This is a genomic window from Bradyrhizobium sp. HKCCYLS3070 (assembly GCF_051167575.1).
Lineage (GTDB): Bacteria > Pseudomonadota > Alphaproteobacteria > Rhizobiales > Xanthobacteraceae > Bradyrhizobium.
The window spans coordinates 1,188,017-1,297,921 of the sequence record NZ_JBNPTI010000001.1 but is presented as its reverse complement, the minus strand read 5'-3'; the positions used below and the strand labels follow the sequence as shown (position 1 = coordinate 1,297,921).

Sequence of the window (109,905 nt, the reverse complement as noted above, 5' to 3'; positions counted from 1 at the left end):
GACCGCCGAACTTGTGCACGGAGGCGCCGGCCGGAATGCCGTAGGGCTTGCCGCCGGCATCCTTGACCGACTGGATCGCATCTTCCCAGCTCTTGCGGATGCCGATGTCGAAACCGTCCTCGACGATGCGGCTGTCGGCGCCCATCAGGCGCGTCATCAGGATGTTGCCGACCCGGTCATAGACGGCGTCCTCGTGCGGCACCCAGCTCTCCTGCACGACGACGCACTTCATGCCGATCTTGGCCGCGGTCGCCGCCACCATGCGGGTATGGTTCGACTGCACGCCGCCGATCGAGACCAGGGTGTCGGCATTCGATTCGATCGCATCGGGCACGATGTATTCGAGCTTGCGCAGCTTGTTGCCGCCCATCGCGAGACCGGAATTGCAGTCGTCGCGCTTGGCATAGATCTGCACCTTGCCGCCGAGCGCCGCGGTCAGCCGCGGCAGATGCTCGATCGGGGTGGCACCGAAGGTGAGCGGATACTTCTTGAACTTGTCGAGCCGAAGCACGGGTCTCTCCGTGGGTGGATGAAAGGGCCGGCCGAAACATACGAAAAAGGCGGAGAAAGGTGCTCTCTTTATTGGCCTGCGTTTTTGTGCTCACGTCCGCAAGAATTGATACCGGCAAGAGATATGTCCGCACATGACGGAAAAAATGAGAGAATCTTCCACCGCTGATCTCGACCGGGTCGATCGGCGCATCCTGCAACTGCTGCAGAAGGACGGCCGGATGAGCAATGCCGAGCTTGCCGCCACCGTTCATGTCAGTCCGGCCACCTGCCATCGCCGCACCCAGCGCCTGTTCGAGGAGGGCTACATCAAGGGCGTGCGCGCCCAGATCGCGCCGGAGAAGGTCGAGCGCAGCGCGCTGGTGCTGGTCGGCGTCGTGCTCGATCGCTCGACGCCGGAGAGCTTTCGCACCTTCGAGGCGGCGATCCGCAAACTGAAATTCGTGCTCGATTGCCATCTCGTCGCCGGCGATTTCGACTTCTTCCTGAAGATCCGCGTTCGCGACATGCACGACTTCAACCGGATGCATGGCGACCAGCTGATCTCGCTGCCGGGCGTGCGGCAGACGCGCACGTTTTTCGTGATGAAGGAGGTGGTCGACAATGCGCCGCTCGATTTCTGAGCAGGCCGGGCATTGAACCGGTGGCGCCGCATCGGCGACTTACCAGCGCGTGAGCTCGCTCACATCAGCAACCGACATCGCGGAGACACGGATGAAGAGGCTGTTGGCCGTCGCGGCTTTGGTTCTGGCCAGCAGTGCCGCCGAGGCGCAATACGTCATCGAGTATGGCGGCAAGACGATCCGCATCGATCCCGACCGCGGCACCGTGCAGATCCCCGGCGTCTACGACAATACCGAGCAGAAGAAGACCAAGCGCACCAAGCGCGACCAGGACAATGCGACCAAGCCGCCTCCGGCGCCCACCGAGGCGGCGGTCACGCCGGCCCCGCCCGCGCAGGCTCCGGCTACGACCGCGCCCCCTGCTCCCGTCCCTGCGGCGCCCGCTCCGACGGCAGCCGCACCAGCGAGCCCGCCGGCGGCGCCTCCTCCCGTCCAGGCGGCCGCGCCACCGGCGCCGCTGCCGCCACCTCCGGCGGCCCCAGCCGCCAACGCCACGGCACCGGTTGCGCCGCCAGCCGCTGCAACGGCCGCTGCGGCTCCTGCTGCCGCGCCGGCTCCCGCCGCCGCGCCGCCGCCACCGCGGCCAGCCCAGACGCCTGCCGTGACCACGGCAGCTGCGCCGCCCGCCGCGGCGCAGACCGCCGGTCGCGATCCCAGCTCGCCGGTCGGCATCTGGTTGACCGAGGAGAAGGAGGGCCAGATTCGCATCGAGCCCTGCGGCACCAATCTCTGCGGCTACGCCGTGGATGCGAAGACCAAGCAGAACGGCGAGCAGATCCTGATCAACATGCGGCCGAGCGACAAGGCCCAGGAGAAGAAGTGGACCGGCCGCATCTTCGATCCGAACAGCGGCAGCACCTACGATTCGACGATCGCGCTGAAGGGGTCGGACAGTCTGCGCGTGCAGGGCTGCGCCTTCGGCGGCATGTTCTGCGGCGGCCAGACCTGGACGCGGGTGAACTGAGCCCGGCGCGCGACGCGCCTCCAAACGCAAAGCGCGCGGCCCTGCGACCGCGCGCTCGCACCGTTCTCAGTGATGTATCAGCCGACCGGGGTGGCGTATTCCTCGTCGGTGACGTGCTCCATCCAGGTCACGTGCTCGCCATTGAGCGATTCATGCATCGCGACGTGGACCATGCCGGTGGTCGGCGCGGCGCCATGCCAATGCTTCTCGCCCGGCGGGATCCAGACGACGTCGCCGGCCTTGATTTCGCGCACCGGCCCGCCCTTGGCCTGCACCCGGCCGACGCCCTGGATGACATAGAGCGTCTGTCCGAGCGGATGAGTATGCCAGGCCGTGCGCGCGCCCGGCTCGAACGCGACGCGCGCCGAGGCGACGCGGGCTGGAGCCTGCGGCGTGATGATCGGGTCCTGCCAGACCGTGCCCGTAAAGCTTTCCGCGGCTGCGCGGCGCGTGGGGCGCGAGCCCGCGAGATAAACGTCGACCATTGTTCTGCCTTTCCTGAAGCTGTGTCGTTGATCAATCGGCGCCGTGAACTACTTCTTCGACGCGGCGTAGCGCGTCTTGGTCTCGGCGTTCATCGGATAGAGACCCGGCAGCACCGCGCCCTTGTTCACCTCGTCGACGATCCAGGCTTCCATGCGCTCCTGCTCGGGGCCTTCCGCGAGCACGTGATCGAGCATCGCCTGCGGGATCAGCACGGCGCCATCCTGGTCGGCGACGATGACGTCGTTCGGAAACACGGCAACACCGCCGCAGCCGATCGCCTCGCCCCAGCCGACGAAGGTGAGCCCTGCGACCGACGGCGGCGCGGCGTAGCCATCACACCATACGGGAAGGCCGGTGCCGAGCACGCCTTCGAGGTCGCGCACGACTCCGTCGGTGATCAGCGCGGTGACGCCGCGCTTGACCATGCGGGCGCACAGAATGTCGCCGAAGATGCCGGCGTCCTTGACGCCCATCGCATCGACCACGGCGATGCAGCCTTCGGGCATGGCCTCGATCGCGGTGCGGGTCGAGATCGGCGACGACCAGGATTCCGGGGTCGCCAGATCCTCGCGCGCCGGCACGAAGCGCAGCGTGAAAGCGGGACCGACCAGCCGCTTCTGTCCCGGGCGCAGCGGCTTGGCGCCGCGCAGCCAGACATTGCGCAACCCCTTCTTCAGCAGGACCGTCGTGATGGTCGCGGTGGTGACTTGAGACAGGGTGGCGATGGCTTCGGGAGTGAGGGACATCTTGAGACTGGTGCTCCAAACGGGCTGGCAGAAAAAGTAGGCGCATCTTGCGAGCGACGAAGGCGGCGTCAAGGGCGTGCGCGGTGCGTCCGGCGCATGCGGGGCTTGCGTGCACCCGATAAGGCCTCCTTATCGCAAGACATCCGATTAATTTATTGAATTTTCGAGACTTTTTGCCTTGGACCCAATTCCACTGGCGCCTGAAAACAGCTAGATGAGGAACACCAACGCGGATCACTTCGGACTCATGGCCGACCCTTTTCCACCTCCTCGCCTGCTGCCCAGCGGCGACAGCGCCGTCACCGTCGAGTTCAGCCGGACGATCGACGAGACCGCCAACCGCCGCGTCCTGGCGCTCGACCATGCGGTGGCAGCGGCCGGGATCGAGGGCATCACGGAGACGGTGCCGACCTATCGCTCGCTGCTGGTGCACTATGATGCAGGTGTGATCGACCACGACACCCTTGGAGCAAAGCTGCTGGCGCTGTCGGCCGGGTCGCTCGCGCCGGAAAGTGAGGTCAGGCGCTGGCGGGTTCCCGTCTGCTATGGCGGAGAGAATGGCATCGACCTCGAGGATGTCGCCAAGGCGTTGAGCCTCACGCCGGACGAAGTCGTCGCACGCCATATCGCCAGCACTTATCGCGTCGCAATGATCGGCTTCACGCCGGGCTGGTCCTATTTGTCCGGTCTCGATCCCACGCTGCAGATGTCGCGCCGCCAGAATCCGCGGCTCTGGACACCGGCCGGCATCATCGCCATCGGCGGCATCCAGACCGGCATCCAATGCCTTGCCGGGCCGTGCGGCTGGCACCTGCTTGGCCGCACCGCGATGCGGACATTTCAACTGCATCGCGAGCCGACCTTTCTGCTCGAGCCCGGCGACGAGGTCAGCTTCTATGCCGTTGACGTCAAGACCTTCGCGGAGCAGGAGCGCGCCGCCGAGGGCGGCGTGCTCATCGCCGAGCGGATCGCCGCATGAGCACGCTGGTCGTCTCACAGATCGGCCCGGCAAGCTCGGTCCAGGATGGCGGGCGTTTCGGCGCGCAGCGCTACGGGCTGACGCCGTCCGGCGCGATGGACAAGCTGGCGCTGGCGGCAGCCAACAGCCTCGTCGGCAATGCGCTGATGGCGGCTGCGATCGAGATCGGCCCGTTCGGCGCGACGTTCGCGGCGAAGGGCGGCGCGGTGCGCGTGGCGCTCGCCGGCGCGCAACGGCTGGCGGATGTCGCCAAGCGGCAGGTCGAGATCAACACGTCGGTGACGCTGAACGACGGGGAGCAGCTCACGCTCGGCTTTGCGCGCGGCGGCTCGTTCACCTATCTCGCCATCGCCGGTGGCATCGCCGGCGAACCGATGTTCAACAGTCTCTCGGTGAATGCGCGCGCCGGGCTCGGCAGCCCCTACCCCCGCCCGCTTCAGGCCGGCGACGTGTTCGAAGTCGCGCCCGCCGGCGATGCGCCGGAACTGCGGATCGATCTGCCGAAAGCCGGCGGCGCGATTCGTGTCGTCATGGGACCGCAGGACGACGAGTTCAGCGACGAGATGAAAGCGCTATTCCTCGGCAGCGACTGGATGGTCTCGGCGACCAGCGACCGCATGGGCTATCGCCTCGAGGGGCCGCAGATGCGCCACCTGCACGGTCACAACATCGTCTCGGACGGCACCGTGGACGGCAGCATCCAGGTGCCCGGCAACGGTTCGCCGATCGTGCTGATGTCGGACCGCGGCACCAGCGGCGGCTATCCGAAGATCGCGACCGTCATCACGGCCGATTTCGGCCGCCTGGCGCAGACGCCGGCCGGCACGCCATTCCGCTTCAAGGCCGTGAGCATGGCCGAGGCGCAGGCCGAACTGCGTCGTTACAAGGATCTGCTGCGCAGCTTGCCCGGCCGCGTCACCGAGCTTGCGAGCAGCGACTTCAACGTCGATGCGCTGTTCACGGCCAATGTGGCCGGTCATGCCGTCAGCGCAACCGACGCCACCACCTGGCCCGGAGTCACTCCCGATTAGTTTGATCACATCTCACGTTGCTTCGGACCCATCAACGAGCGGACCCTGACATGACCAGCACCGTCGATCTGAACTGCGACCTCGGAGAGAGTTTTGGCCCGTGGGAAATGGGCAATGACGCCGCCATGATCGAGCTGGCGACATCGGTCAACGTCGCCTGCGGCTTTCATGCCGGTGACGCTGACATCATGCGGCGGACGGTCGAGATGGCGAAGGCCAAAGGCGTCAGCGTCGGCGCGCATCCCGGCTATCGCGATCTGCATGGTTTCGGTCGGCGTCCGATGCCGGGGCTGAAATCATCGGAGATCGAGAACCTCGTCGCCTATCAGATCGGCGCCCTGCAGGCGATCGCCACCGCGGCCGGTCACAAGGTCACGCATGTGAAGGCACACGGCGCGCTGTCCAATGTCGCCTGCGAGGACGACATGACGGCGAACGCCATCGCCAAGGCGATCAAGGCCGTCGATCCGAGCCTGATCTTCGTCGTGCTCGCCAACTCCAAGCTGGTGACCGCTGGCGAGAAGGCCAATCTGAGGATGGCTCACGAGGTGTTTGCCGATCGCGCCTATGGCGACGATGGACTCCTGGTGTCGCGCAGCAAGCCCGGCGCCGTGCTGCACGATCCCAAGGTCATCGCCGATCGTGTGGTGCGCATGGTTCAGGACGGCGCGGTGATTTCGGTGACTGGCAAGGTGATGAAGATGCGGACCGACACCGTCTGCATCCATGGCGACACCGCCGGCGCGGTCGAGATTGCGCGGGAGGTCCGCAAGGCGCTCGACGCGGCCGCCATCACGGTCGCGCCGTTCAAGAGGTGATGAGAATCAGAACGGATGCGTGAAAGACGTGCCCAGGGTGATCGCGGCAATCAGCGCCATCGCGCTGTAGAAGGCAACCAGCGCGACGGTTGCGCCGCGTTCGCGAATGGCGCGGGCCTGGGGCATCTGTCGCAGGGGCGTCGATATCGTGCGCATGGCCGGTCTCCTGAAGTTCCGGCCATGAGAAAAGCGTTCCCGCGGCCGGGTGCAAGGCAACCGGCGAAATAACGACAAGCCCCCTGTTTCGGGTCCGCTTGGAACCAAAAAATTCTCGGCCGATGTTGCGACCGAGAATATTCTCCGCCGGTTCCAGCTCAGTAGACGTCGAGCTGGAACCGGCCCTTCTTCTTGAGGTCCGCGACGAAACTCACCGCCTCGTCCGTCGAACGCGCGCCGAACTGGGCGACGATGTCGACCAGGGCGCGCTCGACGTCCTTGGCCATGCGCTTGGCGTCGCCGCAGATGTAGAGATGGGCGCCGTCGGCGAGCCAGGTCCACACCTCGCGGCCGACCTCGCGCATGCGGTCCTGGACGTAGAATTTCTTGTCGCCGTCGCGCGACCACGCCAGCGACAGCCGCGTCAAGAGGCCGGCGGTCTTCATGGCGTTGAGCTCGTCGGCGTAGAAGAAGTCGCAGTCGCTGCGCTGATGGCCGAAGAACAGCCAGTTCTTGCCCGGCGCGCCGGTCGCCCTGCGGTCGTGCAGGAAGGCGCGGAACGGCGCGACGCCGGTGCCGGGGCCGACCATGATGATCGGCGTCTTCGGATCGGCCGGCAACGCGAAGCCATGCGCCTTCTGCACATAGACGCGCAGCTTGTCGCCGGGATTGATCCGCTCGGCCAGGAAGGTCGAGGCAAGTCCCAGCCGCTTGCGCTTGCCAACGACGTAGCGGACGCAGTCGACCGTCAGCGACAGCTTGCCGGGCGTGGCATTGTGCGACGACGAGATCGAGTAGAGCCGCGGCTGCAGCGGCTCCAGCGCCTCGACGAAGGCCTCGGGATGCGGCCGGACGCCGGAGAACTTCTGCAGCACCGCCATCACATCGAGCGTCGCCGCGTCGCCATCGGGATCCTCGCCCTGCGCCAGCTGCCGCGCCTTCTCGCGGGTCGCGCCGCCGGTGATGAAGGAGATCAGCTCGAACAGCGAATCCGGCGCCGGCGCCAGCGAGACGTCCTCGAGCAGGCACTGCCGCAGCGGCTTGCCGTTCACCTCGGTCATGTGCGAGGCGCCGAGCAGCGCGATGATCTGATCGACCAGGCCGAGATCATTCTTGGCGAAGATGCCGAAGGAATCGCCGACGACGTAGTCGAGCCCGCTCTCTCCGAGATCGAACTCGATGTGCCAGGTCTCCTTCTCCGAGCCCGGCTTGTTGAGCAGACGCCGCGACAGGAACGTCGCCTCGACCGGATTGTCGCGCGAGCGACCGGGCTCGCTGACGACGACGGAGACGGTGGCCGGCGCAGCCGCAGCGGGCTTGGCCGCGGCCGGAGCCTTGTCGATCTCCTCGTAGAGCGCCTTGAGCATCCGCGCGGTTTCCTTGCCGCCGGGGACGCACAGGTTGAGCCGCGCCTCGCTGCGATCGGCAATCGCATCCGAATAGTCGCTGCAATTGTAGCCGCATTGGCCGCAGTCCTGCTGTGCCATGGCCGCCATCATGCGCCGGCGCAGCGGACGGCCCTCGGCGAGCTTCATGCGCTCGCCGATCGGCATGGTCTGATCGTGCCATGGCGCCTCGCCGTCATCACCGTCGCTCGCGGGCGCGAGCACGGCGCCGTTCTGCGCCGGCGACAATGCCGTCGCGCCGTCGAGACCGAACGCTCCGGCCAGGAAACCGTTGAGCCACGAGCGCTGCGCCTCGGAAAATGGCGCCGTCGGAGGAATGATCTCGATCTTGGACATGGGCGTGATCTGGTTCATGCTGAGACCTCCGACGAAATCTGGGCTTCGGCGAGATTGCGCAGCGTTTCGCCGTCGTGACGACGTGCGAACGACAGGAAGGTCTCCTCGGGCGAGGCGCGATGGGCGAGATAGGCCTTGAGCAGCTTCTCGACGGTTACAGGCGCATCCGCCGCCTTGAGATCGCGATAGACCTCGCGGCCGATATCGGCCTGCGGGCCGAAGCCGCCGCCGGCGAACAAATGATAGCCCTCGACGGTGTCGTCGCCATCGCCGACCGGCACCTTCGCGCCGATCATGCCGATGTCGCTGATGTAGTGCTGGGCGCAGGAGTGATGACAGCCGGTCAGATGGATGTTGAGAGGCGTGTCGACATCCACCCTCGTCTCGCACCAGTCGCCGATCTCGGCCGCATGTTTCTTGGTGTTGGATGCTGCGAACTTGCAGCCGGCGTTGCCGGTGCAGGCGATCAGTCCGGCGCGGATGTGCGAGGCCTTGACCGACAGTCCGATCTGCTCGACCGCGGCGCAGGCCAGCGCGACCTTGTCGTCGCGGACGCCCGATAACAGCAGGTTCTGCCACACCGTGAGCCGGATCTCGCCGTCGCCGAGATCCGCAGCGATCTTGGCGAGCGCGCGCATCTGTTCCGTGGTCAGCTTGCCCAGCGGCAGCACGACGCCGATCCAGTTCAGCCCCTGCTGCTTCTGCTGGTGCACGCCGATATGGGCCATCCGGTCCGAATCGGGACGCGGCTCGAGCGCCTCGTCGGGGACGCGCGCCAGCTTGCGGCCGAGCCTTGTTTCAACGGCTTCCATGAATTTGTCGTGGCCCATGCTGTCGAGCACGTATTTGAGCCGCGCCTTGAGGCGATTGGTGCGGTCGCCGGTCTCGATGAACAGCCGCACGATGGCGTCGGCCACCTCGGTCGCCCGCTCCGGCTCGACGATGATTCCTGTCGGCTTGGCGAAATCCTTGTGTCCGGTGATGCCGCCGAGGCCGAGCTTGAACCACACGCCCGGCGCAACGCCGAATCCGTCCTTCACCTCGACCGCCGAGAACGCGATGTCGTTGGTGTCCTCCAACGCCGCGATCCGACCGGCGCCGTCGAAGGCGACATTGAACTTGCGCGGCAGGCCGTAGAGCGAGCGGTCGTTGAGGATGTGGAAGTGCCATTCGCGCGCGAAAGGACGCGTGTCCAGCAGCTCCTGCGGATCGATGCCGGCGGTCGGCGTTCCCGTCACGTTGCGGATGTTGTCGGCGCCGGAGCCGCGCGCCGTCAGGCCGAGATCCGACAGACCTTCCAGCAGCATCACGGCATGCTTGGGCGGGATCTCGCGTAGCTGCAGATTGGCGCGCGTCGTGACGTGGCTATAGGGACCGCAGAGCCGGTCGGCGAGGTCGGCAAGCCCCGCGAGCTGCCAATGCTTCATCACGCCGTTGGGAATGCGCAGGCGGCACATGTAGGAGTCCTGCGCCGGCGCGACATGAAAAAGGCCGTAATAGCGCCAGCGGAAATTGTCCGCCGCGGACGGCGCAGCATTGCTGCGGGCCTGCTCCTTCAGCCGCTCATAGGCATCGAACGGGTGCAGCTCGCGCTTGACCTTCTCCTGGTCGGCGAGCTTGCGCCCGGATGCGATGACCTTGTCCTGCGCCTTGATGTGAATGGCGTCGGGCCCGGTCGGCTCGGCAATCGTCGTCGCGGCAGCAGCCTGCCCGCGGCCGGCCAGCGTGACCTTGAGGCCGGCGGCCAACCCCTCAAGGTAGCGCTTCTGCTCGTCGTTGAAGTCGACTGACAAGGGTTCGATTTTCATGATGGCGGACGAAGCTCCAGCGGCCAGGACGAATGGCGTTTGCGGATGGGACGAGGATCGCGTCGTCGAACGGCCGATGGGGGGCGGTTCAAATGAGCGATCCGACCAGCTTCGTTGCTGCGGAAATCCGGTAATGGACTGCAGTCAGCGGCATCTGTGGCGGCTGACCGCACTGCAATATTCAAATTGCGTGCCAGCCGGGACAAGCAGGAAATGTAAGAGAATTCAGAGGGCTGCTCAAATCGGCGAACCCGCACTGGCAGGCTCAAGCCCTCAAATGCGGGCACTTCGCCCAAAATTTGATCGGCGGAGCGAGTTGCCCAAATTGGGTGCTGAGTGGAAGACCTCAGGCCGTCCAGCGGCCGATCTTGAAGGCCTTGAGATGGCCGATCACGTCGTCCGCCGCGAAAGGCGGACCGGCGAAGGCGCCGATGGCGCCATCCGTGCCGACCGCGGCCGTGCCCATCGCCGCGTCGTAGATGTCCGGCCGGAACACGCCCATGGCGGTGCCCAGGGCTTCAGTGCTGAGGGGAGTCTGGCCCCACCGCACCATCTGGGCATAGAGCCAGGCCGCCTGGATCTTCTCGGGCCGTCCCGCCTCTTCCCGGCCCACCAGCAGATAGCGCGAGCTTTCGCGGAAGGTGCCGTCCGGCGAGATTTTGAGGCGGCCGTCCAGCGTGCGCTGGAGCACCTCCGCATCGACGCCGATCCGCTCCGGCTGGGCTAGGATACGCGCGGCTTCTGCGTGGTTCTGCTCGATGAATTCGGCGGCCTTGGCGCAGGCGCGGACCAGGCCGGCGAGGGCGTCGGGATTCTTGTCAGCCCAGCTCTGCCTGACCGCCAGCACCTTTTCGGCCGCGCGCACCAGCACGTCAGACACGAAGTGGAGAATATGGCCGATGCCGAGATCGACCGCGATCGAGTTCCACGGTGCTCCGACGCAGAACGCGTCGACGTGACCGTTGGCGATGCTCTCCACCATGTAGGGCGGCGGCAGCACCACGAGACGGACGTCCTCATCGGGGTCGACACCGCCTGCGGCCATCCAGAACCGCAACTGATAGTTGTGGGTCGAGAACGGAAACGTCATGCCGAACGTCAGCGGCTCGGCGCCGGCCTTGCGCCGTTCAGCGACGACGCGCGCCAGCGCCAGCGCCGTCGCCATCGGGTCGAAACGATCCCCCTCGAGGTGGGCCATGATCGCCGCATGCAGCGCTGGCGTCACGGTGATCGCGTTGCCATTCACTCCGAGATTGAAGGGAGCCACGATCGGCACCTTGACATGGCCGATGCCCAGGCTGGACGCAATGGCGACGGGAGCCAGCAGATGCGCCGCGTGGAACAGGCCGATGTTGAGCTTGTCGCGCACGTTCGACCATGACACTTCGCGGACCAGCGTGACATCGAGACCTTCAGCCGCGGTGAATCCGTTGTCGACGGCGACGATCAGCGCGGCGGCATCGACCAGCGGGATGAAGCCAATGCGAAGCGGGCCGGTCATTTCAGCATCTCCGAGGCGGTCAGGATCGATTGCGCGATCTCGCCGATCTTCTTCTTTTCGCGCATCGCCGTGGAGCGCAACAGCACGTAGGCTTCCTCTTCGGTGAAGCCCTTCATCTTCATCAGAATGCCCTTGGCGCGGTCGATCACCTTGCGGTCTTCGAGCGCGGACTTGGTGCGCTCGAGCTCGTCCTGAAGCTTGGAGAACGCATTGAAGCGGGAGATGCAGAGATCGAGGATCGGCTTGATCCGCTCCTTCTTCAGGCCGTCGACGATGTAGGCGGAGACGCCCGCCTCCACCGAGGCCTGGATCGAAGCCGCGTCGCTCTGGTCCACGAACATCGCGATCGGCCGGCGGACGGCGCGACTGACCTGGAACATCTGCTCCAGCACGTCGCGGCTCGGGTTCTCCAGGTCGATGACGATGACGTCCGGATCCAGGGCATAGATGCGCGCCAGGAGACCTTGCATCTCGCTGACATGCACGACGCCGGTAAAGCCCGCTTCCCGCAAGCCTTCCTCGAGGATGGCCGCGCGGATCGGGCTTTCGTCGACGATCACGATTTTAGGCGATTGCTCGGCGCTCATCGATCACCAGGTTGTCCGGGCCCTCACCCATAGCATGGACGTGGCCGCGTCAAAGCCTTGTCTTTCTGGGCAATTCGGACTAGCTGACGCCTATCTCATCAGGCAGTTCCAAGATGCAGCAGGGTTCGGCGCCCAAGATCAGCTTTGTTTCGCTCGGATGTCCCAAGGCTTTGGTCGATTCCGAGCGCATCATCACGCGCCTTCGCGCCGAGGGCTACGAGCTTGCCCGGAAGCATGACGGCGCCGACGTCGTCATCGTCAACACCTGCGGGTTCCTGGACAGCGCCAAGCAGGAATCCCTGTCGGCGATCGGCTCGGCCATGGCCGAGAACGGCAAGGTCATCGTGACCGGCTGCATGGGCGCCGAGCCGGAGCAGATCGAGCAGGCCTATCCCGGCGTGCTGTCGATCACCGGCCCGCAGCAGTACGAGAGTGTGCTGGACGCCGTCCACCGCGCATCGCCGCCTGCGCACAACCCTCACCTCGACCTGGTTCCTCCGCAGGGCATCAAGCTCACGCCCCGGCACTACGCCTATCTGAAGATCTCCGAAGGTTGCAACAACCGCTGCACCTTCTGCATCATCCCGAAGCTGCGTGGCGATCTGGTGTCGCGCCCCGCAGCCGACGTGCTGCGCGAGGCCGAGCGGCTGGTCGCAGCCGGGGTCAAGGAGCTCCTGGTCATTTCGCAGGACACCTCGGCCTATGGGCTGGACCTGAAATATGCCGAAAGCGCCTGGAAGGACCGCAGCGTCCGGGCTCGCTTCCTCGATCTGGCGCGCGAGCTCGGCGAGCTCGGCGCCTGGGTCCGGCTGCATTACGTCTACCCCTACCCGCATGTCGACGAGGTGATCGGCCTCCTGGCTAACGGTAAAATATTGCCTTATCTCGACATCCCGTTCCAGCATGCCAGCCCGAACGTCCTGAAGGCGATGCGCCGCCCGGCGGCGCAGGACAAGACGCTGGACCGGATCAAGGCGTGGCGGACCACCTGCCCTGACCTCGCGCTGCGCTCGACCTTCATCGTCGGCTTCCCCGGAGAGACGGACGCCGATTTCGCCTATCTGCTGGACTGGCTGGATGAGGCCGAGATCGATCGGCTCGGATGCTTCAAATACGAGCCTGTGGCCGGCGCGACCTCCAACGCCCTGCCCGACCAGGTCCCGGACGCGGTCAAGCAGGAGCGCTGGGACGCCCTGATGGCTCGCCAGCAGAAGATCTCGGCACGCCGGCTCAAGCGCAAGGTTGGAACGCGTCAGCAGGTGATCATCGACGAGGTCGGGCCAAGCGTCGCCAAGGGCCGCACCAAGGCTGATGCCCCCGACATCGATGGCGCCGTTTATCTGTCCAGCCGGCGGCCGTTGCGTGTCGGCGAGATCGTCACGGTCAAGATCGAGCGTGCCGACGAATACGACCTGCACGGCACGGTCGCTGGGTTCTAGCGCGGCTCTGTCGCGTCTCGGGCCACCCGCCGGGAACTCGGGGGAATCGCAGACGGGCGTGTAGATGAGTCCTGGACCTGCGGACCGCCCCTCAGTGCGAGGAGCCCGTGGTGCGAACCGACCAGAGATTCAGCAGGCGAAGCGCCTCGTCCTGCTTCAGTTCGAGATATTTGTTCTTGAGCTTGGTCAGCTCGTCGGGGGGCGTTGCACCTGAAACGAACCGGCTATCGAGGATCGCGGCAACCGTGACCCAGCTCAGTCCAGCGGCCTTGCACGGCACGAGAATGCCGTCGCTGCGCAGGCTCTGCATCAGCGGCCGTACCAGCTCGATACTGCATTTCGCGAGCTCCGCGATGGCCGCGATCGTCTCGCCGTAGCGCCGCTGGCGGGCAAATTCGAGCAACTCGGCCTCGGTGAGCTTTCCGCCCTGTTTGAGTTGGCCGATCGCCGCCTTGGCGCTGCCGCCGACGCGGTTTCGTGACAACTCGCGCTCGGCGTCGAGCGTGGCCGCTGAAATGGCGCTGCGGATTTCCTCGTAGAGATGCGGCGGCGCCGAGGCGAGCAGGCGCACCCTCACCGCCTCCGTCGCGCGCTGCAACAGGGTCCTGCGCAAGGCTGCCGGCAGATCGGCGCGGATGCCGGCCGCGACCGTGAGCTCCGCATCTCCAGCCGCTTGCGCCACGATGACGGCAAATCCGGCGGGAGACACCCGCGCCCCGGGATTCTTCATCAGTTGCCGGCTCACGCTCGGATAGCGTCGCGCGAGCAGCGCATCGGTGACGATCTCCTGCAGCCACCAGCGCCCGGCGATCGCCACCAGGTGCTTCTCGCTGCGCGTCTGCGCGATCTCGATCAGATCCTCGCTGCTCAGCCGCGGCGATTCCGAAAGCACCGGCCCCGCGACGGCGATGTCGTCATGATGAGCCAGCCGCCGGATCACGCCGGCCGGCGCCTGCGGGATCGGGGCAAGCTGGGCGCTGAGTTCGGCGAGTGCGATCCGGGCACCGACGTCGGCCAGCGCGCGCAGCTCGATGGTGTTGACGAGACGCTCGAAGACGTCGGCAAACAGCGCGTGCTGCTCGATATCCAGGCTGCCGGCGGAGGCGACGAACAGGGAGGCGACTCGCTCGGCCACGCCGGAGCAGCGGTCGGCTGAGCCGGTGGCTATGGCCGCCTGCACTTCTTCGGCGATCGTGAGATGGGGGTTCGACATCGCTCATCCTGAGCAGCTTGCATTTTCAAGCTGGCCGGCAAAGTAAACGCAGCCGCTAAATGTTTGGTAAAGTTGTCACTAAAGCGCGAGACCCGAGATTGGATCGTGCGGCCTTCGCGCCGGCCGGCGCTTCCCTCGCCGCTTCCCGGAGCGGCGGCCCGTATTGCACCCTGCAGGCCGGCATCTTGACACCGGTTGCGATTTGCCTGTATGGCCGCCGCATGATCTTCAACCGGACCGACCGCCGCGCCGCCGTTTGCCGTCGTCACCGCCGTGACGATGCCGGGGCGCGCCATGTCCGAAGACGTTGCTGATCAGCTAGCTCATCAGCTCCAGGTTTTCGAGAAGGCCGCTCCCGCAAAGGAGCGGCCTTCTCGCTTTTTGGCCCACCGTTTCACCCCTGAGCACAGGAGATTGCACATGCTGACCGCCTCCCATCCCTACGACGCTCTGATGGAGATCACGGCGCGTCCGCGCACCGTCTTCGTTCAGGGCAAGGGGTCCTGGCTATGGGACGACGACGGCAAGCGCTATCTGGACTTCATCCAGGGCTGGGCCGTGAACTCGCTCGGCCATGCGCCGCCGGCGCTGGCCAGCGCGCTCGCCAGCCAGGCGGCGCGCCTGATCACGCCGAGCCCAGCGTATTTCAACGACACCAGCCTGCAGTTCGCCAAGGCACTCGTCGACCGCTCGTGCTTCGACCAGGTGTTCTTCACCAATTCGGGCGCCGAAGCCAATGAAGGCGCCATCAAGCTCGCGCGCAAATACGGCGCTCTGCGCAAGAACGGCGCGTATGAGATCATCACCTTCGAGGGCGGCTTCCACGGCCGCACGCTGGCGACGATGTCGGCTTCTGGCAAGAAGGCGTTCGAGCCGCTGTTCGAGCCCAAGGTCCCGGGCTTTCCAAAGGCACGCCTGAACGACATCGCCTCGGTCGAGGCCCTGATCTCCGACAAGACGGTGGCGATCATGCTCGAGCCGATCCAGGGCGAGGCCGGCGTGTGGCCCGCGACGGACAGGTTCCTGCAGCAGTTGCGGGTGCTGACCACCAGGCACGGGCTGCTGCTGATCGTCGACGAGATCCAGACCGGCATGGGCCGCACCGGAAAGCTGTTCGGCTATGAGCACGCCGACGTCCTCCCGGACATCATGACCTTGGGCAAGGGCATCGGCGGCGGCGTTCCGCTCGCCGCCCTGCTGGCGACCGAAGCGGCGTCTTGCTTCGAGCATGGCGATCAGGGCGGTACCTTCAACGGCAATCCGCTGATGTGTGCGGCGGGACTCGCCGTGCTCGACGTCATCGAGAAGCCGGAGTTTCTGAAGGCTGTCACGGACAACGGGATCTATCTGGAGAGCGAGTTGCAGCGCATCTCGGCAAGGCACGGCCTGGGCGAAGTGCGCGGCCGCGGTCTGTTGCTTGCGCTCGACGTGATCAGGCCGATCGCGCCGGCGATCGTCGCGCATGCCTTCGAGCTCGGCCTGCTGCTGAACGCGCCGCGTCCGGATGCGCTGCGCTTCATGCCGGCCCTCAATGTGACGCGCGATGACATCGCGGCGATGATCGACACGCTGGACGGAATCCTGACCAAGGTCGGCGCTGCGCGCTGCGTCGCCTGATCGAATGCCGTTCGGGACGCAGGCTCCGTGCCATACGCGAAGCCTGCGTCCCGCTGCCTACAGATGAGGCACAAACATCGAGGTCGGGCTCGCCGCCATTTGACCTGGATCAAGGACAGCCGTCCCTCTGAACAACGATCCTGATCGCGCCAAACACCTGCGATCCGATGACTTACGTTATATCTATACTGATATAGCGTTGTACGGGATGTGATCAGCTCGGAGGAAAGAGGCTTGCCGGGACCAAGCTGATGATCATCCGCCGACAACGAGGTCGGCACCATAGAGGAGATGCAAGAATGGCGAGAGACAATCTGGCTCGGGCGTTGCCGGTCGAAGACAGCGGCAGCCAAATCGCCCTGGCCGCGACCGAAGAGGTGCTGATCCACGTTCGCTTCTTCCCGAACTCGGACATCAACTCGATCGGCGAGAAGCCCGCCAGCCTGACCGCCAATGAATGGTATGAGCGCCTGCTCGACATGGCGCGTCCGCATTACCAGACCTTCGCCGGCGGCCGCGGCTTCTTCCGCATCCCCCGCCCCTGTTTCGAGGCGATCCTGAAGGGCGTTGCTGCCTGACGTCGGCTCTCTCTCCGGATGAGGCCGCGAGCGTCCTCTCTGCCTCATCCCTGTCGACCGCGGTGCGCCGGGTGCGCCGCGGTCGCTGGCGTTTTGGTCCGTGCGCGCGTCGGAGGACAACATTGAGCGAAGCGGCTTTCAACGGACTGCGACGGGTCTTCAACGCGCTGCTGGCGTCCGGGCTGGCCTCGCAGAACCTGGCAGACATGCTCGCCGACCGCGCCTTCGATCTGTTCGAAGCCAACATCGATGCCCAGACGGCGCATCTGCCCACCCTCGCCTGCGCCAAGGGCTGCCCCTCCTGTTGCGCGCTGCGCGTGACCGCGACGGCACCGGAGATCTTCCTGCTCGCGCGCTACGCCCGGCAGATCGATCAGCGCATGCCGGCAACCGCGCTCGGCTCGCTGTCACGCCGGATCAAGCTCGCCAACCGCGCGACGCGTGGCCTGAGCGAGACCGAGCGAATGAAGCTGCGCCAGCCTTGCCCATTCGTCGTGCGCGGCGGCTGCATCATCCATCCCGCGCGTCCGCTCGCCTGCCGCGGCCATGCCTCGTTCGACCGGCGCGCCTGCGCGCAGGCCATGGCCGGCCGCGAGGTGGACGTGCCGGTCTCGGCGCCACACGTCGCGCTGCGCGCCCTGGTGCAGGATTCGCTCAGGGACGCGCTCGGTGCTGCGGGGCTCGCCTCTGGCCTCTATGAGCTCAACCAGGGTCTCGTTCTGGCGCTCGACGCCCCCGAGCGCGAGCGCGCCTGGCGCGACGGACAGGACAGCCTCGCGCCGGCGCGGATCGAGGCGTCGACGACGGCAGCGCAGACGGACGCGGTGCTCTGGAGCTCGGCGGCGGGTGACGCTTCGATCCGGGACGAGGTTCCAGAGGCAGAGCCAGGTCGCCAATCTCCTATGGCTTGAGGATCGAGGCCCCGGTCGTGACGCGGCTTTCGAGATCGGCGTGCGCCCGGCCCGCATCCTTCAGCGCATAGGCGTGATTGATCTGCACGTGCAGCTTGCCGCTGATCACCGCCGAGAACAGCGTGTCGGCGCCCTCCAGCAGCTCGGACCGTTTGCCGATGTAGTCGTTGAGCTTCGGCCGGGTCGCGAATAGAGAGCCGTGACTGTTGAGCTCGGCGATCGAGAATGGCGGCACCGGACCCGAGGCATTGCCGAAGCTAACGAACAAACCGCGCGGCTTCAGGCAGGACAAGGAGCCGGGGAAGGTCGACTTGCCGACGCCGTCATAGACCACGTCGCACAATTCGCCGCGGCTGATCTGCTTGACCCGCGCGACGAAGTCCTCCTCGTTGTAGAGGATGACGTGGTCGCAGCCATTGGCCAGCGCCAGATCCGCCTTCGCTGTGGAGCCGACGGTGCCGATGACGTGCGCGCCGAGCGCGCGCGCCCACTGGCAGGCCAGCAGGCCGATGCCGCCCGCGGCGGCGTGGATCAGGACGCGATGGTGCGGCTCGACCTTGAAGGTCTTGTGCAGCAGGTACCAGACCGTCAGCCCCTTGAGCATCAGCACCGCGCCCTGCTCATAGGTGATGTGGTCGGGCAGCTTGACCAGCCGCTGCCAGCCGATGTTGCGCTCGGTGGCATAGCCGCCGAGGTTCTCATAATACGCGACGCGGTCGCCGGGATGGAAATGCGTGACGCCCGGCCCCACGGCGATCACCTCGCCTGCCGCCTCGTTGCCGGCGATGAACGGCAGGCCGGGCGCCTTGTACAGTCCGGTGCGATAGTACACGTCGATGAAGTTGAGGCCGATCGCGTGCTGGCGGATGCGGACCTCGCCGGGGCCGGGCGCGACGAGATCAACCGGCTCATAGACGAGCGCTTCGGGGCCTCCCACCTTGTGCACGCGCACCGCCTTGACCATCCCGCCATCTCCCCTTCGGACTCTCCATCGCCGCGTCCGGGAAGCCGGCGAAAGAACCTTCGACACTTACCTGATTCTCATCGGACATCCGGCTCCGTTGAAGGAGCCGACCTCCGGCCGCGCATCGGGCGCTGCCGGCGGCAAAAGCGAAGGCGATCACGACGGCCTTGTCAACTCGGCGCCTGTCAGGCGTTGCGCTTCCTGCGGTTGCGCGAGGCCATCACGTTGAAGGCTTCGACTGCCAGCGCAAAGACGATCGCGAAGTAGATGTAGCCGCGCGGGATGTGGAACTCGAAGCCGTCGGCGACCAGCGCGACGCCGATCAGCACCAGGAAGGCGAGCGCCAGCATCTTGGTGGTCGGATGGTTCGCCACGAAACGCGCTACGGGTCCCGAGGACACGTACATGATGACGACAGCGATGATGACGGCGGCGATCATGATCTCGAGATCCTGGGCCATGCCGATCGCGGTGATGATCGAGTCCAGCGAGAACACGAGATCGATGACGATGATCTGCAGGATCACCCAGAAGAACTTGTTGGCGCCGCCGCCCTGCGCCCCCTCCTCCCCCTCACGCGCCTCGACCTCGGCATGGATCTCGTGCGTGGCCTTGGCGATCAGGAACAGGCCGCCGGCGATCAGGATGATGTCGCGCCAGGAGAAGCCGAGGCCACCGATCGTGAACACCGGCTGCGTCAGCCCGATCAGCCAGACCAGCACGCTGAGCAGCAGGATGCGGAAGATCAAGGCCAACGCCAGCCCGATCTGGCGGGCGCGTGTCGCCTGCGGCTGCGGGATGCGCGAGGTGATCACCGACAGGAAGATGACGTTGTCGATGCCGAGAACGATCTCGAGTGCGGTCAGGGTGAGCAGCGCGGCCCACGCTTCGGGACTGGTCAGAAGGTCGATCATGCTTTCAAGGATCTCAACAGGCGGATCGCGGAGTCGCTCGCGACGATGTAGAGGGCGATCGCGCACAACAGCGTCGTTACGATCGGGCCCACGGCGAAGTTGTTTCCCAGCGCGTCGATGACCAGGACGCCCCAGAGCGCGACCAGCGGCAGCGTCAGCCAGCGCAGCCGCTCGACGCGCACCGGGTGGATGACATGGAACGGGACGAAGGTCAGCGCGATCAGGACCGCGAGACCCAAGGTCGCCAACGATGGCGAGGGATGCAGCAGGAACAGGTAGAATGCCGCGATGTTCCAGAGTCCCGGAAACCCGCGAAAATGATTGTCGTCGCTCTTCATGCGGCGATCGGCGAAATACAGTGCGCCGGTGACGGCGATGCCGACGCCGATGACCGGCGCCGCGAGCGGCAGCAGCATCCCGCTGGCGGTGATGGCGTAGGCCGGCACGAACACATAGGTCGTGAAATCCACCACGAGATCGAGCACGTCGCCCGACCAGTCCGGCTGCACATGGACGACGTCGAGCCGGCGCGCCAGCGGCCCGTCGATGCCGTCGATGATGAGCGCGCCGCCGAGCCACCAGAACATCGCAGTCCAATGCTCGCGCACGGCCTCGAGCATCGCGAGCAGCGCGACGCCCGCACCGAGCGCGGTGAAGACGTGCACCGAGAACGCCGCGGCACGATGCGCGGGCGTTGCGGCCACCCTGCTCTCTGGTCTCAACTGATCCATGCGACGCCAGTGCTATCAGGAATCGGAGCCAATTGCATATCTGCCGTTGCGGCCATGCGCCGCGCAGGCTCACGCAATACCCTTGAAAAAGCCCTGCAGGAACGTCAAATGTTCCCGCATGAGCAACACAGACGCCAGCTTTGATGTCATCGTCGTCGGCGGCGGACCCGCCGGGCTCGCCGCCGCGATTGCATTGTCGCAGACCGGGGCGCGGACGGCGCTCGTGGCCCGCAAGGCTCCATATGCCGACAACCGCACCACCGCCCTGCTCGGCGGCTCGGTCGATTTCCTCGACGAGATCGGCGTCTGGTCATCGTGTCGTGACCGCGCCGCCGGCCTGAAGGCGATGCGGCTGGTCGACGATACCGGCCGGCTGTTCCGAGCCCCGGAGGTGCGCTTCGTCGCCGACGAGATCGGTTTCGACGTGTTCGGCTACAACATCGCCAATGCCGCCCTGGTCGACGCGCTGGAACAACGCGCCGGCGAGATCGACGGCCTGGTGCGGATCGCCGAGGATGCGGAAAGCGTGCGCAGCGATGCCGATGCGGTGACCGTCACCAGCGCATCGGGCCGCGTGCTGACGGCGCGGCTCGTGGTCGGCGCCGATGGCCGGCATTCGCTGTGCCGCGAGGCCGCCGGCATCGGCGTGAGCCGGCGCACGCTGCAGCAGTCTGCGCTGACCTTCAACATCACCCATGCGCGGCCGCATCACAACGTGTCGACGGAATTCCACACGCCGCAGGGCCCCTGCGTGTTCGTGCCGCTGCCGGGCGACCGCTCCAGCGTCGTCTGGGTCGCAGCCCCGAAGGAGGCCGACCGGCTGTTCGCGCTCGACGACGACGCCCTGTCCGACGCCGCCGAGCGGCAGTCGCATTCGATCTTCGGACGCGTTCGCGTCGAGCCGGGCCGCCATGTGTTTCCGCTCGCGATCGAGCGGCCCCTGCGCTACGCGCAAAACCGCATCGCCCTGGTCGGCGAGGCCGCGCATGTGGTGCCGCCGATCGGTGCGCAGGGACTGAACCTCGGCCTGCGCGACGGCATCGACATCGCCGATGTCGTGCGCAAGGCCAATGCGGCCGGCGAGGATATCGGTGCCCCGCAGGTGCTCGCGCGCTACGGTGCCGCGCGCCGCGCCGACATCCTGAGCCGCACCTTCGCCATCGACGTCGCCAACCGCTCGCTGCTCAGCGATCTCCTGCCGATGCAGTCGCTGCGCGCCGTCGGCATGCACCTGATGAGCGGCATCGGTCCGCTGCGGCGGCTCGCGATGCGCGAGGGCCTGGCGCCGTCATGGAGAGCCACGCGCAAGGCCGGTTGAGCACCGTCAGGGAAACACCAGCCGGCCAGTCTGGATCAGCCACATCACGCTGGTCAGGGTGATCACCGAGGCGAAGGTGCCGATCAGCACCGCCGATGAGGCCGGCTCGATCCAGCTGTCATTCTGGCGCGCGATCACGAACACATTGAGCGCCGGCGGCAGCGCCGCCATCAGCACCGCAGTCGCCGCCCAAGGCTGCGCGAACGGCCCGAACAGCAGCATCAGCCCGAACGACAGCAGCGGGTGGACGACGAGCTTCACCACGGTCAGGACCGGCACCTCCCAGGGCAGCCGCTCGAACGGGCGCAGCGCCACGGTCACGCCGAGCGCGAACAGCGCCGTCGGCGCAGCGGCGTTCTGCAGGAACTGCAGGGTGAGGTCGAGCACGGTCGGCGGATGCAGCTGAAACGCCGCCGCCAGCATGCCGGCTGCCGTCGCCATGATCAGCGGGTTCTGCAGGATCTGGCGCAGCACCGTGCGCAGCGCATGCACCACCGAGGCGTGGTCGCGCTCGGTCAGCTCGACGAGCAGCGGCACGATCGAGAACAGGAAGATGCTGTCGCAGCAGAAGATCAGCGCGGTCGGCGCCGCCGCCTTGGTCCCGAGCACGGCCAGCGCCAGCCCAGGCCCCATATAGCCGATGTTGCCGTAGCCGCCCGCGAGCCCGGCCATGGTCGCCTCGCGTAGCGACAGCCGCCCGATGGCCTTGCCGAGCACGAGCGCCAGGGCGAAGGTGAGCATGGTGGCGAGCGTCGTTGCAACCAGGAACGGAGGGTTGCTCAGCTCCGTGAACGGCGTGCGCGCGATGAGGTTGAACATCAAAGCGGGCAGCGAGACGTAGAGCAGGAAGAAGTTCATCCAGGCGAGCCCGGCTTCGGGCAGCCCCCTCCACTTACCACAGGCGAAGCCTATGAAAACGACGCCGAAATAAGGCAGGGCCAGATTGAGAATGTCGAACATGGGCTCGGAAGATGACCCCCTGGGGGGCCTGGGAAGGGCCTGGAATGCGGGGGCGTCGCGGCTTGACGCGAATCGGATTGGTCTAGATCAAATCCGCCCGCGGGGCACTAGCATCGCTCCCCATCCTGGTCTATTCGACTGGGATGATCAAAGCGCGAACTGCCAAGTTTCAGATCGGCCAGATCGTCCGGCATCGGGTGTTCTCGTTCCGGGGCGTGATTTTCGACATCGATCCGGAGTTCAACAACACCGAGGAATGGTGGTTGTCGATTCCCGAGGAGGTCCGTCCGCACAAGGACCAGCCATTCTATCACCTGCTGGCCGAGAACGCGGAATCCGAATACGTCGCCTATGTCTCCGAGCAGAACCTGGTTCCCGACGAGTCCGGCGAGCCGATCCGCCATTCCCAGGTTGCGGAGATCTTCATCAAGGACAAGTCGGGCGGCTATCGTCCGCGCAATCCGCTGATGAACTGACCTGTCGACCGGAGGGTTTCAACCCAGCGCCGCCGGCGCAGGCTTGATCTTTGGTCCCGGCGCGCAAGTTCCCCTCATATCCGTTCGCAGAACGAAAAAGGCGCTCCGAATGGAGCGCCCTTGATTTTGCGGAATGGACCCGACCGGCGTTACTGCTTCGCCTGCGGCTGGCCTGGCTGGGTCTGCTCGAGCTTCTTGCGCTGCTCCTCGGCGCGCTTCTGCAGCTCTTCCTGCAGCTTCTTCTGGGTCTCTTCGAACTGCTTCGGGTCGGTCGGCGGACCATCATAGGCCTTGGCGAAGCTGCTGTTGCCTTCCTGCAGCGGCAGCGGCAGCGTCAGCGCGGTGCCGTTCGAGTTGATCGCCTGGACGTAGAGGGTCTGGCCCTTCTTGAGGCTGTTCACGAATTCGGGCGTTGCTTCGTAGTCCGACATGCAGCCGTTCTGGAAGCAGATGACGTATTTGCCTTCCATGAACTGGTTGTTGTCGATGACGATGCGGGTGCCGGGCTGCAACTGCATGCCGAGCGGCAGGGTCACACGCAGGATCTTCTTCGGCTCGCCTTCGGGCTCGATGATGACCGCTGCAACCACAGGCTGACCGGATTCGATGCGGCCGTCCTTGCCAATGAAGCAGACCTGCTTGGCGTTGGCATCCTGCCCCTTCAGGCAGAACTTGGTCCACGGCGCATAGATCAGCTGCGGCATCTCCTGCTGAGCCTGGGCCTGAGGCTGGCCGCCGGCGGGAGGAGTGGCAGGGGCCTGGGCGGCCGGAGCGGGAGCCTTGGGAGCGGCAGCCGGAGCCTTCGCCTTCGGCGCTTGAGCCTGCGCAACCGAAGGAGCGAAGGAAACGGCCAGCGCGGTGACCGCGAGCAGCGCGACAAGCCGCCCACGCGGCCCAACCGACGAGGCCAAGTCACGGAAATTCATTGCGGAAAACCCTTTCTGAACGGCAGCGCCCGAGACCGCCAAAGGCGCCACACCAAGCCGTTGAAGCGGCTGTCTCCTCAGGAAATGAGGCGGTTAAGTGACAGGCGTTACCGCCGTAACTCAATCGCCCGCCTTCTTAACGCGGTGCGCGGAAGAATCAATGCCGCGAGACCATGTCGAAGCCGCGGTCTAGCGCTGGCGAGCGTGTGGTAAAAGCCCCTTGTGACCTGTTCCGAATCAAATGCTTGCGCCCCGATCCTGATGCTGCAGCGCATGTTCAGCGCGGCCGTGCGATGTGTCGCCGTCACGCTGGCATTGTTGCCCGAGGTCTACACTCCCATGGCGAAAGCGGCAGAAACTGCGGCGATCGCCATGCATGGTCACCCGGCCTTGCCCGCCGACTTCGACCACATGGCGTACGCGAATCCCGACGCGCCCAAGGGCGGTCGTCTGGTATGGGGACTGCTCGGCACCTTCGATAGCCTGAACCCGTTCATCGTCCGCGGTATCGCAGTGCAGCAAATCCGCAGCTATGTGGTCGAGAGCCTGCTCACCCGCGGCAATGACGAGCCGTTCACGCTGTATGGCCTGCTGGCGAAAACCGTCGAGACCGACGAGAACAGGACCTATGTCACCTTCCGGCTCGACCCGCGCGCCCGCTTCGCCGACGGCAGCCGGGTGCGCGCCGAGGACGTGGCGTTCTCCTTTGCGCTGCTGCGTGATCACGGCCGCCCCAACCACCGGCAATACTACGGCAAGGTCGCCAGGGTCGACGTGCTTGATCCGCTGACCATCCGGTTCGATTTCGGCGGCGCCGAAGACCGCGAGTTGCCGCTGATCCTCGGCCTGATGCCGATTCTGGCGAAGCACGCGACCGACCTGGCGAGCTTCGAGGACACGACGATGACCGCGCCGCTCGGGTCGGGCCCGTATCGTGTCACCGCGGTGCAGCCGGGATCCAGTGTCACCCTCACCCGCAATCCGGACTATTGGGGACGCGACCTGCCGGTCAACCGCGGATTGTGGAACTTCGACGAGGTCCGGCTCGATTACTACCGCGAGTCCAATGGACAGTTCGAAGCCTTCAAGCGCGGGCTGTACGACTTCCGCGTCGAGACCGAACCGCTGCGCTGGCACGACGGCTACGACTTCCCGGCCGCGCGCAATGGCGAGGTCATCCGCGACAGCTTCACCTCGGGGATGCCGCAGCCCTCGCAGTTCCTGGTGTTCAACACGCGGCGGCCGGTGTTCGCCGACGTGAAGGTGCGCCGTGCGCTGACGCTGCTGTTCGATTTCGAATGGATCAACCGCAACTACTTCTTCGGGCTGTACCGCCGCAGCGGTGGCTATTTCGCCGGATCCGAGCTTTCGGCCTATGGACGTCCAGCCGATGCGGCCGAGCTCGATCTGTTGAAGCCGTACGCCGCGCAGATCCCCCCCGATATCATGGACGGCAGCTACCGCCTGCCGATCACCGACGGGTCCGGCCGCGACCGCGCAACGCTGAAGGCGGCGCTCGATCTGCTTGGCGAGGCCGGCTATGGCTTCGACGGGACGGTCTTGCGGTATCGGACGACGCGGGCCCCCCTCGCCTTCGAGATCCTGGTCACGAGGCGCGACCAGGAGCGTATTGCGCTGGCTTACGCCGGCAGTCTCAAGCGGGCCGGCATCAATGCGTCCGTCAGGGTCGTCGATCCCGTGCAGTTCGACCAGCGCCGCCTGAGCTTCGAGTTCGACATGATCCAGAACCGCTGGGACCAGTCGCTGTCTCCCGGCAACGAGCAGGCGTTCTATTGGGGCAGCGAGGCCGCCGACCGCACCGGAACCCGCAACTACATGGGCGCCAAGGACCCGGCGATCGACGCCATGATCGCGGCGCTGTTGCGCGCCCGCGACAGGCCGGAATTTATCTCGACGGTTCGCGCATTGGACCGTACCCTGATGGCGGGGTTCTACGCTATTCCAGTGCTCAATGCCGCCGAGGAATGGATCGCGCGGTGGAATCGTATAGAACGGCCAGAGAGGACAGCTTTGACGGGAGCGCTCCCGGAGAGCTGGTGGCAGCGGCCGGAGCCGGCACGGAAGTGACCAATCGGGGCAATTGGTCGTGGCCGGGTCCGTGAAAGTACGGGGCAACAGGTGAATCAGGCCAATACGTCGCCGACGCTCGACGCGTTGTTTCAACGCATCCTGGCGCGCAAGCCGGATGCGGTTGCGCTGGTCGATCCGATCAACAAGCAGCGCGTCACCGGGCGACCGCCGATGCGCCTGACCTATGCCGAAGCCGATCGCGTGATCTCGGCGCTGGCCGCGCACTTCGTCGACGCCGGCCTGCCGGCTCATTCGGTGATCGCGGTCCAACTGCCCAACACGATCGAGTTCGTGCTGACGGTGCTGGCCGCGCATCGCGCCGGCCTCGTGGTCGCCGTATTCCCGCTGCTGTGGCGTCAGTCGGAGCTCGTGGCGGCGCTGAACCGCACCAGCGCGCGCGCCATCGTCACGATGTCGAAGATCGACGGCGTGATTCACTCCGATCTCGCGATGAATGCGGCGGCGGAGGCGTTCTCGATCCGCCACGTCTGCGGCTTCGGCTCCGACCTGCCCGAGGGGATGTATTCGCTGGACCAGTCGATCGCAAAACCCTCGCGCTCGACGCGCGGGCTCATGCCGGACGGCCGCAAGGCCGCGATCGTCTCCTTCGACGTGACCGCCGACGGCTTCCGCGCCGTGCCGCGCACCCATTTGAGCCTGATCGCCGGTGGGCTCGCCGTCTCGCTCGAGAGCGATCTGCCGCAGGGCGTGAACATGATGTCGGCCTTCCTGCCGTCGTCATTCGCCGGCCTCGCCGCCTCGGTCGTGACATGGCTGTTGTCCGGCGGCACCCTTGCGCTGCACCACCCGTTCGACGCCGACGCGCTGGAACAGCAGCTCGCGGAGCTGGCCTGCGATACGCTGGTCGCCCCGGCTCAACTCGCCTTGCGTCTCGACGAGGGCAATCTGGCCGCGCGGCTGCCGAACCTGCGCTATGTGCTCGGCCTGTGGCGCGCGCCCGAGCAGGTGGCGTCGAGCGCATCGTGGAAGACGCGCGACATCGAGATGACCGACGTCTATCTGTTCGGCGAAGCCGGACTGTTCGCCGTGCGCCGCACCGCGGCCGATGGCAGTCCCGGGCCGGTCAAGCCGGGCCGCCAGGGCGCGCCGCGCGAACAGCCGGGCTCGTCGATCGCCGGCGAGATCCTGGTGACGCCGAAGGGCACGCTCGGGCTGCGTGGGCCCATGGTCGTGTTGGCCGCCTACGCGCCGCCGCAACCGCCGAGCGACTCGCTGATGCCGGCAGCGCCGCGCGACTACGTCGACACCGAATACGCCGTGCGCCTCGACCGCGCCCAGGACACGATCTCGATCACGGCGCCGCCGGCCGGCGTGATGGCCGTGGGCGGCTACCGCTTCCTCGCCCAGGACCTGCACGAATGGTCGAGGCGGCTCGGCCAGGGTGCGCTGCTGACCGCTCTGCCCGACCGTCTCAGCGGTCACCGCCTCGCGGGCCGCGCGATGGACAATGCGCGCGCGCGGGAAGCGCTCGCCGAGCTGGGACTCAATCCGCTGATGGTCGAGGCCTTCCGCGACCGCGCCGGCTCGGGCGGCTGATCCTGCCGTCCGGACAGCTACGGAACCGTCATGTTTGGAACAGTGTTGACGCTGCGTTAACGGGAGGGACCTAGGATCGCGATGTAACGTCAGCGTATCCTGAGTTCCCTGGATGTCCCCACAAGGCCCGCTTCTCATCGTCTCCTCGTCCACGCGGCCTTCGCTGAGTGCGGCCCTCGCGGTGGCGCAAATTCTCCCCTCCGTCGAGACGCGCTGGGCTGATGCGATCAGCATGATGTCCAAGGTTCAGCCGGCCGCGGTCGTTGCCGTCGTCGAGGATGCTGATGCAACCGAGCTTGCGGCGTTCTCGCGTCATGTCGGCGCGCGCAAGCCGTACGTGCCGCTGATCGCCATCGCACCCGGTGGCGCTGTCCTGCCCGACCACGCCATTCCCTTGCATGGCAGCGACAATCACGAGCGGCTGCTGGCGCGGCTGCGCGCGGCGTTGCGCGTCCGCACGCTGCACACCACCGTGCTGCGCCGTCTCAATGAGAAGAAAGCACCCGACGCCACATTGCCGGAAACAGATCCGCTCGATGACGCGACCGTGCTGCTGCTCGGCCGCGGCAGCTCCCTGCCCGGCCTGTCGGTCGCGCTCGGCGAACGCATGGCGGTCGTCGGCGCGCTGAGCATCGAAGCCGCCGCCAAACATCTGTCGAGCCGCGACATCGACGGCATCGTGCTCGGCGAAGGGTTTTCGCCGCGCGTGGTCGATGCGTTCCTCGCGGTGCTCGCCGAGGACACCCGCTTCCGCAACCTTGCCGTCGTCGTCACTGCCAACCAGCCGGCGCCGCTGCAGGAACTCGCCAATCTCGAGATCATCGCCGGCGCTCCCGCGCACATCGCGGCCAGCGCGCTGCCCTTGATCCGCCAGCACGCCTTCGAAGCGCGCCTCAACCGCACGCTGCGCGCCATCGAAGCCGGCGGCATGCTCGACCCGCAGACCGGCCTGCTCACCCGTAACGCTTTTGCGCGCGACTTTGCCACCGCCGTCAGTCAGACCCAGAAGAGCGGCGGCAGCCTAGCGGTGGCCCGCTTCGCCTTCGATCCGGTCAATCCGCGCGCCCAGTATGACGGCGCCCGCATCATCAGCCGCCTGATGCGACGGATGGATTTCGGCACCCACGAGGACAACGGCTCCGTCGTCGTCGTGTTCGCCGAGACGGATCTGCGCTCGGCCCACGCCATCGCCCGCCGCCTCTCCAGCGTGATGCGCCAAACCTCGCACGGCAAACGCGACACGCGCACGGAGCCTTCGGTCACTGTCGCCGCGCTGCAGCCGGGCGACACCGCGCGCACCTTGCTGGCCCGCGTCTACGGCGAGGCGCAACGCGCGGCTTCATAGAACGTTGCCTGCGTCACGGGCGTCATTGCGAGTGACCTGCCACCGAAGTTTCATCCAGGAGCATTTAGAGTCCTGTTGGGTTTTACGCCGAGTGGCGCGGGTGCAGCAACGGGCGATTGGCGGAGCTGGTGGGGGTTGCGCATCCGATCGCCCGTTGCGGTGAGGTTGGCCGCATAGGCCGCAAACTCCTAGGGGCAGGTCACTACAACAAAGCATATAACGTCAGATCTGAGCCCTTCGTCTGGACCAAGAAAAAGGCCCGGCAACGCCGCTTCAAAGACCGCCGTATCACCGAGCTATGATTCCGGGTACCAGGTCCGCTTGCGCACGCCAGTTGAAACGGTCTCGTGTGCACGCACATGGGTGCAGATCGTGATAACGAGCGCAAGCCGGCTGCACTGCCAGTCAGCGCCGAGCGCGGAGCTAGTGGGTGACGTCACGTTGACCGACAATAATGCCGCTACGCTGGCAAACATCACGCACGCCGCGATCAGCACCGCTCCCTTGTGGGTCCTTGGGTGGGAAATCATGGCCTTGGCTCCTGTACGATGGCCGGAAGAAGAAAGGGCAGGCTCCACAGTCCTTGTGAACTAATTCACGACCTGACCCACAGTTTTCGCTGGTGGCCCGAAGGCGTGCGCGATTGCTGGCGCTGGATCAGCGCCGCAGCCGGACTCGCGCACCGGAGCAAACAGCATCTTTGTTCGGCCACCTCGTCGGCCCGAGGCGGGCGGCGTGGACGGAATGTCAACGCCGAGCGCCTTGGCTGTCTTGAGATTGACGACCAGCTCAAACCTGGTTGTCTGCTCGACGGGCTTCGCGTCCGGCTGCTGCCTCGGCTTGATCTTGATCAAGTTCAGCAGCGTCGCCGCCACGATCATCACCAGGACGCCGCCAACACTGAGCGCGATCTGCATCGTCAGCCCCTCCGAGATGCCGAGCAGCGCCAGGCGGCTGGCGAACGTCAGCAGAACGCCGAGGCAGTAGATTGGCAGCGAGTTCTGGCCACAGAGAACGGCGCCGCGCATCACCGCCGTCGTCAGCCCTCGCCAATTGCGAGGCACTAACCATACCACCAAAACCGCAAGGGCCAAGAAATGCAGCAGTCGCAATGGATCGAGATTAGATTTGTCCATCGGGTAAAGCAGCGTCAGCAGCGCCTGCGGGACCAGCGCTTCCAGCGGTTTGATGCTCCAGCTCAATGCGATGATGAGGCTGAACACCAGATAGAGAGCGGCAGCCACAAGCGCGGTGCGTGAGGTCACCCATGGCCGGGCTCTCTTGTCTTCGATCATCCACCACACGCCAAGCACGACCAGCAGCTGCCAAGCCAGCGGATTGAAGGCCCAGTGGCCGTTCGGCCATGCCGGGATGGTCCATCCGAAGACGTGCACCAGTGCGTAAAGCAACAGCGACGCGCCGAGCGTTGCGTTCGGCGCTCGCAGCAGCAGCCACAGCAGCGGCGCGAACAAAAGGTGATAAAGCACGAAGAGCGGCAAGACGTCGGTGTTGACGGGGCAGTATTGCAGGATCGCCGCGTGCGCGAGCGTCACGCCCGGCTGTTCCAACAGAATGCGCGTATTGCTCTCGTCGGCAAGATGGCCGCCGCCTGCGAGGTGAACCATGATGGCGCAGGCGAGCGTGAGCAGCAGAAATGCGACATAAATATCCCAGCTTCGCCACAGCGTCCGGCCGATCACGCCGGTCCACCCCCCGCAGCGCCATGCCTTGCCGTAGGCCAACGCGCAGGTTACGCCCGACACGAACATGAACACTTCCGCGGCATCGCTGAAGCCGTAGTTCCGCAGTGTCAGCCAGCTCCCGATGTTGTTGGGGACATGATCAAGAAAGATGCACCAGAGCGCGATGCCGCGGCAGGCATCAATGCGCAAATCGCGGCCGTAGCCTTTCAGCTCCGGCAACGCGCCTACCGATGGCTTCAGGTCGGCAGTTCGATCATGCATCTGATTGCCCCGTCCGGCGTACGAGCACGCTTCAAGAGGGACCGAATTTGACAGAAAGTCACCGCCGCGCTGCCGGATCGTGACAACGCCGCAATCTAGATTTGCTTCACGCCGACCCCGGCCACCAAAGCTATTACGATAATGATCATATGGCGGCTGGCGGCGCTTGGTAGAACCTGCTGGCGCGTGAGGCTGTCCGTTTGACGATCATCGTTCAAACGGCAGAGCGCGTAAATCAGCCGGAGGTCCACAGAGAGAGGTTCCTAGGTCCTATGATCAAGGTACCGTACAGATCTCGGCATCAATCACCTTTGCCTACAGGCGAAGGAGACCCTGAGTCCCACGACTTTCGTGGTCCGTACTCGCGCTCCTACCGTGCGGTGACTACAATTACACCACACAACGGCATTCGGCTCCTACCTTGAGTGCCCGGCGGCGAACCGCTGGTTGGGCCAAGGATGATGGTGGATAGACGGTATCGAGAGCCAGTCTTCCGCCAGCTTCTTCCTCGCCAAAGACCCGAAGGTGGGTGTATGTTTTTTGAGTTGGATCTCCGTGCAATGGGATGACGGAGAGCTTTTATGAAAGTTCTTATTGTCGACGACCATGCATTAATCCGCGAGGCGTTGCACGCTGTCGTGAAACAACTGAAGCGAGACTCCGTCATTTTTGAAGCTTCGAACGGCCGTGAGGCAGTGCACATAGTCGAGGAACATCCTGACATCAGCCTCATTTTGCTTGATATCAATTTGCCTGATCGAGATGGCTTCTCTGTCCTCCGCGAACTGCGTGACCGCTATGCGACCATTGCTATCGTCATTCTCTCGTCCTCGGATGATCAAGATACAGTCAAGCGTGCCTTCAAACTTGGCGCTCTGGGTTTCATCCCGAAAACTACCGAACGTGAGGTCATGCTCAACGCCATCAAGTTAGTGTTCTCTGGCGGCATTTACATTCCCTCGGAGATACTTGAGGAACCAACGTCTCCGCGGCCTGCAAATAAGCTAGCGACGCGGGACTCTCCCAAGGGTCTCGGGTTGACCGATCGGCAGATTGAAGTGCTTGCGCTCCTGATGAAGGGAAAAAGCAACAAGATCATTGCCAAGACCCTCGATATGGCCGTGCCGACCGTGAAGAACCACATCACGGTCGTTCTCAAGGCACTCAATGTAACGAGTCGCACCGAGGCAGTAATAGAAGTAGGAAAAATGGGCTGGGACTTGTCGCCGAAATCTGATTCATAACGCCGCCCCGGTGTCTCTCCTATCGCCTTGATCCCTCAAGAACTCGTGCATGACAGCGCGGAGCCGCATTGGGTCGACAGGTTTGTGCAGCAAAATGTACCCTCTGTCCTTAGCGTCACGTAATGGTTCGGGTGCCGTATCGCCGCTGGTGAGGATAGCTGGAATTGACGAGCCAAACGCCGCACTAATTTGTTCAATTGCTCGGATACCGGTCTTTCCGCTGGCAAGATGATAGTCCGAGATTATAAGATCGAGGCGTTGTTGGCGCTCAGCCAGTCGGATGAGCGCAGCTTCGTCGGATCCGGCGGTAAGGACGGAGTATCCCCATTTGCCAAGCAATCCGCCCGTCTCCTCTCGCACAATTGGAGCATCGGCAATAACAAGAATTACCTTACCTTCGACCGCTGCGGGGCGAGGTGAGTCGACGGGCTCAGTGGACCTGACGCATTTATCGGCCATCGGAATCAGGATTGAGAATCGCGAACCTCGGCCCACAGTCGAAGCTAAGTCGACTTGATGGTTGAGAAGTACGCGAAGCCTGTCGACAATAGCCAGGCCGAGCCCCAGGCCGCCGTACCGGTTCCGTTCTGGGCCGGGTAGTTGAAAAAACTCGCCAAAGATATTCTGCTTCTGATCCTCAGGAATGCCGGGACCGCTATCCCATACTTCGATACGCAACATTTCACCGCGCCGACGACATCCGACGATGATCCCGCCCCGTGACGTATAGCGCACAGCATTGGATACCAGATTGAGCAGTATGCGTTCGAGCAGCATGGCGTCGCTCCGCACCCAGGCGTCACTTCGCCGAACGCGTAGACGCAAGCCTTTTTCTCGCGTTGCCTGATCAAACGTAGTCTCAATTGTTTGCAACAGGCGCGCGATCGGGAATTCGGTAATTTTGGGTGTAAGGATTCCAGCATCGAGCCTGGAAATATCCAGGAGCGAGTTGAACATTTCATCCATTTCTTTGCGCGTTGCATCGATCCGCTCGATCGTCTTTGTCCTTTCCCCCGATTTGAGCGGCGTGCGCAGCTGTGCAACGAACAGGCCTAGTGCATGTAATGGCTGCCGCAAATCATGGCTTGCCATGGCAAGAAAGCGCGATTTGGCTGCATTGGCGAGCTCCAGCTCTTGCGTACGCTCAGCGACCTTCCGTTCGAGTTCCATCTGCGCGTGGCGCAGACTTTCCTCCGCTTTCTTGCGCACCTCGACGTCGGCGCTCAGTAGCAAGCTTGGAACGGCAATACTGATCAAAAACATCAATACCAGCAGGAATGAAACGTTGAGATCCACGGTCGTGAAGGGGCCGCCGCCCGTGAGCGTCCCCCAAATCGTGATCCCCGCAAGCACCAGCGCAACCGTTGCGGTGTCACGTGGACCGCAGCGCAGCGCCGCCCACAACATTGGCAGGATCGCGAGAAAACCCAGTGGATTTCGGCTCGGCGTTTGCTCGATCAGGGGGCTGAAAGCAATGAGTCCAACAGCCGCCGCTGTTGCGAGGACGCCGACCGTCTCCAAGAATTCCTTGCGGTTGAAAGCATGGTAGGGGCTTGATGCCCAAAGCACGATAACGGGGGCAATGACCAGCGCGCCGGTCACATCTCCCAGCCACCATGTGACCCAGGCGTTTGCGAAATTCGTCCGTTCGATGTACCCGGCGGTTGCCAGGCTGGACAGTCCAATGCTGGCGCTGATCGGTGTCGCGATCACGAGGCAAATCAGGGTAAACTTCGCGACAGAATATGGCGTCGAAAACGTATTACATCCGCTCGACCATCGATTGATTAGGTAAGCGCCAACAACCGCTTCAAGAGAGTTACCGGTCGCAATCGCAATCGCGGTGGCAACCGAGCCGGCGGTCGTCGCATTGGCGATCACCGCCGCCGTGAAAATTGCGGGCCAAGTCCGATATCCCCACAACAGCACCGCCGCCAGCGCGACACCTGTCGGTGGCCAAATTGGCGTTGCACTGGGATGAATAGAGGCGAGAGCAAGGCCACCTTTTGCCAGGGCGAAATAGATCAGTCCAATTGCGACCAGACCGCCGGCATAGCTAATGCCTCGGCGGAAATTTATCTCCGGCGATAGTGATCGTGGATCGGACATCGTCGATGCCTGAACTAGGCAGTTGGATCGCCCCCCACAACTGACCTTTGATCTTCTTGAAGATCTGCGAAACTGATCTCGTTGATAAAAATCTGTGAAACATTAATCCTCTTTAGGGACTCGTGCGACCATCTCAAGGTTGCACACGCGTTCGAGCCGGACTTAGCTAGCGCTCGCATGATGCCGATACCGGCGAGCATCGCAGGCCCGCCCTGTTCTGCAACTGACCTGCCACCGAAGTTTCATCCGGTAGGATTTAGAGTCCTGTTTGACGCCGAGTGGCGCGGGTGCAGCAACGGGCGATTGGCGGAGCTGGTCGGGGTTGCGCCGCCGATCGCCCGTTGCGGGGAGGTTGGCGGCTGAAGAATGGCGGCGGCCTTGCCGTCGCGCGCTTCGCCTTCGATCACTTCGACCCCCGCGCCCAATATGACGGCGGGCGCATCATCAGCCGGCTGATGCGCCGGATGGATTTCGGGACCCACGAGGACAACGGCTCGGTCGTGGTCGTGTTCGCCGAGACCGATCTGCGTTCGGCCATGCGATCGTGCGGCGGCTGTCGAGCCGTGATGCGCCATACCTCGCATGGCAAGCGCAACGCGCGCATGGAGACGGCGGTGACCGTCGCCGCGCTGTAGCAGGGCGACACCGCACGCACGCTGCTGGCCCGGGTCTATGGCGAGCCGCAGCGCGCGGCGTCGTGAAGCCCACTAGTAAGCCTGCCTCAGGCAAGCACTTCAATTCCGATGAGCCGCCCATCCGCATCGAGATCCAGGATTATGTCGGCGCCAACGTATGAAAGAAGGTCAGACAATGGTACTTGCCTGGCAGAGCACCCCTTCGTTCCTGACCCGGGATGCTCAGGCAACATCAGATACGCCACGTTCGGATCGTCTGCACTAACGCGAAGTGCGATGTTACGTTGCGTCATCGACATCTCCCAAGCAGGCGCATCAATGTCCGTAAGGTGGGTACACGCGCATGCACGATCTCGCCATATGTGAGCGCAAGACGGCGCCGTGCCCGCGATCCCAAGAAATTAGCCGAGCGTACCATAAATTGTAAGGGATCGCTTCCAGCAAGTCCAAGACACGGCGTGTGCGCGTGGCTCGCATATCCTGACTTCGGTCGTCAGATCTCATCGGCTTGGCCACGATCTCAACCGAACACTGGCATCTTCAGATCGCGCATTTGCCCCACTCGTCTGATGCTATCACCCTTCGTTCGGGGGCGTCTGACGAAGCGAAGGATGGCGCGATGCAGAACAGACAATCTCGCGATCAGACCGACTGGATCAGCGTGATCGCGATCGTCTCAGTCTTCACGATCGCCAGCCTTGCGTTGCATTTCGGCTGGATGCTTCGCTAACGCTCCATTCCGCTACGCCGCCTTCTTCTTCTCCGCGAGCTCCGCCAGCTCCTTCAGAATATCCGTGGTCCCGGCCAGCCGCTCTTCCGGAGTCTCCCAGACCTGCAGGAACACGACCTTCATGTCCGGGCGCACCTTGGCGGCCTGGCCGTGGCGCTTGATGAAGGCGACGAGGCGCTCCGGATAGGCAAAACTGTTGTCGCGGAAGGCGATGACGGCGCCCTTCGGGCCGGCATCGACCTTCTCGACATTGGCGCGGCGGCAGTAGTTCTTGATCGCGGCGACCTTGAACAGATAGCGCGTCTCGTCCGGCAGCTTGCCGAAGCGGTCGCGCAGCTCGGCGGCGAAATTCTCGATCTCCTCGTCGGTCTCGAGATCGGCGAGCCGGCGGTACAGCGACAGCCGCACGGAGAGGTCGGAGACGTAGTCCTCGGGGATCAGCACGGGCATGCCGATCGTGATCTGCGGCGACCAGCGGTCGACCGTCGGCTCGGTGATGCCGGCCTTGAGGTTCTCGATCGCCTCCTCCAGCATCGACTGATAGAGCTCGAAGCCGACCTCCCTGATGTGGCCGGACTGTTCGTCGCCCAGCAGATTGCCGGCGCCGCGGATGTCGAGGTCGTGGCTGGCGAGCTGGAAGCCGGCCCCCAGCGTCTCCAGCGACTGCAGCACGCCCAGGCGCTTTTCGGCCAGTGGGCTGATCTTGTGCGTCGACGGCAGGGTGAACAGCGCATAAGCGCGCAGCTTGGAGCGGCCGACGCGGCCGCGCAGCTGATAGAGCTGGGCAAGGCCGAACATGTCGGCACGGTGTACGATCAGCGTGTTGGCGCGGGGAATGTCGAGGCCGGATTCGACGATCGTGGTCGACAGCAGGATGTCGAACTTGCCGTCGTAGAACGCCCCGATGATGTCCTCGATCACGGTCGGCGCCATCTGGCCGTGCGCGACGGCGACCTTCATCTCCGGCACGGTCTTGTCGAGGAACTCCTTGACCTCGGCGAGATCGTCGATGCGCGGCACCACGTAGAACGCCTGGCCACCGCGATAGCGCTCGCGTAAGAGCGCCTCGCGGATCATCACGGGATCATGCGGCGCGACGAAGGTGCGAACGGCGAGACGATCGACTGGCGGCGAGGCGATGATCGACAACTCGCGCACACCGGTGAGTGCGAGCTGCAAGGTGCGCGGGATCGGCGTTGCCGACAGGGTCAGCACATGCACCTCGGCGCGCAGCTGCTTGAGCCGCTCCTTGTGGCTGACGCCGAAATGCTGCTCCTCGTCGACGATGACGAGGCCGAGATCGCGGAACTTGATCGCCTTGCCGAGCAGCGCGTGGGTGCCGACGACGATGTCGACCGAGCCGTCGGCGAGGCCCTTCTTGACCTGATTGAGCTCCTTGGTGCTGACCAGCCGCGACGCCTGTGCGACGTTGACCGGAAAGCCCTTGAAGCGCTCAGCGAAAGTCTTTGCATGCTGGCGCGCGAGCAGCGTGGTCGGCACGACGACTGCGACCTGCTTGCCGTCGAGCGCGACCGCGAACGCGGCCCGCAACGCCACCTCGGTCTTGCCGAAACCGACGTCGCCGCAGACCAGCCGGTCCATCGGCCGTCCCGCTTCGAGATCGGCGAGCGTCGCCTGGATCGCGGCGAGCTGGTCCTCGGTCTCGTCATAGGGGAAGCGCGCGCAGAACTCGTCATAGAGGCCGGCCTGCACCGGCAGCTTCGGCGCCTCGTGCAGCATGCGTTCGGCGGCGATCTTGATCAGCTCGCCGGCCATCTCGCGGATTCGGTTCTTGAGCTTGGCCTTGCGTGTTTGCCAGCCGGAGCCGCCGAGCTTGTCGAGCTCGACATTGGTCTGGTCGGAACCGTAGCGCGACAACAGCTCGATGTTCTCGACCGGCAGATACAGCTTCGTTTCGCCGGCGTAGCGCAGCTCGAGACAGTCATGCGGCGCGCCGGCGACCTCGAGCGTCTGCAGCCCGACGAAGCGGCCGATGCCGTGATCGACATGAACGACGATGTCGCCGATCGCGAGGCTCGTCACCTCCGAGATGAAATTGTCGAGCTTGCGGCTCGCCCGGCGCGGCCGCACCAGGCGGTCGCCGAGAATGTCCTGCTCGGAGATGACCGCGATCTGATCGGTCTCGAAGCCGGTCTCGAGACCGAGCACCGCGAGCATGGTCTCGTTGCGCGGCGTCGCCTGCACCACGCGCCAGGTGTTGACGCTGGTGACATGGATCAGCTTGTGATCCTTCAGCATGCTCGCCATGCGGTCGCGCGAGCCTTCGCTCCACAGCGCGATCACGACCTTCTTGCGCACCGATTGCAGCGCTTGCACGTGCGCCACCACGGCCTCGAATACGTTGACGGCGGAATCGTTGCGCTCGGGCGCGAAGTTGCGGCCCTGTCGCGCGCCGATGTCGACGACGTTGGCGCTCTCCGGCACCGCGAACGGAGTGACACGCGCCAGCGGGACGGCGGCGAGCCGCTCGGCCCATTCGGAGGACGTCAGATAGAGGCGGTCGACCGTCAGCGGCTTGTAGATCGCCCCGCCGCCGGGATGCTCCATCGCCTCGCGGCGCGCGTCGTAATAATCGATGATCTGCTTGAAGCGCTCGCGCGCGGCATCCTCGCCCTGCGGCTCGATCACGATGGGTGTGTTCGGCAGATAGTCGAACAAGGTCTCCATCTTGTCGTGGAACAGCGGCAGCCAGTGTTCCATGCCCGGATAGCGGCGGCCTTCGCTGACGGCCTCGTACAGCGCATCGTCGCGCTCCGGCGCGCCGAACTCGGCGACATAGCCCATGCGGAAGCGGCGGATGGTGTCGGTGACGAGCTGGAATTCGGAAACGGGCACGAGGTCGAGCGAGCGCATGTCGAGCAGGGTTCGCTGGGTCTCGGCGTCGAAGGTGCGGATCGATTCCAGGCTATCGCCGAAAAAGTCGAAGCGCACGGGCTGGTCGAGGCCGGCCGGGAACAGGTCGAGGATGCCGCCACGCACGGCATATTCGCCGCTTTCGCGGACGGTCGACGAGCGGTGGTAGCCATTGTGCTCAAGCCAGGCGATCACCGAATCCATCGGCACGACATGGCCCGGAGCGACCGACAGCGCCTGCCCCGCCATGGTGTCGCGCGAGGGGACGCGCTGCACGATGGCGTTGACGGTGGTCAGCACGATCAGCGGCTTGTCGCTGCCGGCGAGGCGCGACAGCCGTGCGAGCGTGGTGACGCGCTGGGCCAGGATGCCGCCATGTGGCGAGACGCGGTCATAGGGCTGGCAGTCCCAGGCCGGGAACTGCATCACCGGCAGATCCGGCGCGAAGAAGTCGAGCGCTCGCGCCAGCTGCTGCATCCGGTTGCCGTCGCGGCAGACCACGGCGAGGCTCACCGCCGGCGGCTTCGGCTTGGCCGCGATGGCGCGCGCGAGGTCGGAGACAACGAGGCCTTCGGCGCCTTCCGCGACGTTGGCGAGCGTGAGCGCGCGCCCCGGCGCGAGATGCTCGGCGGGCGACTTGACCGGGCTCTTCATCAATCGGCGCCCACCGCGCGGAACGCCTTGATGCGCTCGAACAGCGCCGGAGTCTGCTCCGGCGGCAGCGGCCGGGCGCCGGTGACCGCGGCATAGAAGTCCGGGTCGGGGACTTCGAGCAGTTGCTCGAGCTCGGCCAGCTCGCCTTCGCTGAGGGCGCCGATCTCGGCGTCGGCAAAGCGGCCGAGGATCAGATCCATCTCGCGGGTGCCGCGATGCCAGCAGCGGAACAGGAGCCGCTTGCGGCGGTCGTCAAGGCCTTGGCTCGATCGGGTCGTTCCGGTCATCGCGACATCCTGCTGTTCAACGCCAAAAGCCCGGACGGTGCCGGGCGCGGTTGATATAGCGGTGCACAGCGCCCCTGTCAGCCCCTCTCGGGCTGCAGAACCGGCATGCCCGGCACCTCGAACCTGAGAAAAAGACGTGGATGTCTCGGCATTCGCGGCTATTCCGGCTCCCAAACGGCTTTAAGTGTTCGCTCCATGCGCCCCAGCATCCTCAATCCTCTGTTTGCGCCGGTCACGACCCTGTCGGGGGTCGGGCCGAAGCAGGACAAGCTGCTGCGCTACCTGCTCGGCTGCACCGAGACGCCGCGGCTGGTCGACCTGCTGCTGCATCTGCCGGCCAGCGTGATCGACCGCCGCAACCGGCCGAAGGTCCGCGACGTCGAGGCCGGAACCGTGGTGACGCTCGAAGTCACGGTCGACCGCCACCGTCCCTCGCGCAACGCGCGCGCGCCATACCTCGTTTACGCCAGCGACGAGACCGGCGACGTCGTGCTGACGTTCTTCCGGCCCAAGGGCGACTACATCGAGAAGATGCTTCCGGTCGGCGCCAAGCGCTACGTCTCCGGCACCGTACAGATGTATGACGGCGTGCCGCAGATCGTGCATCCCGACCGCATCCTGGACGAGGCCGGCTTCGCAAAGCTCTCGGGAATCGACCCGGTCTATCCGCTGACCGAGGGCCTCGCACTCGGCTCGCTGCGGCGGGCGATCGCTGCGGCGCTGACCAAGCTGCCTGAGCTGCCGGAATGGATCAGTCCGGAGGTGCTCCGACGCTGCAACTTCCCCTCGCTGAAGGAGGCGCTGACGCGGGTGCACGTCCCGCAGGAGCTGACCGACATCCTGCCTGAGAACCCGTTCTGGTCCCGCCTGGCCTTCGACGAGCTGCTCGCCGGCCAATTGGCACTGGCCCTGGTGCGGGCGCAGCTGCGCCGGCCCGCGGGCAACCGCCATGCCGGCGACGGCCGGCTGCGCCGCAAGATCATCGACGCCCTGCCCTATGCGCTGACGAACTCGCAAGCCGAGGCGATGGCCGCGATTGCCGCCGATCTCGAAAAGCCGGTGCGGATGCTGCGGCTGCTGCAGGGCGACGTCGGCTCCGGCAAGACGGTGGTAGCGCTGCTGGCGGCGGCCGCCGTCGCCGAGGCCGGCAAGCAGGCGGCCCTGATGGCGCCGACCGAGATTCTGGCGCGCCAGCATGCCAAGACCATCGCGCCGCTCGCCGTTCGCGCCGGCATGAACGTGGTCATCCTGACCGGACGCGAGAAGGGCAAGGAACGCCGCGACATCCTCGCCCGGCTCGAAGCCGGTGAGATCGACATCCTTATCGGCACGCACGCGCTGATCCAGGACGACGTGGTCTTCAAGTCGCTGGCGCTCGCCATCGTCGACGAGCAGCATCGCTTCGGTGTGCGCGAGCGGCTGGCGCTGACCTCGAAGGGCGAGGCCGTCGACGTGCTGGTTCTGTCGGCGACGCCGATCCCGCGCACCCTCGTGCTGACCTATTTCGGCGACATGGACATTTCCGAGCTGCGCGAGAAGCCGGCCGGTCGGCAGCCGATCGACACCCGCGCGGTGGCCGACACCAGGCTCGGCGAGGTCGTCGACGCCGTCGGCCGCGCGCTCGATGCCGGCAAGCTGGTGTACTGGATCTGCCCGCTGGTCGAGGAATCCGAGGCCGAGGGCATCGATCATCTCACCAACGCGACGGATCGCTTCGAGAGCCTGCGCGAGCGCTTCGGCGACAAGGTCGGCCTCGTCCACGGCAAGATGAAGGGCAGCGAGAAGGACGACGTCATGGGGCGGTTCGCGGCCCATGAGCTGCGCCTGCTGGTTGCGACCACCGTGGTCGAGGTCGGCGTCGACGTGCCGGCGGCCAGCATCATGGTGATCGAGAACGCCGAGCGCTTCGGCCTGGCGCAGTTGCACCAGCTGCGCGGCAGGATCGGCCGCGGCTCGGAAGCCTCGACCTGCATCCTGCTCTATCACGAACCGCTCGGGCCGATGTCGAAGGCCCGCCTCGCCGTGATCCGAGAGACCACAGACGGGTTCCGCATCGCCGAGGAGGATCTCAAGCTGCGTGGCGAAGGCGACGTGCTCGGCATCCGCCAGAGCGGCCTGCCCGGCTACCGCATCGCGCGGCCCGAGGTGCATGCCCAACTGATCACCCAGGCCCGCGACGAGGCGCTGCGGATACTCAAGGAAGACCCGAAGCTGAAGGGCCCGCGCAGCGATGCGCTGCGCTGCCTGCTGTATCTCTACGAGCGCGACGAGGCGATCCCGCTGCTGACGGCGGGTTGATCAGCAGAAGGTGCATCAACAAACTCACCTGTCGTCCCGGCCTTGAGCCTGGACCCATAACCCCAGGGAGCAGTTTGAGGCAGGGTGGCGATTGGCTTTTTCGCACCTCACAACCGCCGCGGAGTATGGGTCCGGGTCTGCGCCACGATGGGCTATCGCGCGTCGTGGCTCGCACGGGACGACGAGCTGAAATCGTCTACTTCGTTTTGCAACTCTCGGCGAACGCCACCAGCTGCGCCGCGTCGGTGCCCTCGCCCTGCACGTCCGCCGCAATGTGCTCGAACAACCGCGCAAAGCCCTCGTAGATCAGAGCAGCCGGATGATCCTCGCCGAGGAACCCCGCGATCTCGCGCATTTCGGCGACCCAGCGATAGGCCTTCGGCAGCATGTCCGGCAGTGCGTTGGCGAGACGGGCCTGGACGTGCGGCAGGCTCAGCGCCAGCTCGTCGCGCAGCGCGTCGGCGGCGCCGGCGCGGGTGGCGGCCAGCACCATCGCGGCGCCGAGCCCTGTCAGTCCCTTGTTGATGCCGGCATAGGCCATCTTCAGCGCCGAAGCCGCGCCGATCGGCCCTTCGATCCGGCGCAGATCGAGCCCGAGTTCGCCCAACGCGGCGACATCGGCTGCCGCCTCGCCGCTCACATAGAAGGCCGGTCCCTTCGTGCCGGGCTTCGGCGGCAGACCGATGATGGCGGCGTCGACCAGGCGCGCACCCGACGACAGCACGATGTCCTCGATTGTCCGGATGGTCTCGACGTTGACGGCATTGCAGTCGACGATGATGGGCTTCTTCGAATTCCGGTTGATGACCGTCGCGAGTTGCTCCGCCAGCGCCACGGCCTCGCCTGGCGGCACGATCGACAGGATGATGTCCGCATTGGCGATCTCGGCATCGCTGGCGCCGATCATGCCGGATGCGGCCGCTCTCGTCCGCGTCGCCGCGCTGCGCTCCTCGAGCGACGTCAGGACCTTGCAGCCGTGCTCCACGAGACGGGCGGCGATGGTGCTGCCCATGGCGCCGGGCGCGATGACGGCAATGCTGGGAGGCATGATGACGCTCCGATTCCAACGATTGTCTCGAAGACTATGCGCACCCCATGACAAAATTGAAGGCACGAAAACGAAGGGCAGCCCTTCCGGGCTGCCCTCGCCTTGGCCGCAACGTCAACGCTCCCCTCAGAGCCCCCGAGAACGCTGACCGCCGCGGCAGACCTCAGAACGCAATCTTCAAGCCTCCGCTGCCGAAGAAATCGTCGCCACCCGTGCGTCCGATCGTGCGCGACACGTTCACCGTCAGCGCCACATTGCTCCAGAACGGCGCCACGACGCCGGCGCTCACCCGGCCGTAGACGTTGTGCGAGGTGCCGTTCGGAACCGTCCAGTTATTGACGATGACGGGCGCCGAGGTCGCGTTGTACTGAATCAGGCGGCCGTTGCCGATGATGTCGTCATCGAGCGTCAGGTTCAGGTACGGATTGATGACGTTGCCCTGCACCTGGAACGGGGTGCGCAGCTGCACGCCGACGCTGCCGATCAGGGTCTCGGCGGTCTGCGAGCCGACCGCGAGCGTGAGCGCAGGATCGCCGGTCTCAGTGAAGCCGTCGACGCGGGCGCGGGCATAGGTCAGCCCGCCGATCGGGCCGAGCTTCGCCCCGCCTGCATCGAACAGGTAACCGGCTTTGCCGGCCGCGACGAAGGTGGTGCCGCCGGGATTGGAGGTGATGGTGTCGACCACGCCCGGCCGCGTGTTGCGATAGTCCTGATGGCCGATCGTCGCCAGGCCCTCGGCAAACAGGCTGCTGCTGGCCCAGGCCCCGTAGAGGCCGAACTGATAGGAGTTGGCATCCGTGGTGCCGGCGCTGTTGAACAGCCTCGCCTTTGGATTGGAATAGTCGAAGGCGGTACCGATCATGGTGTTCGCCGACAGCCGGTACTCGACGCCGATGGTGCCGCCGATGCTGTCGAGATTGAAGCCGTTCGAGGCGGCGCTGCCCTGGCGGTCGCTGACGCCACCATTGCCCTGCATGTAGAACGACCATGGACTGACCGGCGCGAGCGGCGGCGCCTTGGTGTAGGGCGGGCGGCCCATTGCCCCATAGGCGTTCATCGTCGACGGAGCAAAGCCCGCGGTCTCGCGGAACATGTCGAGCTTGCCGAACAGGGTCGAGGCGAAGCCCATCGCGGTGATCGACCCCACCTCGCCTTGCGGCGCGAAGGTCAGCGGCGCGTTGAGGCGGTTGACGATGTACTGCCCCAGCACCTCGAAGCCGTGTGACGTCAGGTGCACGCCATCGACGTAGAACAGATACTGGTTCTGCAGCGCAGGATTGCCGATGCAGGCGATCGGACAGGAGCCGACATTGGTGAAGCCATAGCGCGACGGATTGGCCTGGATCAGCGTGCCGATCAGTCCGGTGTCGACGTACTCGACACGCACGCCCGAGCGCGCGACGCCAGCGAGCGACTGCTGCATGAGGCTGTTGTAGGTCGTGCTGTAGGCCTTGCCGGCCGGGGCATTGGCGTTGCCAACGGCCTCCGGCAAGGTGCTGACATCGCCGGCCGTGAACACGATACTGCGCGCGCCGTCCCCGACCAGCGCGTTGATGCCGGCCATGGCCTGCTGGGCCGTGACGGCCGCGGCCGTCGGCGCGCCAGCGAGCGAGCCGCCGGCGCGGTAATAGGCCCGCGCATCGTTGCCGCCGACCGAGATCTCGACCAGGTCGGTCGACGAGATCCTGCCGGAGAAGCCCGTCAGTCCGCTCCATTCCTGGAAGAAGCCGGGAATGCCCGGCGCCACCACGTTGGTATCGCCCGCCATGGCGCCGCCGATCGCGTAGTTGAGCTGGGGAATGCCGAGCAGCGCCGAGGTCGTGTCGACGAAATTCGTACCGCCGCTGAAGCGACCGGTGGGATAGAGCGGCAGCTTGCCGGCGCCGCCGGTGAAGGTCCAGAGATTGCCCGTGTCGGCGTAGCTGTCGCCAAAAGCCTGAATGCGCGTATAGGTGGTCTGGGCTGCTGCCGGCGCGGTCAGTTGCAGGGACGCCGCAGACAGCGCGACCGCGCACAACAATGTCGTCCTACTCACAGGCATCCTACGCGCCTCCCCAACGCCCTACTTTTGTTTGCCCGATGTTTCCATGGTGACCATTCGAAACACCACCGCCCATTGGTTGTAGGAACGATGACATCCGTGGCTGTGCTTTCCCCGCATCATCATGCAGTGCAAAGCGCCGCGATGCGCACGTTCGCCCGCTGGGCGGACCGGACCGCCACCGACCATGCTCACGAAGGCTGCTGACAGAATCTGGCAGAGGGCTCGGCTAGTCGTGTGGCTGAAGCGCCGCAGCCGGCGCCGCCACCGGAGAGACGACGATGCCCGACTTCAATTTCCTGATCCTCTATGTCGACAACCCGCCGAGGAGCGCGGCCTTCTATGCGGATCTGCTCGGCCGGCCCGTGATCGAACAATCGCCGACGTTCGCCATGCTGCCGCTGCGCGAGGGCGTCATGCTGGGCTTGTGGTCGCGGCACACGGTCGAGCCGCCAGCGACGGGCGCCGCAGGCTTCGGCGAGGTCGCGTTCGCGGTCGGCGATGCCGGCGAGGTCCAGCGGCTGCACGACGACTGGAAGGCGCGCGGACTTTCGATCGCGCAGGCGCCGACACGGATGGATTTCGGAACCACGTTCGTCGCGCTCGATCCGGACGGGCATCGCCTGCGCGTGTTCGTTCCGCAGGATGCGGCCTAGCTCTTCCGCAGTGGCTGGCCTTTCGCGCCAGTCGGCCTTTCAGCCTAGTCCGCCTTGGCCGGCTCGGGCTCACGGTGCGGCGATGGCTGCGCGGGTGCGTTGGCGAGGCGCGCGGCGTTGGCCATGTTGGCCAGCGCCGCGACTTTTTTCTGCTGGTCCGATCCCGGCTGCACCACGCCGCAGGACATGATCAGCGTCGCCGCGTCCTCGGCGCTCATGTCGACCTCGATGATCTTGCTCCGCGGCAGATAGAAGAAAAAGCCGGTGGTGGGGTTCGGTGCGCACGGCAAGAACACCGAGATCTGCTCGTCGTCACCGGGCAGCCGGCTCGAAATCTCCGCGCTCGGCGGCTGCGAGATCAGGACGATCGACCACATGCCGGGCGAGGGAAACTCGACCAGCCCGACACGGCGCAGGCTCGAGCCCTTGCCCGAGAACAGCGTTTCGAACACCTGCTTGAGGCCGCGATAGATCGCGCGCACCGCCGGGATGCGGCCGAGCAGCCGCTCGCCGAGGTCGACCAGGGTGCGGCCGATCAGGTTGGCCGTCAGGAAGCCGAGCAGCGTCAGTCCGATCACGGCCACGATCAGGCCGGAGCCGGGCACGCCGAACGGCAGATAGGTCTCCGGACGATAGACCAGCGGCACGAACGGCCGGACCAGCCCGTCCACCCAGGTCACGAACCACCAGGTGATGTAGAGCGTGATGGCGACGGGACCGGCGACGACGAGGCCGGTCAGGAAATAGTTGCGAAACCGGAACATCAGCCCATGATGGGGCGTCTCGGCCGGAGCATCGGCCAAGGGATCGGTCTCAGGCGGCAGGTCGTCGCGGGAACTCATGCGAACTTCCGGGTCGGATCAAATCTCACCTAGGGGTCTTAGCAGATTTTTGAAGGGCGAAGGCCCTCTTTCCGACACATGCGCGCTTTGCCGCTGACCTGTGGCCCGGCAGCCGGGCACCAAGTCAACGCGCAAGGCGTCGATTTCAATCCCTACTGCGGCGAGGAGCCACTCAAAAGGGCAAACGCGCTGCCCTAGGCGCTACGCAGCGGCAGGGCCAGGCCGACCGCCACGAAGATGCCGCCGCCGACCTGGTTGAAGCGGCGCCCGACCCGGGCGAGCCATGGACGAACCTGGGCCGCCGCGCTGGCGATGGCGACCTCGGTCAGGAACTCGGTCGCCGTATAGGTGACGGCTACGATGCCGAACTGTACCGCAAGGCTGCGCTCGGGGTCGATGAACTGCGGCAACAGGGCGCTGAAGAACAGCAGGCATTTGGGATTGGTGGCCGCGGTCAGGAAACCCTGGCGAAACAGCACCTGCCCGCTCGCAACGGCGGGCTCACTGCCGGCATCGACCGCCACCGGCGGCGATCGCCACAGCTTGATGCCGAGCCAGGCGAGATACAGCCCGCCCACCCACTTCAGGACGACCAGCCAGGTGATGGAGGATTGCACCAGCGCGCCGATGCCGAACATGCAGAGCGCGATGATGAGGACGAAGCCGATCAGGCCGCCGGCGATCGTGAACAGCGTCCTGCGCCCGCCATGCAGCGCCCCATGGGTGAGAGCCAGCAGGCCGCTCGGGCCGGGCGTGAGCGAGATACCGATGCTCATGAGCAGGAACAGCAGCCAAGTGTCGAAAGCCATCGTGATCCCCGTGATGGAGCGGACCGCCGAGCTCCGTCGGGGACATCGCCTGAAACTGATGTCGGATTGCGGATCAGATGGCAAGCACGGCCGAGTTTGCACGCTCGTGCCCCCCGTGAGGTGTGGGCGCGAAAAAAACGGTGTCGTCCCGGACAAGCCCGGCAACGCGATAGCGTTGGCGGGCGCAGATCCGGGACCCATAATCCCGAGAGGTCGTTTGAGACAGGCTGGAGCCGCCGGCGCTGCGAACCATTAAGCACTGTGGCTATGGATCCCGGCGTTCGCCGGGATGACAGCGAATGTGAAGATGCCGCGTCGCAACTTACGCCGAACTGGTTCTCAAGGCGATGCGAGAGCATCAGCCAAGAGAAACCCGCTGCTACTCCACCGTGACCGACTTGGCGAGATTGCGCGGCTGGTCGACGTCCGTCCCCATCACCACGGCGGTGTGATAGGCCAGGAGCTGGACCGGGATGGCGTAGACGATCGGCGTGAACGTCGCGGCCATGTCCGGCATGATGATCGTGACCAGCGAGTCCACGGTCGCCTCCTCGGCGCCCTTGGCATCGGTCATCAGGATGATCTTGCCGCCGCGCGCGGCGACCTCCTGCATGTTCGACACCGTCTTCTCGAACACGCGATCATAGGGCGCAATGACGACGACCGGCATGGTCTCGTCGATCAGCGCGATCGGGCCATGCTTGAGCTCACCGGCGGCATAGCCCTCGGCATGGATGTAGGAGATCTCCTTCAGCTTCAGCGCGCCTTCCAGCGCCAGCGGATAGGAGGTGCCGCGGCCGAGATACAGCACGTCCTTCGACTTGGCGATCTCGCGCGCGAGCTTCTCGATCTGCGGCTCGACCGTCAGCGCCGCCGCAATCAGCCGCGGCACCTCGACGAGGCCGTGCACCAGCTTGGCCTCGTCGGCCTCAGAGAGCTCGCCGCGGCCGCGGCCGGCGGCAATCGCCAGCGCCGCCAGCACCATCAACTGGCAGGTGAAGGCCTTGGTCGAGGCGACGCCGATCTCGGGGCCGGCAAGCGTCGGCATCACGATCTCGCTCTCGCGCGCGATCGTCGAGGTCGGGACGTTGACGACGGAGAGCGTATGGACGCCCTGCGACTTCGCGTAGCGCAGCGCCGCCAGGGTGTCGGCGGTCTCGCCGGATTGCGAGATGAAGATGGCGAGATCGCCCTGGCGCAGCGGCGCCTCGCGGTAGCGGAACTCCGAGGCGACGTCGAGCTCGACCGGCACCCGCGCGAAGCGCTCGAACCAGTATTTGGCGACGAAGCCGGCGTAGCTCGCGGTGCCGCAGGCGGTGATCGAGATGCGCTGGATGTCCTTGAAGTCGAACGGCAGCCGCGCCGGCAGCATCACGCGCTCGGTGCCCATGTCGACGTAGCGTGCCAAGGTGTGGCCGACGACCTCCGGCTGCTCGTGGATTTCCTTGGCCATGAAGTGGCGATAGTTGGCCTTGTCGACCAGGAACGACGAGGCGCCGGATTTCAGCACCTCGCGCTTCACCACCGCGCCCGTTGCGTCGTGGATGATGCCGGCGTCGCGGGTGATTTCGACCCAGTCGCCGTCGTCGAGATAGCTGATCGTATCGGTGAACGGCGCCAGCGCGATCGCGTCCGAGCCCAGGAACATCTCGCCGTCGCCATAGCCCATCGCCAGCGGCGAGCCCTTGCGGGCGCCGATCAGGAGATTGCCGTGGCCCTTGAACAGGAAGGCCAGCGCGAATGCGCCCTTCAACTGCGGCAGCGACGCAGCCACGGCCTGTTGCGGCGTGTGGCCCTTCAGCAGATAGGAATTGACCAGATGGACCACGGTCTCGGTGTCGGTCTCGGACGCGAACTTGGCGCCCTGCTTTTCGAGCTCGGCCCGTAGTTCGCGAAAATTCTCGATGATGCCGTTATGCACTACGGCAACGTTGTCAGTCGCATGCGGATGCGCGTTGCTCTCGGTCGGTTTGCCGTGGGTAGCCCAGCGGGTATGACCGATGCCGGCGTGTCCCTTCAGCGGCTGCTGCCCGAGCCGCTTCTCGAGGTTCTTCAGCTTGCCCTCGGCGCGCCGCCGGTCCAGATGATCGCCCTCGAGCGTGGCGACGCCCGCGGAATCGTAGCCGCGATATTCGAGACGTTTCAGGGAATCGACGAGATGCTCGGCAACCGGCCCGCGTCCCAGGATCCCGATGATTCCGCACATCAGCGCCAGTCCCCAAATCGTCGAGAGAGATTCAAAAGCGTGGCATTGTCTTAACGAAAACGGCGCGCTTTCAGGTTCAATAATTATTGCGGATTGCGACAGGGTTAAGTGGGAGCCCTAACCGAGGGCCTGCAGGCAACTCCGGTTCGATGCGGAGGTCCAGTTCGGAGCGCACTTAACGCCAGGTCAACGCTTTTGCGCAGAGACTGTCGCGTCGGAGAGGACGCCATGACCTATAGCCGCCGCCCAACTGATCCCAAGGGCACCAGCCCGCTGAGCCTGTCGCATCCGACGTCCGGGAGCCATCTGGCGCACTGGCCGCCGCCGACCTTGAGCAACGAGCTCAAGCCGATGCCGATCAAGCACCGTACCAACGAGCCGGTCAAGCACGCCACCCGCCGCGGCTGGCGCCTGACGCGTGCGATGTTCGCCGAGTTCCAAGACGACGAAAGCTGATGTCTCAGCTCACTTCTTGTGGCGTTGCTTGGCATTCCGGAAGCGCGCCGCGGCGCCTTCGCGCGTCGTCTGCGGACTGCGCTCCAGCGCCAGCGCATCGTCGGGCACGTCGCGCGTGATTACCGAGCCTGAGCCGATATAGGCGCGCGCGCCGATGTTGATCGGCGCCACCAGCGAGGTGTTGGTGCCGATGAAGGCGCCCTCGCCGATGTTCGTCTTGTGCTTGTTGAAGCCGTCATAGTTGCAGGTGATGGTGCCGGCACCGATGTTGGAATTGGCGCCGACATGGGCGTCGCCGATATAGGACAGGTGATTGACCTTCACGCCCGCCTCCAGCACTGCGGCCTTGGCCTCGACGAAATTGCCGATCTTGGCGCCGTCTCCGAGCGACGTACCGGGCCGCAGCCGCGCGAACGGCCCGAGCAGGCTGTTGCGGCCGAGCTTGGATTGCACGATGTGCGAGAACGAATGCACCACCGCGCCGTCGCCGATCGACACGCCGGGACCGATCACGACGAACGGCTCGATGGTCACGTCCTTGCCGAACGTCGTATCCGCGGCGAGATAGACGGTCTCCGGCGCGATCAGCGTCACGCCCGCATCCATCGCCGCGCGGCGCAACCGGGTCTGCATCACGGCCTCGGCCTCGGCGAGCTGCGCCTTGGTGTTGATGCCGCGCACTTCGTCTTCAGACGTCTCGATCACGACCGCGTCGAGCCCCTGCTCGCGCGCGATCGCCACCGCGTCAACGAGATAATACTCGCCCTTGCTGTTGGCATTGCCGATCCGGTCGAGGATCGCGAGCGCGCGACGACCGTCCATCGCCATCACGCCGGCGTTGCACAGCGTGATCGCCCGCTCCGCTTCGCTTGCATCGGCCTGCTCGCGGATCGCGACCAGCTTCGATCCGTCGAGCAGCAGGCGTCCGTAGCCGGTCGGATCGGCGGCGCGAAAGCCGAGCACGGCGAGCGCTGCGCCCTGCGCCAGCGCCGCCCGCAGCCGCGCGAACGTCTCGGCCGTGATCAGCGGCGTGTCGCCGAATGCGACCAGCAGATCGTCTGCGCCGCGCGCGATCGCCTGCCGCGCCGCCAGCACCGCATGCGCCGTCCCCAGCCGGTCGCGCTGGACGAAGATATCCGCATCCGGGCGCAGGCGCCTGGCTTCCTTTTCGACCGCGTCGTGCCCCGGCCCCACCACCACGGCGATGCTGGCGCCATCCCCGTGCGGCGCCGCCGCCAGGACGTGCGCGAGCAGTGATTCGCCGGCGATGGGATGCAACACCTTGGGCACGCTCGTGCGCATCCGGGTGCCCTCGCCTGCCGCAAGCACGATGGTCAGACTGGATCGAGCGGTCATGAAACACCTGGGATGAAGGGAGCGCATAGGTCGCGCTGTCATAATGCGTTTTCTGCGCGGGGCAAACCGCACCGGCTGAAGCCCCTGGTGGTTTTCCTGTTAATGTTCGCTTCGTGATTCGATTAAGGCAGGTTCATGGCTAAGGACTCCCGCAAATCCGCCGGCGCAAATGCAGCTGAGAAGACGGGCACCACTCTGTCTGGACTGTTTGCCGACGAGAACGAGTTCGATCGCCGCGCGCTGTGGCGGCTCGGCTGGTGGGGGGCTGGCGCCGTCGGCGCCGTCGGCCTGGCCGTTTTCACCAATCAGGCCGCACAGGGATGGCGGCAGGACCGTGTTTCCGCGGCCGATCTGTCGCGCCAGGCGCAACTGCTGCAGTCGCTGGCCCGTGAGACCCAGGGCGAGGCGCGCCAGCTCGGCGCGGCCATCGAGACGCTCAACACCGATCGCGACCGGCTGTACGCGCGCGTGACGGTGCTCGAGCAGGGATTGGACTCGGTGACCGGCGCGCTGGCCAAGCAGAGCGCCCAGGCGACTGCGAATACCGCCCCCGGCAGCAAGGCGGCCCCCGCGCCGCAGATCGCTGCCGTCGAGTCCCAGGCCCCGGTGGCGGCCCCGTCGGGTTCCCCGCCACCCGGCCCCTTGCCCGCATACGCGAACGCGTCGCCATTCATGCCGGTTCCCAACGGGGCGGCCGGAACCAGTCCAGCCCAGCCGAGTACCCTGCCGGCTGCCGCGAGCGCCGACAAGACGAAGCAGGAGCAGGCCAAGCCGATGTCGGCCGGGCTATCGGCGGCTTCGTCATCGCCGGTCTCTTCCGCCCCGTCGCCGACACCGTCAGCCTCGTCCGCATCGCCGGCTGCGACCGGTTCCAAGCCGACTGGTGGTGCCTCGGACCCGGCCGGCAAGCCGGCCGAGACCGACAAGCTCGCAAAAGCCGAACCCGCAGAGGCCGCCGGCGCCAAGGGCAGCGACAGCACCGACGCCGCGGTCACGGCGGTCCAGAAGACCGAATTCGCCGTCGATCTCGGCGGAGCGAACTCGCTCGGCGGCCTGCGGGCGCTGTGGCGGGATCTCGTGAAGACCCATGCCGACCTCGCCTTGCTCAGGCCGATCATCATCCTGAAGGAAGGCCGGAGCGGTCCGGGTATGCAACTGCGGCTCGGCGCCGGCCCATTGGGCGACGCGGCGACGGCGGCGAAGATCTGCGCGGTCCTCGCCGAGAGCCAGCGCGCTTGCGAGACCACCGTCTATGACGGCCAGCGCCTCGCGGTCCGCGAGGAGCCGGAGACGGCCAAGCCGGCCGCGCCCGCGGCTGCCGCCCAGAAGCCGGTGCAGCGCCGGCGCACCTATCAGCCGCAGGCCCAGCAGCAGCGTCACGGCAAGCGCGAGGAGCCGCCGGCTGCGGCCGCGCCCGCGCCGCCGCCGGCAGAGGCGCCCAAGCCCGAGCAGCCGTCGGCGCTGTCGTCGTTCTTCCGCCGCTCCTGAGGCTCGAATCAACGTGCGGCCAAAGCCGGTTGGGACGGATTGTGAAAGCAGTCCGCGAACCGGCTTTGCGGCTTGTCCGCACGTCCTTTCCGCAGCATAGTCCCGCGCATGAAAAAGACCCCGTTCCGCCTCTCGCCCTATCAGGTGCAATGGCTCCTGATCATAGGCTTCGTCACCGTCGGCTATGCCCTCTATCTGCGCTATCTGGCGATCGAGCTGTCGAGCGTCGCGCTCGCCTGCGACGCCGGCCTGCAGACGCTGGCCTGCAAGAGCCGGGCGGTTGCGACCACGCTGTTCAAGAATTCGGTGTTCGGCGCCACGGCGCTGGTGATCGCGGTGCTGCACGTGATGCGGCCATCGATCGTGCTGCTGACCGGCGGGCTGATCGCCGCTGGCCTCGGCATCGTGCTCTACAACATCGTGCTGTCGGGGCTGGCGATCGGCCTGCTCATCCTCGGCTTTGCGCGGCCCGCGCCCGCCACAGCGTGAACGCCAGCAGCAGATACATCGCGCAGGTCCACATCGCCTGCCAGTTGTCGCGGCCCTCATTGTAGATCACGTAGACCGAGGAGATCGCGAGCAGGCCGGCGAAGCTGGCCTCGGCGATCGGCCGGGGACCCTGCGCCGGACGATTGCCGAGCAGCATCGCGAACGGCACCACCGCCATGGTCAGGCTGGCGAACGGGAAATCGCGGTAGCGCGGGTCGAACACGAAGCCGAGCGCCGTCTCGGCCGCAATCAGCACCGTCACGACGAGGACCAGGCCCAGCAGGTAGGTGATCTTCAACTGCTTGCGGCCGTCATTCGGTCCGAGCAGGTCGAGAAAGGTCGGCAACGGCCGCCCGGCCATCGTCGCATTGGCGCTGAGGATCGGCGCCAGGACGCCGGCCGCGAGCAGCGCCCCCCAATGCAGCCAGCCGCCGGCACCGAGACTCTCATAGAACATCTTGTCCGCGGCCATGCCGAACAGCACGCCCGCCGTCGTCGCGGAGATCCCGACCCCGACCCAGGCCGAGAGGTGCGGCGGCCAGGGCCGCCGCCGCACCGTCAGCCAGCCGGCCAGGAACACCACGAACGACAGGATCATGCCGCCGCCCATCTGCAGCTTCCAGAGCGGATAATTGCTGACCGGCTCGCCCGGCGGATATTTCAGCGCCCGCGTATCGTCGCTGATCAGGCCCCAATAGCCGCCGACCGTGCCTTCGAGCTTGCGCTTCCACGGCTGGTCATAGGCCTCGATCAGGTTGACGCGGAAGTTCTCGCGCTTGGCGAGGCTGACGATCTCCGACACCACGCGGGCCTGGTTGGCCCGCGACGGCAGCGCGCCCTCGCGCATGCGCCCCTCGCTCGGCCAGCCGGTCTCGCCGATCAGGATCTCCTTCCCCGGAAAGGCGACGCCGACCTGCTGGCGGATGGCGTCGACATGGGAGGCGGCGAATTTCGCGCGCACCGGGATGTCCTCCCAGTACGGCAGGATATGAACCGTGACGAAGTCGACGATGTCGTAGAGCTCGCGGTTGCGCAGCCAGAACTCCCAGACGTCGGCATAGGTGACGGGAATCGTGACCTGCGCCTTGACGCCGCGGATGGTCGCGGCCAGATCGGCGGTCGTCATCTCGCCGCGCAGCAGCACCTCGTTGCCGACCACGACGGCCGTGATCACCTTCGGATAGCGCTTGATCAGGTCGACCGCGATGCCGATCTGCTGCTGGTTCTTCAGCTTGTTGGAGCCGAGCCAGATGCCCTGGATCACCTTGATGCCGACGCGGGCGGCGATTCCCGGCACCTGGTCGAGACCGTTCTCGATCGAATAGGTGCGCACGCATTCGGAGATCTTGGCGAGCTGCACCAGGTCCTGCTCGATCTGCTCGGCGTCGATATGGGTGGTCGGATCCAGCGGGCTCTGCTGGCCGCGGAACGGCGCATAGGACACGCACTGCAGCTTCGAAGCTGGCTCGATCGGCGCGCGCGCGAGCATGATCGGCTGGGCCAGCCACCACCACGCGGCGGCGATGACACCCAAGGATATGAGCAGAAGCGCCAGCGGCGTAGGAAGGGATTTCAGTTCCGTGTCTCCAGGCAGGGTGGTGTCGATTACCCGGTCGGCGGCGATCTGCCAAGTAGGCGATCGGGCCCTCCGGCGCTCCCGGCGTACCCGCTCCACATCGCCCTTTTACGATGACGCGAGAAAGTTGGTACGTTGCTGGACAAAATCCGAGATTCCGGTCATTGGGAATCCCGGTTGGCCCCGGCCGTCGCAACGTCGCAACCCAGATTGGGCCCCTGCGCAAGCGCCCGTTAGGAACGCTCTGCGACAGTCGGAATCAATCTCCCGCCGCAATCGGGGCTGATTTGATCGGCATCAACACTGCGTCCGTCAGGGGACGGCACGAAGGCAACAATCGGGGAATTTATGGGTCGACGCGTGCTCCACTCCAAGTTTTCGGTTTCGCGCCTGTCGGCGGCTCTGGGCCTCGTGCTCCTCATCGGCGCGCCCGGCGCGCTCGCCCAGAGCGGCAGCGACCATCCCCAGGACCAAAAGCCGCAGGCGGCCAATCCGGCCGACGTGTCGAAGGAGAACCAGCGCAAGGCCGACGAATTCACCGAAGCGTCCCAGGCGCTCAGTGGCGGCCCGGCCGGCAATCCCGAATGCGTCTGGCTCGGCCGCCGCGTCGTCCAGTTGATGTACAACGACGACCTCGATACCGCCTTCCGCCACCTCGATCTCTACGACCGGTTCGGCTGCCCCGGCGGCCACGTTCAGGCCGCTTTCCGCTGCCTGACGCGTTTCATCCCGCAGATCGATCCGAAGGTGCCGAACTCGCTGAACAACCACGTCCACGGCTGCTGGATCAATCCGGACGCCAAGCCGCAGGTGGCTGCGGCGCCTGCGCCGGGCCCGGCCTCGACCCCGGCCGCGCAGGCTTCGCCAGCACCGACGCAGCAGCCCGCTCCCCAGGCCTCGCCCTCGCCCGCGCAGCCTCCGGCGAAGTGACCGGCGCCTGAAGGCGGGCAGGACGCACGATCCCGACGACCAGGCGCCATGCGCGGCTGCGGCATGACAGCGCTCCGATCACGTGGCAGGATACGGCCGAGATACGATCGAGGTCGTCGACGCGCGCCTGAGCCTCGCCCCGGTTCAGGCACCGTTCAGCAGGATTGGGCTCTGTTGGGATGACATATGATGTCGCGGCCTTCGGCTGTGACGGCGTGAGAATGATCGCCTTCGCCGCTCGTCGTCGGACGTCGCCCGCGAACGTGATCCCGGTAGCATCGCATACCCGAGATGGAACGGCGATCGACCGCTCCGCTTCACCGCTGACTTGATCCTAGGAATGGTTGCCCCTCCAATGCGTGCCGTTGTCGCCGTCCTGCTCCTCGTCACCGCTGTGCACGCTGCCCTCTGGGGACTGCTGCAGGACAAGCAGGAGGCCCCCGGTTTCACCGGCCTGCTGCAGAGCGTCTCCTACGATCCGCATGAAGGAACCGGGGCCCCCGGCGCCAACACGGTGGCCTCGCCGGAACGCATCCGCGCCGACATGAAGAAGCTCGCCACGATGACGCGGGCCATCCGGCTCTACTCTTCTACCGGCGGCCTCGAGATCGTGCCGCCGCTGGCGGCGGAGGCGGGGCTGAAGGTGATGCTCGGGGCCTGGATCGACAAGGATCCGGACCGCAACGAGCGCGAGATCCAGTCGGCCATCACCCTCGCCCGCCGCAACAGCAACGTCATCGGCATCGTGGTCGGCAACGAGACCATCCTCACGGCGACCCAGAAGGTCGATGAGCTGATCGAGAAGATCAAGCGCGTGAAGAAGTCGGTCAACGTGCCCGTCACCACCGGCGACGTCTGGAACACCTGGCGCGACAACCCCGAGCTCGCCGCCAATGTCGACTTCATCGCCGCGCACGTCCTGCCCTATTGGGAATTCTTCACCGACGACCAGGCCGTCGATCAGGCGGTGGATCGCTATCAGCTCCTGAAGAAGCAGTTTACCGGCAAGCGCATCATGATCGCCGAGTTCGGCTGGCCGAGTCAGGGCTACAGCCGCAGCGGCGACAACCGCGGTCCCGCCGTGCCGGGCCCGCTCCGCCAGGCCAAGGTGCTGCGGAATTTCCTGGCCCAGGCCGCCTCGATCGGCATGGAGTACAACATCGTCGAGGCGATCGATCAGCCCTGGAAATATTTCGAAGGCGGCGTCGGCCCGTACTGGGGCGTCCTCAACGCCGCGCGCGAGGCGAAATTCGCCTGGACCGGCCCGATCGTTAATCCCGACTATTGGCAGCTCGCGACCATCGCGCTCCTGGTCGGCGTGCTCTTGTCGCTGCCGATCGTGCGGCTGCGCCAGCCGACCGTGCTGCAGGCGATGATGCTCGCCATCACGGCACACGGCGTCGGTGCCTGGGTCTCCAACGTCTTCGCCTATTGGAACGTGCACTATTTCGTCTGGGGCTCGACCTTCGCGCTGACGCTGGGCCTGATCCTCCTGGTTCCCCTGATCCTCATCGCGATGGCCCGCATCGAGGAGATCGCCGCGATCGCCTTCGGCCGCGAGCCGCAGCGCCTCTTGACCCGCGACAAGGTCGCGCAAGAGCGCGCCGCGATGCCGGAGGGCTATTGCCCGAAGGTGTCGATCCACGTGCCGGCCTATTTCGAGCCGGTCGACATGATGAAGCAGACGCTCGATGCGCTGGCCCGGCTCGACTACCCGAACTACGAGGTCGTGTGCATCATCAACAACACGCCCGACCCGGCGTTCTGGCAGCCGATCCAGGATCACTGCCGCATGCTCGGCGAGCGCTTCAAGTTCATCAACGCCGAGAAGGTCAAGGGCTTCAAGGCCGGCGCGCTGCGCATCGCGATGGAGCGCACCGCTGTTGACGCCGAGATCATCGGCATCATCGACGCCGACTATGTCGTGACGCCGGACTGGCTCTCCGACCTCGTGCCCGCCTTCGCCGACCCCGCCGTGGGCCTGGTGCAGGCGCCGCAGGAGCATCGCGACGAGCATCTGTCGCTGATGCACTACATCATGAACGGCGAGTACGCCGGGTTCTTCGACATCGGCATGGTCCAGCGCAACGAGGAGAACGCGATCATCGTGCACGGCACGATGTGCCTGATCCGGCGCGCGGCGATGGACATGGCCGGCGGCTGGTCGAGCGACACGATCTGCGAGGACACCGATCTCGGCCTCGCGATCCAGGAGCTCGGCTGGCAGACCCACTACACCAACACCCGCTACGGCCAGGGCCTCCTGCCCGACACCTACGAGGCGTTCAAGAAGCAGCGCCATCGCTGGGCCTATGGCGGCTTCCAGATCGTCAAGAAGCACTGGCGCCGCTTCCTGCCCGGCCACAGCCGGCTGACCTCGGACCAGAAGCGCGAGTTCTCGCTCGGCTGGCTCAACTGGCTCGGCGCCGAGAGCCTCGGCGTCGTGGTGGCGATCCTCAACCTGATCTGGACGCCGATCGTTGCCTTCGCCGGCATCGCCATTCCCGACAAGATCCTGACCATCCCGATCCTCGCCGCCTTCGTGGTCTCGCTCGCCCACTTCCTGATTCTCTACCGGCTGCGGGTGGCGGTGAAGCCGTGGCAGATGCTGGGCGCGATGGTCGCGGCGATGAGCGTGCAGTGGACGGTCAGCCGCGCCGTGGCGCAGGGCCTGATCACCGAGCACCTGGCGTTCGCCCGCACGTCCAAGGGCGGCCTGTCGCGGATGTCGATCGAGTTCCAGGCGTTCTGGGAGGCCGTGATCGGCGCCCTGCTCCTGATCGGCGCCACGATTCTGATCGTGACCAACACGCTTGCCATCACCGAGCTCTACATCTTCGCCGCCGTCCTGATCCTGGAGAGCCTGCCGTTCCTCTCAGCGGTCGCCATCGCGCTGCTGGAGATGTCCCGCATCAACTCCTTCGAGTTCTGGCGCCACGCCACCGTCCGCACCGCCGAGCTGATCGGCCTGCGCCCGGTCTGGGTGCCCGAGCTGGCCGGGCCCGGAATGCAACCGGCGCCGCTGAGCGCGGCGGCAACGAAGGCGGCGGAGAAGGCGTAGCGCCGAGCGAGGCCTGCGGAAGCCTGCGCCGCGTAGCCCGAATGAGCGGACGCCTGGGCCCGAGGGGGCGCAGGCGGCAGCGACACCCGGGGTCATTGCGACGGCCCGTGAGCCCCCGCAGGTCGCCTCCGCTGCCGCGCTCTCGAGCGCCGACGGCGGCTCATGATGGCGGCTCATGGCGGGCTACGGCACCGTCATCGCCGCGCCCGAAACGATCGTCGATCTCCCGTGGTTTCCCCCGCCCGCCCTATTGACCGGAACGGACCCACCCCCTACACAGCGCCCACGACAGCATGCGGCCCAAGGTCGGGTTTTTTTGCCGCCCCGATCTCATGCCGCAGTGAACCACGGCCACGCCTAGAGCGTTCCGATGGGGACCTGCCGACGATCCGGACCGTGACGGCCCTGCCGTCGCACCGCTTCTTGGAAGCGAGCGCGTAGCTCAGCCGGTAGAGCACGTGACTTTTAATCATGGGGTCCCGGGTTCGAGTCCCGGCGCGCTCACCAAGATCCCGAACGATCGAATAGTCAGCCTGGTAGACGCCTCCCTTGGCCACGTCGGCACATCGGTAAGACGATGCGTGGCCTGGATCGCCCGTAAGCGGCAGCCTGAATGCGTCTCGATCGGAACTCGATTTCATACTCGATGAGTCGAACGCCCTCGATCCTCACGCGGCTTTGGATCCTCAGTCATTCCCTTGGCTACGATGCTCGTGCGAAGCTGGCGGGACGTCTCCATGAGCTCTTCCACCAAGGCGATGTCACGAAGAAGCTGCCCGATCGCCGCGCGTCAGCTCGATCATGTCGGCACCTCCACGTCTGCCGGAATTGCAGTCTGCGCAACCAGGGTGCTAAGGTCGACAACCAAAGGTATCGCAAGTCATTTTCATCGAATTCCAGTAAGGCCTTTTTGGCTAGGCGTTCGCGCCAGTGGAGCCAGCATGTCTGCAAGCTATGGCGCCGTGATCAACCGGCTGCTCAACGGCGTCGGCTTCCAACTCATTCGCCAATCGACGCTCCATCAGCTGGTCTCGTCGGCCCGCAATGCCAGCGAGCAGGACAACGAGGCAGGACCGAACGACGCCGCCGAACTCGATCCCGCGCGATTGGGCAACGAAGGTGAGGATCAAGTCCCAACGGATTCGCAAGCCAGCGAACCGACGGAGACGGTATCGGCCAGCTATCTCCAGAACCTGCAGCGCGAGAGTTTGGCGCTTCGTGAGATGTCGACCGAGCTCATCAAGCTCAAGCTGCAACTGGCCGGAGCGAACGACGGCACCAACTCGAGCGAGCCCTCGACTCCGGACGTTGCCAGCCCGCGGCTCTACACGCCCGTATACGACTACGCCGGACTGCGAACCGATCCCGCGATCGTGCACAACCATGACTTCATGCGGGATCCCCGCTTTGTCGCCGCCTACGAACGTGGCGTCGCCGCCGAGGGCTATGAGCCTCGCTATTTCTGGCGGACGCATGTTGCACTGTGGTGCGCCAGCATCGGCGTCAGCCTTGGCGGCGATTTCGTCGAATGCGGCGTCTGTCGCGGCATGCTCAGCTCTTCAATCATGCACTATCTCGACTGGAACAACCTCCAACGTCGATTTTTTCTGTTTGATACGTTTACCGGTGTCGACGAGCGCCTCGTCACCGATGAAGAGGTCGCAAGCGGCAACCTCGGCTACTTCAGAGAGATGTACAAGACCGACATCTATGAGGATACCGTTCGCAACTTCTCCGAATACAACAACGTCGAAATCATCCGTGGCAGTGTCCCATCGAGCCTGTCGACCGTCGACATCAATGCCGTCGCATATCTGTCGATCGACATGAACAACGTCACGCCCGAGCTCGCGGCCGTCGACCACTTCTGGAGCAAGCTCCAGCCCGGCGCCCCGGTTCTGCTCGACGATTATGGTTTCGTCCGCTACGAAGCCCAGAAGCGTGCATTCGACGCTTGGGCCTCTCAGCATGGCGTCGCCATTCTCGCGCTTCCCACAGGGCAAGGCCTGATCATCAAGCCGCCACCGGCGCCGGGGGCTGTACGCCGGAAGCGGCGCTTCATAGCTCCATTTTTGTGCACCGCCACCGTGAAGCGGTTTTTTGGGATGACGACGGCGTAAGGTTGTCCACATGCCGACTGGCTAGTTCGGCCAATCCAAGGCACAATCGAGCGTTGCAGTCCTTGATTTATTGAATTCGGGAAGTACGGTGACGGTGCACAATATTAGCCGTCGCCTTTCCCGAGGGGGCACCGATCGTTCAACTTGGTGCTCCGTCTTCGTAGTCCAGGGATATTTCGGCGCGTCATTTTTTCTGTATAGACAGCAGCCGTTTCTTTGATTTTGTGCACTCGCATTTGGCATCGCCGCTGATAGAGCTACAGTAGCAATCCGCTCTTTCGCCAGGATCGCAGCTAGTGCTACAGCTGCTTCCATTCGAGCACGACTGACTGCATGACTTTCCTTTTGGCGTAGGTGTGCTCACCTGCTTGTTGCTTTGCTGGGCCAGAATCCAAGTTTCAGCACGACTATTGACCGGCTCAGCCGCCGCTGTAATAGTCAGTGTCGCCGGCAGCAGCAGGATTGCGACGAGCATCATTCCAAAAGTACGCACTTTCGCCCCCGAGAGAATATACGAATTCCACCACCCACCATTTATTCGGCTTGCAGTTGCATCATTGATAGAGATCAAACTTCGATATCATCTTGATTTCAAATTCTCGTTACGGCAGACCAGAGCTTTCCATTAGTAAGCGACGACCGAAGTCCGGAATTACGGTGACAGTGCTGGACTGCCCCCCTGAAGTGAGACACGATAATCTCGGTGACAGAGCGGTTGCCACAACGTGCTATCGTGCTTTGTTTTGCGCGAACGCGGCTTCGAACTCAAGAGGCGATCGGTAGCCGAGCGCCGAGTGCAGGCGTCGCTTGTTGTAGACGTCCGCGATGAAGCGATCGATCCGGCGACGAGCGTCTTTGATGTCGGAGAACGCCTTGCCGTTAACCTCTTCGGCCTTGAGCGTCTTCATGAAGCTTTCAGCCTTGGCGTTGTCGAACGGGTTTCCAGGTCTGCTCATGCTGATCGTGATGTCACGATCCGCCAAGATCTGGCGATAGGCGATCGAGGCGTACTGCACGCCGCGATCTGAGTGATGGATCAGGCTGCCGCGCTCGGGCTTGCGGGTCTCGATTGCCTTTTCCAATGCCGAGATTGCGAGCGAGGCATCGAGCGTGCTCTCGAATGCCCAGCCAACCGCCTTGCGCGAGAACCCGTCGAGTATGACCGCGAGGTAGGCGAAGGTCGTGGCGAGATGGACGTAGGTGATGTCCGCGACCCAGATCTGGTCAGGAGCGGACGGCACCAAGCCACGCACGAGGTTCGGTACGACAACAATGTCCCTTGGCCGCTCTGCCAGCGGCTTCAGGAATGGCACCTTACGCTGCGCGAGAAGATTATCCTCGCGCATGAGTCTAAGCACTTTCTTGGCATTGACGACCATGCCTTTGCGCCTGATGGTGGCTGTCACGCGCCGGTAGCCGTAGAACGGATGCTTGAGGCAAATGCGTTGGATCTGGTCGCGCAACTCGCAGTCGGCCACCTCACGACTGCGTCTGTTGAGATGCCGGTAATAGGTCGCGCGCGGCAGACCGGCCAAGCGGCAGAGCCGTTGCACATCGGCATTGGAGTCCGTCGTCTCCGACGTCATGGCTTGGACGACTTCGACGATGCGGGTGCGGGTTTGCCTTGCGCTACCGGCCGCTCCAATGCGCGCAAGGCTTGCCGAAAAAAATCGAGATCCATCTGCTGGCGGCCGACCAGCCGTTCGAGTTCGACGATGCGGGCATTCGCCAGCGCCAGTGCGGACCGCTTGTCGTCGTAGGTTGCTGGAGCTTTGAGCTTCCGGGGGCCGGGCTTCGGTCCCGGCTTGCGGTTTAAGCCGTCGGGCCCTTGCGCCTTCCAGGCCTTGATCCAGTCGTGCAGGATCTTGCGCGATATCCCAAGCTCTCGCGCCACAGGCAGAACGCCTTCGCCTCGCTCGACACGCTTGATCGCCTTCAGCTTGTAAGCCGTCGGAACTGACGCTTCTTCCCTCTTGCTGCCACAGGTCATCCTCGGAATGCCTGTCACCGAGATTATCGTGTCTCACTTCAGGGGGGCAGTCCAGCACTGTCACCGTAATCCAATGAGGGGGATCAGCGCGAGGGCTCTCATGGCGTGAATGCCTGGCATTGATGTCGCTCCGCAGCATGGCGCCGGCGCGGGGATCGAACGCACTGTCGCCGCACCAACCGGCGATGTCATCACGATTCCGGGCCGGCATGTCCCGTTGATCTGAATGTCCTGACCATTCGGGCGACACCAGGGCGCACGAGGCAACCGGCGAAGATCCCCAGCAGGGCGGCGCCGGCGAGTTGATGATCCCATCGCGCCCCGGCATGCCCCATCGCGTTGACGAGCACCTTGTAGGCGATCAGGAACAGGACGGCGCTGAAGACAAATCGGCGCAAGAATTCTGACCAACGAGAAGAGTGTTCCGAACACCACGCCAACCAGAATGGCGGGCCAATAGGTCGTCAGCCATTCCGACATTCTGCTTCTCCGACCGAGTGCTTCTTGGAGCGGCCAGATTACGGTGACAGTGCACTAAACTTCCATCGACGTCAGGTAACGCGGCCGCACTGCCTTAGCCCCTCACCCGCTCACCGCAAACCCAAGCACCAGCTGCTTCGGGCTCTGCTTGAATTCCTTGATCACCGCGGCCCGGACCTTCTCCGACAGCTCCGACAGCGGCTTGGCGGTGTAGAGCTTGGGGAAGGTCACCATGACCGACGTCAGCGTGCCGTTGTTCCAGTTGAAGCCGACTGCGGGACGCACGCCGGTTTCGGCGAGGAGGTCGGCTTCGACAGCCCGGCTGTAGGCAAGTCCGTTTTGAACGGCGTCGACCATCCCGCAGCCGGCGAGGCATGCGATCAGGGGGATCAGCGCGAGGGCTCTCATGGTCGTCCACTCCAGGGTTCAGTATCCGGCGACGCGCCGTCGCCACGCGTGGCGCCTGCCGAGGTTGCAGCGGCCGGCCAGCATGAAATGCGGCCACGGCCGGATCATGGCGCGACGGCGCAACGTTTTCCAGCGTGACGCGCCGGGACAGGTTAGACGGGCGTGAGCCATCCATGAAGGCGGACAATCGTCAGGCATTGGCGTGCATGGTGCTGATCGCTGTCCTGATGGTCGCGCTCCTGTCGGCCAAGTATCAAGTATGACGACTGCCGGTGGCGCGGACAGTCCGAAACCGAGTGCTTGCGGCAGGCCCGGGGACTGCCTCCGGTCGGGCGGCCTTGAGCGAGAATTCCGGTGCGCAAATTTGACCTCGCTACTTGGCGCGGCAGTTTCATGCACCGTCACCGCAACTGCCGTAACCGCCAATGACGAAAAATCCGCTCCCTTACCCGCCGGGGGCATCGGCCTCCAGCACGACCTTCGCCACGGGATAACGCCAGTCGTTCTTCGTGTTGTCGGCGGCGGCATCGATGCCTGCCACGATGACCGCACCAAGGATCCCGCCATTGACGCCGCTGGCCAGACGAGCCTGGCGCGTCGCATCGAAGGGTGCGACCGTGATCATTCGCTTTTGATAGCCGGGCTTTTGGCAGGTCACGGCAAGCGTGCTCGACTGTCCGCGATAGAGCGGCACGCGCACCTTCGCGGGGCTCGTCATGGTTGCGCTGAAACCGGAGGCTTCCAGTGAGCAGGAGGCCCCGGCCATCTCGACCTCGCCTCCTCCGCCGGGATTGTGAAACGTCCGCACTTCCACAAGCTGGTCACCCGCGAACTCGGGCACGCTTGCGTCGGTTCGGCGCTTCGGCTCGTAGACGTCGATTCCTCGGCTGCCCGTGCTGGACCTGATGTCGGTCACATTGTTGACCGCAAGCGGCGCAGCACACCCGCCAAGACACGCCCCTCCAAGGATGGCCACCCAGGTGGCCATCCAACGCAAATAGTCCATTTGAGCCCCCACAGCACCCCTACTGTTGTTGACTAGCGGTAGCAGGGGCCGATCTGGGGAACAATAGCCGCAACCTTAGGGGGAATAGAGCGACTATCAAAAACCGATGACGTTGCTGACAGGACACAGTCGCTGTCGTCCCCCAGCATCAAATACGTCGGTGGTCATGTGTCAGACGATCGCCAGCGGCGGGAATTCAGGGTCATCAACGTGACGCGGTTGCTCCGCCACAACCTTCCTCGCGATCAATGCCAGGGCGACGCGTTCGGCACCCGCGCAGGTTGCAGTGACCGGTGGGCATTTCGGGATCATGGCGCGACGGCGCTGCGCTTTCCAGCAACATGTGCTGTGAGGATGCGCGGACAAACTTATTTCATCAGGCCGCTCAACACGATCACCCCTGTCCAGTCCGCTTCTGAAAAATATTCGTCTTCCATTTTTCCGAATTCCATGATTGACTGTCCCCATCCCGTGCTCCTCGAGAGGGGCGGATCGCGATCGTCACGGACGTTGGGCGCGGGATGCGGTGGCCGCAGGCGGGTCGCAGCGTGCTTGAGGCGCGCGGACGAACGACTCCGTGCGGACGCGAAATCGCGTGGTCCTGGCGCCCCGAAGCTGGCGCCAAGTCCTGGGGGATGATGACCCCCACGGGCGACGGTGGCTAACAAGCCGGACACCGGGGAGATCGCGTATAAGCGTGAAGACCATCGCGCGGGGAATGCCGGGTTGATCCGGCTGAACCTGTGGTGACTGCCGCCTGCTTTTTCTTCTGCAGGCGGGCCATGGGTGAGGCCCTCACCCGGCATTCCCCGCGCCCTCTGTTTCATGGGGCGAGACGACCAGCACAACTCGGGCGCGCAAGGCGTCGCGATGACGGTCGAACACGTCCCCTGCCCCGCCCCCCCTGCAACGTGATGAGGTTCAGATGATCAGGCCGATAGGTCGTCATGCGGCGGGACTGAGCGACGTCGCCCGTTGCGTCCCTGCGGTGCGGACGCGCGCGGCTTGCAATCACCGGCTGCCGGGAGTGCGCGCACGAACAGCAACAAGATCTTACATGGCGACATCCGACCTGCGCAAAAGCGCCGCGTCCGCGGCGTGTGTTCGCATGTGTGGCCGCACCCGATCGAACCGATGGCGATCGTCGCGGTGCAGCCGCGATCGCGTCAACCGTATCGTGAGGAAGTCCCGATGTCGTCACCCACGCCAACAGGACGGCGGGCCATGCTCGTCCTGCTCGCCGTTCTCCTCCTCGGCAACATCGCCGCCATCATCGCCTGGCCGTCGCATTGCGGCACGAGCCCACGGCTCACGATCGGCGGGGTCATGCTCGCCGGCTGCGGCGAGGCCGACGCCGCCGGCCCTCGCCTCGAGGCGATGCAGCGGCCGCATCGGGCGTCCGAGCCGGTTGAAATGGCGAGGGCTCCCTGACATCGTGGCCATCACCCGTGTTCAGCGATCAGCAGCCCGCCGAGATCGAGCGCGGCGATGCGCCGAGGCTGCTGCCGCGCCTTGCGGGCTGATGCGCCTCGTCTCGCCCAAGGAGCTTTCCCGATGTCCTACGCCTTCCTCTTGACCTCGCTGATCGTGGTGGCCTCGCCCGGCACCGGCGTGCTCTACACGCTCGCGGTGGCGCTGACGAAGGGATCGCGGATGAGCGTCGCCGCGGCGTTCGGCTGCACGCTCGGCATCATCCCGGCGATGCTCGCTGCGATCATCGGGCTTGCCGCCGTGCTGCACACCAGCGCGCTGGCCTTCGCCGCGCTGAAATGGTGTGGCGTTGCGTATCTCTTGTACATGGCCTGGCAGACGCTCGGTGAGCGTGGCGCGCTCTCGGTGGAGGCCAAGGATGACGCGAAGGACGCGGCGCGCTCGGCCGGGCGCGTGGTGCTGACCGGCTTTCTGATCAACATCCTCAATCCCAAGCTGTCGATCTTCTTCCTCGCCTTCCTGCCGCAGTTCATCGCCGCGGACGAAGTGCATCCGCTCGCCGCCATGCTCGAGCTGTCGGGCACGTTCATGGCGATGACGTTCGCGGTGTTCGTGGTCTACGGGCTGTTCGCCTCGGCGGTGCGCGATCGCGTCGTCAGCCGCCCCCGGGTGATGGCGTGGCTGCGCCGGGCGTTCGCCGGCGGCTTCGCACTGCTCGGCGCGCGGCTGGCGCTGAGCGAGCGCTGAGGTGGTCGCGCTGGGGCGAAGCGGTCGCGGATGACGAGACAATCCTCAGCCACACGAAGTTGGTCAATTTGTTACTCGTCATGCCCGGGCTTGTCCCGCCTGCGCGGCCGAAGCCGCTTCGGCGCGGCGAAGGCCCGGGCATCCATGGCGTTCCAAGGACGCCGATCGACGTGGATGGCCGGGACAAGCCCGGCCATGACGGTGTGGAGCGAGTGCGCCACAAACCTTAAGCCGCGTACGCGACCGCACTCCGCCGTTAGGCGTACCATCAAAAAGCGAGACCCGCCTGAAGCCAATGGCTCCAGACGGGTCTCATCAGTTCAGCAGTTCACCCGGCAGAGATCAGCCGAACTGGTTCATCGTGTTGTGCGCGCCGCCGGCCTTCAGGGCCTTCTCGCCGGCGAAGTACTCCTTGTGGTCGTCGCCGATGTCGGAGCCGGCCATGTTCTGGTGCTTGACGCAGGCGATGCCCTGGCGGATCTCGGCGCGCTGGACGTTCTTGACGTAGCCCAGCATGCCCTGCTCGCCAAAGTACTCGCGGGCGAGGTTGTCGGTCGAGAGCGCGGCCGTGTGGTAGGTCGGCAGCGTGATCAGGTGGTGGAAGATGCCGGCGCGCTTGGCCGAATCCGCCTGGAAGGTGCGGATGCGCTCGTCGGCTTCCTTCGCCAGCGGGGTGTCGTCGTACTCCGCCTTCATCAGCTCGGCGCGGTTGTACTTGCTGACGTCCTGGCCCGCCTCCTTCATCGCGTCATAGACCTGCCAACGGAAGTTGAGGGTCCAGTTGAACGACGGCGAGTTGTTGTAGGCCAGCTTGGCGTTCGGGATCACCTTGCGGATGCGGTCGACCATCTTGGCGATCTGCTCGATATGCGGCTTCTCGGTCTCGATCCACAACAGGTCGGCGCCGTTCTGCAGCGAGGTGATGCAGTCGAGCACGCAGCGGTCCTCACCGGTGCCGGGACGGAACTGGTAGAGGTTGGAGGGCAGCCGCTTCGGACGCAGCATCTTGCCGTCGCGGTTGATGATGACGTCGCCGTTGCGGGCGTTCTCGGGCGTGACCTCCTCGCAGTCGAGGAAGCTGTTGTACTGGTCGCCGAGATCGCCGGGCTGGCTAGAGAAGGCGATCTGCTGCGTCAGGCCGGCGCCGAGCGAGTCGGTGCGGGTGACGATGATGCCGTCCTCGACGCCGAGCTCCAGGAAGGCGTGGCGGCAGGCGCGGATCTTGGCCAGGAAGACGTCATGCGGCACGGTGACCTTGCCGTCCTGATGGCCGCACTGCTTCTCGTCAGAGACCTGGTTCTCGATCTGCAGCGCGCAGGCGCCCGCCTCGATCATCTTCTTGGCGAGCAGATACGTCGCCTCGGCATTGCCGAAGCCGGCGTCGATGTCGGCGATCACAGGGACGACGTGGGTCTGGAAGCCGTCGATCTTGGCGATGATCTCGGTCTCCTTCGCCTTGTCGCCGGCCTTGCGGGCCGCGTCGAGGCTGCGGAACAGGTCATTGAGCTCGCGCGAGTCGGCCTGGCGCAGGAAGGTGTAGAGCTCCTCGATCAGCGCGGGCACCGAGGTCTTCTCATGCATCGACTGGTCCGGCAGCGGGCCGAACTCGGAGCGCAGCGCCGCGATCATCCAGCCCGAGAGATAGAGGTAGCGGCGGTCGGTCTTGCCGAAATGCTTCTTGATCGAGATCAGCTTCTGCTGCGCGATGAAGCCATGCCAGCAGCCCAGCGACTGGGTGTACTTGGTGCTATCATTGTCATAGGCGGCCATGTCGGCGCGCATCACGGCCGCGGTGTAGCGGGCGACGTCGAGGCCGGTCCTGAAGCGGTTCTGCAGGCGCATGCGCGCCACGGCTTCGGCGGTGACGCCGTTCCAGGTCGGGTTGGTCTCGAGCAGCGCACGCGCCGCCTCGACCTCGGCCTGGTAGGACGAGGGGCCCTGGAGAGCCTGGTCGTTCAGTCCACGCGGTTGAAAGTTCATGTCCGTGATCCCTTGGTTAAGGACAACCTGGGACCTGTTGTAAGCACCCGGCGCCGGCGGACCAGACATTGCGCGGAAAACTTGTCACACTTTACAAACTTCTCGTGTATAGCTGTAAGGAGATTACAAGACCGGAATTTGGCCATGACCACCGCCACGGCACGATCGATCTTCATGGGCCCGCGCCTGCGCCGGCTCCGGCGCGAGCTCGGCCTGACCCAGGCCGACATGGCCGCGGACCTCGAAATCTCAGCGCCTTACGTGGCGCTCTTGGAGCGGAACCAGAGGCCGGTGACGGCCGACATGCTGCTGCGGCTGGCGCGGACCTACAAGATCGACCTTGCCGATCTCGCCGGCGACGGCGGGGCCGACCACACCGCGCGGATGCAGTCGGTCCTCAAGGACCCGATGTTCTCCGACATCGACATCCCCGCGCTGGAGATCAGCGATCTCGCCGTCAGCTATCCCGGCATGACCGAGGCGTTCCTGCGCCTCTACACGGCGTATCGCGAGGAGCAGCTCGCGCTGGCCGAGCAGCGCGCTCCGGTGCCGGCCGGCAGCGCGCCCCGCGTTGGCAATGACGGCTTCGACGCCAACGATCCCGTCGCCGATGTCCGCCGCTTCCTCGCCGCCCGCCGCAACAACTTTGCCCAGCTCGACGATGCCGCCGAGCGGCTGGCGCAGGCCATCTTCCAGGGGGCGCCGACGGGGGCTCCGCAGGTCTCCGCCGGGCCGGCCGGCTTCATCGAGCGCTTTCGCGTCCGGCATAATCTCCAGGTCCGCTACATGCCGCCGAACGTGATGCTTGGCTCGCTCAGGCGGCTCGACCTGCACCGCCGGCAATTGCTGATCGAGGACTCGCTGGACAGCGCGAGCCTGAAATTCGAGCTCGCCCGGCAGCTCGCTTATCTCGAGCTCGACACCGAAATCGGCGCGGCACTCGAGGATGGCAAGTTCGCCAGCAAGACCGCCGAGCTGCTGGCGCGCCGCGCGCTCGCGGCCTACGCGGCGGCTGCGATCATCATGCCCTATTCGATCTTCGCCAAAGCCGTCGATGCCAGGGCCTACGATCTCGAGGCGCTGGCGCGGCAGTTCGGCACCAGCTTCGAGCAGACGGCGCATCGCGTCACCACCCTGCAGAAGCCGGGCGCGGAACGGATCCCGTTCTTCCTGATCCGCGTCGATCCCGCCGGCAACGTGTCGAAGCTGCTCGACGGCGCCGGCTTCCCGTTCGCCCGGCATGGCGGCGCCTGCCCGCTGTGGTCGGTGCACGGCATCTTCAAGACGCCGCGCCAGATCGTGACCCAATGGCTGGAGCTGCCCGACGGCCGCCGGTTCTTCTCGATCGCCCGCACCGTGACCGCCGGCGGCGGCTCCTATGGCGCGGTGCGCGTCGAGCGGGCGATTGCGGTCGGCTGCGCCGCCGAGCATGCGGGGCAGCTGATCTATACCCGCGACGGCCACGGGCCTGATGCCGACGCGCCGACCCCGATCGGCGTTGCCTGCCGGGTCTGCCACCGGCCGAAATGCGCGGCACGCTCCGCGCCGCCGATCGGGCGCGAGATCCTGCCGGACGATTTCCGGACGTCGTCGGTTCCGTTCGGGTTTTCGGCGGATTGAGCAGGGGATGGTCGTGGAACCAGGAACTGGTCGGTATGCCTGGCCGCGGGCGATAATCCATCGGATCGGGCTGCAAATCGTCCCGGGACGCCTGGGCCCTTGACGGAACAGCCATAAACCGGACAAAGATTGCGCCAAAATGTCGCGGCGGAGGTTGGCCATGAGATACGTCGACGGCGTTGTGATGTTCCTCAGCCTGTGGCTGCTGGCATCGATGGTTCTGGACGCCGTGACGCCGCCCGAGCTGAACTTCTACATGATCGGCCCGATCATTGCGCCGGCCGCGATCATCACCGGCTTCCTGTACTGGCTCCGCATCCCCTCCCGCGACTTCGTGCTGGCGTCCGCAGCCATCTGGATGGTCTGCGAGATGACGATGGAGATGGTCACCCCCAAGCCGCTGTCGCCGCTGCTGGCGGTGGCCGCCGTCGCGCCGCTGCTGGTGGCCGGCATCCTCCTGCACGTCCAGCACTGGCGCCAATCGCGCGGCCGCTTGCCACCGCCCGCTTCGACGCCGACGACCAATCTGCCAGGCTCCTCCAACGCGATGTCGAGCCGGCGGCCGTTCTGAGCCGCGCGACGCCGCGGCAATGGCGGATAGCGTGCAGATTTTCCGTTGTTCTACGGGATCGAATGTTTACGAGGAAATCAGAAACCCCCTCTTAAGTTCCGCGGGTCCATCTGTAGCCGACACACCAGCCGCACGGGGACCATGCTGAACGAACTTCTCGTGATCGAAGATGCCGACGTTCATCTGTCGATCCTGCGCAAGATCGCCGTGCAGGCAGGCTTTGCGACGACCGGCGTGAACTCGGTCGACGGCGCGATGAGCGTGCTGCGCCGGCGCAATTTCGAATGCATCACGCTCGACCTGAATCTCGGCGAGCGCTCCGGCACCGAGGTGTTGCAGCTGTTGGCGGACATCAAATCCCGCACCCCGGTGCTGATCATCAGCGGCTCCGACGATCAGACCCGCGACGTCACGGTCCGCGCCGGCAAGATCCTCGGCCTGAATGTCTATCCGCCGTTCTCCAAGCCGGTCGACCTCGCTTTGCTCCGACAGACGCTGCGCCAGATCGCCGCCGACACCGACCGGCAGCGCCTCGTCAAAGCCAGCATCCGCTAGCCCGAACGCACGCTCGTTTTCCCGCTTGATCCAGATCAAGGCGCCATACCTCTGCCGCTTGTTGGCTGCAGAGGGGCGAGCGGAAATGAGATGCGATGACGGCAGCGAATTCGGCCAGCGAAGCAGAAGCAGTTGTGAACGAGGCGACGCCCTATGAGCTCGTCGGCGGCGAAGCCGGCGTGCGCCGTCTGGCGGAGCGCTTTTACACCATCATGGACCAGGAGCCCGGCGCCAGCCGCATCCGCGCGATGCACGACGCCGATCTCGGTCCGATCAAGCAGTTGCTGTTCGAATTTCTCAGTGGATGGCTGGGCGGGCCAGCGCTTTATTTCGAGCGGGCCGAACATCGCTGCATCATGTCCGCGCACCGTCCGTATCCGATCGGCGACGCCGAGCGCGACGAGTGGATGACATGCATGCGCCGCGCGATGTTCGATTGCGACATCACCGGCGACATGTATGCGTTGCTGGATCAAGCGTTCCTGCGGATGGCGAATGCGTTCCGGAGCCGCAAGGCGAGCTGACAGGAACGCCCGTCAGCCCGACTTGGTGGCGGCCTCCCGCGCCAGACGCTCGGCCCTGAGCCGCTCGCGGTTGGCGTAAAAGGCCCGCTGGGCCGCCTCGTGATCGCGCATGGCCTGCTCGGCATCAGCCCTGCGGGTGGCGTCACGCGCCCGACGCTCTTCCGGCGTGAGGACGCGAGGCTGTCTGTCTGTGCTATCGTAAGGCATGGGCAGATAACGCCCAAGCGGCCGGGATGTTCCCAGCATACGATGGTTCAGTCCGACTTTCGTGGAAACAGCTGGTCGCGGATGTAGCGCGACGTCGGCGTCAGGCTGAGTCCGTAGGGCTTTTGCCACACCGCGCGGTCGATCTCCTTCTTGTCTCCGATCTCCAGGCGCCCTTTGGCATGCTTGGCGATGAAGATGGCGTCGCTCATCTTGCGACCCGAGCGCTTGTTTTTGGCGGTGACTTCCTTCCATAGCCGCAGCCGGCCGAGCTTGAGCTTGGGAAGCTCCTCCTTGATTTCGCGCTTCAGGCAGTCCTTCGCCGTCTCCTGCGCGCGTTTGCGGCCACCCGGAAACATCCAGCGCCCGTCGGCCCGGCGCCGGACCAGGAGAACCCTTCCGCCCTTGGCGGCAACCAGCTTGGACGCCTTGGTCATGGCCCCGGAGCTCTCACCTCTCGAACAGTGACGAACAATGAAGTGGAGTCTATCAAGATTCGCTCCAACTCCCGCTCCGGAGCTTTGCGGAGATTCGGCCAGAGCTCCGCAGCGGCCAACCAAGCTCACTGCAGCGCTCCGACCGTCGGCAGCGCTCAGTAGCAGGAGCGCGGATCGACCGCCACATACTCTCCCGACGGATATCGATAGTAGCAATTGCCCTGCGACAGATAGTAGCCTGGTCGCGCCGCAGCCGTAGCGCCGGCGATCGCGCCGGTGGCACCACCAAGCACGGCGCCCGCCGCGGCACCGCCCGCCTTGCCGGTGAGGATACCGCCGAGCACCCCGCCGATGATCGCGCCCCCGAGCGCGCTGGCGCCCGGATCGACTTCGGCCGGAGGCGGCGCCGGCTCGTAGGCAACCGGCGGGGGCGCCTCGTAGGCCGCCGACGGCGCATAGACCACATCGTCAGCATAGTCCTCCGACACGTAGGTCGGCGGCCCTTCCATGGGCTCGGGATAATAGTACCAGACGCCGCCGACGTCCCACCACCAGCCCGGGCGGCCGTTGTGAACCTCGTGCCGCCATCGGCCACCCTCCCAGCCGACGCGGCCGCGATAAGACTGCCCACCATAGTCGCGCACCGCGACCCGGCCGTGCGCATAACGCGCATCCGGTCCCCGCCCGGCCATCGCCGGACCAGGGCCCGGGCCGTGGCCCGCTGCGAAGCCCTGACCGGCTCCCGGCGGACGTCCCTGAGGGCCAACGGCAGCCCGCGGCGGTGCGCCCGGCTGTGCTCCCTGCGGCTGGCCGGCCATGGGGCCGGCTTGCCGCGGGATCTGGACATGGGGCTGGCCGGCCGGTTGCCCACCCTGGGTCGGCGCTTGGCGAATGACACCCGGCGGGCGGGCCTGGGGCGAATGCCCGGCGCCAGGACCAGCCTGGTCCTGGGTTTGCGCCCAGGCTTGGGCGGGGATCACGACCGCGGTCAGGATCGCGATCGCGGGCAGCCACCGTGTGCTCTGGTTGGACAACGTCATTCTCCCCTACCCTTGATCGCCCGCCGTCTGCGCTGGTTGCCGCGCACGCGGGGTGTGATGCGGATTGATGATCCCGGATCGCCGGCTTCGGCGTGGATGGTCCGGACACACCATAGTTTGCGCGACAAACGGGTAAAATCCCGACGATTTTGCGGCCAAGTCAACCTGCTGCCGTCAACCTGCTGCCGTCAGGTTAACCGAGACGCCGGCTGATTCGCCGCTCCGATCATGCAAACTCGCCGGCGCGGCCTTGCCGATCCGGTACGGGCAGATCGGCGGTCACCGGTCGGGCACGATCACATTGCAGTTGGTTCGTCCCGACATCAGGCAGTCCTGCATCCGGCTTGCGGAGGTCAGGCTGCGGGCCAGCCACAAGCCGAAGGCCACGACGAGCGCCGCGAACACGAGTGCCGCCACGGCGCCACGTCTATCCGGCCCCTGCGTACTCATCGCCGGTGCGCCTAGGCGGCACGCAGGCCAGCGGCCTCACCGTGCGGTTGCTGCTGCTGGCGCGATGCCGGCGAGATCGATTCGATCCGGGTACAGCTCGTCACCCAGAACAGCTGCCCGCATTCCCATTCGGAACCCAGCACACCGGCCGAAACGGGCCTCGGGCGGGCGAGGACCGCCGTCATCACGCATGCGCTGACCACGAGAGCGACGAGCGCGAGGCCGAGCGCCATGCGCCCGCGGCGAACAGAGGTCATGCCGGTCAACTCCGTTGGATGTCGCACCCGGGCGGTGCGCTGGTGCCCGCGAGGCGTGAAGCGACTCACGGCCGGCCGACCTGCGTCAGCGACGGGGATGGTTACATAGCCTCCGGCGAGCGCCATGCAAGCGCCAGGCAGGACGGATGTGGAGGAGCGGCGATAAAGCATTTGTCATCGACGCATGCGATCCTATACACACGGGCTCGCGTCGGCCTCCGCTCGTGTTCACGAACTCGTGGAAGAATTGCCTGGCGGCGCGTGCAGCCCCTGACCGACCACACCCTGATCGAACACCCAAATAGCGAAGTGACGACGTCTCCATGAGAGGATTCAAGGAACCTGGATTTGCCGATCGGCAGAAGGCCGCGCAGCAGGCCCGCCAGAGCATCGTGCAGAAGTTCAAATCGCAGCCGGGACCGGACGATCCCGAAGTCGTGAAGCGACGGCAGGAGCGCGAGGCCGCCGCCACCCGCCGCGAGCAGCAGCGATTGGAGCGCGAGGCCGCCAAGGCTGAGCAACAGCGTCTCGAGGAAGAGGCCAAGGCCGCCGAGAGTGCCCGGCTTGCGCGCGAGGCGGAAGAAGAAGCCGCCCGCTTGGCCGAGATGGAAGCTGAGCAGAAGGCGAAGCGTGATGCGCGCTACGCCGCGCGCAAGGCCCGTGGAAAGAAGAAGTAAGCAGCGACGCCGCCGCCACGAGACCTGCGTGTCGTCGCGTCCGGCATCGCGCGACTCCTCAATTCATCGGCGATGGGACTGATACGGTCGTCCCATCGCACGATGCCGTGCGAGACGAGCTAGTTCTTCTTCATCATGCCGTCGTCCTTCTTCATCCCGTCCTTGGACATGGCATCGTCCTTCTTCATGGCGTCTTTCGCCATCGAGTCCTTCTTCATGCCGTCGTGGGACATCGCGCCCTTTTTCATCCCATCGTCCTTGCTCATCTTGTCCTCCGCGAAGGCCGCCGGCGCGACGGCCACGTTGAACGCGAGGGCGGCAGCGGAGATACCGAGGATGAGGCGGCTACGATTGGTCATGATGATCGCTCCTTCGTATGACGGGGTTCGACGGCGACGGACGCGCCGTTCTTGGATATCGACGTTCCGATGAAGGCGATTGTTACGAGCGCGGGCGAGAATTTTGTTCGATCAAATTTGACTCGAATGCGTCCCGTTCCGGAATCGAGGACACAATTTTGCCCGGCAAGATCATGTTAGTACAACCGCGCAAGGGATTCACAGGCCGGTACGTGCGCCGCAGCAATATGTCGCTTCCCATGCATTTGGCCTCGAACGAACTGTCTAGTTCGGCTAGAGGTAAGCTCGACAGATTGGCTGGTATAAGTCACGCCAACGAACCGGGTCGGGAACCCAACCAGAAGTTGTTCAGGGGAAATCTCATGCTCACACGCCGTCATGTCATCGCATCCGCGCTCGCTGCGCCGGCCATGCTGCGTTTTGGAACCGGTACGGCCCACGCAGCAACGACGCTGAAGATCTCTCACCAGTTTCCCGGCGGCACCATTGACAAGGGCGATTTCCGCGACCGGCTCTGCCGGGTGTTCTCCGAAGAGGTTGCGAAGCGCTCCGGCGGCGAGATCGCGACCGAGATCTATCCCAACTCCTCGCTCATCAAGACCGTCGCGCAGTTCTCGGCCATGCGGAAGGGCGCGCTCGACATCAGCCTCTATCCGATGCCTTACGCCGGCGGCGAAGTGCCTGAGACCAACATCGCGCTGATGCCGGGTCTGGTCACGACCTACGACCAGGGCATGCGCTGGAAGAATGAGCCGGTCGGCAAGACGCTGAGCGATTTTCTGGCCGACAAGGGCATCATCCTGCTGACCTGGGTCTGGCAGGCGGGCGGCGTTGCCAGCCGATCGCGGCCGCTGGTGACGCCGGAGGACGCCAAGGGCATGAAGGTGCGCGGCGGCTCGCGCGAGATGGACATGGTGCTGCAGACCGCCGGCGCCTCGGTGCTGTCGGTGCCATCGAACGAAATCTACACCGCGATGCAGACCGGCGCCTGCGATGCCGGCATCACCTCGTCGACCAGCCTGATCTCGTTCCGCCTGGAGGAAGTGTCGAAGGCCCTGACCTCCGGCGCCAAGGCGTCGTACTGGTTCATGCTCGAGCCGCTGATGATGTCCAAGGCCTCGTTCGACAAGCTGCCGAAGAACCAGCAGGACATCCTCCTGGCGGTCGGCGCGGAGATGGAGGCGTTCGGGCGCAAGGGCGCGCAGGACGACGACATCGAAGTTGCCAAGGTCTACGAAAAGGCGGGCGCGAAGGTTGTGGAGCTCGATGTCCAGACCGTCAACAAATGGCGCGACATTGCCCGTGACACGGCCTGGAAGGACTATGGCGGCAAGTCTGCGAACTGCGCCAAGCTCCTCAAGCTCGCTTCCGACGTCGCGGCCTGATTGATGCACGCGCCCGTTATCGATACCGAGGCCACGACAGCCATCGGCGCCAGCGGTCCGCTGGCGCCGCTCCAGCGTGTTGTCTCGCTGCTCAATCGCATCATCGTGGTTCTGGCCGCGTTCGCACTGGTCGCGGCCTGCCTCATCCTGAGCTACAGCGTGGCGGGCCGTGCACTGTTCAAGGCCGCCAACTACTGGCAGGACGAAGCCGCCGTGTTCTTGCTCGTCGGCGCCACCTTCATGACTGCGGCCTATGTGCAGGAGCATCGCGGCCACGTCAGCATCGAAGCCTTCGTTGGGCTGATGTCGCCGCTCGCCAACAAGATCAGGCTCTGGCTGGTCGACGTCGCGAGCTTTTTGTTTTGTGCCTTCTTCACTTGGAAATCCTGGACCCTGACACATGAGGCCTGGGTCGATGGTCAGGTCTCGAATTCGATGTGGTCGCCGCCGCTGGCGATTCCTTACGGCCTGATGGCCGCCGGGATGACCCTGCTGTGCCTGCAGATGCTGCTGCAGATCGTGGCTCCGCTGACCGGAGCGCGTCGATGAGCGTGTTCGGGATTGGGGTTGCCTACGGACTCTCGACCCTGTTTGCGATGTTCGCGGGCATGCCGATCGCGTTCGCGCTCGGCGCCGTGGCCGTCGTGTTCATGGCCATCTACATGCCTGCCGCGTCGCTCGATACGGTCACGCAGAACGTCTACGAGGAAATGGCGTCGATCACGCTGCTGTCGATCCCGCTGTTCATCCTCAAGGGCGCGGCGATCGGCCGCTCCCGCGCAGGCCAGGACCTCTACTCGGCGCTGCATGCGTGGCTGCATCGCGTGCCCGGCGGATTGGGCGTCGCCAACGTGTTCGCCTGCGCGCTGTTCGCGGCGATGGCGGGATCATCCCCCGCGACCTGCTCGGCGATCGGCTCGGCCGGAATTCCCGAGATGCGCAAGCGCGGCTATTCCGGGGGCTTCGCCGCCGGCATCATCGCGGCCGGCGGCACGCTCGGCATTCTGCTGCCGCCCTCGATTACGATGATCCTGTTCGCGATCGCGGCGGAGAAATCGCTGGGACGGCTGTTCCTGGCCGGTATCGGCCCCGGGCTGCTGCTGGTGACCCTGTTCGGCGTCTATTCGGTGGTGCGCTTCCGGCAGGAATATGCGCGCGCGAAAGCCGTCTATGAGAAATCGGGCGCGTGGTCGGACATCCTGACCAAGGACGATTTTACGATGGCGCAGCGCTTCTCCGTGCTGCCACGCGTGATTCCGTTCGTGCTGCTGCTGACCGGCGTCATGGTCGCGCTCTATGGCGGCCTCGCCACGCCATCGGAAACAGCCGGTCTCGGCGGTATCCTCGCGCTCGTGCTGATCGCGATCATCTACCGCGTCTGGAGCCCGGCCGATCTCGCGCCCATCATGAAGGCGACGCTGCGCGAATCGACCATGCTGATGCTGATCATCGGCATGTCGCTGCTGTACTCCTACGTGATGAGCTACCTGCACATCTCGCAGTCGGTGGCGGAGTCCATCGTGGCGATGCACCTGCCGCGCTGGGAACTGTTGTTCGCGATCCTGCTGATGGTGGTCGTGCTCGGCTTCTTCCTGCCGCCGGTATCGATCATCCTGATGACTGCCCCGATCATCCTGCCGCCTCTGCGGGCAGCAAACTTCGACATCATCTGGTTCGGCGTGGTGATGACGATCGTGATGGAGATGGGCCTGATTCACCCGCCGGTGGGTCTGAACATCTTCGTCATCAGGAACGTCGCGCCGGACATCCCGCTGCGCGAGGTGATCTGGGGCACGCTGCCGTTCGTCCTGCTGATGATGGCCGCCGTGCTGCTGCTCTGCTTCGTGCCGCAGATCTCGACGGCGCTGCCGGATCTCGTGATGGGGCCGGATCTGAGCCGCTGACGCGGCCCGTGAATGGCGAATAGGCATTAGCGAATAGGGATCTAGCGAGTGGGCCCCCTATTCGCTACTCGCCATTCGCTATTCGCCTGTTCTTCGCGTTCAGCGCCGCTGCAACACGGCTGACGGGTGGCCGACCGAGCAGCCGGCTCATGTCGTTGGTGGCGGCCAGCAGTTTCGTCATGTCGACGCCGGTGCGGATGCCCATGCCTTCGAGCATGTAGACGACGTCCTCGGTCGCGACGTTGCCAGTCGCGCCCGGCGCAAACGGGCAGCCGCCGAGGCCGCCGGCCGCGGCATCGATGACGCGGACGCCCTCCTCCATGCCCGCATAGAGATTGGCCAGCGCCTGGCCGTAGGTGTCGTGGAAATGCATCGCCAGATGCGTCACCGGCACATCGTCGCAGACGGCGCGCAGCATCTGCTTGGCCTTGAGCGGCGTCCCGACACCGATCGTGTCACCCAGCGAGACCTCGTAGCAGCCCAGATCCCACAGCGCCTTGGCTACGCCGGCTACGGCCTGCGGCTTGATCTCACCTTCATAGGGACAGCCAAGCGCGCAGGAGACGTAGCCGCGCACCTTGATGCCGTCGGTCCTGGCGTGGGCGATCACCGGCTTGAAGCGCTCCAGCGACTCCGCGATCGAACAGTTGATGTTGGCGCGGGAGAAGCTCTCGGAGGCCGCAGTGAACACGGAAATCACCCTGGCGCCGGCGGCGCGCGCGGCCTCATAGCCCTTCACATTGGGCACCAGCACATGGAATTCGCCGGGCAGTGCAGCCACGCTGCGCATGACCTCGTCCGAGCCCACCATCTGCGGGATCGCCTTGGGCGAGACGAAGGCGCCGACCTCGACCGTGGTCAGGCCCGCCGCGACCAGCGCGCGGATGAAGGCGATGCGATCGGCGACGCTGATCGACATCTTCTCGTTCTGCAGGCCGTCCCGCGGGCCCATTTCGATGATGCGCACGCTCTCGCTCATGCCGACCTCTTCGGTTCGAGGATCAGGCGGACGGTTCGAGGTCCGCCAGTTCGACGCCTTCCTGCACGATGTCGCCGACCTTGCACTTGATCGCCTTGAGCCGGCCTGCGAACGGCGCCCGCAGGGTCTGCTCCATCTTCATGACTTCGAGCGTCAGGATCGCCGCACCCTTCTCCAGGACGGCGCCTTCCTGCGCAAGCAGCGCCACGACGGTCCCCGGCAACGGCGCCACGATCTTGTCCTCGCCGGCCTGCTCCTCGTCGTCACCGCCGAACGGATCGATCCAATGCAGATCGAAACGGCCGTTGCGGGTCCGCAGGTACAGCTCATGGCCCTCGATGACGGCCACCACATGGGATTTGACGCCGTCGCACACAAGGTCGAAGCCGCCGTCATCAGTCGGAAGTGCCGAGAACGAGGTCTCACGGCCCTCGATCGACAGGCGCTGCACGCTGGGACCATAGGCCAGCGTGGCGGTCCGCGGTTCATTCCCAGCGCTTTGGCGGAACGAGAACACGCGCTGCCGCAGCCCCACCGGCATCCAACCGGATGCGCGCCACGGCGAGCCTTGCTCCTTGGCCGCAGTCTGCTCGCCGATGAGAATGGCCGCGACGGCTGCACTGAGCTCGAGGTCGCCGGCCACCGCCCCCGACGGGGTCAGATGTGTCAGATGGCGCTCGATGAAACCGGTGTCGATCGCGTTCGCCACGACGTCGGGATGCGTTAGCAGCGACGACAGGAACGGGATGTTGCTGACGATACCTCGGACGTCGGTGTCCTCAAGGCCGCGGTTGAGCCGCTCGATCGCGACCTCGCGGGTCGGCGCCCAGGCGATCATCTTGGCGAGCATCGCGTCGTAATAGGGCGAGACCACATCGCTCTCGCGATAGCCGGCATCGATGCGCAGGCCGCCGGTTTCAGCGGGAAGCCGCCAGGTCTTGATCGTGCCGACCGAGGGCATGAAATTCTTGGCGGGATTCTCCGCGTAGACGCGTGCCTCGATGGCATGGCCATGCAAGCGGATCTGGTCCTGCGTCAGCGGCAGCGCGTCGCCGAAGGCGACGCGCAACTGCCATTCGACGAGATCGACGCCGGTGATCAACTCGGTGACGGGATGCTCGACCTGCAGGCGCGTGTTCATCTCTATGAAGAACACGTCGCGGCCGTCGGAGACGAACTCGATGGTGCCCGCCCCGACATAGTTGACCGCGCCGGCCGCGCGACGCGCCGCGGCGCAGACCGTCTCCCGCTGCTCCGGCGTCAGCGTCGGCGACGGCGCCTCCTCGATCACCTTCTGGTGCCGACGCTGCAAGGTGCATTCGCGCTCGAACAGCGACACCAGATTGCCGTGGCTGTCGCCGATGATCTGCACCTCGATGTGGCGCGGGTTCTGGACGAATTTCTCGATCAGCACACGGTCGTCGCCAAACGCCGCCTTGGCCTCGCGCTTGGCGCTGGTGACGGCATCAGCGAGATCGCCGGCTGCATTGACCACGCGCATGCCGCGGCCGCCGCCACCGGCGGAGGCCTTGATCAGAACGGGAAAGCCGATCCGCGCGGCTTCATTGGCGAGCGTCGCCTCGTCCTGCGCCTCGCCGTGATAGCCGGGCACCAGCGGCACGCCGGCCTGCTCCATCAGGAATTTGGAGCCGGACTTGGAACCCATCGCGGTGATCATCGCGGCCGTCGGCCCGACGAACACCAGGCCCGCGTCGAGACAGGTCTGCGCGAATTCGGCGCTCTCGGACAGGAAGCCATAGCCGGGATGAACCGCCTCGGCGCCTGTCTGCCTCGCAGCCTCGATCAAGCGCTCGATGTTAAGATAGGAATCGCGGGCGCGTGCGGGGCCGAGCAGCACCGCCTCGTCGGCGAGCGCGACATGCAGCGCGTTTCGATCCGCCTCGGAGTAGACCGCGACGGTCTTCAATCCCATCGCGCGTGCCGTGCGGATGACGCGCACGGCGATCTCGCCGCGGTTGGCGATCAGGAGCTTGCGAAAACGACGATACAATCCGGGACGAGCCATGATCACATCCTGAACAGGCCGAATTTGGTCGGCTCGACCGGGGCATTGGCGGCGGCAGACAATCCGAGCCCGAGCACAAGGCGGGTATCGGCGGGATCGATCACGCCGTCGTCCCACAGCCGCGCCGTCGCGTAGTAGGGATTGCCCTGGGCCTCGTATTGCGCACGGATGGGGCTGCGGAATTTCTCTTCCTCTTCCGCAGGCCAGCTCTCGCCCTTGGCCTCGATGCCGTCGCGGCGGACCTGGCTCAGCACCATCGCGGCCTGCTCGCCGCCCATCACCGAGATGCGCGCGTTCGGCCACATCCAGAGGAAACGCGGCGCATAGGCGCGGCCGCACATGCCGTAATTGCCGGCGCCGTAGGAGCCGCCGATCACCACGGTGAACTTGGGAACCGACGCGGTCGCGACCGCAGTCACCAGCTTGGCGCCGTCACGGGCGATACCGCCGGCCTCGTATTTCTTGCCGACCATGAAGCCGGTGATGTTCTGCAGGAACACCAGCGGAATGTTGCGCTGGCAGCACAGTTCGATGAAATGCGCACCCTTCAGCGAGCTCTCGCTGAACAGGATGCCGTTGTTGGCGATGATGCCGACCGGATGACCCCAGATGTGGGCGAAGCCGCACACCAGCGTCTGGCCGTAGAGCTTCTTGAACTCGTCGAACTCCGAGCCGTCGACCACCCGCGCGATGATGTCGCGCACGTCGAACGGCTTGCGGCCGTCGACCGGCACGACGCCGTAGATCTCTTCCGCCGCATAGCGCGGCTCGCGCACCTCGCGCATATTCAGCGCGCTGCGCGCGCCCGGCGGCTTCAGCGTGCCGACGATGCGACGCGCGATACCGATCGCATGGGCGTCGTTCTGTGCGTAGTGATCGGTGACGCCCGACTGGCGTGAATGCACGTCGGCGCCGCCCAGTTCCTCGGCCGTGACGACCTCGCCGGTCGCCGCCTTCACCAGCGGCGGGCCGCCAAGAAAAATCGTGCCCTGATTGCGCACGATGATGCTCTCGTCCGACATCGCCGGCACATAGGCGCCGCCGGCGGTGCACGAGCCCATCACGATCGCGATCTGCGGGATGCCTTGCGCCGACATCTGCGCCTGATTGTAGAAGATGCGGCCGAAATGCCGCTCGTCCGGGAAGATCTCGTCCTGCAGCGGCAGGAACGCGCCCCCGGAATCGACCATGTAGACGCAAGGAAGGTTGTTCTGCCGCGCGATGTCCTGGGCGCGCAGGTGCTTCTTCACCGTCATCGGGTAGTAGGTGCCGCCCTTGATGGTGGCGTCGTTGGCGACGACGACGCATTCGCGGCCGGCAATGCGGCCGATGCCGGTGACGATGCTCGCCGAATGGACGTCGCCGCCATAGAGCCCGTGCGCGGCCAATGGCGACAGCTCCAGGAACGCCGTTCCAGGGTCGAGCAGCAGGTCCACACGCTGACGCGCCAGCATCTTGCCGCGCGACAGATGCCGCTTGCGCGAGGCCTCGCCGCCGCCCTCGGCGACCTGCCCCAGCTTCGTCCTGAGGTCGGCGACCAGCGCGCGCATGGCGTCGGCATTGCGGGCGAAATCGGAGGACGATGGATCGATCGTGGAGTGAAGCGTCATGACCGGCGTCTTCGTTGCGAGGCTGGAGGGGGAAGCCGTGGGAGCACGCGTCAGAGCGGTCGCGGCCGTTCAGGCCGCTGAGAGCCCGGGTGTACCATCTTTGCCCGCATGCTGTCCTCCCTGCCCGTCGGCGGCCCGGTCTGCGGCCGTCCGTCCTTCTCGAATTAAACGATCATACGTTTTTAAATTCTATTCTCAAGCGGATTGTTGTAGGGTCCGGGGCGAGCAGCATTTGCTTGAGACCACGGAATTTTCAGACTTCACTACGGGCCCCTCCCGTGGCGGATCCGCCGCGATCGGCACCGGGACGGTCCAGCGAGGACGAGATGGCGCGCACGATCGGGTCACATGGTCCGACGACGATGGAGGCGATCCGCAAGGCCGGCCTGCGGCTGATCTTCCAGCACGGCTATGAGGCCATGAGCCTCCGCCAGCTCGCCGCCGAGGTCGGCATCCAGCCAGGCTCGCTCTACAATCACATCAGCACCAAGCAGGAGCTGCTGGCGGAGCTGATCCAGGACCACATCAACAATCTCCTGCGCGAGCTCGACCAAGCGCTGCGCGACACCCATGGCCCCGTCGAACGCCTGCGGGCGTTCGTCGCCTTCCACGTCAGCTATCACATGACCCGGAAGCGCGAGGTCTTCATCGCCAATTCGGAGCTGCGCAGCCTCGATCCCCGCAACTATGAGGCGGTGGTGGCGCTGCGCGGCGCCTATGAGCGCCGGCTGGCCGACATCCTCGGCGACGGTGTGGCGCAAGGCGTGTTCGACGTCGACGACATCCAGGTCGCGACCTTTGCCATCATCGCGCTCCTGACCGGGCTGTGCAGCTGGTACCGTCCTGGCGGCCGGCTCACCAGGGAGGCGATCATCGCGGCCCACGAGAAGCTCGTGCTCTCCGGCGTCATGCCGCGCACCGCCGGGCCCGATCAGGCCGGCGGTGGCCGGCCTGATCACCCGACCGGCTGAACGGGCGGCGCCGATGGCTGGCAGCCCGGAGCTCGACGCGATCGATCGCAGGATCCTGGCGGAGCTCCAGGCCGATGGCCGGATCCGCATGAACGAGCTCGCCGACCGGGTGGGGATCTCGCATCCGAACTGCCTGCGCCGGGTGCGGACGCTGCGCAGCAGCGGCGTGATCAAGTCCATCCGCGCCAGCGTCGATGAACGGTCGCTGGGCTATGAGGTGGTCGCGTTCGTGTCGATTCAGCTCGACAGCCAGCACCAGACGGCGCTGGAATCGTTCGAAGCCGCGATCGTGACGTTGCCCTGGGTCCAGCAATGCTGGCGGCTGTCGGGAGATGCGGATTTTCTGCTGAAATGCGTGTCGACCGGGGTCGAAGGCATGAGCCGCCAGCTCCGCCAGTTCGCCGCCCTGCCCGGCGTCCGGGCCATCAGGAGCTTCCCGGTGCTCGGCCTGTCCAAGGACGCGCCGCTGCCCAACCCCGGCGGGCCGCCTCAAACAGGGTGAACGGACGACGGCCGGGCCGGCCCCTCAATGCGTCCAGGGCTCGCCGCGGCGGAACGAGAAATTGTCGGCATAGGCGATCTGCCGCTTCACCGGCTCCTTCGGCTCGATCACCTGATAGGGAATGCCCTTGCGCTCGCAATAGGCGATCGCCTCGTCCTTGGTGTCGAAGCGCAAGGTGACCTGCTGCTTCATGTCCGAGGAGGACGTCCAGCCCATCAGCGGCTCGACCGAACGCGGCTGCTCCGGCTCATAATCCAACTGCCAGTCCCGGGTCTTGGCCTTGCCCGATTGCATCGCGTTCTTGGCGGGCTTGAAAATGCGTGCGGTCATGGCTGGAAGAGCCCCTGGAAGCTGCGTCGTCATGCGTTTGGCGGAAACGGCCGGGATGGGGTACAGGCAAGCGTCGGCACGGAACGGTGATTCCCATCCTGGACATGACCGTCTATCGTGCCCCGTATAGTCATTCTGCCGTCCCGTGACAATCTCGGTCGACTGCCACGGCGCCTCTGCTCCCCGAACGCTTTCCATTCAAAACAGTGCGTTGAAGCGGCCATGAAAATCAATGCCACGCTGCCCGAGCGAGGGCGCGACCTTCGGCTCGACCTGTTTCGCGGAATCGCCAACTGGGCGATCTTTCTCGATCACATCCCGGACAATGTGGTGAACTGGATCACCACGCGGAATTACGGCTTCAGCGACGCCGCCGACCTGTTCGTGTTCATCTCCGGCTATACCGCCTCGTTCGTCTATGCGCGCATGATGATCGACCGCGGCTTCATCGTCGGCGCCACCCGGCTGTTCAAGCGGGTGTGGCAGCTCTACGTCGCCCACATCGTGCTGTTCGTGATTTATATCGTGGCCATCAGCTATCTGGCGACGCGGTTCGGCGTCTCCGAGATCATCGACGAGTTCAACGTCGCAGGCCTCGTCGACCACGCCAGCGATACGCTGGCCCAGGGACTGATCCTGAAGTTCAAGCCGGTCAATCTCGACGTGCTGCCGCTCTACATCGTGCTGATGGGCTTCTTCCCGCCGGTGCTGTGGATGATGCTGCGCCAGCCCGACCTGACCATGATCGCCTCGATCGTGCTTTGGCTCGTGGCGCGACAGATGGGCTGGAATTTCGCGGCCTATCCGGCGGGCACCTGGTACTTCAATCCGTATTGCTGGCAGGTGCTGTTCGTGTTCGGCTCGTGGTGCGCGCTCGGCGGAGCCCGCCGCTCGATGGGCATCATCATGGCGCCGGCCACGCTGTATTTCTGCATCGCCTATATGGTGCTCGCGCTGGTCATGACGATGGCCGGCCGCTTCCCCGAACTCGGATCGATGTTTCCGAACTGGCTCTATTCGGCCTTCAATCCCAACGACAAGACCAATCTCGCGCCGTACCGCTTCCTGCATTTCGTGGTGATCGTCATTTTGGTCATCCGGTTCGTGCCGAAGGAATGGCCGGGCCTGGAGTGGAAGGCGTTCGATCCCCTCATCGTCTGCGGCCAACAGTCGCTGGCGGTGTTCTGCGTCGGCGTGTTCCTGTCCTTCATCGGCCACTTCACCCTGATGCTGAGCTCAGGTTCGCTGCTGGCGCAGATCCTCGTCAGCGCGGCGGGCATCGCGATCATGACCACCGTGGCCTACTACATCTCCTGGTCGAAGCGGCAGGACAAGCCGCTGCCGAAGCCGCCTGCGCCGAAGTAACCCCCCCCCCGCACATCAGGGGTGCGGGGTGACCCCCGCGTCCGTTGACCTGCATCAAGCCGGCCACGATCCGGCTCGCTAAGGTTTGCTTCACAACGGGTGCCGCCTTCCGCGGCGCGCGTTCCATGGCGAACGCGCAAGGCCGCCACGCGGCGATTTGCTGACAAGGACCAGAATATGCCCACCCATTTCCATGCCGTCGTGTGGCTCGATCACAGCGAGGCCAAGGTGTTCCATATCGGACTGACCGGTGCCGACGAGTTGACGCTGCATCCACACCTGCAGACCAAGCACCTGCACCACAAGGCCAACGAGATCGGCAGCGGCCACGCGGCGCCCGACAAGAATTTCCTCGAGGAGGTCGCGCACGCGCTCGATGACGCCGGCGAGATCCTGATCATCGGCCCGGCCGGCGCCAAGACCGAGCTTGCCAAGTACCTGCACGAGAAGCATCCTGCGGTCGGAAAGCGCATCGTCGGCGTCGAAGCTGCCGATCACCCGACCGATCGCCAGATCGTCGCCTATGCCAAACAGCACTTCAAGATGGCTCCGCCCCGCGTGGCGACGGGTACTGCCGGCTAAGTATAGCCTTTCTCCCGTCGCAGGGTCCGTTCGATCATGGACATGCTGACGCCGGACCGATCCAACGCCATTGCTGCCCCGCCGGCCGTCGATCGCGGCCGGCGTCGTTTTCCGTGGCGCGGCCTGCTCTCGATCATCCTGCTGTTCGGCGCGCTGGCCGGGCTTGCCACATGGTGGGTGCGTGGACCGCTGATCGCGACCGCCCGCATCACCCGCGGCACGGCGGCCGAGATCGTGTATGCGACCGGCGCGGTGGAGCCTGAGACGTGGTCGCGGAGCACGCCCCTGGTCCGCGGCCGCATCGTCGAGCGCTGCCGCTGCGAGGGCAAGCTGGTCAAGGCCGGCGACGTGCTGGCGCGGCTCGACGACAAGGAGGCGCTGGCCACCTTGAACGATCTGCGCGCACAGGAGGAATTCCAGCGCCACGAGTTCGAGCGGCAGTCGCAGTTGCTGGCCCGCGGCGCGGCCACATCGCAAGCGTACCAGCGCTCCGAAAGCGATCTCGCCCGCATCCGCGCCCAGATCGCGGCCCAGACCCAGCGCCTCGACTACTTCAAGCTGGTGGCGCCGATGGACGGCGTCGTCCTCAAGGAGGACGGCGAGGTCGGCGACATGGTCGATCCCGGCACCATCCTCTACCGCGTCGGCCTGGAGAAGCCGCTCTGGGTCGTCGCCGACGTCAACGAGGAGGACATCCCCCGTGTCCAGGTCGGGCAGAAGGCGCTGCTACGCGCCGATGCGTTCGGCAACCAGGCCCTGCCCGGGACGGTGAAGCAGATCACGCCGGCGGGTGATCCCGTGGCCAAGACGTTCCGCGTGCGGATCGGCTTGCCCGACAACACGCCGCTGCGCGTCGGCATGAGCGTCGAGGCCAACATCGTCAGCCGCGAGACGGGCGACACGCTGCTCGCGCCGGCCAATGCCGTCGTCAACAACAGCCTCATGGTGATCGATGGCGGCCGTGTGCACCGGCGCGCGGTGCGGATCGGCATCCGCGGCTCCGCGGCGGTCGAGATCCTCGACGGCGCCCGCGAGGGCGAGCTGGTCGCGGCGCCGGCGACGGCCGACATCAAGGACGGCGAGCGGATTCGCGTGATCGAGCCCGAGACGTCCGTGCCATGAGCCTCGTCCTGACCATCGCCTGGACCCATGTGCGCCATCGCGCCCGCCAGACGCTGGTCGCGATCGCCGGCGTGATGACCGGCGTGGCGTTTTCGGTGATGATGGCGGCAATGATGGAGGGCTCCCAGGACGACTTCATCCGCACGCTGGTCGACGCGCTGCCGCACATTTCGATCACCGACGAGCTGCGCCAGCCGACCCGCCAGCCGGCCGACCAGGTCTATGCGGCGGCCGAATATCATCGATTGACCCCGAATGTCCGCCGCCCCGGCATCAAGAACCCGATGGCCACCATCGCCTCGCTGCAGGGCTGGGTGCCGGGCGCGCTGACGGCGTCGGTGCAGTCCAAGGCCGTGCTGCGCTTCGCCGGCCGCAACCTGACGGTCGCAATCATCGGCATCGATCCGCGCACGGAGGGCCAAGTCTCGACGCTGGCGAGCCACATGCGGCAGGGCAATCTCAATTCGCTGTACCGGTCCTCGCACGCGATCCTGCTCGGCGACCGGCTCGCGGCCAAGATCGGCGCGCGGGTGAACTCCAACATCACGCTCGCCTCGGCCCAGGGCATCAGCATGAACGCGACCGTCGTCGGCATCTTCCATTCCGGCTTCCGCGGCACCGACGAGACCACCGGCTACGTGCTGCTGCGCACCGCGCAGATCCTGGAGCGCCAGACCGGGATCATCAACGAGATCCGCGTCCGCACCAACGATCCGATGCAGGCGCGCCTGATCAGCGAGCGCATCGGCGAGCAGACCGGCTACAAGGCGGTCTCTTGGCAGGAGGCGCAGGAGGACCTGCTGGCGGCGATCACGCTGCGCAACGTGCTGATGTACACCATCGTCGGCGCCATCCTGCTGGTCGCGAGCTTCGGCACCTACAACATCATCTCGACCATCACCCACGAGAAGACCCGCGACATCGCCATCCTCAAGTCGCTCGGCTTCCGCGACCGCACGGTCCGCACCATCTTCATCGTCGAGGCGCTGTTCATCGGCCTGACCGGTGCCGCCCTAGGCTGGGCGCTCGGCTACCTGCTTACCCGCGGGCTGGCCTCGCTCGAGTTCAAGACGCCGTTCTCCGACTACAATCATCTGCCCGTGCTGTATTCGCTGAAGCACTATCTGCTGGCCGGCGCGGTCGCGCTGATCTCCAGCGCGGTCGCCGGCTACTTTCCGGCCCGCGCCGCGGCGCGGTTGCATCCGGTCGACATCATCCGGGGGGCGACGTGAACCCGCCCCTGATCGAGGCGCGGCAAGTGACGAAGGTGCTGCCTGGCGAGGTGCCGGTGACGCTGGTCGCCAACATCGATCTCGTAATCCATCCGCGCGAGCTCATCGCCATCACCGGACCGTCGGGCTCGGGCAAATCCTCCCTGCTCTACCTGCTTGGCCTGCTCGACCTGCCGAGCCAGGGCGACGTGCTGATCGACGGCCGCTCGACGACCGGCATGAGCGAGGATGAGCGCGCCGAGGTGCGGCTGTCGCGGCTCGGCTTCGTCTTCCAGTTTCATTTCCTGCTGCCGGAATTCTCGATCACCGAGAACGTCGCGCTGCCGATGCGCGCGCTGGCACGGCTGTCGCCGCGCGCCATCACCCAGCGCGCCGAGGAGCTGCTGGAGTCGCTTGGGCTGGCCGAGCATCTGCGCAAGACGCCGGACAAATTGTCGGGCGGCCAGCGCCAGCGCGTGGCGGTGGCGCGCGCGCTCGCCAACGATCCGCCGGTGATCCTCGCCGATGAGCCCACCGGCAGCCTCGACACCGCCGCGACCGCGCAGGTGTTCGGCATCCTGCGCGATCTGGTCACGCTGCGCGGCAAGACCGTCGTCGCGGTCACGCACGACCTCAACCTCGCCGCTCAGATGCAACGGCGCGTGCACATCATCGACGGCCGGCTGGCGCAGGGCGAGCTGGCGCGCTGATCCGCCCCCAGCGACCTCGGCACGGCCGACGCGCGAACTGCCTCCTGCGCCTGATTTGATTTAGCGCAAAGACGCGAGATTTCGATTCAGAGGATGCTGACGACCAGCGGATGTTCCTTCCCCGGATTCACCCGCACACTTCGGATGCTCCCGGGTTTTGCCGCTGCGGGAGCATCCGAATTTTTTTGGCCCAGCCGCGCTCGCTCGTGCCGATTGACGGCCGGCGGCCTGGCCGAAATCCTTCTCGCTATCGTGAGCGTCGAGCCGGAGTTCGCACCAGCAATTGGCCTCACCCGGGAAGCCGCGCCGCTGCGGAGATGGTCGGGGCAGCTGGATTCGAACCAACGACCTGCAGTACCCAAAACTGCCGCGCTACCAGGCTGCGCTATACCCCGATGGTCTCGAAGGACGATTGTCCTCGAGGACCCGTCACTACACGGTCGCGGCCTCCGCAGCAAGACTGCGGCCCGTCCGTGAAGATGGAGCCGGCATGAAAAACGGCCCCAGGAAACGCCGTTCCGGGGCCGTCAAATGCGGTGGTCGCAGCAAGCATTCGCTCAGTGCGAGGACAATGCCGGCGAGCCCGTCTCGGGGTGGATCTCGGCCGCCATCATGCCCTTGGAGCCGGGCCCGTAGCGGACCAGCACCCATTGGCCGGGGCGCAGCTCGGTCATGCCGTAGCGGCGCAGGGTCTCCATGTGGACGAAGATGTCCGGGCTCCCTTCCCCGCAGGTCACGAAGCCGAAGCCGCGCAGCCGGTTGAACCACTTGACCTGGGCTCGCTCCAGCCCGCTGGTCGGCGTGACCGTCACATGGGTGCGCGGCGGCAGCATCTGCGCCGGATGGATCGCCGTCGACTCGTCCATTGAGACGATGCGGAAGGCCTGGTAGCCCTTGGAGCGCTGCACGCACTCCACCACCAGGCGAGCACCTTCATAGGCGGTCTGGTAGCCGTCGCGCCTGAGCACCGTGACGTGCAGCAGCACGTCCGGCCAGCCATTGTCGGGAACGATGAAACCGTATCCCTTCGAGGCGTCGAACCATTTGATGACACCGCTGATTTCGACGAGGTTCTCGCCAAGACCGGTCATCGCATCGATTGCCGAGTCGCGCGCGACGCCGGTTTGATATTCCGCCCCGAGCCGGGTTGGTGTCGATACACCAACGACCGGCACCCCAAGCTTCTTGGACTCAAATCCGTCCGACCCCATAACCCCGGACCTCACATATGAATTGTGAGCCGCCACCCCTGCAACGGCGCCCTCATACACGTGCTCACCACCTATACCCACGATGAGTCACGCGAATCTCTCGAATCAAAGATAACATTCCCTCGTGCCGCGCATAGATAAAAATCGGTTTCAGTGAGGCATATGAACAGAGATGCCGACAAAAATGCATCAATTTCCGTTCAATTACGGACGAACGATCCGAGTACTTCGCCGATGTCGTGGTGGATAACAAGGTCTGCAACGTCGTCCTGATCGGTCGGTTCCCGGTTGATGATCACGAGTTGCGCGCCAGCCCGCTTTGCCATCAATGGAAAGCCCGCGGCCGGCCACACAACCAGCGACGAGCCGATCGCGACGAACAGATCGCAGTGCTGCGCGAGTTCGCTGGCACGCTGCATTTCATGCTCGGGCATCGACTGACCAAAGGATACCGTCGCGGTCTTCACCGGCTCCGCGCATTCGGGGCAATCCGGCGCGGCACCGTCGGCCTCGAAGCGCTCGCGCACCCAGTTGAGCTCATAGCGCTGCCCGCATCCGATGCATCGCGCGTAGGTGGTGTTGCCGTGCAGCTCGATGACGTGATCCGGGGCGAAACCGGAGTCCTGGTGCAGGTTGTCGATGTTCTGAGTGATGACGGCCGGAATTTTCCCCGCACGGTAGAGCGACGAAAGCGCCAGGTGGCCGCGGCCGGGCCGCGCCGCGGCAAACGTCCCCTGCATCGCGAAGCGCCGCCGCCAAGCCTCGTCCCGCGCCTCCTGGCTGGCGACGAATTCGTCGAAATGGATCGGCCGGTTGCGCGTCCATAGACCGCCGGGAGAACGGAAATCCGGAATGCCCGTCTCGGTCGATATTCCAGCACCGGTGAAGGGGACGATCACCCGCGCCGCAGCGATCATGTCTCCCAGGCGGTTCACCCCGTCGTGCAGATCGGATGCAATCATCAGCGGCGGCCCCGAACCATGAAACCTCGCATCATCATCGTCCTCCCTTCATAGCACGGCAAGCTGGCTCCCGCCTCTGAGCGTGGCCGGCCCCGGCTGTGTCGTTGCGTCACTCCGCATCCGCCGGAACCAGTCGTGAACGACGCAACTGCAAGCGAAACGAGTCGGATTGTTCCGTGTCTACCGGAAGACGTAGGCGTTGCTCGCCCACCGTCCCCAGCAAAACGCGCGAGCCGCCCGCAGCCGGGGCCGAGCGTCCGCAATCACGCCCCAATCGGACATCCACATCGCGCCAGCGATTCGCCAGGAAGTTTGTCACGCGTCTCAGGGCGAGGCTCGCCGGATAGCGACCGGAGCAGAGAGGATCCGTGAGGCAGAACGAGACGCAGGACGACCGCCGCGCGAAGGAGCGCGCCGACATCACCGCAAGGATTGCACGGTTCAAGTCGACCCAGGAGAAGTTCGCGCGCGAACGCGAGGAATATGCCCGCTTGGCGTGGAAGAAGGCGCAGCGCGGCGAGGCCGCGGAATAGCAGGGATGAAAAAAGAGCCCGGAGGCTTTCGCCATCCGGGCTCTCCTTTTCACGACCGGCGCTTACCAGTGATGACGCCAGTGGTGGTAGCGATGATAGTACGGTCCGCCGTAATAGGCATACGGCCCGGGCGCGTAGACGTAACGCGGGCCGTAGTCGTAGTACCCGTAGCCGTAGCCCGGACCATAGTAATACGGGTGCGAGGCCGCGATCGCGCCGGCGGTCAACGCTCCCGCCGCGAGGCCGAATGCGAGACCCGGGCCGATGCCGCGCGCCTGTGCCGGTGCGGGTGCCGCGAGTGCGGTGATGGCGACGGCGCCCGCGGTCGCCAGAACAGCCAATGTCTTTCTCATGAATGTCTTTCTCATGATCGAATGTCCTCCAATTCCCATGCGTCCAAACAACGCAGATGCGGGGGAGTTGGTTGCAGCCCGGCTCACCGCCGCGCGCGTTGGAACCGTGACCGTCGCCACACGTTCACCGCCATGAGGGAAATCCGCGATGGCATCCTGGCTGGAACTTCTGTTCAACATCATCGGCTATGGCGGATTCGTCGTGCTTGCGTCCTGTCATCCCAGGACCGAGGCGGCCGGTGCGGCGCCTGAAATAGCAGCGGACGACGGAGCGGATCTGACCGGCGAGCGCCGCTGAAGCCGAGCTTTGCAGGCGATCGCGGGGCCTTTCATCCACAGCCGATCCAACGCTTATCCACAGCTGCTCGCCTGGGCCCTTCGGATCGCGGATCAACGGCTTGCTGCGCCATATCCACCGGCTTCTCCCCAGCGCGCGCGACGGCGCTCCTGCGCGGGCCGGAGGGCGCACGGGCCGGTCAATCTTCCCGCAAAGACCTTTGAACCTTCCTGCGCCTCCCCGAGACACATCAGTACTGGGGATTTCAGGGCCCAGTTTCGAGGGTGGCGCCACGCGACGAAGATATTCCGTCGCGCTGGCGCTGCTATCGTTTTTCGGGCCCCCGCGGTGCCAACCCTCGCGGTCCGGGGACGTCGGCCCTTCGGCGACCGCAACACTCAGCCGCGCTGCAACCCCACAGCCCGCAACGAAAAAGGCCTCCTTTTGAGGAGGCCTTTGACGTGATCACGACCGTGACTGACGGTTCAGATCAGGCAACCGCGTCCTTGGCGGCCTTGACCGGGCGGGCGCGCACGATCTTGCGGGCCGGCTTGGCCTTGAACATCATCTCTTCGCCGGTGAAGGGGTTGGTGCCCTTGCGCGCCTTCACGGCGGGCTTCTTGACGACGACGAACTTGGCGAAGCCCGGCACCAGGAACACGCCGTTCTTCTTCAGCTCCTTGTGGCCGACGTCGGTGAGCGTCTCCATGACGTTCTTGACGTCGCGCTTGGACAGCTCGGTCGAGGTCGCAATCTTCTCGATCAGTTGCGACTTGGAAAGTTGGGTAGCCATCGTATCTCCTTGTGATTGATACCGGTGAATGACGTGACGACTGCGCGGCTATCAGCGCATTGCTGCGCAGACTGGTCGGGGCTTTCTGGCTGCATTGCACAGCCGGGACTTCAGTCGTCTAGTGGCGTATCACCCCGCGATTTTCGGGATTCTCCTGCATTTCAAGGGGCCCCGAAGCACCCACAGCGGCGCCAAAATTCCAACGGAGCGCGCAGAAGTCAAGCTGCGATGGCGATCGAACGGAGCAAGCGATTCATTTTCCCCTATATTTCCAGGCATTTTCGACGGTCCTGCGTGATTTTGGCCGCACATTGCAGGCGAAACATGCTGAAATCCCTACATGCGGTCGCATCGCGCTCGTCCATCCATGCCGCGAATCACTGCCAAAACAGCGATTCGCTGGCATACGGAGAGGCTCTCGCAACACCGCGCAGCCCCGTCGAACGCGTCGTCGCGGGCACCGCACATCCGAGCGAGCCGGCACCGCCGCAGCATCAGGCTCGATACACGGGCGGGCGAATTGCTGCTATGGATCGGCGTCCGCAGGCGGCCGTTGACCATCCGCTTCGAGTTCAGGGAGAGAAGACACGATGCGTTATCTCCACACCATGTTGCGCGTGCGCAATCTCGACGCCGCGCTCAAATTCTATTCCGATGCGCTCGGCCTCAAGGAGGTGCGCCGGATCGACAACGACAAGGGTCGCTTCACACTGGTGTTTCTCTGCGCACCCGAAGATGAATACCTGCTGAAGAGCCTGCCGCCGACGCGTGGCGCCCCGCTGGTCGAACTCACCTATAATTGGGACGAGGAGAGCTATGGCGAGGACCGCTTCTTCGGCCATCTCGCCTATGAGGTCGACGACATCTACGCCACCTGCGACCGGCTGATGAAGCTCGGCATTACCATCAACCGGCCGCCGCGCGACGGCAACATGGCCTTCATCCGCTCGCCCGATCTGCACTCGATCGAGCTGTTGCAGAAGGGCGAGCCGAAGGCGCCGGCCGAGCCCTGGCTGTCGATGCCGAACACCGGACATTGGTGAGTCATTCGCCTTCATGATCCAGCCGGAACATCGTGGCCACCCTCGCGTTGTCGCTCCGATTGATGGAGAGGATACGAGGAGGCCGAGATGGGTCGAGGACTTCTATTGTGGTTGTTGGGCGTGCCGATTCCGGTGATTATTCTGCTGTGGCTGTTCTTCGGCCACTGATCGCCGCGAACGATGCGTTCGTCGGAAAAGCCCCGCTTCGAGCGGGGCTTTTTGCGTAACATGCGCTAATGAGGACGCTCGCCCAGAGAGGAGCCGAACGTGTCCGCCGACGACAGACTGACGATCTGGGGCCGCCCCAATTCGGTGAACGTGCAGAAGGTGCTGTGGTGTCTCGCCGAGCTCGATGTCGCTTATGACCGTATCGACGCGGGCATGCAGTACGGCCGCAACAACGAGGCGGACTATCTCGCAATGAATCCGAACGGCCGCATCCCGACGCTGGTCGAGGGCGATTTCGTGCTGTGGGAGAGCAACGCGATCATGCGCTATCTCTGCCTCGCTTATGGCGATGGCACGCCGCTTTATCCAACGACACCGCGGCACCGCGCCGCGGTGGAGCGCTGGCTGGACTGGACGCTGTCGACGGTGCAGCCGATCGAGCGTCCGCTGTTCTGGGGCTTGGTGCGAACGCCGCCGGAGCAGCGCGACATGGCCGCCTTGCAGAAGGCGGCCGACGACGCCGCGGCGATGTGGCGCATCCTCGACGCGCATCTGACCACGCGCAGCCACGTCGAGGCCGAGCATTTCACGCTCGCCGACATTGCGCTTGGCGCCTATGCCCGGCGCTGGTTCGGAGTCGAAGGTGTCGTCAAGCCGGAGCTGCCGAGCCTCGCGCGCTGGTACGGACAGATCGCGCAACGCCCGGCCTTCATCCGCCACATCGCGCCGCCGCTGTCGTGAGCACCTCAGCGGCTGGTCGAGGTGCCCATCTCGACGCGCAGGGCGCCGCCGACCTTCACGCAGGTATCGGTTCCCTCGACGCGTACGAAGTTGGCGCCGTAGGACGCGCAGGGATTGCTGATGGCGGCGCCTGAACGGGGTGCGGCCTTATTCGGTCCAGCCGCCTTCGGCCCGGGAAGCGATGGCGCAAGAAGCGACGACCCCGGCGAGCCAGCGGCTGCCACGGTCACGGCGGCGAGCACCGCGAGGGCGCCCAGGATGAGAGATCGACACATGCCGCTTGTTAGCGCGTCTGCCGCAGCGAAGCGACACCGGCCGTCTATTTGCCGATGAACTTGACGCCGACCGAGGCGCCGCGGCGCCACACCACCCGGCACTGGCGGCCCGTTCTTGCGTCGCGCGCGAAGGCGAGCCGGATGGTCGCCGGCAGCGCCGCCGCGTCCTGCAGGGTCAGCTTGGCGCCGGCGCTGGAAATGTCCTGAACCAGGCAATGGCGCACGGCGAACCCGCCATCCAGCGTGATCCACGCCGGCTGCTTCATCGATTTGCGGGCTTCCCGCTTCTTGGGCGCGGCCATCATCCTGCTCCTGCTCGCCCGTTGCAGTACGGCAAGGACCCTAATGGACGGTTGACCGGACCCCGACTGCGCGTGCGATTCATCGCTGCAGAACCTCGCGCCGACCGCGTCTCGGCGCAAACCGTCCGTTTTAAGATCGGAGATGGAAGGAAAGCCGGCGCGGAGTGGCGCTCCCTAGCGGAATCGAACCGCTCTCTCCACCGTGAAAGGGTGGCGTCCTGACCGATAGACGAAGGGAGCAATACGCACGATGCCAGAGGGCACGAGGCCCCGGTGCCATCGCCGCTTGCACGTTTCGGTAAAACCTTCAGCAAATCAGCCGCTTGAGGCGATGATCTGCGAGGTCGGCTGAACCACCGACGGTGATTCCGTGCCGCGCGCCGAACGTATAGAGGCGTTTCGCCGGCCGGGCAAGCCACCCCGTGGCGGTGTTTCCGGTCTCTTCCCGCGTGCTCAACGGGCCGCAAACAGCGGAGCGATATCGTCCGTGTCGATGTAGACCACGCCGTCCTCGACCTTGACCGGATATTGCGCCAGCGCGCTCTCCGGCGGGTGGAGCGGCGTACCGGTGAAAGCATCCCACGTCCAATTGTGCACGGGGCAACTGAGCACGCGCCCGTCGAAGCCGGCCTCCTCCATCGGCGCCGCCGTGTGCGGGCAGACGCCCTGGAACGCTTTGAGCTCGCCATTTGTCGGGCCAGGCAAGGATGACGAGCTGGGCGTCGGCGATGACGAGGCGCATGCCGCCTTCGTCGATGGTGTCGGCCTTGCAGACGCGGGTGAACATTCGCGGGCCTCATGCTCCATTGCGACCATCGCAATCGAAGGACCACGAGCAAAACTCGTTCCGCGGACCGCGCTGTGCCCGCGAGCTCGACAAGACCAAGCCCGACAAGACCGTGGCACCCTTCTTGCTGCCCTTCCCGGCATCTCTCGTCGAACGAGCCATCGTGTGTCGCAAAGGCGACAGACCGCTCGGCGGCGAGTTGCGGCGGAGTGCGACATGACCGACATGACCGAGCTGAGAGCACGCAAGGAGCCGCTCAATCTCGCCATCGTGCATGTCGATCCCGACGCCTTCATCGCCAACCTCATGGCTTGGCTCGAGATCACCACCTTCATCAAGGCGCAGCGCGTCGGCGAGGCCGCGGTGCCTGCCGACGGCAAGACACCCGCATTGTCGGCGGCGCAATTGCAGAACGGCGGCGTCCACGAGGTCGGCAACGACGCGCTGTTCGCCTTCGCGATGACGGCGTCGCTGAAGGGCGACAAGGCCGCGGTCGACAAGGTCGAGACCGCCTTGCTCGACGGCATGGGCAAGGATTTTCCCGGCTCGTTCGCGCTGTGGCACTTCCGCGCCACGATCGATGCGCCGACCACGCTCGACGATTTCGTCGGCCAGGCCGGCAAGAAGATGCTGACAGGCGATCTGCCGCCACCGCCGCTGCGCGCCAAGGAATATTGGAGCGCCGGACTGCGCTTCTTCGAGAAGGCGCGCAAGTCGAACTTCGTCCACGAGATCATGTATCCGCTGGCGAAATGGACGCGGGCGCGCTGGACCGAGACGGCGGAGAAAGGCGTCGCCTTTCTGCATCACATCGAGGACAACGTCCCGGTGCTGCGCGAGGTGCTGGAGGAGCCGCGCAACGACCAGGCGTTCATCGCCAATGTCCTGCTGAAGCTCGCGCCTGCCGTCGATATGGAGTTGAACGAGGAATATCAGGGCTTCCTGCGCTCGCTGGCGCGGCGCAACTGACGCAAGGGTGCGGTGGTCAATTCCAGCCGACCCGCCCACGCAAAAAGGCCGGCGGGCGTTACGCCGCCGGCCTCTTGTCGCGACTGCCGGCTCCGGCCGTCCGGTTCCGTCGCATTCCTGGGGTATGCGAACAGGGTCGCGCGATCTGGTTAATGATAGGTTAACGCACGTATACCGGAATAACCACGATCATGAACTACAACCATGATCCCGGGTTTGCGTTCCGGCCATGAACCAGCGCGGGGACCATCGAGCGGCGAGATCGGACAAGGCCGTCAGCTCAGCTGCAAGGCGCGCTTCGTCTCACGGCGCAGCGCCTGCTCCTGGCAGCCCGACAGCCGGACGAGTTCCTGGGGATACATGTCATAGCCATGGCTGCCAAAGGCACTCTGCTGCGCCATCGGGACCTGCGCAGGGGTTCGGGCCGCATCTGCCCCTGCCCCTGCATTCGACGAACCTCGGACCGGATCGAGCCCAGTGTTCAAAGCGGCCATAGCCAGCTCCGCGAAAGAGTGCCTGCCCCCACTGGAACTATAGTCCACCGGTCGCGGGGCGCAATTGGGCAAAACGCCATCAGCCGGCGGTGGCGCGCGCCTGCTCCGCCTCCTGTTCCCAGCGCAGGATGGTCCGCTCGAGATTGTGGAATTTCTCGGCGACGTCGCCGTCGAACAGCGGGTCCTTGCGGTCCGACATGCGGGCGTCGATATCGGCCCAATCCTCCGCCTGAAGGGCGCGCAGCGCCGCCGGAAACAGCAGGGTCTCCTCCTTGCGCAGATGCTCGCGCTGGCTGTCGATGAACTCATGCACGGCGGCGTGGAAGCTCTCGCGCAGGATCTCCTGGTCCGACAGCACCGCGTTCACGGCGTCGGCAAAGCCGCGCAGCCGCTGCGCCTCGGTCTCGTGCTCGTCGTCGACGTCGCCATAGGCTGCGGCCGCGGCAGGGTCGCGTTCGCGCAGCTTGCCGAAGATCATCTCCTCCTTGGGATGATGACAGCGCTGCGGATAGTCCTCGAAATAGGCGATGATGCTCTGCAGGATGTCGTAGTCCGGCCGCCGATTGTGATCGAACAGCTCCAATTCGTGCTCGAGCACCGAGAGAAGCTTCTCGAGATTCTCGTGCTCCTGCAGCAGCGCTTCGATGATCCTTGCCATGGCCGCCCTCGCCTGTGCGCCGGCTGGGCCTTGCCGAACCGGCATTTTCCCTGAACGCAACAGACTACGCCCGCGCGAGCGCGGGCGGCATTGCGGCAGATCAAACTGACAGACCGATGTGACAGGTCAGCGGAAACGGCTCACTCCGCGGCCAGCGCCTGCGGCGCCCGCGCAAGGCCGAGCCGGTCCCAGACGTCGACCAGCGCCTCGGCCAGGGCGTCGATCAGGCCGTCATCATGGTAAGGCGATGGCGTGATGCGCAGCCGCTCCAGGCCGCGCGGCACGGTCGGATAGTTGATCGGCTGGATGTAGATGCCGTGCTCGGACAACAGCAGGTCGGACGCCGTCTTGCACTTCTCGGGATCGCCGACATGCACCGGCACGATGTGGGTGTCGGACGGCATGACCGGCAGGCCCGAGGCGTTCAGCACGGCCTTGAGCCGCGCCGCCCGGTCCTGGTGCCGGTCACGCTCCCACTGCGAGGTCTTGAGATGGCGGATCGCGGCGGTCGCGGCGGCGCAAACCGGCGGCGGCAAGGCTGTGGTGAAGATGAAGCCCGGCGCATAGGAGCGGACGGCGTCGATCAGATTGGCATTGGCGGCAATGTAGCCGCCGAGGCAGCCGAAGGCCTTGGCGAGCGTGCCCTCGAGGATGTCGATGCGGGCCATCGCGCCGTCGCGCTCGGCGATGCCGCCGCCGCGCGGGCCGTACATGCCGACCGCATGGACCTCGTCGACGTATGTGAGCGCGCCATAGCGCTCGGCGAGATCGCAGATCCGGTGCAAGGGCGCGACATCCCCATCCATCGAATACAGGCTCTCGCAGACGATCAGCTTGGGACGGTCGGGATCGGCCGCCCGCAGCATCTCTTCGAGATGGGCGAGGTCGTTGTGCCGCCAGACCTGCTTCTCGCTCCCGGCCTTGCGGACGCCCTCGATCATCGAATTGTGGTTGAGCGCGTCCGACAGCAGCAGGCAGTTCGGCAGCAGTTTCGCGATGGTCGAGATGCCGGTCTCGTTGGAGACGTAGCCCGAGGTGAACACCAGCGCCGCTTCCTTGCCGTGGAGATCGGCAAGCTCGCGCTCGAGCTCGATCAGCGGATGGTTGGTGCCGGCGATGTTGCGGGTGCCGCCGGCGCCGGTGCCCATGCGCGCGGCAACGTCGACCATGGCGCCGATCACCTTCGGATGCTGGCCCATGCCAAGATAGTCATTGGAGCACCAGATCACGACATCCTTCGGCCCCTCCGGCGAATGCCAGATCGCGCTGGGGAAGCGGCCGGCGAGGCGCTCCAGATCGGCGAAGACGCGATAGCGCCGTTCCTGGTGCAACTGGTCGAGGGCACGGTCGAAATAGCTGTCGTAGTTCATCACCTGATCCGTCCTTCCCCTGCTCGCGTCCCGAACCTGCGTTCCGGCGCGCCCTTGGAGGCCTGTTCGGGGTCGGACCAAAGCGCAATCCGTCGCGTCCTTCGTTGATCCAGATCAGGGATCGCGCACGATGCCGGGCATCCGGATGCCGCTCGCCGCGGTCCGCGACGCCCGCCGGAGGCGTTCAGGCGCGCAGCGGGTTCTCCGCATCGGCAACCTCGAGCCGCAGCGGCGCACCGGTGTCGAGGAAGGCGGACAGAGCTGCCTCGTACGGCGCGGGGTCGAGACCGCGCGCGGAGAGCCATTGCGGCTCGTAATAGGTTTGGCGATAGCGCTCCCCGGAATCGCAGATCAGCGTGACCAGTGAGCCGCTCTGTCCATCCTGCCGCATCTCGGCCGCCAGCCGGCACAGCGCCAGGAAGTTGGTCCCGGTCGAGCCGCCGACCGGCCGGCGCAGCCGCCGCGTCAGGACGTTCATCGCCGCGACCGAGGCGGCATCCGGCACCTTCATCATGCGATCCACGACCCCCGGCACGAAGGATGGCTCGCAGCGCGGACGGCCGACGCCCTCGATCAGCGACGGCCGTTCGCACGTCCGGGCGCTGTCGCCGTTGCAGAAGGCGTCGAAGAAGGCCGAATGCTCGACATCGGCGACGCACAGCCGCGTCGGGTGCCGGCGGTAGCGCAGATAGCGGCCGATCGTCGCCGACGTGCCGCCGGTGCCCGCGCCCATCACGATCCATTCCGGCAGCGGACGGCGCTCGCCCTGCAACTGGTTGAAGATCGACTCGGCGATGTTGTTGTTGCCGCGCCAGTCGGTAGCGCGCTCGGCGAAGGTGAACTGGTCCATGTAATGGCCGCCGAGCCGGCTCGCGAGCGCGGCCGCCTCGGCATAGAGAAACCGGCCGTCATCGATGAGATGGCAATTGCCGCCGTAATGCGTGATCGCGGCGATCTTCTCTTCCGAGGTGGTGCGCGGCATCACCGCGTAGAACGGCACGCCGATCATCTGCGCGAAATAGGCTTCCGATACCGCTGTCGACCCGGAGGAGGCCTCGACCACGGGCGTGCCTTCCCGGATGTGGCCGTTGCAAAGCGCATAGAGAAACAGCGATCGGGCCAGCCGATGCTTGAGGCTCCCGGTCGGGTGGGTCGATTCGTCCTTCAGGTAGATGTCGATGCCGGCGAGCGCGGGCACGATCAGCCGGATCAAGTGCGTGTCGGCGGTCCGGCACTGGTCGGCCTCGATGGCCGCCACGGCGTCGTCGACCCAGCCACGGCGATAGCGTGGACCACAGGCTCTGTCGGAAGCTGACCAAGACGGCGAATTCATCGCGGCAACCGACCATGATCCCTTTGCCGCATCAAGCCCGCCCGGCCGCCCATGCCGAGCAAGCTGGGGGCAAATGGCAGTTCGGCGCCGGCTGCCGCGCCTTGGCACCGCAACGGAGCGAAAGGGCTTCGCGTTTGCGCCAGCGAAAAACGCTCGCATCGCTTGCAACTCATGGAATGCACGCGCGAATTTCGGAAGAATTTTTGAATGACGGCGAGAATGGTCAAATATTTGCACGCTTTTGCGGCCAAGCTGGGCATCATCGAATGGCACGACCGAGTCGAGCCTGCATCACGGGCGACCCAAGCCTGCTCCGAGGGGCACCATGAGAGTTCTTTCGATTGTTCTGGTTGCGTGCGCGATCAGTCAGGCCGCTTTCGCTGAAGGTCTGGAATGCCGGCGTGTGGCCGACCCGACACCACGATTGAGCTGCGTGGAAACGCCGACGACCGCCCAGGCGCCAACCACCTCCCGCACCGACGCCTGGACCCCGGTCGAACCGCGCCAGGAGGCCCCGGTGCGCGGCGGCGATGCGACGGCGCCGAGAGCCTCCCGGCCCCGTTGAGACCAGCCGGGCGGCAGCCGACGGCGGCTGCACTCGGCCCTGCAGCGGTCCCTCCCCCAATCGAGCCCCCGGACGGGGTTCTTTCCCTTGAAGGGCGGCTCATTCTGCCGACATGTAGATCTTGCCGTGCGGCCACGGACCGATATCAAATCCATTCTCCGCGCGGGTGGTGGAGGGTCGGTTCGGCCCCGCCGCATTGGATGATCGGAGACCATGGCTTACTTGCCATCGCAAATGAACCTTCTCGAAGCCCTCGCGACCGTGATCGGCACCGCCGCGATCGCGCCCGCGCTGCTGATCCTCTGGCTGGTGGTCGCCGCCGGTGACAATTCAGGCCCTCCGCTCAAGATCTGGACCGCCTTCCTGCTCGGGGCAGCCAGCGTGCTCCTGCTCGGCATTATCAGGACGCCGTTCCAGCATGTCGGGCTGACATTGGAGAATCCCTGGATCGCCCAGGCGGTCCGGGCCCTTTTTGGCGTCGCCTTGCCGGAAGAGCTCGCCAAGGTCGCGGTGATCGCCGCGCTGTGGTCGCGGCGCCGGCAGGTCGGCAATGCCATGGACACGGTATTCTACGGTGCCGCCGTCGGGCTCGGCTTCGCGGCTTACGAGAACCTGGCTTATCTCGTCCAGCATGCCGAGATGTGGCGCTCGCTGGCGGTGCTGCGCAGCGTGCTCACCGTGCCGTTTCATGGCGCGCTCGGCATCATTGCCGGTGCCTATCTCGCGATCGCCCGCACCAGTACGGCGCTTGGCGCCAACCGCCACAATCGCGAAGGGGCGCGGCTGTCGAGCTGGGCGCTGGTGCTGGCCGCACCCGTGATGCTGCATGCGGCCTTCGACTATCCATTGCTGTTGCTGCAGCGGGCATCGACCCTCGACACCGCCGCGCGCCTCTGGCTCGGCGGCATCAGCGTGCTGATCGGGTTCTCGTCGATCGCCCTTGCCGTGCGGCTGGTGCGCCGCGTCGCCCATCACCACACGCCGCGCACCGAGGTGGCGCGGGCAAGGCTGAGCCAGCTGCGCAGGATGTGGGCGCTGCTCCTGCTCGGCGGCGCCGCCGGCTTCGTCGGGCTCGGATTCGTGCTGACCTCTATCCGGCATTGGCTGCTCAACCCTGACCGCAATGTCGCCGCGGTTCTGGTTCCCCTCGGTCTCACCGCGATCATCGTCGGGATGGCCCTTCTGATTGTCACAACGACGATCTATGTTTTCGGTCGCAACCGGATTCGGACGACGGCATAATCCCGGCATCGCGGGGCCGGCAGAGCAACCAAATGCGCATTGCGCGCTTGTCCGGGCCGCAGGTCCTCACCATGTGCGTGGGCAGGCGGCCGCGGCGTTAAGCGCGTGAGCTTGCCCGGAGTGACGATCATGACCCTTCCCCAGGATACGATTCCGCCCGAGCTCGAGCGCATGAAGTCGCAGATGGGCGCAGCCGTGCGCGCGCATTGGAAGGCCCTCCTGATCGAGGGCATCCTGCTCGCCGTTCTCGGCCTGCTCGCGATGATCCTCACCCCGCTGGCAAGCCTCGCGGTCACGATCTTCCTCGGCTGGATGTTCCTGATCTCGGGCATCGCGGGACTCGCGCTCACCTTCTGGGCCCGCGGCATGCCCGGCTTCTGGTGGTCGCTGTTGTCGGCAGTGCTCGCCATCGTCGCCGGAGTCATCCTGGTGGCGCAGCCGGTCCAGGGGACGGTGACGCTAACGATCGTGATCGGCGTCTATTTTCTCGCAGAAGGCGTCGCCACCATCATGTATGCGCTGGAGCACCGCCGCGAGCTGTCCGGGCGCTGGTCGTGGCTGGCAATCTCGGGCGTGGTCGACATCGCGATCGCCGGCATCATCATTTCCGGTCTGCCCGGCACGGCGTTGTGGGCGATCGGTCTGCTGGTCGGCATCAACCTGCTGTTCGGCGGGCTTTCGATGATCGGCATGGCGCTCGCCGCGCGCAACGGTTGACGCCGGAGGGCTCGATTTTCGGGATGACAAGCGGCCGCGCGGCCGCTATAGGATGGGCATGATCAACGCCGCCACCAGCTTTTATTGGTACTTTAGCTACGACAGCTCGCTGGCGGCGGGAGGATCGCGCTCAATCTGACACATTGCAGCAAGATATCCGAACGAGCCGCCAGACCTGGCGGCTTTTTTATTGCCGGCAGGTGCCCACCCAAGAGACCCAGGAGCCCGCCGTGCTGAGCACCACAGACGATCTTCGTATCAAGGAAATCAAGGAATTGAGCCTGCCGGCGGAGGTGATGGGTGAAATCCCCCGCACCCTCACCGCCACCCGTGTGGTGATGGCCGCCCGCAATGCGATCCATGCCATCCTGACCGGCAGCGACGACCGCCTGCTGGTCATCGTCGGCCCCTGCTCCATCCACGATCCCGACGCGGCGGTCGACTACGCCGGCCGCCTCGCCGCCTTGCGCGAGCGCCTCGCCGACCGCCTCGAAATCGTGATGCGGGTCTATTTCGAGAAGCCGCGCACGACCGTCGGCTGGAAAGGCCTGATCAACGATCCCGGCCTCGACAATTCCTTCGACATCAACAAGGGCCTGCGGCTCGCGCGCAGCGTGCTGTCCGCCGTCAACAATCTCGGCCTGCCGGCGGGATGCGAATTCCTCGACATGACGACGCCGCAGTACATCGCCGACCTCGTCGCCTGGGCCGCGATCGGCGCGCGCACCACCGAGAGCCAGATCCACCGCGAGCTGGCCTCCGGCCTGTCGTGCCCGGTCGGCTTCAAGAACGGCACCGACGGCAACATCCGCATCGCCGCTGATGCGGTCAAATCGGCGGCCCACCCGCACCATTTCATGGCGGTGACCAAGGGCGGCCGTTCGGGCATCGCGGCCACAACCGGCAACGAGGACTGCCACATCATCCTGCGCGGCGGCAGCGGCCCCAATTACGACGCCGCCCATGTCGAGCAGGCCGCGGCCGAGCTGATCAAGTCCGGACTGCCGGCGCGGCTGATGATCGACACCAGCCATGCCAATTCGAGCAAGAAGCCGGAGAACCAGCCGTTGGTCGCCGCCGACGTCGGCCGCCAGCTCGCCGCAGGCGAGCAGCGCATCATGGGCGTGATGATCGAGAGTCACCTCATCGCGGGACGCCAGGACGTCAAGCCGGGCGTGGCACTGACCTACGGCCAGAGCATCACCGACGGCTGTATCGGCTGGGACACGACGGTGGAGGTGCTGGAGCAGCTCGCCGAAGCCGTCGCCGCCCGGCGTGCGGCGCTTCGCAACTCTCCGCGTGAGCGCTCGGCGTAACACTCACGACCGATCAAGCGGCGCGCGTCGGGCGCGCCGCAGATCGCGCTCAGCAGCCGCGGCAGATGCCCTTGATCTTGCGATCGAGCTCGCGGTCTTCCTTGGTCGTGCCGCTCATCGAATTGTCCTCGGCCTGCTCGGCCTTCGGCAGGTCGCTGGGGCGCACCTGACGATGGCCGACCGGCGCCTGCGGCGGCATGCCGCTCTTCGATCCGGTGCCGGCGGAGGAGCCGCTGCCGCTCTGCGCCAGCGCGATGCCATCGGTGACGGCCATCAGGAGCCCCATCGCGATCGCAAATTTCTTCATGTTGCTCCTCCGTGTCAGCGGAATCGGCAGGACACTTCATCCCGCGGCGGGCGGATAGAGGTGCGCCTCACCGCAATAGTCAATCACACGATAGCGCGTTTGCGCAGCTGCCGCATGATCCTGCTCAACAGTTTCATCCGCAGTGAGGTATTGCGGCCCCACCGGCGCCTTGCCGTAGCCGCCGGGGATGTCGAGCACGTAGTCGGGCTGGCACAGGCCGGACACCCGGCCGCGTAGCGTTCGAATCAGCGCCTGCCCTTGCGCCAGCGTGGTGCGCAGATGCGCCGTGCCCGGCGCGAGGTCGCCATGGTGCAGGTAATACGGCTTGATGCGGGTCTCGACGAAGCCGCGCATCAGCGCCTCCAGGGTCGCCGCGTCATCATTGACGCCGCGCAGCAGCACCGACTGGCTGACCATGGGAATGCCGGCCTCGATCAGCCGCGCGCAGGCCGCGCGCACCGGCGGACTCAATTCGCGCGGATGATTGGCATGCAGCGCGATCCAGGTCGTTGCGCCCGGCGCCTTCAGCGCGTCAACCAGCGCCGGCGTGATGCGCTGGGGATCGGCGACCGGCAAACGGGTGTGGATACGGACGATCCTGACGTGATCGATGCCGGCGAGATCGGCCATGATCTCCTTCAGCCGCCGCGGCGACAGCATCAGCGGATCGCCGCCGGTGAGGATCACCTCCCAGATCTCGTCATGTGCGCGGATGTAGTCGAGCGCCGCGCGATAGGCCTCCTCCGACAGCGCATTGTCCTTGCCGGGCCCGACCATCTCGCGACGGAAGCAGAAGCGGCAATACACCGCGCAGACATGCACCAGCTTGAGCAGCACGCGATCGGGATAGCGGTGCACGATGCCCGGCACCGGCGCATGCGAATCGTCGCCGATCGGATCGCCGCGCTCGCCAGGCGCGGCCTTCAGCTCATCCGTGCTGGGCACGAACTGGCGCGCGATCGGATCATTCGGATCGTCGACGTCGATCAGGTCGGCGAGATGCGTCGTCACCGCCACGGCATAGCGCTGCGCCACGCGCGCCAGCGCCGGCTGGTCCGCCGCGTCAGCCAGTCCTTGCGCGACGAGATCCTCGGCGCTGCGCAACGTGGTCGGACGTTCGATTCTGTTCATCGCTCACCTGCCGGCGGCGTCCACACCACCTGGTCGATCCTGGTGGCGCCGGCCGCCAGCATCACCAGGCGGTCGAAGCCGAGCGCCACGCCGCTCGCCTGCGGCATCGCGGCCACGGCGGCGAGGAAGTCCTCGTCGAGCGGATAGCGCTCGCCATAGCGGCGCTCCTTCTCGGCCATCTCCTGCTCGAAGCGGCGGCGCTGCTCGGCGGCGTCGGTGAGCTCGCCGAAGCCGTTGGCGAGCTCGACGCCGCAGGCATAGACCTCAAACCGCTCGGCGACGCGGGGGTCGGCCGCCACCCGCGCCAGCGCGGCCTCCGGCGCCGGATATTCATGGAGCACGGTGAGCCGACCCTGCCCGAGATGCGGCTCGACATGCTCGACCAGCACCTTGCTGAACAGGTCCGACCAGGTGTCGTCGTCGCTGATCCGGATCTTGCCGGCGGCGGCCTGGGCCAGCGCCCCACGGTCGCCCGCACCGTCGCGGATGGTCGCGAGCAGGTCGATCCCGGCATGGCGCGCGAACGCGCCGGCAACCGTCAGCAGCTCTGGCTCGGCGAAGGGATCCGCGGTGCGGCCACGGAAGGCGAACCGCCGGATTCCGGTCGCCTGAGCCGCATGGGCGATCACCACGACCGTGTCGGCCATGATCGCGTCGTAGGGCACCTCCGCCCGATACCATTCCAGCATGGTGAATTCCGGCAGGTGCAGGTCGCCGCGCTCGCGGTCGCGGAACACACGGGCGAACTCGAAGATCCGCCGCTCCCCGGCCGCCAGCAGCTTCTTGCAGGCGAATTCCGGCGAGGTTCGAAAATACCGCCGGTGCCGGGTTCCGTCCGGCGCCGTCAGGTCGGTGCGCGGTGCGTGCAGATGGGTCTCGTTGCCCGGCGACACCTGCAGGATGCCGGTCTCGACCTCGGTAAACCCCTGCTCGTCGAACCAGGCCCGCAACGCCCTGGTGATGGCGGTCCGGGCCAGCAGGAACGGCCTGACATCGGCGTGCCGCTGCGGCGACCACCAGGGCGAAGGCGCGGGCTCCCGAGACATCAGGAGGTCGCCCGTTCGGGCCGCAAAAGACTGGCAACCCCGGACAAAATCAGTATGTTGCCGCCCGAAACCGCATTCCGCGTCGCGTGGCGCCCCGGCTTGGTCCGGCGCCCCCTTTTCAGTGTCAGGAAAACAGCTTTGAAAGTCATCGCCAGCTCTATTCGCAAGGGTAACGTCATTGAGCAAGATGGAAAGCTCTATGTCGTCGTGACCGCCGAGAACATCCATCCCGGCAAGGGCACCCCGGTCAGCCAGATCGAAATGCGCCGAATCAGCGACGGCGTGAAGATCTCCGAGCGCTTCAAGACCACCGACCAGGTCGAGAAGGCGACGATCGAGGAGCGCAACTTCACGTACCTCTACGAGGATGCGGACGGCTTCCACTTCATGAACCCGGAGACCTACGACCAGGTCCAGGTGCCGAAGGACGTGGTCGGCAACCAGGCCGCCTATCTCCAGGAGAACATGACGGTCAAGCTGTCGATGCACGACGTGGTCCCGGTGGCGATCACGCTGCCGCAGCGCGTCACGCTCGAGGTCGTCGAGACCGAGCCGGTCACCAAGGGCCAGACCGCGTCGTCGTCCTACAAGCCGGCGGTGCTCTCCAACGGCGTTCGCACCGGCGTGCCGGCGCACATCACGGTCGGCACCCGCATCGTCGTCATGACCGAGGACGGCTCCTACTGCGAGCGCGCCAAGGACTGAGGCATCTCGAGGATCTGACGCCGGGGGGCGCGGGGGATTTGGGGGCACGGGTCATCACACTCATCGCCGCCCTGGCGGCGATTATCACGCTGGCCGCGCCGTCCACGACACGCGCGGCCGATGACTTTGCTCCGCCCGCCCTCACCATCAACCGCGCCGACTGGCGCGCGGCGCTGGAGCAGCTCCGCTCCGAACTCAACGCGGCGCCCGAGGTCGCTGCCGACTTCGCTCTGTCCGCGCACCGGAGCAGCGTTTCGGCCGGCGATGCGCGGCGCAGGCCCGCGCTGGTCCAGCTCAACGGCGTGACCTC

General features: G+C 65.5%; 106 protein-coding genes, 3 tRNA genes and 2 pseudogenes (2 of these 111 only partly in view). 53 read left to right on the top strand and 58 right to left on the bottom strand.

Annotated features, from left to right (window positions below; all coding sequences use genetic code 11):
* On the bottom strand, positions 1-511 hold the 5' portion of the coding sequence (locus ACQR03_RS06010; RefSeq protein WP_315711969.1) for a 1-aminocyclopropane-1-carboxylate deaminase. Its footprint begins 509 nt before the window's first position; only the first 511 of its 1,020 coding nucleotides appear in the window; its start codon is at positions 509-511; the stop codon falls past the left edge of the window.
* 145 nt (positions 512-656) lie between these two features.
* Here ACQR03_RS06010 and ACQR03_RS06005 point away from each other — a divergent pair, with 145 nt between their 5' ends.
* Positions 657-1,133 carry an Lrp/AsnC family transcriptional regulator gene (locus ACQR03_RS06005; RefSeq protein WP_315711971.1) on the top strand — a complete coding sequence of 159 codons (477 nt, stop codon included), beginning with the start codon at positions 657-659 and terminating at the stop codon, positions 1,131-1,133.
* Positions 1,134-1,224: 91 nt separating this feature from the next.
* Complete coding sequence (locus ACQR03_RS06000) at positions 1,225-2,097, top strand: DUF2147 domain-containing protein (RefSeq protein ID WP_316200774.1); 873 nt, start codon at positions 1,225-1,227, stop codon at positions 2,095-2,097.
* A gap of 77 nt (positions 2,098-2,174) precedes the next feature.
* Here ACQR03_RS06000 and ACQR03_RS05995 read toward each other — a convergent pair whose 3' ends face one another.
* Both ACQR03_RS05995 and ACQR03_RS05990 read right to left on the bottom strand, forming a co-directional pair.
* Complete coding sequence (locus ACQR03_RS05995; protein ID WP_008965351.1) at positions 2,175-2,582, bottom strand: (R)-mandelonitrile lyase; 408 nt, start codon at positions 2,580-2,582, stop codon at positions 2,175-2,177.
* Between the two features lie 48 nt (positions 2,583-2,630).
* The gene (locus ACQR03_RS05990) at positions 2,631-3,329 is read right to left on the bottom strand and encodes a ribonuclease activity regulator RraA (RefSeq protein ID WP_434841045.1); all 699 of its coding nucleotides are present in this window, start codon (positions 3,327-3,329) and stop codon (positions 2,631-2,633) included.
* A 247-nt stretch (positions 3,330-3,576) separates the two neighbouring features.
* Here ACQR03_RS05990 and pxpB point away from each other — a divergent pair, with 247 nt between their 5' ends.
* Genes pxpB through ACQR03_RS05975 form a run of 3 tightly spaced genes read left to right on the top strand, consistent with a single transcriptional unit; the run spans position 3,577 to position 6,157 of the window.
* Positions 3,577-4,308, top strand: a complete 732-nt coding sequence (pxpB, locus tag ACQR03_RS05985; RefSeq protein WP_315751581.1) for a 5-oxoprolinase subunit PxpB — start codon at positions 3,577-3,579, stop codon at positions 4,306-4,308.
* Positions 4,305-5,339 carry a biotin-dependent carboxyltransferase family protein gene (locus ACQR03_RS05980; protein ID WP_315751582.1) on the top strand — a complete coding sequence of 345 codons (1,035 nt, stop codon included), beginning with the start codon at positions 4,305-4,307 and terminating at the stop codon, positions 5,337-5,339. Before pxpB ends, ACQR03_RS05980 begins: the two co-directional genes overlap by 4 nt.
* 50 nt (positions 5,340-5,389) lie before the next feature.
* Positions 5,390-6,157, top strand: coding sequence for a LamB/YcsF family protein (locus ACQR03_RS05975; RefSeq protein WP_315711978.1), 768 nt, complete (start codon positions 5,390-5,392; stop codon positions 6,155-6,157).
* A gap of 6 nt (positions 6,158-6,163) precedes the next feature.
* On the opposite strand, the gene ACQR03_RS05970 is transcribed toward ACQR03_RS05975, so the two are convergent.
* The 5 genes from ACQR03_RS05970 to ACQR03_RS05950 form a co-directional block, all read right to left on the bottom strand.
* Positions 6,164-6,313 carry a hypothetical protein gene (locus tag ACQR03_RS05970; protein ID WP_315711980.1) on the bottom strand — a complete coding sequence of 50 codons (150 nt, stop codon included), beginning with the start codon at positions 6,311-6,313 and terminating at the stop codon, positions 6,164-6,166.
* A 158-nt stretch (positions 6,314-6,471) separates the two neighbouring features.
* The gene (locus ACQR03_RS05965; RefSeq protein WP_316202337.1) at positions 6,472-8,073 is read right to left on the bottom strand and encodes a sulfite reductase subunit alpha; all 1,602 of its coding nucleotides are present in this window, start codon (positions 8,071-8,073) and stop codon (positions 6,472-6,474) included.
* Positions 8,070-9,863: a NirA family protein gene (locus tag ACQR03_RS05960; RefSeq protein ID WP_316202336.1), complete on the bottom strand. Its 1,794-nt coding sequence runs from the start codon at positions 9,861-9,863 to the stop codon at positions 8,070-8,072. The genes ACQR03_RS05965 and ACQR03_RS05960 overlap by 4 nt, the downstream gene beginning before the upstream one ends.
* 346 nt (positions 9,864-10,209) lie before the next feature.
* Complete coding sequence (locus tag ACQR03_RS05955; RefSeq protein ID WP_315751585.1) at positions 10,210-11,364, bottom strand: CmpA/NrtA family ABC transporter substrate-binding protein; 1,155 nt, start codon at positions 11,362-11,364, stop codon at positions 10,210-10,212.
* Positions 11,361-11,951, bottom strand: a complete 591-nt coding sequence (locus ACQR03_RS05950) for an ANTAR domain-containing response regulator (RefSeq protein WP_008965342.1) — start codon at positions 11,949-11,951, stop codon at positions 11,361-11,363. Before ACQR03_RS05950 ends, ACQR03_RS05955 begins: the two co-directional genes overlap by 4 nt.
* 113 nt (positions 11,952-12,064) lie before the next feature.
* Between ACQR03_RS05950 and rimO the strand changes: the two genes are divergently transcribed.
* Entirely contained in the window at positions 12,065-13,390 is a 1,326-nt protein-coding gene (gene rimO, locus ACQR03_RS05945) for a 30S ribosomal protein S12 methylthiotransferase RimO (RefSeq protein ID WP_316202334.1), read from the top strand.
* 91 nt (positions 13,391-13,481) lie between these two features.
* On the opposite strand, the gene ACQR03_RS05940 is transcribed toward rimO, so the two are convergent.
* Positions 13,482-14,603 (bottom strand): DUF2336 domain-containing protein, encoded by a 1,122-nt coding sequence (locus ACQR03_RS05940; RefSeq protein ID WP_316202333.1) that lies wholly within the window; start codon positions 14,601-14,603, stop codon positions 13,482-13,484.
* Between the two features lie 420 nt (positions 14,604-15,023).
* Here ACQR03_RS05940 and ACQR03_RS05935 point away from each other — a divergent pair, with 420 nt between their 5' ends.
* The 3 genes from ACQR03_RS05935 (at position 15,024) to ACQR03_RS05925 (ending at position 17,709) form a co-directional block, all read left to right on the top strand.
* Positions 15,024-16,220 (top strand): acetylornithine transaminase, encoded by a 1,197-nt coding sequence (locus ACQR03_RS05935; RefSeq protein WP_316202332.1) that lies wholly within the window; start codon positions 15,024-15,026, stop codon positions 16,218-16,220.
* A 299-nt stretch (positions 16,221-16,519) separates the two neighbouring features.
* Positions 16,520-16,798, top strand: coding sequence for a hypothetical protein (locus ACQR03_RS05930; protein ID WP_315711990.1), 279 nt, complete (start codon positions 16,520-16,522; stop codon positions 16,796-16,798).
* Positions 16,799-16,920: 122 nt separating this feature from the next.
* Complete coding sequence (locus ACQR03_RS05925) at positions 16,921-17,709, top strand: YkgJ family cysteine cluster protein (protein WP_315711991.1); 789 nt, start codon at positions 16,921-16,923, stop codon at positions 17,707-17,709.
* On the opposite strand, the gene ACQR03_RS05920 is transcribed toward ACQR03_RS05925, so the two are convergent.
* The 3 genes from ACQR03_RS05920 to pcsA all read right to left on the bottom strand — a co-directional run bounded on the left by ACQR03_RS05920 (position 17,699) and on the right by pcsA (position 20,318).
* Complete coding sequence (locus tag ACQR03_RS05920) at positions 17,699-18,673, bottom strand: quinone oxidoreductase family protein (RefSeq protein ID WP_315751589.1); 975 nt, start codon at positions 18,671-18,673, stop codon at positions 17,699-17,701. The genes ACQR03_RS05925 and ACQR03_RS05920 overlap by 11 nt on opposite strands.
* A gap of 185 nt (positions 18,674-18,858) precedes the next feature.
* Entirely contained in the window at positions 18,859-19,587 is a 729-nt protein-coding gene (locus ACQR03_RS05915) for a TerC family protein (RefSeq protein ID WP_315711994.1), read from the bottom strand.
* Positions 19,584-20,318 (bottom strand): phosphatidylcholine synthase, encoded by a 735-nt coding sequence (gene pcsA / locus ACQR03_RS05910; RefSeq protein ID WP_315711995.1) that lies wholly within the window; start codon positions 20,316-20,318, stop codon positions 19,584-19,586. Before pcsA ends, ACQR03_RS05915 begins: the two co-directional genes overlap by 4 nt.
* 118 nt (positions 20,319-20,436) lie before the next feature.
* On the opposite strand from pcsA, the gene ACQR03_RS05905 reads away from it, so the two are divergent.
* Positions 20,437-21,636, top strand: a complete 1,200-nt coding sequence (locus ACQR03_RS05905) for a UbiH/UbiF family hydroxylase (RefSeq protein ID WP_434841044.1) — start codon at positions 20,437-20,439, stop codon at positions 21,634-21,636.
* Between the two features lie 6 nt (positions 21,637-21,642).
* Here ACQR03_RS05905 and ACQR03_RS05900 read toward each other — a convergent pair whose 3' ends face one another.
* A complete protein-coding gene (locus ACQR03_RS05900) occupies positions 21,643-22,596 on the bottom strand; it encodes an AEC family transporter (RefSeq protein ID WP_315751591.1) in 954 nt (317 codons plus the stop codon).
* 143 nt (positions 22,597-22,739) lie between these two features.
* Between ACQR03_RS05900 and hspQ the strand changes: the two genes are divergently transcribed.
* Positions 22,740-23,072 carry a heat shock protein HspQ gene (hspQ, locus tag ACQR03_RS05895; protein ID WP_315711998.1) on the top strand — a complete coding sequence of 111 codons (333 nt, stop codon included), beginning with the start codon at positions 22,740-22,742 and terminating at the stop codon, positions 23,070-23,072.
* A 149-nt stretch (positions 23,073-23,221) separates the two neighbouring features.
* On the opposite strand, the gene ACQR03_RS05890 is transcribed toward hspQ, so the two are convergent.
* On the bottom strand, positions 23,222-23,998 hold the full coding sequence (locus tag ACQR03_RS05890) for an invasion associated locus B family protein (protein ID WP_315751592.1): 777 nt from the start codon (positions 23,996-23,998) through the stop codon (positions 23,222-23,224).
* Positions 23,999-24,259: 261 nt separating this feature from the next.
* On the opposite strand from ACQR03_RS05890, the gene ACQR03_RS05885 reads away from it, so the two are divergent.
* The 3 genes from ACQR03_RS05885 to ACQR03_RS05875 all read left to right on the top strand — a co-directional run bounded on the left by ACQR03_RS05885 (position 24,260) and on the right by ACQR03_RS05875 (position 28,991).
* The gene (locus ACQR03_RS05885; protein WP_434841043.1) at positions 24,260-26,086 is read left to right on the top strand and encodes an extracellular solute-binding protein; all 1,827 of its coding nucleotides are present in this window, start codon (positions 24,260-24,262) and stop codon (positions 26,084-26,086) included.
* Between the two features lie 51 nt (positions 26,087-26,137).
* Positions 26,138-27,646 carry a class I adenylate-forming enzyme family protein gene (locus ACQR03_RS05880; protein ID WP_315751594.1) on the top strand — a complete coding sequence of 503 codons (1,509 nt, stop codon included), beginning with the start codon at positions 26,138-26,140 and terminating at the stop codon, positions 27,644-27,646.
* A 112-nt stretch (positions 27,647-27,758) separates the two neighbouring features.
* Positions 27,759-28,991 carry a GGDEF domain-containing protein gene (locus tag ACQR03_RS05875; protein ID WP_315751595.1) on the top strand — a complete coding sequence of 411 codons (1,233 nt, stop codon included), beginning with the start codon at positions 27,759-27,761 and terminating at the stop codon, positions 28,989-28,991.
* A gap of 50 nt (positions 28,992-29,041) precedes the next feature.
* Here ACQR03_RS05875 and ACQR03_RS05870 read toward each other — a convergent pair.
* A pseudogene (locus ACQR03_RS05870) lies at positions 29,042-29,173 on the bottom strand (IS3 family transposase); the annotation flags it as partial.
* A 408-nt stretch (positions 29,174-29,581) separates the two neighbouring features.
* Positions 29,582-30,955 (bottom strand): OpgC domain-containing protein, encoded by a 1,374-nt coding sequence (gene opgC, locus ACQR03_RS05865; RefSeq protein WP_315751596.1) that lies wholly within the window; start codon positions 30,953-30,955, stop codon positions 29,582-29,584.
* Between the two features lie 581 nt (positions 30,956-31,536).
* Here opgC and ACQR03_RS05860 point away from each other — a divergent pair.
* A complete protein-coding gene (locus ACQR03_RS05860; protein WP_315751597.1) occupies positions 31,537-32,199 on the top strand; it encodes a response regulator transcription factor in 663 nt (220 codons plus the stop codon).
* Here ACQR03_RS05860 and ACQR03_RS05855 read toward each other — a convergent pair.
* Complete coding sequence (locus tag ACQR03_RS05855; protein WP_315751598.1) at positions 32,194-34,308, bottom strand: MASE1 domain-containing protein; 2,115 nt, start codon at positions 34,306-34,308, stop codon at positions 32,194-32,196. The two genes, ACQR03_RS05860 and ACQR03_RS05855, sit on opposite strands and share 6 nt — an antisense overlap.
* Before the next feature lie 341 nt (positions 34,309-34,649).
* Here ACQR03_RS05855 and ACQR03_RS05850 point away from each other — a divergent pair, with 341 nt between their 5' ends.
* Positions 34,650-34,943 carry a hypothetical protein gene (locus ACQR03_RS05850; protein ID WP_315751599.1) on the top strand — a complete coding sequence of 98 codons (294 nt, stop codon included), beginning with the start codon at positions 34,650-34,652 and terminating at the stop codon, positions 34,941-34,943.
* Positions 34,944-35,029: 86 nt separating this feature from the next.
* Here the strand turns inward: ACQR03_RS05850 and ACQR03_RS05845 are convergent, their stop codons facing one another.
* Positions 35,030-35,176, bottom strand: coding sequence for a DUF2283 domain-containing protein (locus tag ACQR03_RS05845; protein WP_410051202.1), 147 nt, complete (start codon positions 35,174-35,176; stop codon positions 35,030-35,032).
* 275 nt (positions 35,177-35,451) lie between these two features.
* Between ACQR03_RS05845 and ACQR03_RS05840 the strand changes: the two genes are divergently transcribed.
* A complete protein-coding gene (locus ACQR03_RS05840) occupies positions 35,452-35,673 on the top strand; it encodes a hypothetical protein (protein WP_315751600.1) in 222 nt (73 codons plus the stop codon).
* A 12-nt stretch (positions 35,674-35,685) separates the two neighbouring features.
* On the opposite strand, the gene mfd is transcribed toward ACQR03_RS05840, so the two are convergent.
* Positions 35,686-39,201, bottom strand: coding sequence for a transcription-repair coupling factor (gene mfd / locus ACQR03_RS05835; RefSeq protein ID WP_434841042.1), 3,516 nt, complete (start codon positions 39,199-39,201; stop codon positions 35,686-35,688).
* Positions 39,201-39,488 (bottom strand): succinate dehydrogenase assembly factor 2, encoded by a 288-nt coding sequence (locus ACQR03_RS05830; protein WP_315751602.1) that lies wholly within the window; start codon positions 39,486-39,488, stop codon positions 39,201-39,203. The genes mfd and ACQR03_RS05830 overlap by 1 nt, the downstream gene beginning before the upstream one ends.
* Positions 39,489-39,683: 195 nt before the next feature.
* Between ACQR03_RS05830 and recG the strand changes: the two genes are divergently transcribed.
* The gene (gene recG, locus ACQR03_RS05825; RefSeq protein ID WP_434841041.1) at positions 39,684-41,786 is read left to right on the top strand and encodes an ATP-dependent DNA helicase RecG; all 2,103 of its coding nucleotides are present in this window, start codon (positions 39,684-39,686) and stop codon (positions 41,784-41,786) included.
* Between the two features lie 196 nt (positions 41,787-41,982).
* On the opposite strand, the gene ACQR03_RS05820 is transcribed toward recG, so the two are convergent.
* Both ACQR03_RS05820 and ACQR03_RS05815 read right to left on the bottom strand, forming a co-directional pair.
* A complete protein-coding gene (locus ACQR03_RS05820; protein ID WP_434841040.1) occupies positions 41,983-42,834 on the bottom strand; it encodes a DUF1932 domain-containing protein in 852 nt (283 codons plus the stop codon).
* A 163-nt stretch (positions 42,835-42,997) separates the two neighbouring features.
* Positions 42,998-44,875, bottom strand: coding sequence for an autotransporter domain-containing protein (locus tag ACQR03_RS05815; protein WP_434841039.1), 1,878 nt, complete (start codon positions 44,873-44,875; stop codon positions 42,998-43,000).
* Positions 44,876-45,156: 281 nt separating this feature from the next.
* Here ACQR03_RS05815 and ACQR03_RS05810 point away from each other — a divergent pair, with 281 nt between their 5' ends.
* Positions 45,157-45,531, top strand: coding sequence for a VOC family protein (locus ACQR03_RS05810; protein ID WP_315712017.1), 375 nt, complete (start codon positions 45,157-45,159; stop codon positions 45,529-45,531).
* Positions 45,532-45,575: 44 nt separating this feature from the next.
* On the opposite strand, the gene ACQR03_RS05805 is transcribed toward ACQR03_RS05810, so the two are convergent.
* From ACQR03_RS05805 to glmS, 3 genes are all read right to left on the bottom strand, one after another.
* Positions 45,576-46,373: a DUF502 domain-containing protein gene (locus ACQR03_RS05805; protein ID WP_315712018.1), complete on the bottom strand. Its 798-nt coding sequence runs from the start codon at positions 46,371-46,373 to the stop codon at positions 45,576-45,578.
* 194 nt (positions 46,374-46,567) lie between these two features.
* Entirely contained in the window at positions 46,568-47,182 is a 615-nt protein-coding gene (locus ACQR03_RS05800; protein WP_315712019.1) for a LysE family translocator, read from the bottom strand.
* Positions 47,183-47,561: 379 nt separating this feature from the next.
* Entirely contained in the window at positions 47,562-49,388 is a 1,827-nt protein-coding gene (gene glmS, locus ACQR03_RS05795) for a glutamine--fructose-6-phosphate transaminase (isomerizing) (protein ID WP_316170505.1), read from the bottom strand.
* 228 nt (positions 49,389-49,616) lie between these two features.
* Between glmS and ACQR03_RS05790 the strand changes: the two genes are divergently transcribed.
* The gene (locus ACQR03_RS05790; protein WP_315712023.1) at positions 49,617-49,844 is read left to right on the top strand and encodes a hypothetical protein; all 228 of its coding nucleotides are present in this window, start codon (positions 49,617-49,619) and stop codon (positions 49,842-49,844) included.
* A gap of 9 nt (positions 49,845-49,853) precedes the next feature.
* Here ACQR03_RS05790 and glmU read toward each other — a convergent pair whose 3' ends face one another.
* Positions 49,854-51,200 (bottom strand): bifunctional UDP-N-acetylglucosamine diphosphorylase/glucosamine-1-phosphate N-acetyltransferase GlmU, encoded by a 1,347-nt coding sequence (gene glmU / locus ACQR03_RS05785; RefSeq protein WP_316170504.1) that lies wholly within the window; start codon positions 51,198-51,200, stop codon positions 49,854-49,856.
* A gap of 135 nt (positions 51,201-51,335) precedes the next feature.
* Here glmU and ACQR03_RS05780 point away from each other — a divergent pair, with 135 nt between their 5' ends.
* Together ACQR03_RS05780 and ACQR03_RS05775 are read left to right on the top strand one after the other, a co-directional pair.
* On the top strand, positions 51,336-52,688 hold the full coding sequence (locus ACQR03_RS05780) for a hypothetical protein (RefSeq protein ID WP_434841038.1): 1,353 nt from the start codon (positions 51,336-51,338) through the stop codon (positions 52,686-52,688).
* 108 nt (positions 52,689-52,796) lie between these two features.
* Positions 52,797-53,177: a hypothetical protein gene (locus ACQR03_RS05775; protein ID WP_284416120.1), complete on the top strand. Its 381-nt coding sequence runs from the start codon at positions 52,797-52,799 to the stop codon at positions 53,175-53,177.
* Here the strand turns inward: ACQR03_RS05775 and ACQR03_RS05770 are convergent.
* A complete protein-coding gene (locus tag ACQR03_RS05770; RefSeq protein ID WP_434841205.1) occupies positions 53,137-54,666 on the bottom strand; it encodes a beta-(1-6) glucans synthase in 1,530 nt (509 codons plus the stop codon). The two genes, ACQR03_RS05775 and ACQR03_RS05770, sit on opposite strands and share 41 nt — an antisense overlap.
* Positions 54,667-55,101: 435 nt before the next feature.
* Here ACQR03_RS05770 and ACQR03_RS05765 point away from each other — a divergent pair, with 435 nt between their 5' ends.
* The 4 genes from ACQR03_RS05765 to ACQR03_RS05750 all read left to right on the top strand — a co-directional run bounded on the left by ACQR03_RS05765 (position 55,102) and on the right by ACQR03_RS05750 (position 60,864).
* The gene (locus ACQR03_RS05765; protein ID WP_315712028.1) at positions 55,102-55,683 is read left to right on the top strand and encodes a beta-1-3, beta-1-6-glucan biosynthesis protein; all 582 of its coding nucleotides are present in this window, start codon (positions 55,102-55,104) and stop codon (positions 55,681-55,683) included.
* Positions 55,684-56,038: 355 nt separating this feature from the next.
* Positions 56,039-58,744: a glycosyltransferase gene (locus tag ACQR03_RS05760; RefSeq protein WP_434841037.1), complete on the top strand. Its 2,706-nt coding sequence runs from the start codon at positions 56,039-56,041 to the stop codon at positions 58,742-58,744.
* 431 nt (positions 58,745-59,175) lie between these two features.
* Positions 59,176-59,251, top strand: a tRNA-Lys gene (locus ACQR03_RS05755).
* Between the two features lie 434 nt (positions 59,252-59,685).
* Positions 59,686-60,864: a TylF/MycF/NovP-related O-methyltransferase gene (locus ACQR03_RS05750; RefSeq protein ID WP_434841036.1), complete on the top strand. Its 1,179-nt coding sequence runs from the start codon at positions 59,686-59,688 to the stop codon at positions 60,862-60,864.
* 728 nt (positions 60,865-61,592) lie between these two features.
* On the opposite strand, the gene ACQR03_RS05745 is transcribed toward ACQR03_RS05750, so the two are convergent.
* From ACQR03_RS05745 to ACQR03_RS05730, 4 genes are all read right to left on the bottom strand, one after another.
* Entirely contained in the window at positions 61,593-62,450 is an 858-nt protein-coding gene (locus tag ACQR03_RS05745) for an IS3 family transposase (RefSeq protein WP_315751616.1), read from the bottom strand.
* On the bottom strand, positions 62,447-62,872 hold the full coding sequence (locus tag ACQR03_RS05740; RefSeq protein ID WP_316172328.1) for a helix-turn-helix domain-containing protein: 426 nt from the start codon (positions 62,870-62,872) through the stop codon (positions 62,447-62,449). The genes ACQR03_RS05745 and ACQR03_RS05740 overlap by 4 nt, the downstream gene beginning before the upstream one ends.
* A gap of 564 nt (positions 62,873-63,436) precedes the next feature.
* Positions 63,437-63,742 (bottom strand): hypothetical protein, encoded by a 306-nt coding sequence (locus tag ACQR03_RS05735; protein ID WP_315751619.1) that lies wholly within the window; start codon positions 63,740-63,742, stop codon positions 63,437-63,439.
* A 445-nt stretch (positions 63,743-64,187) separates the two neighbouring features.
* The gene (locus ACQR03_RS05730; RefSeq protein ID WP_315751620.1) at positions 64,188-64,748 is read right to left on the bottom strand and encodes a hypothetical protein; all 561 of its coding nucleotides are present in this window, start codon (positions 64,746-64,748) and stop codon (positions 64,188-64,190) included.
* 1,224 nt (positions 64,749-65,972) lie between these two features.
* Between ACQR03_RS05730 and ACQR03_RS05725 the strand changes: the two genes are divergently transcribed.
* On the top strand, positions 65,973-66,179 hold the full coding sequence (locus ACQR03_RS05725) for a hypothetical protein (RefSeq protein ID WP_315751621.1): 207 nt from the start codon (positions 65,973-65,975) through the stop codon (positions 66,177-66,179).
* Positions 66,180-66,302: 123 nt separating this feature from the next.
* On the top strand, positions 66,303-66,926 hold the full coding sequence (locus ACQR03_RS05720; RefSeq protein WP_315751622.1) for a LysE family translocator: 624 nt from the start codon (positions 66,303-66,305) through the stop codon (positions 66,924-66,926).
* A gap of 342 nt (positions 66,927-67,268) precedes the next feature.
* Here ACQR03_RS05720 and ACQR03_RS05715 read toward each other — a convergent pair whose 3' ends face one another.
* Positions 67,269-68,906, bottom strand: coding sequence for an isocitrate lyase (locus ACQR03_RS05715; protein ID WP_315751623.1), 1,638 nt, complete (start codon positions 68,904-68,906; stop codon positions 67,269-67,271).
* A 144-nt stretch (positions 68,907-69,050) separates the two neighbouring features.
* Here ACQR03_RS05715 and ACQR03_RS05710 point away from each other — a divergent pair, with 144 nt between their 5' ends.
* The 4 genes from ACQR03_RS05710 (at position 69,051) to ACQR03_RS05695 (ending at position 72,176) form a co-directional block, all read left to right on the top strand.
* Positions 69,051-70,526 carry a helix-turn-helix domain-containing protein gene (locus tag ACQR03_RS05710; protein WP_315712042.1) on the top strand — a complete coding sequence of 492 codons (1,476 nt, stop codon included), beginning with the start codon at positions 69,051-69,053 and terminating at the stop codon, positions 70,524-70,526.
* A 160-nt stretch (positions 70,527-70,686) separates the two neighbouring features.
* Positions 70,687-71,097, top strand: a complete 411-nt coding sequence (locus tag ACQR03_RS05705) for a hypothetical protein (protein WP_315712044.1) — start codon at positions 70,687-70,689, stop codon at positions 71,095-71,097.
* Between the two features lie 141 nt (positions 71,098-71,238).
* Positions 71,239-71,652: a response regulator gene (locus tag ACQR03_RS05700; protein WP_315712626.1), complete on the top strand. Its 414-nt coding sequence runs from the start codon at positions 71,239-71,241 to the stop codon at positions 71,650-71,652.
* Between the two features lie 95 nt (positions 71,653-71,747).
* Positions 71,748-72,176: a group II truncated hemoglobin gene (locus ACQR03_RS05695; protein WP_315712045.1), complete on the top strand. Its 429-nt coding sequence runs from the start codon at positions 71,748-71,750 to the stop codon at positions 72,174-72,176.
* A 12-nt stretch (positions 72,177-72,188) separates the two neighbouring features.
* On the opposite strand, the gene ACQR03_RS05690 is transcribed toward ACQR03_RS05695, so the two are convergent.
* The 5 genes from ACQR03_RS05690 to ACQR03_RS05670 form a co-directional block, all read right to left on the bottom strand.
* A complete protein-coding gene (locus ACQR03_RS05690; RefSeq protein ID WP_315712046.1) occupies positions 72,189-72,383 on the bottom strand; it encodes a hypothetical protein in 195 nt (64 codons plus the stop codon).
* Between the two features lie 47 nt (positions 72,384-72,430).
* On the bottom strand, positions 72,431-72,817 hold the full coding sequence (locus ACQR03_RS05685) for an NUDIX hydrolase (RefSeq protein WP_315712048.1): 387 nt from the start codon (positions 72,815-72,817) through the stop codon (positions 72,431-72,433).
* Between the two features lie 155 nt (positions 72,818-72,972).
* The gene (locus ACQR03_RS05680; protein ID WP_409998647.1) at positions 72,973-73,857 is read right to left on the bottom strand and encodes a hypothetical protein; all 885 of its coding nucleotides are present in this window, start codon (positions 73,855-73,857) and stop codon (positions 72,973-72,975) included.
* A 279-nt stretch (positions 73,858-74,136) separates the two neighbouring features.
* Positions 74,137-74,274 carry a hypothetical protein gene (locus ACQR03_RS05675; protein ID WP_315826914.1) on the bottom strand — a complete coding sequence of 46 codons (138 nt, stop codon included), beginning with the start codon at positions 74,272-74,274 and terminating at the stop codon, positions 74,137-74,139.
* A gap of 44 nt (positions 74,275-74,318) precedes the next feature.
* Positions 74,319-74,564, bottom strand: coding sequence for a hypothetical protein (locus tag ACQR03_RS05670; protein ID WP_315712050.1), 246 nt, complete (start codon positions 74,562-74,564; stop codon positions 74,319-74,321).
* Between the two features lie 323 nt (positions 74,565-74,887).
* Between ACQR03_RS05670 and ACQR03_RS05665 the strand changes: the two genes are divergently transcribed.
* A complete protein-coding gene (locus tag ACQR03_RS05665; RefSeq protein ID WP_315751626.1) occupies positions 74,888-75,241 on the top strand; it encodes a DUF6481 family protein in 354 nt (117 codons plus the stop codon).
* Between the two features lie 119 nt (positions 75,242-75,360).
* Here the strand turns inward: ACQR03_RS05665 and ACQR03_RS05660 are convergent, their stop codons facing one another.
* Positions 75,361-75,600 (bottom strand): pentapeptide MXKDX repeat protein, encoded by a 240-nt coding sequence (locus ACQR03_RS05660; RefSeq protein ID WP_315755521.1) that lies wholly within the window; start codon positions 75,598-75,600, stop codon positions 75,361-75,363.
* Positions 75,601-75,962: 362 nt separating this feature from the next.
* On the opposite strand from ACQR03_RS05660, the gene ACQR03_RS05655 reads away from it, so the two are divergent.
* From ACQR03_RS05655 to ACQR03_RS05645, 3 genes are read left to right on the top strand one after another with little or no spacing between them, the layout of a single operon-like run.
* A complete protein-coding gene (locus ACQR03_RS05655; protein ID WP_315712055.1) occupies positions 75,963-76,985 on the top strand; it encodes a TRAP transporter substrate-binding protein in 1,023 nt (340 codons plus the stop codon).
* Positions 76,986-76,988: 3 nt separating this feature from the next.
* Entirely contained in the window at positions 76,989-77,534 is a 546-nt protein-coding gene (locus ACQR03_RS05650; protein ID WP_315751628.1) for a TRAP transporter small permease, read from the top strand.
* Positions 77,531-78,889: a TRAP transporter large permease gene (locus ACQR03_RS05645; protein WP_315712058.1), complete on the top strand. Its 1,359-nt coding sequence runs from the start codon at positions 77,531-77,533 to the stop codon at positions 78,887-78,889. Before ACQR03_RS05650 ends, ACQR03_RS05645 begins: the two co-directional genes overlap by 4 nt.
* 64 nt (positions 78,890-78,953) lie before the next feature.
* Here ACQR03_RS05645 and ACQR03_RS05640 read toward each other — a convergent pair whose 3' ends face one another.
* The 3 genes from ACQR03_RS05640 to ACQR03_RS05630 are packed head-to-tail and all read right to left on the bottom strand — an operon-like array spanning position 78,954 to position 83,504.
* Entirely contained in the window at positions 78,954-79,868 is a 915-nt protein-coding gene (locus ACQR03_RS05640; RefSeq protein WP_315751629.1) for a hydroxymethylglutaryl-CoA lyase, read from the bottom strand.
* 22 nt (positions 79,869-79,890) lie between these two features.
* On the bottom strand, positions 79,891-81,894 hold the full coding sequence (locus ACQR03_RS05635) for an acetyl/propionyl/methylcrotonyl-CoA carboxylase subunit alpha (RefSeq protein ID WP_315751630.1): 2,004 nt from the start codon (positions 81,892-81,894) through the stop codon (positions 79,891-79,893).
* Positions 81,895-81,896: 2 nt separating this feature from the next.
* Positions 81,897-83,504: a carboxyl transferase domain-containing protein gene (locus tag ACQR03_RS05630; RefSeq protein WP_315712061.1), complete on the bottom strand. Its 1,608-nt coding sequence runs from the start codon at positions 83,502-83,504 to the stop codon at positions 81,897-81,899.
* Between the two features lie 326 nt (positions 83,505-83,830).
* On the opposite strand from ACQR03_RS05630, the gene ACQR03_RS05625 reads away from it, so the two are divergent.
* Both ACQR03_RS05625 and ACQR03_RS05620 read left to right on the top strand, forming a co-directional pair.
* On the top strand, positions 83,831-84,475 hold the full coding sequence (locus tag ACQR03_RS05625; protein WP_315826909.1) for a TetR/AcrR family transcriptional regulator: 645 nt from the start codon (positions 83,831-83,833) through the stop codon (positions 84,473-84,475).
* A gap of 13 nt (positions 84,476-84,488) precedes the next feature.
* Positions 84,489-84,977 carry an Lrp/AsnC family transcriptional regulator gene (locus ACQR03_RS05620; protein ID WP_316174022.1) on the top strand — a complete coding sequence of 163 codons (489 nt, stop codon included), beginning with the start codon at positions 84,489-84,491 and terminating at the stop codon, positions 84,975-84,977.
* Positions 84,978-85,001: 24 nt separating this feature from the next.
* Here ACQR03_RS05620 and ACQR03_RS05615 read toward each other — a convergent pair whose 3' ends face one another.
* Positions 85,002-85,307 (bottom strand): ETC complex I subunit, encoded by a 306-nt coding sequence (locus ACQR03_RS05615; protein WP_315751632.1) that lies wholly within the window; start codon positions 85,305-85,307, stop codon positions 85,002-85,004.
* A 222-nt stretch (positions 85,308-85,529) separates the two neighbouring features.
* Between ACQR03_RS05615 and ACQR03_RS05610 the strand changes: the two genes are divergently transcribed.
* The 5 genes from ACQR03_RS05610 to ACQR03_RS05590 all read left to right on the top strand — a co-directional run bounded on the left by ACQR03_RS05610 (position 85,530) and on the right by ACQR03_RS05590 (position 90,297).
* Entirely contained in the window at positions 85,530-86,672 is a 1,143-nt protein-coding gene (locus ACQR03_RS05610) for an OpgC domain-containing protein (RefSeq protein ID WP_315712065.1), read from the top strand.
* Positions 86,673-86,849: 177 nt separating this feature from the next.
* Positions 86,850-87,254, top strand: coding sequence for a translational machinery protein (locus ACQR03_RS05605; RefSeq protein ID WP_315712066.1), 405 nt, complete (start codon positions 86,850-86,852; stop codon positions 87,252-87,254).
* Between the two features lie 42 nt (positions 87,255-87,296).
* The gene (locus ACQR03_RS05600; RefSeq protein WP_316170496.1) at positions 87,297-88,376 is read left to right on the top strand and encodes an efflux RND transporter periplasmic adaptor subunit; all 1,080 of its coding nucleotides are present in this window, start codon (positions 87,297-87,299) and stop codon (positions 88,374-88,376) included.
* Complete coding sequence (locus ACQR03_RS05595; RefSeq protein ID WP_316164799.1) at positions 88,373-89,608, top strand: ABC transporter permease; 1,236 nt, start codon at positions 88,373-88,375, stop codon at positions 89,606-89,608. Before ACQR03_RS05600 ends, ACQR03_RS05595 begins: the two co-directional genes overlap by 4 nt.
* Positions 89,605-90,297: an ABC transporter ATP-binding protein gene (locus ACQR03_RS05590; protein WP_316170495.1), complete on the top strand. Its 693-nt coding sequence runs from the start codon at positions 89,605-89,607 to the stop codon at positions 90,295-90,297. Before ACQR03_RS05595 ends, ACQR03_RS05590 begins: the two co-directional genes overlap by 4 nt.
* Positions 90,298-90,615: 318 nt before the next feature.
* Here the strand turns inward: ACQR03_RS05590 and ACQR03_RS05585 are convergent.
* The 3 genes from ACQR03_RS05585 to ACQR03_RS05575 form a co-directional block, all read right to left on the bottom strand.
* A tRNA-Pro gene (locus ACQR03_RS05585) sits at positions 90,616-90,692 on the bottom strand.
* A gap of 162 nt (positions 90,693-90,854) precedes the next feature.
* On the bottom strand, positions 90,855-91,508 hold the full coding sequence (locus ACQR03_RS05580) for a cold-shock protein (RefSeq protein WP_315712071.1): 654 nt from the start codon (positions 91,506-91,508) through the stop codon (positions 90,855-90,857).
* A 200-nt stretch (positions 91,509-91,708) separates the two neighbouring features.
* Positions 91,709-92,470 carry an SIR2 family NAD-dependent protein deacylase gene (locus ACQR03_RS05575; RefSeq protein ID WP_316173688.1) on the bottom strand — a complete coding sequence of 254 codons (762 nt, stop codon included), beginning with the start codon at positions 92,468-92,470 and terminating at the stop codon, positions 91,709-91,711.
* A 368-nt stretch (positions 92,471-92,838) separates the two neighbouring features.
* On the opposite strand from ACQR03_RS05575, the gene ACQR03_RS05570 reads away from it, so the two are divergent.
* A complete protein-coding gene (locus tag ACQR03_RS05570; protein ID WP_315712073.1) occupies positions 92,839-93,003 on the top strand; it encodes a hypothetical protein in 165 nt (54 codons plus the stop codon).
* A gap of 62 nt (positions 93,004-93,065) precedes the next feature.
* Here ACQR03_RS05570 and ACQR03_RS05565 read toward each other — a convergent pair whose 3' ends face one another.
* Positions 93,066-93,356, bottom strand: coding sequence for a hypothetical protein (locus ACQR03_RS05565; RefSeq protein ID WP_316191238.1), 291 nt, complete (start codon positions 93,354-93,356; stop codon positions 93,066-93,068).
* A gap of 148 nt (positions 93,357-93,504) precedes the next feature.
* Here ACQR03_RS05565 and ACQR03_RS05560 point away from each other — a divergent pair, with 148 nt between their 5' ends.
* Positions 93,505-93,654: a hypothetical protein gene (locus tag ACQR03_RS05560; RefSeq protein WP_315712075.1), complete on the top strand. Its 150-nt coding sequence runs from the start codon at positions 93,505-93,507 to the stop codon at positions 93,652-93,654.
* Positions 93,655-94,123: 469 nt separating this feature from the next.
* Here the strand turns inward: ACQR03_RS05560 and ACQR03_RS05555 are convergent, their stop codons facing one another.
* Entirely contained in the window at positions 94,124-94,426 is a 303-nt protein-coding gene (locus ACQR03_RS05555) for an HU family DNA-binding protein (protein ID WP_172109121.1), read from the bottom strand.
* A gap of 590 nt (positions 94,427-95,016) precedes the next feature.
* On the opposite strand from ACQR03_RS05555, the gene ACQR03_RS05550 reads away from it, so the two are divergent.
* Together ACQR03_RS05550 and ACQR03_RS05545 are read left to right on the top strand one after the other, a co-directional pair.
* A complete protein-coding gene (locus ACQR03_RS05550; protein ID WP_315712076.1) occupies positions 95,017-95,469 on the top strand; it encodes a VOC family protein in 453 nt (150 codons plus the stop codon).
* Between the two features lie 267 nt (positions 95,470-95,736).
* The gene (locus tag ACQR03_RS05545) at positions 95,737-96,378 is read left to right on the top strand and encodes a glutathione S-transferase family protein (RefSeq protein WP_434841035.1); all 642 of its coding nucleotides are present in this window, start codon (positions 95,737-95,739) and stop codon (positions 96,376-96,378) included.
* Positions 96,379-96,383: 5 nt separating this feature from the next.
* On the opposite strand, the gene ACQR03_RS05540 is transcribed toward ACQR03_RS05545, so the two are convergent.
* The 4 genes and pseudogenes from ACQR03_RS05540 to ACQR03_RS05525 form a co-directional block, all read right to left on the bottom strand.
* A complete protein-coding gene (locus ACQR03_RS05540) occupies positions 96,384-96,653 on the bottom strand; it encodes a porin (RefSeq protein WP_315751640.1) in 270 nt (89 codons plus the stop codon).
* 44 nt (positions 96,654-96,697) lie between these two features.
* On the bottom strand, positions 96,698-96,955 hold the full coding sequence (locus tag ACQR03_RS05535) for a PilZ domain-containing protein (RefSeq protein WP_315826902.1): 258 nt from the start codon (positions 96,953-96,955) through the stop codon (positions 96,698-96,700).
* 165 nt (positions 96,956-97,120) lie between these two features.
* A tRNA-Glu gene (locus ACQR03_RS05530) sits at positions 97,121-97,195 on the bottom strand.
* Positions 97,196-97,408: 213 nt separating this feature from the next.
* A pseudogene (locus ACQR03_RS05525) lies at positions 97,409-97,742 on the bottom strand (Rieske 2Fe-2S domain-containing protein).
* A 216-nt stretch (positions 97,743-97,958) separates the two neighbouring features.
* On the opposite strand from ACQR03_RS05525, the gene ACQR03_RS05520 reads away from it, so the two are divergent.
* Positions 97,959-98,711 carry a hypothetical protein gene (locus ACQR03_RS05520; protein ID WP_434841034.1) on the top strand — a complete coding sequence of 251 codons (753 nt, stop codon included), beginning with the start codon at positions 97,959-97,961 and terminating at the stop codon, positions 98,709-98,711.
* Positions 98,712-98,986: 275 nt separating this feature from the next.
* On the opposite strand, the gene ACQR03_RS05515 is transcribed toward ACQR03_RS05520, so the two are convergent.
* The 4 genes from ACQR03_RS05515 to ACQR03_RS05500 all read right to left on the bottom strand — a co-directional run bounded on the left by ACQR03_RS05515 (position 98,987) and on the right by ACQR03_RS05500 (position 102,566).
* A complete protein-coding gene (locus tag ACQR03_RS05515; RefSeq protein ID WP_315712083.1) occupies positions 98,987-99,112 on the bottom strand; it encodes a hypothetical protein in 126 nt (41 codons plus the stop codon).
* Between the two features lie 172 nt (positions 99,113-99,284).
* Positions 99,285-99,863, bottom strand: coding sequence for a hemerythrin domain-containing protein (locus ACQR03_RS05510; RefSeq protein WP_315712084.1), 579 nt, complete (start codon positions 99,861-99,863; stop codon positions 99,285-99,287).
* A gap of 140 nt (positions 99,864-100,003) precedes the next feature.
* Positions 100,004-101,233, bottom strand: a complete 1,230-nt coding sequence (gene hemA / locus ACQR03_RS05505; protein ID WP_434841033.1) for a 5-aminolevulinate synthase — start codon at positions 101,231-101,233, stop codon at positions 100,004-100,006.
* Positions 101,234-101,417: 184 nt separating this feature from the next.
* Entirely contained in the window at positions 101,418-102,566 is a 1,149-nt protein-coding gene (locus ACQR03_RS05500; RefSeq protein WP_315712086.1) for a PLP-dependent cysteine synthase family protein, read from the bottom strand.
* Between the two features lie 778 nt (positions 102,567-103,344).
* Here ACQR03_RS05500 and ACQR03_RS05495 point away from each other — a divergent pair.
* The 3 genes from ACQR03_RS05495 to ACQR03_RS05485 all read left to right on the top strand — a co-directional run bounded on the left by ACQR03_RS05495 (position 103,345) and on the right by ACQR03_RS05485 (position 106,406).
* A complete protein-coding gene (locus ACQR03_RS05495; protein WP_315751644.1) occupies positions 103,345-104,373 on the top strand; it encodes a PrsW family intramembrane metalloprotease in 1,029 nt (342 codons plus the stop codon).
* Positions 104,374-104,502: 129 nt separating this feature from the next.
* Complete coding sequence (locus ACQR03_RS05490; RefSeq protein WP_316202033.1) at positions 104,503-105,090, top strand: HdeD family acid-resistance protein; 588 nt, start codon at positions 104,503-104,505, stop codon at positions 105,088-105,090.
* Between the two features lie 230 nt (positions 105,091-105,320).
* The gene (locus ACQR03_RS05485) at positions 105,321-106,406 is read left to right on the top strand and encodes a 3-deoxy-7-phosphoheptulonate synthase (protein WP_315751645.1); all 1,086 of its coding nucleotides are present in this window, start codon (positions 105,321-105,323) and stop codon (positions 106,404-106,406) included.
* A gap of 49 nt (positions 106,407-106,455) precedes the next feature.
* Here the strand turns inward: ACQR03_RS05485 and ACQR03_RS05480 are convergent, their stop codons facing one another.
* From ACQR03_RS05480 to epmA, 3 genes are read right to left on the bottom strand one after another with little or no spacing between them, the layout of a single operon-like run.
* The gene (locus ACQR03_RS05480; RefSeq protein ID WP_315712092.1) at positions 106,456-106,713 is read right to left on the bottom strand and encodes a hypothetical protein; all 258 of its coding nucleotides are present in this window, start codon (positions 106,711-106,713) and stop codon (positions 106,456-106,458) included.
* 36 nt (positions 106,714-106,749) lie between these two features.
* Positions 106,750-107,844, bottom strand: coding sequence for a lysine-2,3-aminomutase-like protein (locus tag ACQR03_RS05475; protein ID WP_315751646.1), 1,095 nt, complete (start codon positions 107,842-107,844; stop codon positions 106,750-106,752).
* A complete protein-coding gene (epmA, locus tag ACQR03_RS05470; RefSeq protein WP_315751647.1) occupies positions 107,841-108,890 on the bottom strand; it encodes an EF-P lysine aminoacylase EpmA in 1,050 nt (349 codons plus the stop codon). The genes ACQR03_RS05475 and epmA overlap by 4 nt, the downstream gene beginning before the upstream one ends.
* 138 nt (positions 108,891-109,028) lie before the next feature.
* Here epmA and efp point away from each other — a divergent pair, with 138 nt between their 5' ends.
* Together efp and ACQR03_RS05460 are read left to right on the top strand one after the other, a co-directional pair.
* Complete coding sequence (gene efp, locus ACQR03_RS05465; RefSeq protein ID WP_315712097.1) at positions 109,029-109,595, top strand: elongation factor P; 567 nt, start codon at positions 109,029-109,031, stop codon at positions 109,593-109,595.
* 38 nt (positions 109,596-109,633) lie between these two features.
* A protein-coding gene (locus tag ACQR03_RS05460; RefSeq protein ID WP_434841032.1) for a M23 family peptidase crosses the window boundary here: on the top strand, positions 109,634-109,905 show its 5' end (the start). 1,345 nt of this gene lie beyond the right edge of the window; only the first 272 of its 1,617 coding nucleotides appear in the window; its start codon is at positions 109,634-109,636; its stop codon lies off the right edge, out of view.

Bases quoted from the DNA above. Each gene is read 5' to 3' on its own strand.
- ACQR03_RS06005 (WP_315711971.1), top strand. From the start codon at position 657: ATGAGAGAATCTTCCACCGCTGATCTCGACCGGGTCGATCGGCGCATC.
- ACQR03_RS06000 (WP_316200774.1), top strand. From the start codon at position 1,225: ATGAAGAGGCTGTTGGCCGTCGCGGCTTTGGTTCTGGCCAGCAGTGCC.
- ACQR03_RS05995 (WP_008965351.1), bottom strand. From the start codon at position 2,582: ATGGTCGACGTTTATCTCGCGGGCTCGCGCCCCACGCGCCGCGCAGCC.
- ACQR03_RS05990 (WP_434841045.1), bottom strand. From the start codon at position 3,329: ATGTCCCTCACTCCCGAAGCCATCGCCACCCTGTCTCAAGTCACCACC.
- pxpB (WP_315751581.1), top strand. From the start codon at position 3,577: ATGGCCGACCCTTTTCCACCTCCTCGCCTGCTGCCCAGCGGCGACAGC.
- ACQR03_RS05980 (WP_315751582.1), top strand. From the start codon at position 4,305: ATGAGCACGCTGGTCGTCTCACAGATCGGCCCGGCAAGCTCGGTCCAG.
- ACQR03_RS05975 (WP_315711978.1), top strand. From the start codon at position 5,390: ATGACCAGCACCGTCGATCTGAACTGCGACCTCGGAGAGAGTTTTGGC.
- ACQR03_RS05970 (WP_315711980.1), bottom strand. From the start codon at position 6,313: ATGCGCACGATATCGACGCCCCTGCGACAGATGCCCCAGGCCCGCGCC.
- ACQR03_RS05965 (WP_316202337.1), bottom strand. From the start codon at position 8,073: ATGAACCAGATCACGCCCATGTCCAAGATCGAGATCATTCCTCCGACG.
- ACQR03_RS05960 (WP_316202336.1), bottom strand. From the start codon at position 9,863: ATGAAAATCGAACCCTTGTCAGTCGACTTCAACGACGAGCAGAAGCGC.
- ACQR03_RS05955 (WP_315751585.1), bottom strand. From the start codon at position 11,364: ATGACCGGCCCGCTTCGCATTGGCTTCATCCCGCTGGTCGATGCCGCC.
- ACQR03_RS05950 (WP_008965342.1), bottom strand. From the start codon at position 11,951: ATGAGCGCCGAGCAATCGCCTAAAATCGTGATCGTCGACGAAAGCCCG.
- rimO (WP_316202334.1), top strand. From the start codon at position 12,065: ATGCAGCAGGGTTCGGCGCCCAAGATCAGCTTTGTTTCGCTCGGATGT.
- ACQR03_RS05940 (WP_316202333.1), bottom strand. From the start codon at position 14,603: ATGTCGAACCCCCATCTCACGATCGCCGAAGAAGTGCAGGCGGCCATA.
- ACQR03_RS05935 (WP_316202332.1), top strand. From the start codon at position 15,024: ATGCTGACCGCCTCCCATCCCTACGACGCTCTGATGGAGATCACGGCG.
- ACQR03_RS05930 (WP_315711990.1), top strand. From the start codon at position 16,520: ATGGCGAGAGACAATCTGGCTCGGGCGTTGCCGGTCGAAGACAGCGGC.
- ACQR03_RS05920 (WP_315751589.1), bottom strand. From the start codon at position 18,673: ATGGTCAAGGCGGTGCGCGTGCACAAGGTGGGAGGCCCCGAAGCGCTC.
- ACQR03_RS05915 (WP_315711994.1), bottom strand. From the start codon at position 19,587: ATGATCGACCTTCTGACCAGTCCCGAAGCGTGGGCCGCGCTGCTCACC.
- pcsA (WP_315711995.1), bottom strand. From the start codon at position 20,318: ATGGATCAGTTGAGACCAGAGAGCAGGGTGGCCGCAACGCCCGCGCAT.
- ACQR03_RS05905 (WP_434841044.1), top strand. From the start codon at position 20,437: ATGAGCAACACAGACGCCAGCTTTGATGTCATCGTCGTCGGCGGCGGA.
- ACQR03_RS05900 (WP_315751591.1), bottom strand. From the start codon at position 22,596: ATGTTCGACATTCTCAATCTGGCCCTGCCTTATTTCGGCGTCGTTTTC.
- hspQ (WP_315711998.1), top strand. From the start codon at position 22,740: ATGATCAAAGCGCGAACTGCCAAGTTTCAGATCGGCCAGATCGTCCGG.
- ACQR03_RS05890 (WP_315751592.1), bottom strand. From the start codon at position 23,998: ATGAATTTCCGTGACTTGGCCTCGTCGGTTGGGCCGCGTGGGCGGCTT.
- ACQR03_RS05885 (WP_434841043.1), top strand. From the start codon at position 24,260: ATGCTGCAGCGCATGTTCAGCGCGGCCGTGCGATGTGTCGCCGTCACG.
- ACQR03_RS05875 (WP_315751595.1), top strand. From the start codon at position 27,759: ATGTCCCCACAAGGCCCGCTTCTCATCGTCTCCTCGTCCACGCGGCCT.
- opgC (WP_315751596.1), bottom strand. From the start codon at position 30,955: ATGCATGATCGAACTGCCGACCTGAAGCCATCGGTAGGCGCGTTGCCG.
- ACQR03_RS05860 (WP_315751597.1), top strand. From the start codon at position 31,537: ATGAAAGTTCTTATTGTCGACGACCATGCATTAATCCGCGAGGCGTTG.
- ACQR03_RS05855 (WP_315751598.1), bottom strand. From the start codon at position 34,308: ATGTCCGATCCACGATCACTATCGCCGGAGATAAATTTCCGCCGAGGC.
- ACQR03_RS05845 (WP_410051202.1), bottom strand. From the start codon at position 35,176: ATGTTGCCTGAGCATCCCGGGTCAGGAACGAAGGGGTGCTCTGCCAGG.
- mfd (WP_434841042.1), bottom strand. From the start codon at position 39,201: ATGAAGAGCCCGGTCAAGTCGCCCGCCGAGCATCTCGCGCCGGGGCGC.
- ACQR03_RS05830 (WP_315751602.1), bottom strand. From the start codon at position 39,488: ATGACCGGAACGACCCGATCGAGCCAAGGCCTTGACGACCGCCGCAAG.
- recG (WP_434841041.1), top strand. From the start codon at position 39,684: ATGCGCCCCAGCATCCTCAATCCTCTGTTTGCGCCGGTCACGACCCTG.
- ACQR03_RS05820 (WP_434841040.1), bottom strand. From the start codon at position 42,834: ATGCCTCCCAGCATTGCCGTCATCGCGCCCGGCGCCATGGGCAGCACC.
- ACQR03_RS05815 (WP_434841039.1), bottom strand. From the start codon at position 44,875: ATGCCTGTGAGTAGGACGACATTGTTGTGCGCGGTCGCGCTGTCTGCG.
- ACQR03_RS05810 (WP_315712017.1), top strand. From the start codon at position 45,157: ATGCCCGACTTCAATTTCCTGATCCTCTATGTCGACAACCCGCCGAGG.
- ACQR03_RS05805 (WP_315712018.1), bottom strand. From the start codon at position 46,373: ATGAGTTCCCGCGACGACCTGCCGCCTGAGACCGATCCCTTGGCCGAT.
- ACQR03_RS05800 (WP_315712019.1), bottom strand. From the start codon at position 47,182: ATGGCTTTCGACACTTGGCTGCTGTTCCTGCTCATGAGCATCGGTATC.
- glmS (WP_316170505.1), bottom strand. From the start codon at position 49,388: ATGTGCGGAATCATCGGGATCCTGGGACGCGGGCCGGTTGCCGAGCAT.
- ACQR03_RS05790 (WP_315712023.1), top strand. From the start codon at position 49,617: ATGACCTATAGCCGCCGCCCAACTGATCCCAAGGGCACCAGCCCGCTG.
- glmU (WP_316170504.1), bottom strand. From the start codon at position 51,200: ATGACCGCTCGATCCAGTCTGACCATCGTGCTTGCGGCAGGCGAGGGC.
- ACQR03_RS05780 (WP_434841038.1), top strand. From the start codon at position 51,336: ATGGCTAAGGACTCCCGCAAATCCGCCGGCGCAAATGCAGCTGAGAAG.
- ACQR03_RS05775 (WP_284416120.1), top strand. From the start codon at position 52,797: ATGAAAAAGACCCCGTTCCGCCTCTCGCCCTATCAGGTGCAATGGCTC.
- ACQR03_RS05770 (WP_434841205.1), bottom strand. From the start codon at position 54,666: ATGCTCGCGCGCGCGCCGATCGAGCCAGCTTCGAAGCTGCAGTGCGTG.
- ACQR03_RS05765 (WP_315712028.1), top strand. From the start codon at position 55,102: ATGGGTCGACGCGTGCTCCACTCCAAGTTTTCGGTTTCGCGCCTGTCG.
- ACQR03_RS05760 (WP_434841037.1), top strand. From the start codon at position 56,039: ATGCGTGCCGTTGTCGCCGTCCTGCTCCTCGTCACCGCTGTGCACGCT.
- ACQR03_RS05750 (WP_434841036.1), top strand. From the start codon at position 59,686: ATGTCTGCAAGCTATGGCGCCGTGATCAACCGGCTGCTCAACGGCGTC.
- ACQR03_RS05745 (WP_315751616.1), bottom strand. From the start codon at position 62,450: ATGACGTCGGAGACGACGGACTCCAATGCCGATGTGCAACGGCTCTGC.
- ACQR03_RS05735 (WP_315751619.1), bottom strand. From the start codon at position 63,742: ATGAGAGCCCTCGCGCTGATCCCCCTGATCGCATGCCTCGCCGGCTGC.
- ACQR03_RS05730 (WP_315751620.1), bottom strand. From the start codon at position 64,748: ATGGACTATTTGCGTTGGATGGCCACCTGGGTGGCCATCCTTGGAGGG.
- ACQR03_RS05725 (WP_315751621.1), top strand. From the start codon at position 65,973: ATGCTCGTCCTGCTCGCCGTTCTCCTCCTCGGCAACATCGCCGCCATC.
- ACQR03_RS05720 (WP_315751622.1), top strand. From the start codon at position 66,303: ATGTCCTACGCCTTCCTCTTGACCTCGCTGATCGTGGTGGCCTCGCCC.
- ACQR03_RS05715 (WP_315751623.1), bottom strand. From the start codon at position 68,906: ATGAACTTTCAACCGCGTGGACTGAACGACCAGGCTCTCCAGGGCCCC.
- ACQR03_RS05710 (WP_315712042.1), top strand. From the start codon at position 69,051: ATGACCACCGCCACGGCACGATCGATCTTCATGGGCCCGCGCCTGCGC.
- ACQR03_RS05705 (WP_315712044.1), top strand. From the start codon at position 70,687: ATGAGATACGTCGACGGCGTTGTGATGTTCCTCAGCCTGTGGCTGCTG.
- ACQR03_RS05700 (WP_315712626.1), top strand. From the start codon at position 71,239: ATGCTGAACGAACTTCTCGTGATCGAAGATGCCGACGTTCATCTGTCG.
- ACQR03_RS05695 (WP_315712045.1), top strand. From the start codon at position 71,748: ATGACGGCAGCGAATTCGGCCAGCGAAGCAGAAGCAGTTGTGAACGAG.
- ACQR03_RS05690 (WP_315712046.1), bottom strand. From the start codon at position 72,383: ATGCCTTACGATAGCACAGACAGACAGCCTCGCGTCCTCACGCCGGAA.
- ACQR03_RS05685 (WP_315712048.1), bottom strand. From the start codon at position 72,817: ATGACCAAGGCGTCCAAGCTGGTTGCCGCCAAGGGCGGAAGGGTTCTC.
- ACQR03_RS05680 (WP_409998647.1), bottom strand. From the start codon at position 73,857: ATGACGTTGTCCAACCAGAGCACACGGTGGCTGCCCGCGATCGCGATC.
- ACQR03_RS05670 (WP_315712050.1), bottom strand. From the start codon at position 74,564: ATGACCTCTGTTCGCCGCGGGCGCATGGCGCTCGGCCTCGCGCTCGTC.
- ACQR03_RS05665 (WP_315751626.1), top strand. From the start codon at position 74,888: ATGAGAGGATTCAAGGAACCTGGATTTGCCGATCGGCAGAAGGCCGCG.
- ACQR03_RS05660 (WP_315755521.1), bottom strand. From the start codon at position 75,600: ATGACCAATCGTAGCCGCCTCATCCTCGGTATCTCCGCTGCCGCCCTC.
- ACQR03_RS05655 (WP_315712055.1), top strand. From the start codon at position 75,963: ATGCTCACACGCCGTCATGTCATCGCATCCGCGCTCGCTGCGCCGGCC.
- ACQR03_RS05650 (WP_315751628.1), top strand. From the start codon at position 76,989: ATGCACGCGCCCGTTATCGATACCGAGGCCACGACAGCCATCGGCGCC.
- ACQR03_RS05645 (WP_315712058.1), top strand. From the start codon at position 77,531: ATGAGCGTGTTCGGGATTGGGGTTGCCTACGGACTCTCGACCCTGTTT.
- ACQR03_RS05640 (WP_315751629.1), bottom strand. From the start codon at position 79,868: ATGAGCGAGAGCGTGCGCATCATCGAAATGGGCCCGCGGGACGGCCTG.
- ACQR03_RS05635 (WP_315751630.1), bottom strand. From the start codon at position 81,894: ATGGCTCGTCCCGGATTGTATCGTCGTTTTCGCAAGCTCCTGATCGCC.
- ACQR03_RS05630 (WP_315712061.1), bottom strand. From the start codon at position 83,504: ATGACGCTTCACTCCACGATCGATCCATCGTCCTCCGATTTCGCCCGC.
- ACQR03_RS05625 (WP_315826909.1), top strand. From the start codon at position 83,831: ATGGCGCGCACGATCGGGTCACATGGTCCGACGACGATGGAGGCGATC.
- ACQR03_RS05620 (WP_316174022.1), top strand. From the start codon at position 84,489: ATGGCTGGCAGCCCGGAGCTCGACGCGATCGATCGCAGGATCCTGGCG.
- ACQR03_RS05615 (WP_315751632.1), bottom strand. From the start codon at position 85,307: ATGACCGCACGCATTTTCAAGCCCGCCAAGAACGCGATGCAATCGGGC.
- ACQR03_RS05610 (WP_315712065.1), top strand. From the start codon at position 85,530: ATGAAAATCAATGCCACGCTGCCCGAGCGAGGGCGCGACCTTCGGCTC.
- ACQR03_RS05605 (WP_315712066.1), top strand. From the start codon at position 86,850: ATGCCCACCCATTTCCATGCCGTCGTGTGGCTCGATCACAGCGAGGCC.
- ACQR03_RS05600 (WP_316170496.1), top strand. From the start codon at position 87,297: ATGCTGACGCCGGACCGATCCAACGCCATTGCTGCCCCGCCGGCCGTC.
- ACQR03_RS05595 (WP_316164799.1), top strand. From the start codon at position 88,373: ATGAGCCTCGTCCTGACCATCGCCTGGACCCATGTGCGCCATCGCGCC.
- ACQR03_RS05580 (WP_315712071.1), bottom strand. From the start codon at position 91,508: ATGGGGTCGGACGGATTTGAGTCCAAGAAGCTTGGGGTGCCGGTCGTT.
- ACQR03_RS05575 (WP_316173688.1), bottom strand. From the start codon at position 92,470: ATGATTGCATCCGATCTGCACGACGGGGTGAACCGCCTGGGAGACATG.
- ACQR03_RS05565 (WP_316191238.1), bottom strand. From the start codon at position 93,356: ATGAGAAAGACATTGGCTGTTCTGGCGACCGCGGGCGCCGTCGCCATC.
- ACQR03_RS05560 (WP_315712075.1), top strand. From the start codon at position 93,505: ATGGCATCCTGGCTGGAACTTCTGTTCAACATCATCGGCTATGGCGGA.
- ACQR03_RS05555 (WP_172109121.1), bottom strand. From the start codon at position 94,426: ATGGCTACCCAACTTTCCAAGTCGCAACTGATCGAGAAGATTGCGACC.
- ACQR03_RS05550 (WP_315712076.1), top strand. From the start codon at position 95,017: ATGCGTTATCTCCACACCATGTTGCGCGTGCGCAATCTCGACGCCGCG.
- ACQR03_RS05540 (WP_315751640.1), bottom strand. From the start codon at position 96,653: ATGTGTCGATCTCTCATCCTGGGCGCCCTCGCGGTGCTCGCCGCCGTG.
- ACQR03_RS05535 (WP_315826902.1), bottom strand. From the start codon at position 96,955: ATGGCCGCGCCCAAGAAGCGGGAAGCCCGCAAATCGATGAAGCAGCCG.
- ACQR03_RS05520 (WP_434841034.1), top strand. From the start codon at position 97,959: ATGACCGACATGACCGAGCTGAGAGCACGCAAGGAGCCGCTCAATCTC.
- ACQR03_RS05515 (WP_315712083.1), bottom strand. From the start codon at position 99,112: ATGGCGCAGCAGAGTGCCTTTGGCAGCCATGGCTATGACATGTATCCC.
- ACQR03_RS05510 (WP_315712084.1), bottom strand. From the start codon at position 99,863: ATGGCAAGGATCATCGAAGCGCTGCTGCAGGAGCACGAGAATCTCGAG.
- hemA (WP_434841033.1), bottom strand. From the start codon at position 101,233: ATGAACTACGACAGCTATTTCGACCGTGCCCTCGACCAGTTGCACCAG.
- ACQR03_RS05500 (WP_315712086.1), bottom strand. From the start codon at position 102,566: ATGAATTCGCCGTCTTGGTCAGCTTCCGACAGAGCCTGTGGTCCACGC.
- ACQR03_RS05495 (WP_315751644.1), top strand. From the start codon at position 103,345: ATGGCTTACTTGCCATCGCAAATGAACCTTCTCGAAGCCCTCGCGACC.
- ACQR03_RS05490 (WP_316202033.1), top strand. From the start codon at position 104,503: ATGACCCTTCCCCAGGATACGATTCCGCCCGAGCTCGAGCGCATGAAG.
- ACQR03_RS05480 (WP_315712092.1), bottom strand. From the start codon at position 106,713: ATGAAGAAATTTGCGATCGCGATGGGGCTCCTGATGGCCGTCACCGAT.
- ACQR03_RS05475 (WP_315751646.1), bottom strand. From the start codon at position 107,844: ATGAACAGAATCGAACGTCCGACCACGTTGCGCAGCGCCGAGGATCTC.
- epmA (WP_315751647.1), bottom strand. From the start codon at position 108,890: ATGTCTCGGGAGCCCGCGCCTTCGCCCTGGTGGTCGCCGCAGCGGCAC.